Source organism: Methylobacterium sp. D48H (assembly GCF_053345715.1).
The window spans coordinates 1-111,794 of sequence record NZ_JBKFAP010000008.1 but is presented as its reverse complement, the minus strand read 5'-3'; the positions used below and the strand labels follow the sequence as shown (position 1 = coordinate 111,794).

The 111,794-nt window shown below is 72.2% G+C and carries 106 protein-coding genes (1 of these 106 running past the window's edge); 48 read left to right on the top strand and 58 right to left on the bottom strand.

The genetic code is table 11. The annotated features are described in order from the left end of the window. Positions 1-743, top strand: the 3' portion of a protein-coding gene (locus ACLBX8_RS15915; RefSeq protein WP_447715482.1) for an aldolase. 46 nt of this gene lie to the left of the window's left edge; the window shows 743 of its 789 coding nt (coding positions 47-789); the start codon falls outside the window, past its left edge; the stop codon is at positions 741-743. 7 nt (positions 744-750) lie between these two features. Here the strand turns inward: ACLBX8_RS15915 and ACLBX8_RS15910 are convergent, their stop codons facing one another. Beyond that, on the bottom strand, positions 751-2,043 hold the full coding sequence (locus ACLBX8_RS15910; RefSeq protein ID WP_447699009.1) for a lytic murein transglycosylase: 1,293 nt from the start codon (positions 2,041-2,043) through the stop codon (positions 751-753). 155 nt (positions 2,044-2,198) lie between these two features. Here ACLBX8_RS15910 and ACLBX8_RS15905 point away from each other — a divergent pair, with 155 nt between their 5' ends. The 3 genes from ACLBX8_RS15905 (at position 2,199) to ACLBX8_RS15895 (ending at position 4,482) form a co-directional block, all read left to right on the top strand. Next, positions 2,199-2,693, top strand: a complete 495-nt coding sequence (locus tag ACLBX8_RS15905; RefSeq protein WP_100251872.1) for an SRPBCC family protein — start codon at positions 2,199-2,201, stop codon at positions 2,691-2,693. A gap of 152 nt (positions 2,694-2,845) precedes the next feature. Further along, entirely contained in the window at positions 2,846-4,258 is a 1,413-nt protein-coding gene (gene pyk / locus ACLBX8_RS15900; RefSeq protein ID WP_447699010.1) for a pyruvate kinase, read from the top strand. Positions 4,259-4,353: 95 nt separating this feature from the next. Continuing rightward, positions 4,354-4,482, top strand: coding sequence for a hypothetical protein (locus ACLBX8_RS15895; RefSeq protein WP_012320301.1), 129 nt, complete (start codon positions 4,354-4,356; stop codon positions 4,480-4,482). A gap of 53 nt (positions 4,483-4,535) precedes the next feature. Here the strand turns inward: ACLBX8_RS15895 and ACLBX8_RS15890 are convergent, their stop codons facing one another. Then, positions 4,536-5,723, bottom strand: coding sequence for a patatin-like phospholipase family protein (locus ACLBX8_RS15890; RefSeq protein WP_082558089.1), 1,188 nt, complete (start codon positions 5,721-5,723; stop codon positions 4,536-4,538). A gap of 509 nt (positions 5,724-6,232) precedes the next feature. Between ACLBX8_RS15890 and ACLBX8_RS15885 the strand changes: the two genes are divergently transcribed. Further along, positions 6,233-6,769 carry a GcrA family cell cycle regulator gene (locus tag ACLBX8_RS15885; protein WP_026604914.1) on the top strand — a complete coding sequence of 179 codons (537 nt, stop codon included), beginning with the start codon at positions 6,233-6,235 and terminating at the stop codon, positions 6,767-6,769. A gap of 12 nt (positions 6,770-6,781) precedes the next feature. On the opposite strand, the gene ACLBX8_RS15880 is transcribed toward ACLBX8_RS15885, so the two are convergent. Next, positions 6,782-7,780, bottom strand: coding sequence for a TAXI family TRAP transporter solute-binding subunit (locus ACLBX8_RS15880; protein WP_447715519.1), 999 nt, complete (start codon positions 7,778-7,780; stop codon positions 6,782-6,784). A 230-nt stretch (positions 7,781-8,010) separates the two neighbouring features. On the opposite strand from ACLBX8_RS15880, the gene cysK reads away from it, so the two are divergent. The 5 genes from cysK to ACLBX8_RS15855 all read left to right on the top strand — a co-directional run bounded on the left by cysK (position 8,011) and on the right by ACLBX8_RS15855 (position 10,541). Continuing rightward, entirely contained in the window at positions 8,011-8,985 is a 975-nt protein-coding gene (gene cysK / locus ACLBX8_RS15875; protein ID WP_070999936.1) for a cysteine synthase A, read from the top strand. 322 nt (positions 8,986-9,307) lie between these two features. Next, positions 9,308-9,811 carry a hypothetical protein gene (locus ACLBX8_RS15870; protein WP_447715481.1) on the top strand — a complete coding sequence of 168 codons (504 nt, stop codon included), beginning with the start codon at positions 9,308-9,310 and terminating at the stop codon, positions 9,809-9,811. An 81-nt stretch (positions 9,812-9,892) separates the two neighbouring features. Continuing rightward, a complete protein-coding gene (locus ACLBX8_RS15865; protein WP_447715480.1) occupies positions 9,893-10,072 on the top strand; it encodes a hypothetical protein in 180 nt (59 codons plus the stop codon). After that, positions 10,072-10,386, top strand: a complete 315-nt coding sequence (locus tag ACLBX8_RS15860) for a hypothetical protein (RefSeq protein ID WP_091680525.1) — start codon at positions 10,072-10,074, stop codon at positions 10,384-10,386. The genes ACLBX8_RS15865 and ACLBX8_RS15860 overlap by 1 nt, the downstream gene beginning before the upstream one ends. After that, on the top strand, positions 10,383-10,541 hold the full coding sequence (locus ACLBX8_RS15855; protein ID WP_447715479.1) for a hypothetical protein: 159 nt from the start codon (positions 10,383-10,385) through the stop codon (positions 10,539-10,541). Before ACLBX8_RS15860 ends, ACLBX8_RS15855 begins: the two co-directional genes overlap by 4 nt. A 50-nt stretch (positions 10,542-10,591) precedes the next feature. On the opposite strand, the gene ACLBX8_RS15850 is transcribed toward ACLBX8_RS15855, so the two are convergent. Together ACLBX8_RS15850 and typA are read right to left on the bottom strand one after the other, a co-directional pair. Next, positions 10,592-10,843, bottom strand: coding sequence for an RAG2 PHD domain containing protein (locus ACLBX8_RS15850; RefSeq protein WP_419544807.1), 252 nt, complete (start codon positions 10,841-10,843; stop codon positions 10,592-10,594). A gap of 148 nt (positions 10,844-10,991) precedes the next feature. Next, positions 10,992-12,815: a translational GTPase TypA gene (gene typA, locus ACLBX8_RS15845; RefSeq protein ID WP_020093051.1), complete on the bottom strand. Its 1,824-nt coding sequence runs from the start codon at positions 12,813-12,815 to the stop codon at positions 10,992-10,994. A gap of 362 nt (positions 12,816-13,177) precedes the next feature. Between typA and ACLBX8_RS15840 the strand changes: the two genes are divergently transcribed. Continuing rightward, the gene (locus ACLBX8_RS15840) at positions 13,178-15,826 is read left to right on the top strand and encodes an ABC transporter transmembrane domain-containing protein (protein WP_447715478.1); all 2,649 of its coding nucleotides are present in this window, start codon (positions 13,178-13,180) and stop codon (positions 15,824-15,826) included. Positions 15,827-15,903: 77 nt separating this feature from the next. Beyond that, positions 15,904-17,340, top strand: a complete 1,437-nt coding sequence (locus tag ACLBX8_RS15835) for a cytochrome P450 (protein ID WP_447715477.1) — start codon at positions 15,904-15,906, stop codon at positions 17,338-17,340. Here the strand turns inward: ACLBX8_RS15835 and ACLBX8_RS15830 are convergent. From ACLBX8_RS15830 to minC (ACLBX8_RS15810), 5 genes are all read right to left on the bottom strand, one after another. Beyond that, entirely contained in the window at positions 17,330-18,214 is an 885-nt protein-coding gene (locus ACLBX8_RS15830; protein ID WP_447715476.1) for an alpha/beta fold hydrolase, read from the bottom strand. The genes ACLBX8_RS15835 and ACLBX8_RS15830 overlap by 11 nt on opposite strands. Before the next feature lie 162 nt (positions 18,215-18,376). Then, on the bottom strand, positions 18,377-18,718 hold the full coding sequence (minE, locus tag ACLBX8_RS15825; RefSeq protein WP_042672278.1) for a cell division topological specificity factor MinE: 342 nt from the start codon (positions 18,716-18,718) through the stop codon (positions 18,377-18,379). Further along, positions 18,715-19,530: a septum site-determining protein MinD gene (gene minD, locus ACLBX8_RS15820; protein ID WP_020093046.1), complete on the bottom strand. Its 816-nt coding sequence runs from the start codon at positions 19,528-19,530 to the stop codon at positions 18,715-18,717. The genes minE and minD overlap by 4 nt, the downstream gene beginning before the upstream one ends. A 13-nt stretch (positions 19,531-19,543) precedes the next feature. Further along, on the bottom strand, positions 19,544-20,272 hold the full coding sequence (gene minC / locus ACLBX8_RS15815; RefSeq protein ID WP_447715475.1) for a septum site-determining protein MinC: 729 nt from the start codon (positions 20,270-20,272) through the stop codon (positions 19,544-19,546). 233 nt (positions 20,273-20,505) lie between these two features. Continuing rightward, positions 20,506-21,174, bottom strand: a complete 669-nt coding sequence (gene minC / locus ACLBX8_RS15810; protein ID WP_447715518.1) for a septum site-determining protein MinC — start codon at positions 21,172-21,174, stop codon at positions 20,506-20,508. A 212-nt stretch (positions 21,175-21,386) separates the two neighbouring features. Here minC (ACLBX8_RS15810) and addA point away from each other — a divergent pair, with 212 nt between their 5' ends. After that, a complete protein-coding gene (gene addA, locus ACLBX8_RS15805; protein WP_447715474.1) occupies positions 21,387-24,884 on the top strand; it encodes a double-strand break repair helicase AddA in 3,498 nt (1,165 codons plus the stop codon). Positions 24,885-25,106: 222 nt separating this feature from the next. Then, positions 25,107-25,430, top strand: a complete 324-nt coding sequence (gene trxA, locus ACLBX8_RS15800) for a thioredoxin (RefSeq protein ID WP_010682902.1) — start codon at positions 25,107-25,109, stop codon at positions 25,428-25,430. 123 nt (positions 25,431-25,553) lie between these two features. Here trxA and ACLBX8_RS15795 read toward each other — a convergent pair whose 3' ends face one another. From ACLBX8_RS15795 to trpA, 4 genes are all read right to left on the bottom strand, one after another. After that, a complete protein-coding gene (locus ACLBX8_RS15795; protein WP_020093042.1) occupies positions 25,554-26,453 on the bottom strand; it encodes an outer membrane protein in 900 nt (299 codons plus the stop codon). Positions 26,454-26,685: 232 nt separating this feature from the next. Beyond that, on the bottom strand, positions 26,686-28,011 hold the full coding sequence (locus ACLBX8_RS15790; RefSeq protein WP_091978186.1) for a bifunctional folylpolyglutamate synthase/dihydrofolate synthase: 1,326 nt from the start codon (positions 28,009-28,011) through the stop codon (positions 26,686-26,688). 8 nt (positions 28,012-28,019) lie between these two features. Beyond that, positions 28,020-28,916: an acetyl-CoA carboxylase, carboxyltransferase subunit beta gene (gene accD, locus ACLBX8_RS15785; RefSeq protein WP_091680513.1), complete on the bottom strand. Its 897-nt coding sequence runs from the start codon at positions 28,914-28,916 to the stop codon at positions 28,020-28,022. Positions 28,917-28,996: 80 nt separating this feature from the next. Next, positions 28,997-29,836 (bottom strand): tryptophan synthase subunit alpha, encoded by an 840-nt coding sequence (gene trpA, locus ACLBX8_RS15780; protein ID WP_091680511.1) that lies wholly within the window; start codon positions 29,834-29,836, stop codon positions 28,997-28,999. A 198-nt stretch (positions 29,837-30,034) separates the two neighbouring features. Here trpA and ACLBX8_RS15775 point away from each other — a divergent pair, with 198 nt between their 5' ends. From ACLBX8_RS15775 to ACLBX8_RS15765, 3 genes are all read left to right on the top strand, one after another. Then, positions 30,035-30,700 carry an HAD-IA family hydrolase gene (locus ACLBX8_RS15775; protein ID WP_447715473.1) on the top strand — a complete coding sequence of 222 codons (666 nt, stop codon included), beginning with the start codon at positions 30,035-30,037 and terminating at the stop codon, positions 30,698-30,700. Between the two features lie 95 nt (positions 30,701-30,795). Further along, positions 30,796-31,578 (top strand): fumarylacetoacetate hydrolase family protein, encoded by a 783-nt coding sequence (locus ACLBX8_RS15770; protein WP_447715472.1) that lies wholly within the window; start codon positions 30,796-30,798, stop codon positions 31,576-31,578. Positions 31,579-31,691: 113 nt separating this feature from the next. Then, complete coding sequence (locus ACLBX8_RS15765; protein ID WP_447699020.1) at positions 31,692-34,364, top strand: MGH1-like glycoside hydrolase domain-containing protein; 2,673 nt, start codon at positions 31,692-31,694, stop codon at positions 34,362-34,364. A 41-nt stretch (positions 34,365-34,405) separates the two neighbouring features. Here ACLBX8_RS15765 and ACLBX8_RS15760 read toward each other — a convergent pair whose 3' ends face one another. Then, positions 34,406-34,813, bottom strand: coding sequence for a MucR family transcriptional regulator (locus ACLBX8_RS15760; RefSeq protein ID WP_026604910.1), 408 nt, complete (start codon positions 34,811-34,813; stop codon positions 34,406-34,408). Between the two features lie 303 nt (positions 34,814-35,116). Here ACLBX8_RS15760 and ACLBX8_RS15755 point away from each other — a divergent pair, with 303 nt between their 5' ends. Beyond that, positions 35,117-36,214: an NAD(P)/FAD-dependent oxidoreductase gene (locus tag ACLBX8_RS15755; RefSeq protein WP_447715471.1), complete on the top strand. Its 1,098-nt coding sequence runs from the start codon at positions 35,117-35,119 to the stop codon at positions 36,212-36,214. Between the two features lie 20 nt (positions 36,215-36,234). Here the strand turns inward: ACLBX8_RS15755 and ACLBX8_RS15750 are convergent, their stop codons facing one another. The 7 genes from ACLBX8_RS15750 to ACLBX8_RS15720 all read right to left on the bottom strand — a co-directional run bounded on the left by ACLBX8_RS15750 (position 36,235) and on the right by ACLBX8_RS15720 (position 41,594). After that, positions 36,235-36,951, bottom strand: a complete 717-nt coding sequence (locus ACLBX8_RS15750; RefSeq protein ID WP_447715470.1) for an LrgB family protein — start codon at positions 36,949-36,951, stop codon at positions 36,235-36,237. Positions 36,952-36,954: 3 nt separating this feature from the next. Further along, positions 36,955-37,359 carry a CidA/LrgA family protein gene (locus ACLBX8_RS15745; protein WP_020093032.1) on the bottom strand — a complete coding sequence of 135 codons (405 nt, stop codon included), beginning with the start codon at positions 37,357-37,359 and terminating at the stop codon, positions 36,955-36,957. A 15-nt stretch (positions 37,360-37,374) separates the two neighbouring features. Next, on the bottom strand, positions 37,375-37,836 hold the full coding sequence (locus tag ACLBX8_RS15740) for a tellurite resistance TerB family protein (protein WP_020093031.1): 462 nt from the start codon (positions 37,834-37,836) through the stop codon (positions 37,375-37,377). Between the two features lie 113 nt (positions 37,837-37,949). Further along, positions 37,950-38,738 carry a DJ-1/PfpI family protein gene (locus tag ACLBX8_RS15735; RefSeq protein ID WP_447715469.1) on the bottom strand — a complete coding sequence of 263 codons (789 nt, stop codon included), beginning with the start codon at positions 38,736-38,738 and terminating at the stop codon, positions 37,950-37,952. A 16-nt stretch (positions 38,739-38,754) separates the two neighbouring features. Beyond that, positions 38,755-39,438: a thiaminase II gene (gene tenA, locus ACLBX8_RS15730; RefSeq protein ID WP_447699025.1), complete on the bottom strand. Its 684-nt coding sequence runs from the start codon at positions 39,436-39,438 to the stop codon at positions 38,755-38,757. 3 nt (positions 39,439-39,441) lie between these two features. Continuing rightward, positions 39,442-40,116, bottom strand: a complete 675-nt coding sequence (locus ACLBX8_RS15725; protein WP_012320334.1) for a response regulator — start codon at positions 40,114-40,116, stop codon at positions 39,442-39,444. After that, the gene (locus ACLBX8_RS15720; protein ID WP_447699026.1) at positions 40,113-41,594 is read right to left on the bottom strand and encodes an ATP-binding protein; all 1,482 of its coding nucleotides are present in this window, start codon (positions 41,592-41,594) and stop codon (positions 40,113-40,115) included. The genes ACLBX8_RS15725 and ACLBX8_RS15720 overlap by 4 nt, the downstream gene beginning before the upstream one ends. A gap of 288 nt (positions 41,595-41,882) precedes the next feature. Here ACLBX8_RS15720 and ACLBX8_RS15715 point away from each other — a divergent pair, with 288 nt between their 5' ends. After that, complete coding sequence (locus ACLBX8_RS15715) at positions 41,883-42,800, top strand: hypothetical protein (RefSeq protein WP_447715468.1); 918 nt, start codon at positions 41,883-41,885, stop codon at positions 42,798-42,800. Positions 42,801-42,851: 51 nt separating this feature from the next. Here ACLBX8_RS15715 and ACLBX8_RS15710 read toward each other — a convergent pair whose 3' ends face one another. Further along, positions 42,852-44,603, bottom strand: a complete 1,752-nt coding sequence (locus ACLBX8_RS15710) for a DEAD/DEAH box helicase (protein WP_447699028.1) — start codon at positions 44,601-44,603, stop codon at positions 42,852-42,854. Positions 44,604-44,906: 303 nt separating this feature from the next. On the opposite strand from ACLBX8_RS15710, the gene ACLBX8_RS15705 reads away from it, so the two are divergent. Then, the gene (locus ACLBX8_RS15705) at positions 44,907-46,004 is read left to right on the top strand and encodes a calcium:proton antiporter (protein ID WP_042671759.1); all 1,098 of its coding nucleotides are present in this window, start codon (positions 44,907-44,909) and stop codon (positions 46,002-46,004) included. A gap of 172 nt (positions 46,005-46,176) precedes the next feature. Here ACLBX8_RS15705 and ACLBX8_RS15700 read toward each other — a convergent pair whose 3' ends face one another. Further along, positions 46,177-46,908, bottom strand: coding sequence for an FAD-binding oxidoreductase (locus tag ACLBX8_RS15700; protein WP_447699063.1), 732 nt, complete (start codon positions 46,906-46,908; stop codon positions 46,177-46,179). A 4-nt stretch (positions 46,909-46,912) separates the two neighbouring features. After that, complete coding sequence (locus ACLBX8_RS15695) at positions 46,913-47,518, bottom strand: sulfite oxidase-like oxidoreductase (RefSeq protein WP_056533142.1); 606 nt, start codon at positions 47,516-47,518, stop codon at positions 46,913-46,915. A 170-nt stretch (positions 47,519-47,688) separates the two neighbouring features. On the opposite strand from ACLBX8_RS15695, the gene ACLBX8_RS15690 reads away from it, so the two are divergent. Beyond that, positions 47,689-47,991: a hypothetical protein gene (locus ACLBX8_RS15690; protein ID WP_012320341.1), complete on the top strand. Its 303-nt coding sequence runs from the start codon at positions 47,689-47,691 to the stop codon at positions 47,989-47,991. Here ACLBX8_RS15690 and ACLBX8_RS15685 read toward each other — a convergent pair. The 3 genes from ACLBX8_RS15685 to ACLBX8_RS15675 form a co-directional block, all read right to left on the bottom strand. Further along, positions 47,961-48,929 carry a DMT family transporter gene (locus tag ACLBX8_RS15685; RefSeq protein ID WP_447715467.1) on the bottom strand — a complete coding sequence of 323 codons (969 nt, stop codon included), beginning with the start codon at positions 48,927-48,929 and terminating at the stop codon, positions 47,961-47,963. The two genes, ACLBX8_RS15690 and ACLBX8_RS15685, sit on opposite strands and share 31 nt — an antisense overlap. Continuing rightward, a complete protein-coding gene (gene infA / locus ACLBX8_RS15680; protein ID WP_012320343.1) occupies positions 48,926-49,201 on the bottom strand; it encodes a translation initiation factor IF-1 in 276 nt (91 codons plus the stop codon). The genes ACLBX8_RS15685 and infA overlap by 4 nt, the downstream gene beginning before the upstream one ends. A 211-nt stretch (positions 49,202-49,412) precedes the next feature. Further along, a complete protein-coding gene (locus tag ACLBX8_RS15675; RefSeq protein WP_447699030.1) occupies positions 49,413-50,546 on the bottom strand; it encodes a branched-chain amino acid ABC transporter substrate-binding protein in 1,134 nt (377 codons plus the stop codon). Between the two features lie 238 nt (positions 50,547-50,784). On the opposite strand from ACLBX8_RS15675, the gene ACLBX8_RS15670 reads away from it, so the two are divergent. From ACLBX8_RS15670 to ACLBX8_RS15660, 3 genes are all read left to right on the top strand, one after another. Further along, positions 50,785-51,990, top strand: a complete 1,206-nt coding sequence (locus ACLBX8_RS15670) for an amino acid aminotransferase (RefSeq protein WP_447715466.1) — start codon at positions 50,785-50,787, stop codon at positions 51,988-51,990. Positions 51,991-51,995: 5 nt separating this feature from the next. Then, the gene (locus ACLBX8_RS15665) at positions 51,996-53,033 is read left to right on the top strand and encodes a hydroxyacid dehydrogenase (protein ID WP_447699031.1); all 1,038 of its coding nucleotides are present in this window, start codon (positions 51,996-51,998) and stop codon (positions 53,031-53,033) included. 486 nt (positions 53,034-53,519) lie between these two features. Further along, a complete protein-coding gene (locus ACLBX8_RS15660; RefSeq protein WP_447715465.1) occupies positions 53,520-55,523 on the top strand; it encodes a TonB-dependent siderophore receptor in 2,004 nt (667 codons plus the stop codon). Between the two features lie 10 nt (positions 55,524-55,533). On the opposite strand, the gene ACLBX8_RS15655 is transcribed toward ACLBX8_RS15660, so the two are convergent. The 3 genes from ACLBX8_RS15655 to ACLBX8_RS15645 all read right to left on the bottom strand — a co-directional run bounded on the left by ACLBX8_RS15655 (position 55,534) and on the right by ACLBX8_RS15645 (position 58,141). Then, the gene (locus ACLBX8_RS15655) at positions 55,534-56,331 is read right to left on the bottom strand and encodes a hydroxypyruvate isomerase family protein (RefSeq protein ID WP_447699032.1); all 798 of its coding nucleotides are present in this window, start codon (positions 56,329-56,331) and stop codon (positions 55,534-55,536) included. A 3-nt stretch (positions 56,332-56,334) separates the two neighbouring features. Continuing rightward, entirely contained in the window at positions 56,335-57,006 is a 672-nt protein-coding gene (locus ACLBX8_RS15650) for an aspartate/glutamate racemase family protein (protein ID WP_447699033.1), read from the bottom strand. An 85-nt stretch (positions 57,007-57,091) separates the two neighbouring features. Further along, positions 57,092-58,141 carry a LacI family DNA-binding transcriptional regulator gene (locus tag ACLBX8_RS15645; RefSeq protein WP_091978202.1) on the bottom strand — a complete coding sequence of 350 codons (1,050 nt, stop codon included), beginning with the start codon at positions 58,139-58,141 and terminating at the stop codon, positions 57,092-57,094. Between the two features lie 185 nt (positions 58,142-58,326). Here ACLBX8_RS15645 and ACLBX8_RS15640 point away from each other — a divergent pair, with 185 nt between their 5' ends. The 9 genes from ACLBX8_RS15640 (at position 58,327) to ACLBX8_RS15600 (ending at position 67,888) form a co-directional block, all read left to right on the top strand. Next, entirely contained in the window at positions 58,327-59,634 is a 1,308-nt protein-coding gene (locus tag ACLBX8_RS15640) for an alpha-hydroxy acid oxidase (protein ID WP_447699034.1), read from the top strand. Positions 59,635-59,811: 177 nt separating this feature from the next. Further along, entirely contained in the window at positions 59,812-60,867 is a 1,056-nt protein-coding gene (locus ACLBX8_RS15635) for a lactonase family protein (RefSeq protein WP_447699035.1), read from the top strand. 161 nt (positions 60,868-61,028) lie between these two features. Continuing rightward, on the top strand, positions 61,029-62,324 hold the full coding sequence (locus ACLBX8_RS15630; protein WP_447699036.1) for an MFS transporter: 1,296 nt from the start codon (positions 61,029-61,031) through the stop codon (positions 62,322-62,324). Positions 62,325-62,369: 45 nt separating this feature from the next. Then, entirely contained in the window at positions 62,370-63,200 is an 831-nt protein-coding gene (locus tag ACLBX8_RS15625; RefSeq protein WP_427509623.1) for an NAD-dependent epimerase/dehydratase family protein, read from the top strand. A gap of 64 nt (positions 63,201-63,264) precedes the next feature. After that, entirely contained in the window at positions 63,265-63,966 is a 702-nt protein-coding gene (locus tag ACLBX8_RS15620) for a molybdate ABC transporter substrate-binding protein (protein ID WP_091927189.1), read from the top strand. A gap of 98 nt (positions 63,967-64,064) precedes the next feature. Further along, the gene (locus ACLBX8_RS15615) at positions 64,065-64,316 is read left to right on the top strand and encodes a type II toxin-antitoxin system ParD family antitoxin (protein ID WP_210186920.1); all 252 of its coding nucleotides are present in this window, start codon (positions 64,065-64,067) and stop codon (positions 64,314-64,316) included. Continuing rightward, positions 64,313-64,603: a type II toxin-antitoxin system RelE/ParE family toxin gene (locus tag ACLBX8_RS15610; protein ID WP_447699037.1), complete on the top strand. Its 291-nt coding sequence runs from the start codon at positions 64,313-64,315 to the stop codon at positions 64,601-64,603. The genes ACLBX8_RS15615 and ACLBX8_RS15610 overlap by 4 nt, the downstream gene beginning before the upstream one ends. Positions 64,604-64,754: 151 nt before the next feature. Beyond that, a complete protein-coding gene (locus ACLBX8_RS15605; RefSeq protein WP_020093008.1) occupies positions 64,755-66,386 on the top strand; it encodes an ABC1 kinase family protein in 1,632 nt (543 codons plus the stop codon). Positions 66,387-66,646: 260 nt separating this feature from the next. Next, positions 66,647-67,888 (top strand): sensor histidine kinase, encoded by a 1,242-nt coding sequence (locus ACLBX8_RS15600; RefSeq protein ID WP_091680470.1) that lies wholly within the window; start codon positions 66,647-66,649, stop codon positions 67,886-67,888. 21 nt (positions 67,889-67,909) lie between these two features. On the opposite strand, the gene ACLBX8_RS15595 is transcribed toward ACLBX8_RS15600, so the two are convergent. Further along, the gene (locus tag ACLBX8_RS15595; RefSeq protein ID WP_091927191.1) at positions 67,910-68,251 is read right to left on the bottom strand and encodes an Hpt domain-containing protein; all 342 of its coding nucleotides are present in this window, start codon (positions 68,249-68,251) and stop codon (positions 67,910-67,912) included. 467 nt (positions 68,252-68,718) lie between these two features. Here ACLBX8_RS15595 and ACLBX8_RS15590 point away from each other — a divergent pair, with 467 nt between their 5' ends. From ACLBX8_RS15590 to ACLBX8_RS15555, 8 genes are all read left to right on the top strand, one after another. Then, a complete protein-coding gene (locus ACLBX8_RS15590; protein WP_447715464.1) occupies positions 68,719-70,506 on the top strand; it encodes an ABC transporter ATP-binding protein in 1,788 nt (595 codons plus the stop codon). Then, positions 70,503-70,826 (top strand): low molecular weight protein tyrosine phosphatase family protein, encoded by a 324-nt coding sequence (locus tag ACLBX8_RS15585; protein ID WP_020093004.1) that lies wholly within the window; start codon positions 70,503-70,505, stop codon positions 70,824-70,826. The genes ACLBX8_RS15590 and ACLBX8_RS15585 overlap by 4 nt, the downstream gene beginning before the upstream one ends. A gap of 193 nt (positions 70,827-71,019) precedes the next feature. Then, complete coding sequence (locus tag ACLBX8_RS15580) at positions 71,020-71,799, top strand: YfdX family protein (protein ID WP_447715463.1); 780 nt, start codon at positions 71,020-71,022, stop codon at positions 71,797-71,799. 72 nt (positions 71,800-71,871) lie between these two features. Next, positions 71,872-72,225, top strand: coding sequence for a hypothetical protein (locus tag ACLBX8_RS15575; RefSeq protein WP_447715462.1), 354 nt, complete (start codon positions 71,872-71,874; stop codon positions 72,223-72,225). Positions 72,226-72,329: 104 nt separating this feature from the next. Next, complete coding sequence (locus ACLBX8_RS15570; protein ID WP_020093001.1) at positions 72,330-72,533, top strand: hypothetical protein; 204 nt, start codon at positions 72,330-72,332, stop codon at positions 72,531-72,533. Between the two features lie 228 nt (positions 72,534-72,761). Then, the gene (locus ACLBX8_RS15565; RefSeq protein WP_447715461.1) at positions 72,762-74,225 is read left to right on the top strand and encodes a sensor histidine kinase; all 1,464 of its coding nucleotides are present in this window, start codon (positions 72,762-72,764) and stop codon (positions 74,223-74,225) included. Further along, positions 74,210-75,610: a sigma-54-dependent transcriptional regulator gene (locus ACLBX8_RS15560; RefSeq protein WP_447715460.1), complete on the top strand. Its 1,401-nt coding sequence runs from the start codon at positions 74,210-74,212 to the stop codon at positions 75,608-75,610. The genes ACLBX8_RS15565 and ACLBX8_RS15560 overlap by 16 nt, the downstream gene beginning before the upstream one ends. Before the next feature lie 148 nt (positions 75,611-75,758). Further along, a complete protein-coding gene (locus tag ACLBX8_RS15555) occupies positions 75,759-77,078 on the top strand; it encodes an MFS transporter (protein ID WP_091680460.1) in 1,320 nt (439 codons plus the stop codon). Between the two features lie 28 nt (positions 77,079-77,106). On the opposite strand, the gene ACLBX8_RS15550 is transcribed toward ACLBX8_RS15555, so the two are convergent. Further along, positions 77,107-77,349, bottom strand: a complete 243-nt coding sequence (locus ACLBX8_RS15550) for a hypothetical protein (protein WP_042674329.1) — start codon at positions 77,347-77,349, stop codon at positions 77,107-77,109. Between the two features lie 170 nt (positions 77,350-77,519). On the opposite strand from ACLBX8_RS15550, the gene ACLBX8_RS15545 reads away from it, so the two are divergent. The 3 genes from ACLBX8_RS15545 to eda all read left to right on the top strand — a co-directional run bounded on the left by ACLBX8_RS15545 (position 77,520) and on the right by eda (position 81,514). After that, positions 77,520-78,641, top strand: coding sequence for an asparaginase (locus ACLBX8_RS15545; protein ID WP_132368419.1), 1,122 nt, complete (start codon positions 77,520-77,522; stop codon positions 78,639-78,641). Positions 78,642-79,038: 397 nt separating this feature from the next. Then, complete coding sequence (gene edd / locus ACLBX8_RS15540) at positions 79,039-80,865, top strand: phosphogluconate dehydratase (RefSeq protein WP_447715459.1); 1,827 nt, start codon at positions 79,039-79,041, stop codon at positions 80,863-80,865. Positions 80,866-80,887: 22 nt separating this feature from the next. Continuing rightward, positions 80,888-81,514, top strand: a complete 627-nt coding sequence (gene eda / locus ACLBX8_RS15535; RefSeq protein WP_020092994.1) for a bifunctional 4-hydroxy-2-oxoglutarate aldolase/2-dehydro-3-deoxy-phosphogluconate aldolase — start codon at positions 80,888-80,890, stop codon at positions 81,512-81,514. Between the two features lie 154 nt (positions 81,515-81,668). Here the strand turns inward: eda and ACLBX8_RS15530 are convergent, their stop codons facing one another. Then, the gene (locus ACLBX8_RS15530; RefSeq protein ID WP_091680454.1) at positions 81,669-83,780 is read right to left on the bottom strand and encodes an ABC transporter ATP-binding protein/permease; all 2,112 of its coding nucleotides are present in this window, start codon (positions 83,778-83,780) and stop codon (positions 81,669-81,671) included. Positions 83,781-83,928: 148 nt separating this feature from the next. Further along, complete coding sequence (locus ACLBX8_RS15525) at positions 83,929-84,246, bottom strand: hypothetical protein (protein WP_026604902.1); 318 nt, start codon at positions 84,244-84,246, stop codon at positions 83,929-83,931. A 291-nt stretch (positions 84,247-84,537) separates the two neighbouring features. Here ACLBX8_RS15525 and ACLBX8_RS15520 point away from each other — a divergent pair, with 291 nt between their 5' ends. Continuing rightward, positions 84,538-85,170 (top strand): 2OG-Fe(II) oxygenase, encoded by a 633-nt coding sequence (locus ACLBX8_RS15520; RefSeq protein WP_056533055.1) that lies wholly within the window; start codon positions 84,538-84,540, stop codon positions 85,168-85,170. A gap of 22 nt (positions 85,171-85,192) precedes the next feature. Next, positions 85,193-85,882, top strand: coding sequence for a peptidase inhibitor family I36 protein (locus ACLBX8_RS15515; protein ID WP_091978215.1), 690 nt, complete (start codon positions 85,193-85,195; stop codon positions 85,880-85,882). Positions 85,883-85,891: 9 nt separating this feature from the next. Here the strand turns inward: ACLBX8_RS15515 and lpxB are convergent, their stop codons facing one another. The 9 genes from lpxB to ACLBX8_RS15470 form a co-directional block, all read right to left on the bottom strand. Then, entirely contained in the window at positions 85,892-87,070 is a 1,179-nt protein-coding gene (gene lpxB / locus ACLBX8_RS15510; RefSeq protein WP_447715458.1) for a lipid-A-disaccharide synthase, read from the bottom strand. Next, positions 87,067-87,939 (bottom strand): LpxI family protein, encoded by an 873-nt coding sequence (locus ACLBX8_RS15505; protein ID WP_447715457.1) that lies wholly within the window; start codon positions 87,937-87,939, stop codon positions 87,067-87,069. Before ACLBX8_RS15505 ends, lpxB begins: the two co-directional genes overlap by 4 nt. Positions 87,940-87,950: 11 nt before the next feature. Then, positions 87,951-88,769, bottom strand: coding sequence for an acyl-ACP--UDP-N-acetylglucosamine O-acyltransferase (gene lpxA, locus ACLBX8_RS15500; protein ID WP_056533043.1), 819 nt, complete (start codon positions 88,767-88,769; stop codon positions 87,951-87,953). After that, a complete protein-coding gene (fabZ, locus tag ACLBX8_RS15495) occupies positions 88,766-89,242 on the bottom strand; it encodes a 3-hydroxyacyl-ACP dehydratase FabZ (protein WP_020092987.1) in 477 nt (158 codons plus the stop codon). Before fabZ ends, lpxA begins: the two co-directional genes overlap by 4 nt. A 109-nt stretch (positions 89,243-89,351) precedes the next feature. After that, positions 89,352-90,410: a UDP-3-O-(3-hydroxymyristoyl)glucosamine N-acyltransferase gene (gene lpxD, locus ACLBX8_RS15490; RefSeq protein ID WP_447715456.1), complete on the bottom strand. Its 1,059-nt coding sequence runs from the start codon at positions 90,408-90,410 to the stop codon at positions 89,352-89,354. A gap of 50 nt (positions 90,411-90,460) precedes the next feature. Continuing rightward, positions 90,461-93,031 (bottom strand): outer membrane protein assembly factor BamA, encoded by a 2,571-nt coding sequence (bamA, locus tag ACLBX8_RS15485; RefSeq protein WP_026604899.1) that lies wholly within the window; start codon positions 93,029-93,031, stop codon positions 90,461-90,463. A 422-nt stretch (positions 93,032-93,453) separates the two neighbouring features. Continuing rightward, a complete protein-coding gene (locus ACLBX8_RS15480) occupies positions 93,454-94,608 on the bottom strand; it encodes a M50 family metallopeptidase (RefSeq protein ID WP_020092984.1) in 1,155 nt (384 codons plus the stop codon). A gap of 180 nt (positions 94,609-94,788) precedes the next feature. Continuing rightward, the gene (locus ACLBX8_RS15475; RefSeq protein ID WP_447699050.1) at positions 94,789-96,375 is read right to left on the bottom strand and encodes a DHA2 family efflux MFS transporter permease subunit; all 1,587 of its coding nucleotides are present in this window, start codon (positions 96,373-96,375) and stop codon (positions 94,789-94,791) included. An 8-nt stretch (positions 96,376-96,383) separates the two neighbouring features. Further along, positions 96,384-97,646 carry an HlyD family secretion protein gene (locus ACLBX8_RS15470; protein ID WP_447699051.1) on the bottom strand — a complete coding sequence of 421 codons (1,263 nt, stop codon included), beginning with the start codon at positions 97,644-97,646 and terminating at the stop codon, positions 96,384-96,386. 137 nt (positions 97,647-97,783) lie between these two features. Between ACLBX8_RS15470 and ACLBX8_RS15465 the strand changes: the two genes are divergently transcribed. After that, positions 97,784-98,422, top strand: a complete 639-nt coding sequence (locus ACLBX8_RS15465; RefSeq protein WP_447699052.1) for a TetR/AcrR family transcriptional regulator — start codon at positions 97,784-97,786, stop codon at positions 98,420-98,422. A 115-nt stretch (positions 98,423-98,537) separates the two neighbouring features. On the opposite strand, the gene dxr is transcribed toward ACLBX8_RS15465, so the two are convergent. From dxr to ACLBX8_RS15435, 6 genes are all read right to left on the bottom strand, one after another. Then, entirely contained in the window at positions 98,538-99,716 is a 1,179-nt protein-coding gene (dxr, locus tag ACLBX8_RS15460) for a 1-deoxy-D-xylulose-5-phosphate reductoisomerase (RefSeq protein WP_091680444.1), read from the bottom strand. Between the two features lie 19 nt (positions 99,717-99,735). Beyond that, positions 99,736-100,593 carry a phosphatidate cytidylyltransferase gene (locus ACLBX8_RS15455; RefSeq protein WP_447681455.1) on the bottom strand — a complete coding sequence of 286 codons (858 nt, stop codon included), beginning with the start codon at positions 100,591-100,593 and terminating at the stop codon, positions 99,736-99,738. Between the two features lie 19 nt (positions 100,594-100,612). Continuing rightward, the gene (gene frr / locus ACLBX8_RS15450) at positions 100,613-101,176 is read right to left on the bottom strand and encodes a ribosome recycling factor (RefSeq protein WP_020092978.1); all 564 of its coding nucleotides are present in this window, start codon (positions 101,174-101,176) and stop codon (positions 100,613-100,615) included. Between the two features lie 113 nt (positions 101,177-101,289). Then, positions 101,290-102,012, bottom strand: a complete 723-nt coding sequence (gene pyrH / locus ACLBX8_RS15445) for a UMP kinase (RefSeq protein ID WP_026604897.1) — start codon at positions 102,010-102,012, stop codon at positions 101,290-101,292. A 466-nt stretch (positions 102,013-102,478) separates the two neighbouring features. Continuing rightward, on the bottom strand, positions 102,479-103,405 hold the full coding sequence (gene tsf / locus ACLBX8_RS15440) for a translation elongation factor Ts (RefSeq protein ID WP_042676079.1): 927 nt from the start codon (positions 103,403-103,405) through the stop codon (positions 102,479-102,481). 118 nt (positions 103,406-103,523) lie between these two features. Further along, entirely contained in the window at positions 103,524-104,591 is a 1,068-nt protein-coding gene (locus ACLBX8_RS15435; RefSeq protein ID WP_020092974.1) for a 30S ribosomal protein S2, read from the bottom strand. A gap of 239 nt (positions 104,592-104,830) precedes the next feature. On the opposite strand from ACLBX8_RS15435, the gene ACLBX8_RS15430 reads away from it, so the two are divergent. Beyond that, positions 104,831-105,088 carry a hypothetical protein gene (locus ACLBX8_RS15430; protein ID WP_447715455.1) on the top strand — a complete coding sequence of 86 codons (258 nt, stop codon included), beginning with the start codon at positions 104,831-104,833 and terminating at the stop codon, positions 105,086-105,088. 17 nt (positions 105,089-105,105) lie between these two features. On the opposite strand, the gene ACLBX8_RS15425 is transcribed toward ACLBX8_RS15430, so the two are convergent. From ACLBX8_RS15425 to ACLBX8_RS15390, 8 genes are all read right to left on the bottom strand, one after another. Then, positions 105,106-105,846: a pseudouridine synthase gene (locus ACLBX8_RS15425; protein WP_020092972.1), complete on the bottom strand. Its 741-nt coding sequence runs from the start codon at positions 105,844-105,846 to the stop codon at positions 105,106-105,108. Between the two features lie 13 nt (positions 105,847-105,859). Then, a complete protein-coding gene (locus tag ACLBX8_RS15420) occupies positions 105,860-106,765 on the bottom strand; it encodes a class I SAM-dependent methyltransferase (protein WP_447699055.1) in 906 nt (301 codons plus the stop codon). A 148-nt stretch (positions 106,766-106,913) separates the two neighbouring features. Next, positions 106,914-107,912: a GTPase Era gene (era, locus tag ACLBX8_RS15415; protein ID WP_447715454.1), complete on the bottom strand. Its 999-nt coding sequence runs from the start codon at positions 107,910-107,912 to the stop codon at positions 106,914-106,916. Beyond that, a complete protein-coding gene (gene rnc / locus ACLBX8_RS15410) occupies positions 107,909-108,688 on the bottom strand; it encodes a ribonuclease III (RefSeq protein WP_081636475.1) in 780 nt (259 codons plus the stop codon). The genes era and rnc overlap by 4 nt, the downstream gene beginning before the upstream one ends. Beyond that, positions 108,685-109,470, bottom strand: coding sequence for a signal peptidase I (lepB, locus tag ACLBX8_RS15405; protein ID WP_020092968.1), 786 nt, complete (start codon positions 109,468-109,470; stop codon positions 108,685-108,687). The genes rnc and lepB overlap by 4 nt, the downstream gene beginning before the upstream one ends. Before the next feature lie 188 nt (positions 109,471-109,658). Further along, positions 109,659-110,069: a holo-ACP synthase gene (gene acpS / locus ACLBX8_RS15400; RefSeq protein ID WP_020092967.1), complete on the bottom strand. Its 411-nt coding sequence runs from the start codon at positions 110,067-110,069 to the stop codon at positions 109,659-109,661. Beyond that, positions 110,066-110,815 carry a pyridoxine 5'-phosphate synthase gene (locus ACLBX8_RS15395; RefSeq protein WP_447681578.1) on the bottom strand — a complete coding sequence of 250 codons (750 nt, stop codon included), beginning with the start codon at positions 110,813-110,815 and terminating at the stop codon, positions 110,066-110,068. The genes acpS and ACLBX8_RS15395 overlap by 4 nt, the downstream gene beginning before the upstream one ends. A gap of 158 nt (positions 110,816-110,973) precedes the next feature. Then, the coding region (locus tag ACLBX8_RS15390; protein WP_447715453.1) for a transketolase C-terminal domain-containing protein at positions 110,974-111,794 on the bottom strand (821 nt) is incomplete at its 5' end.

The following is a 111,794-nucleotide window of genomic DNA, read 5'->3' as shown; positions in this document are numbered from 1 at the left end:
ACGAGCCCCTGAACGCCGACAGCGTGCGCCGCGCCCGGGTCGACCTCGCCGCCTGCCTGCGCTGGGCCGCGCGCAACGGTCTGGAAGAGGGCATCTGCAACCACTTCTCGGCGGTGCTGCCGGAGCGGCCCGACCTGTTCCTGGTCAATCCCTACGGCCTCGCCTTCGCGGAGGTCACCGCGTCGAGCCTTCTCCTCTGCGACTTCCACGGCAACGTCCTCGAGGGCGACGGCCAGCCCGAGGCCACCGCCTTCCACATCCACGCCGAGCTGCACCGGCTGAAGCCCCGCGCCCGGGCCGCGTTCCACACCCACATGCCCTATTCCACGGCCCTGGCCATGCTGGAGGGCGAGCCCCTGGTGTGGGCGGGCCAGACGGCGCTGCGCTTCTACGGCCGGATCGCGGTGGACGAGGATTACAACGGTCTCGCGCTCGATTCGTCCGAGGGCCGGCGGATCGCCGAGAGCGCCGGCGAGGCGGACGTCGTGTTCCTGAAGAACCACGGCGTGATGGTGCTGGGCGAGACGATCGCGGAGGCCTGGGACGACCTCTACTACCTGGAGCGCGCCGCACAGGCGCAGGTCCTGGCCATGAGCACGGGGCGCGCGCTCAAGGCCGTGCCCGAGGCGATCGTACAGCGCGTGGCGGCCCAGGAGGCGGCCGGGCGCGCCGAGAGCGCCCGCCTCCATCTGGAGAGCGTCAAGCGGGTTCTGGCCCGGGACGAGCCCGCCTTCCTGGCGTGAGCGCCCGTCAGGGCGCGGCCCGGACCCGGTCCAGCAGCGCGGCGTCGGCGTAACCGTCCGGCGGCAGGCCGACCGACCCCTGGAAGGCGCGCAGCGCCGCCCGCGTCTTCGGGCCGATCTTGCCGTCGACCCCGCCGGTGGCGAAGCCGCGCTCCGTCAGGCGGGTCTGCAGGTCGCGCCGCTCGTCGCCGGTGAGGGGCCGGTCGCCCCGCGGCCAGTCGTGCACCAGGCCCGGGTCGCCGCGCAGGCGGTCCGACAGGAGCGCGACGGTCAGCGCGTAGGACAGGGCCGTGTTGTAGCGGAGGATCACCGCGAAGTTCGGCTGCAGCAGGAAGGCGGGGCCGCGGATCCCGGCGGGCAGGATCAGGGTCGCCTCGGCCGTGTCCGGCAGGGCGCGGTCGCGGGCGGGCCTCACGCCGAGCGCCCGCCACGCCGCGACGGTGCGGACCGTCGTCTCGTCGGCGAGCGCCGCGTCGAAGGTCTCGGGCAGCACCGCCTCGCTGCCCCATCCCGCGCCGTGCTTCCAGCCGTGGCTGCGAAGATAGTTCGCCGTCGACGCGAGGGCGTCCGGCACCGAGGTCCAGATGTCGCGCCGGCCGTCGCCGTCGAAATCGACCGCCTCGCGCTGGTAGACGCTGGGCATGAACTGCGTGTGCCCCATGGCGCCGGCCCAGGACCCGGTCAGCCCCGCCGGCATCCGGTCCAGGGGCGCCTGGTTCCAGGCCAGGATCTGGAGCGCCGCCGCCAGCTCGTCGCGCCAGTAGGTCGCCCGGGCGGGATCGCTGCAGCCGAGCGTCGCGAGCGAGCGGACGACCGGCTTCACCACCGCCGGGTTGTCGAGCACGGCGCCGTAGCTCGATTCGACCCCCCAGAACGCCACCAGGACGTGGCGGTCGACCCCGTACTTGGCCTCGATGGCGGCGAGCGTGTCGGCGTGCTCGGTGAGCTTGCGCAGACCGGCCTCGACGCGGGCCGGCGTGACGCTGGCCTCGATGTAGTCCCAGATCGGACGGACGAACTCGCCCTGGCTCTGGGTCGCGGCGATCACGTCCGGGTCGGGGTTGAGCGCGGCGAGCTGCGCCTCGGCGAGGCCCTGCGGCACGGCGCGGGCCGTGACCCAGGCGATCAGGTCGGCCCGGCAGGCCTCGAAAGCCTGCGGCGCGGCCGGCGGCGACGGGTCCGACCCCGCGGCGAGCGCCGGCATGGCCGTGCCGATGACGAGCGCGGCGCCGGTCGTCAGGGCCGCGCGCGCGGCGCCGCTCCGGGTCGCGGGCCGCTTCGGCGCAGCGCGATCGTCCATGGGCATGTCCGGTGATCCTGACGGGCGCGGCGTAGCATACCGCGCCGGCAGCGACACCTTCGAGACGCGGTCCGTCGCGGCCCCGGGGCTCGCCGCGGCCGGGCGGCGCTCCAAGTCGCGTCACATCAGCCCGGCGGACCGGAGACCGACCCGTGATGCATCCCGCTTCCCTGACGGCGATCGGCGCGGCCGTCCTAGCCGCCGGACCGGCCAGCGCCCTGGAGGTCACCCGCAGCCGCGACATCCCGGCCCCGCCCGCCGCGGTCTGGGCGCTGGTCGGCGATTTCTGCGCGATCCAGCACTGGCACCCGCAGGTCCAGCGCTGCATCCTGTCGGGCGAGGACGAGGATGACGGCATCCGCGCGCAGATCCGCGGCCTCGTGGTGAAGGGCGGCAAGGGCACGATCGCCGAGGTCGAGACCGCGCGCGACGAGACCGGCATGAGCTACAGCTACAGCTTCATCCAGGGGCCCCTGCCGGTGCGCGCCTACAACGCGACGCTGGCGGTCCGTCGCGACGGCGCGGGCTCCACGGTGATCTGGAGCGCGACCTTCGACGCCGAGGGCATGAGCGACGCCGACGCCGTCGCCGACATCACGGGCGTGTTCGACGCCGGGCTTGCCGGAATCGCCCGCGAGGCGGCCAGATAGCCTCCCGCCGAATCGGCCCGCCGCGCGAAAAATCGCCCGCCGGGCGCCGCGAGGCCTCGCCGCGGGGCCGTCGCGGACCGATGTGAGCGCCGTCGGCGCGACCGAGCGCCCGGCTCGATTCCCAGAGGCAGCCTCAGGAGGCCGAGACCCGCATGCGCCGTCACCGCCACGCCAAGATCGTCGCCACCGTCGGTCCCGCCAGTTCCGCCCCGGACCAGCTCCGCGCCCTGTTCCTCGCCGGCGTCGACACGTTCCGGCTCAATTTCAGCCACGGCGTCCAGGCGGATCACGCCAAGGTCCACGCGGCCATCCGCGCCCTCGAGAAGGAGGTCGGCCGGCCGATCGGCATCCTGCAGGATCTCCAGGGGCCGAAGATCCGCATCGGCACGCTCCAGGGCGGCCGGCTCGATCTCCAGGCCGGCGAGACGGTGCGCTTCGTCCTCGACGGCGCGGACGGCGACAAGCAGGCGATCCCGCTGCACCACCCGGAGATCTTCGACGCCGTCGTGCCGGGCCAGGAGCTCCTCATCGACGACGGGCGGGTTCGGGTGCGGGTCACCGGGCCCGAGCGGACCTCCATCACCGCCGAGGTCGTCACCGGCGGGCCGATCTCGAACCGCAAGGGCGTGAACCTGCCGGGCACGCTGCTGGACCTGTCGCCGCTGACCGAGAAGGACCGGGCGGACCTCGCCTTCGGGCTCGACCTCGGCGTCGACTGGGTCGCCCTGTCGTTCGTCCAGAAGCCGTCCGACGTCATCGAGGCGCGGGGGATCATCGGCGACCGCGCCGGCATCATGTCGAAGATCGAGAAGCCGCAGGCGCTGGAGCGGATCGACGACATCATCCGGCTCTCCGACGCCGTGATGGTCGCCCGCGGCGATCTCGGCGTCGAGATCCCGCACGAGGACGTGCCGGGGCGGCAGAAGGAGCTGATCCGGGCCTGCCGGCTCGCCGTGAAGCCCGTCGTGGTGGCGACCCAGATGCTCGACTCGATGGTCAATGCCCCGGCGCCCACCCGGGCGGAGGCGTCGGACGTCGCCACCGCCATCTACGACGGCGCCGACGCCGTGATGCTCTCGGCGGAATCCGCGACCGGCCGCTACCCGGTCGAAGCGGTGGCGATGATGGACCGGATCATCCGGAGCGTGGAGGGCCACAAGCTCTACCATTCGATCGTCGCGGCCTCGGAGCCGGGCGAGGAGGAGACGCCGCCCCACGCCGTGGCGACCGCCACTGCCGACCTCGCCGAGGCGGTGCGCGCCGCGGCCATCGTCGCCTACACGGCGAGCGGGACGACGGCCGCCCGGGTCGCGCGCAAGCGGCCCGCGGCCTCGATCCTGGCCCTGACCCCCAACGTCGCGACCTCGCGGCGGCTGAGCCTGCTCTGGGGGGCGCACAGCGTCCTGACGGAGGACGTCGACAGCTACGAGGAGATGACCTCGAAGGCCTGCCACCACGCCCGGGACGAAGGCTTCGCGCGGCCGAACGACGTCATCGTGGTCACCGCCGGCATCCCGTTCCACACGGCGGGCAACACCAACAACATCCGCCTGATGCAGGTCTGAGGCGCCCGATCGGACGCCGGGCTGGAACGCGGCCCGCGCCTGACCCGTTGTTGGGGAAGCTGCGCCATTTGGGCGCGATACCGGAGGGCCGACCCATGAACCTGATCGGACGCATCGTCACCAAGATCCTCGGCAACGAGAACCGCCCCGTCGACCGGGACGACCGGAACGCCAGCACGGCGACGCCGCTCGGCCGCCTCGTGACGAAGATCCTGGGCAAGTAGCGGCCCTGTCCGCCGCGCGCCCGGACGGGGCGCGCGGCAGCACCGTTCGGCGATCAGTTCGCCACGGCGCTGGCGGTCTCCCTGAGCACCGGCGCGGCGGGGATCGAGTGCTGCCAGAAGGTGCCGGTCCGGCCCTTCTCGTAACCGGCCTCGTACAGGGCCCGCATGTAGGCGGTGTCGAAGCCCTTCGCGGCGGACGCCTTGGGGCCGTTCTCGTCGATGTAGGTGAGATTGAAGCCGATGCCGTTGGTGCGGGCCAGCGCGTAGGTCGCCGTCAGCGTCGCGCGGGAGCGGGCGCGGCTCGCGGTGGTGAAGGAGCGCTCGACGATCGAGAGCGTGTTGTCCTTGGTGACCTCGAATTCCGGCTCCAGGCGGCCGTTGATCACCACGTAGATCTCAGCCTTGCCGCCGGTGCGGATCCGCCCGTCGCGCAGCAGCAGGGTCTGCGGCAGGGTGAAGACGGGGGTCACCACCGAGCCGTCGACATGCATCTCCTGGAAGCGCGCGTCGCCGGCCGAGACGTCGATGAACTGGGGCGGGAACACCGCCGGGATGCTGGCCGAGGCCGCCAGGACGTCGCGGAACAGCTGGCGGGCGTTGGGCACCCCGCTCGCCGCGATGGCGCCCATGTTCCAGATCACCGCGCGCTGGGAATCGAGGTTCGTCGTGACGACCAGCAGGCGCCGGCCCTTCGCGTGCTCCTCGGCCACGGCCTTGAGGAGGTCGTCCGTGACGTAGCGGTCGATGAGGTTGCGCAGGCGCCCGTCGCCGAACAGGCCCGAGCCGAACAGCACGTTGGCCAGGTTCGGCGAGGCCACCAGCTCGCTGGCGACGCCGCTCGTGTAGAACTCGGTCAGGTAGGGGTCGTAGGCCGGGCCCAGGAAGGCGAAGGGCGCGATCAGCGCGCCCGTCGAGACGCCGGAGACCAGGGTGAATTCGGGCCGCTTGCCGGACGCCGTCCAGCCGTTGAGCACGCCCGCCCCGTAGGCGCCGTCGCCGCCGCCGCCCGACAGGGCCAGGTAGGTGAAGCCCTTGAGGCGCCGCTCCGGATTGGCGGCGAGCGCCGCGATCGTGTCCACCGACGCGTCCGCGAAGACGCGCGCGCCGGGGATGCCCGGCACGGTGGCGAAGGCCGCCTGCTCGGCACTGTAGGGGGTCCGCGGAACGCTGCCGCAGGCCGCGACCTGACCCGCCAGCCCGAACGCCACCGCCATGCGCAGGCTGACCTGACGAACACCCATCGTCACTTCCTCGAACCGCGAAACGCGCCCACTCTGCCACACGGAACGAGCTTGGCCGTATCGCCTGTTCCGTCTTAGCCGGCTTCGGAGGAACGATAAGGCCGCGCTGTTGCGGTGGGGTCACGATCCCACGCGATCGGGGCGCAAGCGTGGCCGCTGCGGCCGGCGGCCCGGACGGTGCGGCGCCGTACCGGACACCGGCGGGACCGCGCCGGGGCCGCGCAGGATCGCGCCGGACCCGGCCGACCCGGGCCGGCCTGGGTCATTGCCGGTGGACAGGCGTCGCGGCGGCCCGTGCCCGGCGACCGCCCGCCCTTGCAACGTTCGCGAGCGCCGCGCTAGGGTTCCCCCGTGGCCTGGCGAGACAGGGTGTCGCACGCGATGCGGCAGCCGGTGCGCGGGGGCGCGGTCTGCGCGGCGACACGGTCGGCCGGGATAACGGCTCCTGTCGGCCTGGAAGACGCGGACTGGCCTTCGGGAACGCGGCCGAGCCGCAGGGGGCGGAGGGGATGATGGAAGCGGGTCTCGGCTGGACGGACGATCGCGTGGCGCTGCTGCGCCGCCTGTGGGAAGACGGGCAGAGCGCCAGCAAGATCGCGGCGCAACTCGGCGGCGTCACCCGCAACGCGGTGATCGGCAAGGTCCACCGCCTGGGTCTGGCCGGTCGCGCCCGCGGCGGCGAGGAAGCCGCCACCGCCGTCCCGCCGTCGAAGACGGTCGAGATCGAGACCGCCATCGCGGTGGTCGAGACGCAGGCGCCCGAGCCGGTCGCGATCCTGGCCCACCGTCCGGCCCCGGACTTCCCGGCGCCCGCGCCGGCCGCGGCGCCCGCGCCCGTGGCCCTCGCGGTGTCGGAGCGCGTCACGATCATGGACCTCCGGGAATCCATGTGCCGCTGGCCCCTCGGCGACCCGACGACGCCGGAATTCCGCTTCTGCGGCGCCCGCTCGATCACCGGCCTGCCGTACTGCACCCACCACGCCGAGATCGCCTACCAGCCCGCCGCCGAGCGGAAGCGCGATCGCCGCGTCGCCTCGTTCCGCTGAGCCGCCGCGCCGTCAGCGCAGCGTGACGCCGGCTTCGCGCAGGACGCGGGCGGTGCCGGGATTGACCTGGTCCGCCGGGACGAGGCCGACGAGGTTCCTCGGCTGCGCTTCGGTGAGATCCGTCCGCGCCAGCGCCCGGACGATCCGGTAGGCCGTCTCCTCGTCGAGGCCGGGCCGCGCGATCACGAAGCTCCAGGATCCCACCGTCGCGATCGGCTCCGCCTGCCCGGCGAAGCTGCCGGCCGGAACCGTGGGGCGCCGCGTCGCCGCGCCGGGCTGCGCGAGGCGCGCGATGCCCGCCTCGGACGGTCCGAAGAAGCGGGCCCCGCCCGGATCCGCGGCCAGCGCGTGGAAGCCCGGCCAATCGAGGCCGCCGCCCCAGAGCGCGTCGGCGCGGCCCTCCCGCACCAGGGCCGGGCCGTCGCCGGCCCGGTCGAGCAGGATCGGACTGATGTCGCGCTCGGGATCGAGGCCCGAGGCGCCGAGGACGCTGCGGCCCATGACGGTCAGCCCGGACTTGTGCGTGCCGAGCACGACCCTGCGCCCGCGCAGGTCCGCCACCGAGCGGATCGCGCTGGCCGCCGGCACCACGAACAGGCCCGGCGTCGGGTACATCGGCGCCAGGACGGTCAGGCCGCCGCCCTCGGCGAGGGCCGGGTAGGCGTACTCGCCCTGCACGAGGCCGAGATCGACGCGGCCGGCGCGGAGGAGGCCGACATTCTCGGACGACCCGCCGGTGGCGCGCCGCTCGACGGTCAGGGCCGGGTCCGCGGCCGCGACCGCGCCGGCGAAGGCCTCCCCGAAGGCCGGGAAGCCGCCCCCCGGCGTCGCGGTGGCGAGCACGACGCGGAGCGCCTCGGCGGCGCGCGCCGGCCGCGCCAGGACCAGCCCGAGGCCCGCCAGAAAAGCGGCCCGACGAGTCGGCCGAAGAGGGAGGCCCCGCCTGCCGGTTGCGCCGAACGGTCCGGCAGCGCCGGCCGTGGCCGGGCAGGCTGGAGAATAGAATTCCATGAGGAAAGGGCCGCTCAATAAAGGTCTTCCACCCCGCTCTGAAAGTTCGCCCGATTCCGGAAAGAACTTTCGGCAACGGCACTTAGCCCGATTGCTCCGGCCGCGGCAACGCGATATCGCAGCCTCCCGTCCGGGCCGGTCAAGCCTCCCCACGCGAGGGCGATCCCTTGGCGGGGCCTCTCCCGGATACGACATCTGTCCGATCCGTCACCACGAGCAGGAGTTCCGCGATGGCCGATACCCTCAACGCACCGGCGAAGGTCGGCCACGGCCGTGTCTACGGCTCGATCACCGAGACGATCGGCAACACCCCTCTGGTGCGCCTGAACCGGCTGCCCAAGGAGCACGGCGTCGACGCCGAGATCCTGCTGAAGCTCGAGTTCTTCAACCCGATCGCCAGCGTGAAGGACCGCATCGGCGTCAACATGATCGACGCCCTGGAGGCCTCCGGGAAGCTCCAGCCCGGCGGCACGCTGGTCGAGCCGACCTCGGGCAACACCGGCATCGCCCTCGCCTTCACGGCGGCGGCCCGCGGCTACCGGCTCATCCTGGTGATGCCCGAGACGATGTCGCTGGAGCGGCGCAAGATGCTCGCCTTCCTGGGCGCGGAGCTGGCGCTCACGCCGGGCGCGCAGGGCATGAAGGGCGCGATCGCCAAGGCCGAGGAGCTCCTGAAGGAGATCCCGGGTTCGGTCATGCCGCAGCAATTCTCGAACCCGGCCAACCCGGAGATCCACCGGAAGACCACCGCCGAGGAGATCTGGAGCGACACGGGCGGCCAGCTCGACGCGTTCGTGGCCGGCGTCGGCACCGGCGGCACCGTGACGGGCGTCGGCGAGGTGCTGAAGCCGCGCCTGCCGAACCTGAAGGTCTTCGCGGTGGAGCCGGAGGACAGCCCGGTGATCTCCGGCGGCCAGCCCGGCCCGCACAAGATCCAGGGCATCGGCGCCGGGTTCATCCCCGACAACCTGCACACCAACATCCTCGACGGCGTCCTGAAGGTCACCAACCAGGCGGCGTTCGAGACCTCCCGGGCGCTCGCCCGGCTGGAGGGCATCCCCGGCGGCATCTCCACCGGCGGCAACGTCGCGGCGGCGCTGGAGCTGGCCAAGCGCCCCGAGTTCCAGGGCAAGCGGATCGTGACGGTCGCCTGCTCGTTCGCCGAGCGCTACATCTCCTCGGCACTGTTCGACGGGATCGGCTGAACCGGCCATCGGAGCGGCCTTCGGGCCGCTCCCCTACGGAGAGCCGATCGAATCGCACCGGCGCGGATCGCGGCGATGTGGATCCGCGCGCGCTTCCGGTCCGCCGGGGACGGACACGATCGTCGCGACCCACGAAATTTTTCATTTTATCACAGTCATACAATCATTTTTCTTTGATCAGTATCTGTCTCTCTCAGAACTTATTCGCAGCATAATACTGAGTTTTGGGCGCAATTTTCGGATCAACACTGCGACCTGCCGTGCCTGGACGCCAGAAAATCTCTCCGCTAACGCCGGCCGGCGAACGGACAGTGACGATCTCATGCGCGGCCTCCTGCTTCTCGTGTTCGGCCTCTGGGCTCAGGCGGCGATGGCCCGGGGCTTCGCGGTCCACGACCTGACCGGCCTGGCCGAAGCCGCCCGATCGGCGCTCGGACCGGCGGCCACGGCGCGGGCGGAGGCCGGGCAGCTCGGCCTGCACTGCGCCGCCTGCGCGGGCGCCCCGTCGATCGCGTTGCGGCTCGGCCGACTGACGGACGGGACCGAGGCCCGGGTCCGCTCGGGCTGGACGACCCTCGCGGCGCTCGAGGCGCTCTGCGTGCGGCGCAATCCGGATTGCCGGCTCTCGGCCCTGCCCGCCGGCCCGGCGATCGGCTGGTTGAGCGTGTACGCGCTGGACGGCGGCGCCGGGGCGACCGCGGTCATCCTCCGGGACGGCGATCTGCTGACGATCGAGGCGCGGGCATCGGATCGCGGGGCCGCGGAGGATGCGGCGCGGCGCCTCATGCAGGCCGTCCTGCCCCGGATCGTCGGGCCGGAGACCTGAACCGACCGCCTCCGGTCGCCCAGTTCGCGCAACCCTCCCCGGCCGCCTCCGTTGTCCCCCGAACAGGCAGAGAGGCGAGCCATGACAGAACAGACCGGACGACCCGCGCGGGAGAGTGCCGAGGCCGCGGTGGCCAACGAGACCGAGATGCCGCGCGAGAAGCTCGGCCAGATGGAGGACAAGGCGCGGTCCGGCACCGATCTCGGCGAGGCGATCGACCGCGCCACTGCCGCCGTCGGCCAGGACGACGGGAAGCGCTGATGGTCAGGCCGACGAGCGAATCCGGGACCGTCACCCGCAAGCCCGACGACAAGGTCGGTTCGCGCGGGAGCCCGCCCGCCGGGGGCGGCCATCAGACGGCCGATCAGGCGGCGATCACCGACATGGGCTCCGGCGAGGCGCCGCGGACCGAACCGAAGGCGGAATGGGGCACGGCCGGAGAGCCGGGGCGCGCGCCGCCCGCGATCGGCGGCTCCTCGGGCGGCCATTCGGACCAGAAGGCCTCGCGGGGCCCGGCCGCCGACACGAAGGTCGCGGACGGCCACTACCGGGCGGAGCGGGAGAATCGGGAATGACCGAGCGTCGCGAGACCGGCTCGAAGCCGGACAAGCCGAAGAACGTCGCCCCCGACGCGGTCAAGGACCCGAACGAGAAGACGGAGGGCAAGCCCGGCCAGGGGACGCCCGCCGGCGGAACGCAGAACGACGAGACCGATCCCGGGGGCAGCTGACGCGACAGGGATGCCGCCGCGGCGGCATCCCCCGCGCGGCGGCGCGCGGCTCAGGAGAGTCGGAAGGGGATCGGCCCGGAAGCCAGCGGGACGTCGCCGGGACGGCAGCCGGTCTCGACACAGGCGTAGCGGATCGCGTCCTGGCGGCTGCGGAAGATGCCTCCGGCACGCCCACCGGTCTCGACGGCGACCCAGTGACCCTCGCCGTCCTGGCCGACGAGGTATGAGGGCGGCGCGGCGGCGGCCTGCGCGAGCGACGGAAGCGGGTTCAGCGCGACGGGCATCGGTGTCACGGGGTTCACGCGGGCCTCTCGGGTCCGCCCCATCGAAGTATCGCCCCCGGCATAAGGGTTCGATGGGTCCGAGAGCGGCCAGGAATAAGGGCCACATCAGCAACCGGGCCTGAGCGCCCGGTTGCCGGTCGTTCACGATCGGTGACGGTCGCGCGCCTCAGGCGGCGTTCTCCTTCGACCGCTCGGCCCGCTTGCGGTCGTTCGGGTCGAGGATCGCCTTGCGCAGGCGGATCGACTTCGGCGTCACCTCGACGAGCTCGTCGTCCTGGATCCAGGCCAGCGAGCGCTCCAGGGTCATCCGGATCGGCGGGGTGAGGCGCACGGCCTCGTCCTTCGAGGTGGTGCGGATGTTGGTGAGCTTCTTGCCCTTGAGCACGTTCACCTCGAGGTCGTTCTCGCGGTTGTGCTCGCCGACGATCATGCCCTGGTACACCTTCCAGCCCGGCTCGATCATCATCGGGCCGCGGTCCTCCAGGTTCCACATGGCGTAGGCCACGGCCTCACCCTGGTCGTTGGAGATCAGCACGCCGTTGCGCCGGCCCGGCATCTCGCCCTTGTAGGGCTCGTACGCCTTGAACAGCCGGTTCATGATCGCGGTGCCGCGGGTGTCGGTGAGCAGCTCGCCCTGGTAGCCGATCAGGCCGCGGGTCGGGGCGTGGAACACGAGGCGCAGGCGGTTGCCGCCGGAGGGCCGCATCTCCAGCATCTCGGCCTTCCGCTCGGACATCTTCTGGACGACGACGCCGGAATGCTCCTCGTCGACGTCGATCACGACCTCCTCGATCGGCTCCAGCAGGCCGCCGGCCTCGTCGCGCTCGTACACGACCCGCGGCCGCGACACGGCGATCTCGAAGCCCTCGCGGCGCATGGTCTCGATCAGGATCGAGAGCTGCAGCTCGCCGCGGCCCGAGACGTAGAAGCTGTCCTTGTCGGCCGCCTCCTCGATCTTGAGCGTGACGTTGCCCTCGGCCTCCTTGAACAGGCGGTCGCGGATCATGCGGCTCGTGACCTTGTCGCCCTCGGTGCCGGCGAGCGGGCTGTCGTTGACGATGAACGACATCGTCACGGTCGGCGGGTCGATCGGCTGCGCCTGGATCGGGGTCTCGACCTGCGGGTCGCAGAAGGTGTCGGCGACGGTGCCCTTGATCAGACCGGCGATCGACACGATGTCGCCCGCCTCGCCGATGTCGATCGGCGCGCGCTCCAGGCCGCGGAAGGCGAGGATCTTCGACACGCGGCCGGTCTCGACGACCTTGCCGTGACGGTCGAGCACCTTGATCTGCTGGTTCGGCTTCACCGAGCCCGCGGCGATGCGGCCGGTGATGATGCGGCCGAGGAACGGGTTGGCCTCGAGCAGGGTGCCGAGCATCCGGAACGGCCCCTCCTCGGTCCGGGCCGGCGGCACGTGCTTGAGCACGAGGTCGAACAGCGGCTCGAGGCCGACCGACGGGTCCGCGTCCGGACTGTCGGCCATCCAGCCGTTGCGGCCCGACCCGTAGAGGATCGGGAAGTCGAGCTGCTCGTCGGTGGCGTCGAGGGCGGCGAACAGGTCGAACACCTCGTTCACGACCTCGTTGATCCGCGCATCCGGACGGTCGACCTTGTTGATCGCCACGATCGGGCGCAGGCCGATCTTGAGCGCCTTGCCGACCACGAACTTGGTCTGGGGCATCGGCCCCTCGGCGGCGTCCACCAGCACGATCACGCCGTCGACCATCGACAGGATGCGCTCGACCTCACCGCCGAAATCGGCGTGGCCGGGGGTGTCGACGATGTTGACGCGGGTGTCCTTCCAGACGACCGAGGTCGCCTTGGCGAGGATCGTGATGCCACGCTCCTTCTCGAGGTCGTTCGAGTCCATCGCCCGCTCCTCGACCCGCTGATTCTCGCGGAAGGTGCCGGACTGGGCCAGCAGCTTGTCGACGAGGGTCGTCTTGCCGTGGTCGACGTGAGCGATGATGGCGATGTTGCGCAGTTTCATGGCGGCCCGAAACGGGTTGTGCCGGCTCCCTGGCGGCCGCGCGGCGCGGCCGTCCGCGCCGGTTCAGGTACGGAGTCGTGGTGGTTGCGTCGCAATATAAGGACGCGCGCGCTTGGGCAAGGCCGCTGAGGTCATGGGGGCCTCGCGTGACCGGGATTGCTGGGGGAAGATCGGCGTCGGGATCCGGCGCCGAGTGCCCTATATGACGGCGCGATGACACCGCGGCCGGCGGGAGTCCGCGCCTATCGGGCTGTATTGGATGAAACCGGATCCCTCGGGTAGCGTATCGACCAGGATCAGGCGTCCGGCTGCGGCGATTCGGCCGTCGGGCCGCCAGGGCGGGCTTTCGTCGGAAGGACACGATGCGCGCGCTTGAGCCGCGGCTGTTCCCGTATATCTGGCGCTACTCCAAGGTCGCGCAGCTCCGGATCTGCGCCGTCGTGCTGGCGTCGCTTCCGTTCTATTTCGCCTCGCTCGACCTGCCGAAGCGCATCGTCAACGACGCGATCACGGGGAAGGCCTACGCGCACGGCGAGGCGACCGCGCCGTTCCTCGAGCTCACCGTCGAGTGGCCCGCCTTCCTGGGCGGCGGCAAGACGCACCTGTTCGAGGGGTTCCAGCTCGACCGGTTCGAGCTGCTGCTCAGCCTGTCGACGCTGTTCCTCAGCCTCGTCCTGATCAACGGCGCGTTCAAGTTCTGGATCAACCTCCAGAAGGGCATTCTCGGCGAGCGGATGCTGCGCCGCCTGCGGTTCCAGCTGTTCTCGCTGATGCTGCGCTTCTCCCCGGAGACGCAGCGGGAGGTGAAATCCTCCGAGACCGCGACGATCATCCGGGACGAGGTCGAGCCGATCGGCTCCTTCATCGGCGACGCGATCGTGGTGCCGGTGTTCCTGGGCACTCAGGCCGCGACGGCGCTGGCCTTCATCATGATGCAGAACATCTGGCTCGGCATCGCGGCCGGCGGCATGGTCGCCGTGCAGATGACCGTGATCCCGCGGCTGCGGCGGGAGATCATCCGCCTCAGCCGCCAGCGCCAGATCGCGTCCCGCGCCCTGGCCGGGCGCGTCGCCGAGGTGCTCGACGGCCTGCAGGCGGTGACGCTGAACGACACCGGCCGCTGGGAACGCGCGGAGATCGGCGGCCGCCTCTACCGGCTCTACGACCTGCGCCTGCGGATCTACCGCCGCAAGTTCGCGGTCAAATACCTCAACAACCTGCTCGCGCAGGTGACGCCGTTCCTGTTCTACGCGATCGGCGGCTACTTCGCCCTGAAGGGCCAGCTCGACATCGGCCAGCTCGTGGCGGTCCTGGCCGCCTACCGGGACCTGCCGCCGCCCCTCAAGGAGCTGATCGACTGGGACCAGCAGCGCCTCGACGTCGAGGTCAAGTACGAGACCGTGGCGGCGCATTTCGGCCCGCAGCGCCTCCTGCCGGCCGAGCACGAATCCGAGCGCTCGGCGCCCCGGCTCGGCGGGCCGCTGCGGCTCGAGGGCCTGCAGCTGCGCGATCCGCAGGGCGGCTCCCTGATCGAGGTCGGCGACGCGGAGGTGCGCCTCCCCGGGCAGGTCGCCGTGGTCCCGCCCGGGGCGATCGCGCAGGAATTCATCCGCGTGCTCGCCGGGCTCCAGGCGCCGCCCGGGGGCACGGTCCGGATCGGCGAGCACGACCTCTCGACGCTGCCGCGCCGCGACCACGCGCGGCGCATCGCCTACGCGGGCGTCCAGCCCGTGCTGTTCCCCGGGACGCTGCGCGACAACGTCCTCTACGGGCTGCGCGTGCACCCGCTGCGCACCAAGAGCCTCGACCTCAGCAAGGCGCGGATCAACGAGGCGGTGAAGACCGGCAACCCCTGCGACAGCGTCGAGGACCCCTGGATCGACTTCAAGCGCCTCGGCGTCCGGGATGCCGACGAGCTCGACGAGCGCCTGCTCGACCTGCTCGGCCGGCTCGACCTCGGCGACGAGCTCTACCGGTTCGGGCTCGGCGCCCTGAGTTCGGTCGCCCACGACACGCCGGTGGGCCAGCGTATGATCGCGGCGCGGGAGCACCTGCGCGAGCATTTCGCCCAGAAGGGTCTCGCCGACCTCGTGATCCCCTTCGCCCGGGGCCACTACAACGAGCAGGCCACCGTCGGGGAGAACCTGCTGTTCGGCGTCCCCCGCGACCCGACGCTGACGGATCCGCGCCGCCTCGCCGGCGTCCCCCTGTTCCGCGACGCGCTGGAGAAGGTGAAGCTCCTCGACGAGCTCGACCGGATGGGCGTCGCCATCGCCAGCAACCTCAAGGACATCTTCGCCGACGTGCCGCCGGGCCACCCGCTGTTCCGGCGGTTCTCGCTGATCACCCCGGACGCGCTGCCCGACTACCTGCGCCGGCTCGCGCGCCTGCCCGAGGACGGGCGGCTGAGCGAGACCGACAGCGTGGCCTTCCTCGCGCTGGCCCTCGCCTATGTCGAGCCGCGGATGCGCTTCGGGCTGCTCGACGAGACCCTCGCCAAGCGCATGGTCGGCGCGCGGGCGGTCGTGCAGGGCTTCATGCACGGCGACGACGGCTGCGACGTCGAATCCTACGACCCCAACCGGATCAACCCGCGCAGCACCGTCCTCGACAACCTGCTCTTCGGCCGCATCGACACGGCGCGGATGCACGGCGAGGCGCTGATCCAGAAGGAGGCCCGCGCGGTGTTCCGGGAGTTCGACCTGGAGCGGCCGATCCAGCGGCGCGGCCTCGAGAAGGAGGTCGGCAACCGCGGCCAGCTGCTCGCCGAGCGCGTGCGGGTGCGGGTCGGCCTCGCGCGGGCGATCCTGCGCGAGCCGGAGATCCTCGTGGTCGACCGGGTGGACGAGCACCTGGAGCGGGGCGTCGACACGCTGCTCGACGTGACCGAGACCGCCCTGCCCCGGGCGAGCCTCGTGGCGAGCCTGTCGCCGGAATCCGACCCGGCCCGGTTCCTCGCGCGCCTGCCGATCCAGAGTGCCGAAGCGCGCCTGCGCACGGCGGCGGAATGACGTAAGCGTGACCGGTCCGCGCGGGGCGCGGCCGGCGGTTTACAGGGCTGCCCGTCTCCGGCACAGGATGGCACCCCATGCCAACATTCTCGGACGCCACCGCGACCCCGGACCGGACGATCCCGAGCCTCGCCGGGACGCCGCGCGTGGTGCCGCCGCACCGCGCCCCGCCCGAGCGCGAGCTGCCGCTGCCCGCCTACCTGCGGTCGATCCGCGACAACGCGCTCGCGGGCTTCCCCCGGCGCGCCTTCGAGGAGCCGGTCACCCGCCGGGGCCTGCTCGGGCGGTCGAGCTTCGTGCTGAACGACCCCGAGGCGATCCGCCGGGTGCTCGTCGAGAATCAGGCGAACTACGCCCGCACCACCGGGACGACCCGCATCCTGCGCCCGATCCTCGGCGACGGTCTCCTGATCAGCGAGGGCTCGGCGTGGCGGCATCAGCGGCGCACCCTGGCGCCGGCCTTCACGCCGCGGGCGATCGACGGCCTCGTGCCCCACATCGCCGCGGCCGTGACCGACGGGATGGAGCGCATCGCCGCCGAGGCCGCGGCGGGGCCGGTCGACCTGTTCACGTCCTTCTACCGGCTCGCCCTCGAGATCGCCGGGCGCGCCATGTTCTCGGTGGGGATGGACCAGCACGGCGCCGAGCTGCGCCAGTTCATCGCCGAGTACGCCGAGCGGATGGGGCGGCCGCACCTCCTCGACATCGTCACCCCCCCGGGCTGGCCGGTGCCCCTCGACTGGTCGCGCCGCCGGTTCCGGCGCCGGTGGATCCCCTTCCTCGACCGGATCATCGCGGCGCGCCGGGCGGTCGAGGGGGACAGGTCCCGCTCGGGCGATTTGCTCGACCTGCTCGCGGCCGCGCGCAATCCCGATACCGGCGCCGCCTTCACGCCCGACGAGTTGCGCGACCAGGTCGCCACCATGATCCTGGCGGGCCACGAGACCACGGCCGGCACGCTGTTCTGGGCGGCCTACCTGCTGGCCCTCGCCCCGGAGGTGCAGGAGCGGGTCGCCGCCGAGGCGCGGGCCGCCGACCTCGCCGACCCCACCGGCTGCCAGAGTGACGGGCGGCTGCCGCTGACCCGCGCGGTGATCGACGAGACCCTGCGCCTGTACCCGGCGGCCTTCGTGGTCGTCCGGCGGGCGCTGGGCCCGGACACAGTGGCGGGCCACGCCGTGAAGGCGAGCGACATCGTGATGGTAAGCCCCTGGGTTCTGCACCGGCACCGGTCGCTCTGGTCGGATCCCGACGCGTTCGATCCGGGCCGCTTCCTGCCCGGCGCCCCCGGCCCGCGGCGCTTCGCCTACCTGCCCTTCGGGGCCGGCCCGCGGGTCTGCATCGGCGCGCAGTTCGCCCTGAGCGAGGCCGTCCTGTCCCTGGCGCGGGTGCTCCAGCGGTTCCGGCTGGTGCTCGACGAGCGCGAGCCGGTTCTGCCCCAGGCGGTCGTGACGACCCAGCCGGATCGCCCCGCGCGCTTCCGGCTGATCCCCCGCGCGCCGGTCAGCCCCTGATCCCGGTGATCGTCGCCGAGGTCGCCCGGGGATCGCGCATCGGCCAGCGGCCGCTCTCCACCTGCGCCAGGAAGTCGTCCAGCAGGCGGTTATAGGCGTCGGGCTCCTCGACCGAGAGGGCGTGGCCGGTATTGGGCAGCATGGCGAGGGCGGCGGAGGGGATGACCCGCTTGAGCATCAGGCTCGGGGTGAGGCAGGGCCAGTCCTCGTCGCCGGCGACGATCAGGGTCGGGACGGTCATGCGCCCCAGCTCGTCCGTGAGATCGTAGAGCGACGGCCGCCCCTTCTGCACGCCGGCCTGGGTGTTGGCCGAGCCGAGGGCCGAATGCTCGGCGAGCATCCGCCTGAACTCGGCGTGCCCGCGCGGGTCCTTGGTCTCGAACTGCACCCGCGTCGGCCCGACGGCGTAGCGCTCCGCGAAGGCCGCCATGCCGTCGCGGAGGAGCATCGCGGCGGTGGCGTCCGCCTCGGCGCGGAACAGCGCCTGCCGCTCCGGCTCCGCGCCGTAGCCGCAGCCGCCGAGGCACAGCGACAGCGCCCGGTCGGGGTGCCGCAGGCCGAAATGCAGGGTCGCGAAGGCGCCCATGGAGATGCCGGCGACGTGGGCCTTCGGCGCGCCGAGATGGTCGAGGACGGCCAGGATGTCGTCGGCGGCGCGCGCCTGCGCGTAGGCCGAGACGGCCTCCGGAACGTCGGAGGGCGGGTAGCCCCGGGCGTTGAACGCGACCGCGCGGTAGCGCCGGCCGAAATGGCGCAGCTGCGCCTCGTAGCTGCGGTGATCGCCGGCGAATTCGTGGACGAAGATCAGCGGCGTCCCCTGGCCGCTCTCCTCGTAGTGGAGCCGTATCCCGTCGTCCGTCGTGGCGCTCGGCATGGCGATCTTCTCATCGGCCTCCCCCGGGTTTCCGAGATGGCGCGACGGGGCGCCCGGTCGAGAGTCGGGACCGGAGTTCGTGGAAGGAACGACGAAGCCGCACCCGGCGGACCGGGCGCGGCGCGTGGATCTCCGTGCCGGCGGGGACGCTCCCCGCCCGGCTCAAGCGGCCTTCTTGGAGGAGGCCGGCTTGGCGGCCCCCTTCTTGGCGGCGACCTCGGCGAGCTTCGCGGCCAGCTTGGCGTCGAGCTTGCCCGAGGCACCGAGCGGCAGCTCGATGTCGAGGCCGAGGGTCGAGACACCCTCGCCGCGCTCCAAAGTGACCTTCACCTTGTCGGGCTCCACCGCGACGTGGTTGGCGATCACCGCCAGGATCTCCTCCCGGAGCTGGATCACGAGGTCGGGGCGACCCGACTCCGCGCGCTCGTGGGCGAGGATCAGCTGCAGGCGGTCGCGGGCGACCGCGCCGGAGCTGCGCTTCTGGAACAGTCCCAGGATGCTCACGCCGCCCTCCGCATGAACAGCTTGTCGAGGAAGGACTTGCGCTCGACCGGCAGGCTCATCGGCACGGACTCGCCCTTGAGCCGGCGGGCCGCGTCGGCATAGGCCCGCGCCGGGGCGCAGAGCGGGTTGTTCAGCGTCACCGGGCAGCCGAGGTTCGAGGCGCGCAGCACCTCCTGGCTCTCCGGGATGATCGCGAGCAGCGGGATCGACAGGATGTCGAGCACGTCCTCGGTCTTGAGCATGTCGCCGCGGTCGGCCCGCATCGGGTCGTAGCGGGTGAGGATCAGGTGCTTCTCGATGTCCTCGCCCTTCTCCGCCTTGGCGGTCTTGGAATCGAGGAGGCCGATGATCCGGTCGGAGTCGCGCACCGAGGAGACCTCGGGGTTGGTCACGACCACTGCCACGTCGGCGTGGTGCATGGCGAGCTGGGCGCCGCGCTCGATGCCGGCGGGGGAATCGCAGATCACCCAATCGAACTTCGCGCGCAGCTCGTCCATCACCCGGGCCACGCCCTCATCGGTGAGCGCGTCCTTGTCGCGGGTCTGCGAGGCCGGCAGCAGGTGCAGGGTCTCGAGCCGCTTGTCCTTGATCAGCGCCTGCGGGAGCTTGGCGTCGCCGTTGACCACGTTGATGAGGTCGTAGACGACCCGGCGCTCGGCGCCCATGACGAGGTCGAGGTTGCGCAGGCCGACGTCGAAGTCGACGACGCACACGCTCTGCCCGCCCTGGGCCAGGGCCGCTCCAAGGGCCGCGGTCGTCGTCGTCTTGCCGACGCCGCCCTTGCCCGATGTGACGACGAGAACCTTTGCCACGCGTCGATCTCCCTTAATCCAGGCTTGCCATTCGGATGTTGCCGCCATCGAGCCAGACCTGGGCGGCCTTGCCGCGCAGGGCCGTGCCCATGTCCTCCGCCGTCCGCACGAGGCGGTCGATCCCCAGCAACTCGGGTTCGAATTTGCGGCAGTAGATTCGTGCGCGCGGGTTGCGCGCGGCTCCGGCGATCGCGCGACCGCGCAGGGCGCCGTAGACGTGGATGGAGCCGCCGGCCAGGATCTCGGCCCCGGAGGAGACGGACCCCATCACGGTCACGTCGCCGGTCGGGTTGATGACGCTCTGTCCGGAGCGGACCGAGCCCTCGACGGTGATCGAGGTGACCACCTGCGGCTCCGGCTCGGCCGGGACGCTCGGGATCTCGATCGTCTCGGACGGGTGCCCCTTGACCAGCAGCGGCGGCAGGCCGTCCACCACCGCGTCGGTCCCCTCGATGCCCAGGACCGCGATGCCGCGGGCCTTGAGCTCGTTCATGAGCGTCTCGAGCGCGTCCGGCTCGGGCTTGAGCTGGGCGCAGTCCAGGATGACGGCCCGGCCTTTCAGCAGGGTCGGCGAGCGCTTGAGCGCCGCGTCGAGGCCCGCGAGCCACTCGGGGAGCGGCGGCTCGGGGGAGAGGGCCAGGGCCTTGAAGGCCCGCCCGCGCAGGCTGAGCGGCCGGGGCGCGGAAGGAGCCGCCGCTGTGGCGGTCTCCGGGTCGATCGGCTCGGGGAGGGTGTCGCTCATGTCCGCCCGTTAAGAGTCCTTACCGGACCATTGACGGCGGGTATGGTTACCGAAGGGTTAAGTTTCTGATCCGGTCGGCAAATTCTGCCGGGATCCTTGTATCGGGGCAGCGGAGGATGGTCTCACGCCCTCGGGCGCGCGCGTCGCGGGGGGCTCGGCCCCGGTCTCCGTGGGTTCTGCGCGGGCGGAAAGGCCGTTAACCGACGGCCCGAACGCCGGAGCTGCGAAGCCTCTCAACCTCGCTCGAACAGGTTCAGCTTGATCGCGTCCTCCAGCAGCCGCACCTCCACGGCCTGCCCCCGGAAGGCCGGGTCGAGGTCGTCGGCGGCGCGGTAGAGACCGTCGATCGCGACCAGCTCCGGCTCGAACCGCCGGCACCAGATCCGCGCCGTCGGGTTGCCGGCGGCGCCGGCGATCGCGCGGCCGCGCAGGGCGCCGTAGACGTGGATCGAGCCGCCCGCGATGACCTCGGCGCCCGACGCCACGGCGCCCAGCACCGTGACGTCGCCCTCGAGGTGCAGGACGGTCTGGCCGGAGCGCACGGGGGCGTCGAGGATCAGCGAGCGGGCCGTCTCCCTGGTCTGCGGTTCGGCCGGCGCGGGCGCGTCCGCGGCCGACTCGTCCGGGGCGGCGATCTCCCCCGCGGGGCGCCCGCCCGACAGGGCCGGCGGGGTCGCGGAATCCAGGAGCGACGGCGCCGCGCCCTCGATCCCCAGGATCGGGATGTTGCGGACGGCCAGCTCGGCGAGCAGACCGTCGAGATCCTCGCGGTTGAGCCGCAATCCGGACAGGTCGAGGATCACCGGCCGGCCGGCGAAGAAGTTCGGGGCGCGGCGGTTGAGGGCGTCGAGGTCGCCGAACCAGTCGGCGACCGGGGGGATCGGCGCCAGGACGGTGGCCATGAAGGAGCGGCCGCGGAAGCGGATCGGCGGGCGCGCCGGCTCGGATGTCGGCTGGGTCACGGGTGTGTTCGGTGTGCGCGGAAGGGATCGTCTGCATCCATGGGACGGCGCCGCGTCGGGGGCAATCCCGCGAGGGCCGGTGTGACGCCTTGGCGGGCCCGCGGGCGCGTTTCTGTTGTAGAGAGAGCCGGCAGCCGAGCCGGACCGGACCGTTGAGCAGCGTCACCCCGCACGCCCCCGCCCCTTTCGTCGTCGACGACCTGACCCGCGCCAACCAGCGTCGGGCGGCCGACCCGCGCGCCTCCGCCTGGGTCTCGGCCAATGCCGGCGCGGGCAAGACCAAGGTCCTCACCGACCGGGTGGTCCGGTTGCTCCTCGACGAGGCGCCGCCCGGCCGGATCCTCTGCCTGACCTTCACCAAGGCCGCCGCGGCCAACATGGCGATCCGCGTCTTCCGGCTGCTCGGCCGCTGGGTCACGCTGGACGACGAGACCCTCGCCGCCGAACTCGCAGAGCTCACCGGCGAGCGCGCCGGGCCCGAGCGCTTGCGGCTGGCGCGCCGCCTCTTCGCCCGGGCGGTCGAGACGCCGGGCGGCCTCAAGATCGAGACGCTGCACGCCCTGTGCGAGCGGCTGCTCCACATGTTCCCCTTCGAGGCGAACGTGCCGGCCCGCTTCGTGGTGCTCGACGAGGCCAAGGCCCGGGAACTGTTCGATATCGAGATGGCCAACGTCCTGGCCGACGCCGTCGCGAACGGCGACACGCCGCTCAGCGCGGCCCTCGCGCGGGTCACGCCGGAAGCCACGGGCGACACCCTGCGGGCGGCGATCCGGGCGGCCATGCGGGCGCGGAGCTTCATCGGCGACGCCGCCGGCCTGGAGCGGGCCTTCGGGCGGCTGCACGGGGCGCTGGGGCTGGCGGCCGAGGAATCCGCCGAGCGGATCGAGGCCGGGATCCTCGAGGGCGGTCCCGGGTGCCGCCCGGAGGAGCGCGCCGCGCTGGTCGCGGCGCTGCGCACCGGCAAGGCCAACGACGAGAAGCTCGCCGACGCGCTCGAAGCCGCCGAGGCCGAGCGGCTCCGCTCCGCGGACCTTCCCGACCGGGCCGAGGCGCTCGCCCTCTACCGCGCAGTCTTCTTCACCCAGAAGGACGAGCCCAAGGCCGACAGCAGCCTGGGGACCAAGGGCGTGCCGGCCGGCGCCAAGGCGGCGCTGCTCGCCGAGCGGGACCGGCTGGAGCCCCTGTTCGACCGCCTGCGCGCCGCCCGGGCCCACGCCCGCACGCAGGCGCTGTTCCAGATCGCCGCCGAGATCCACCGCCGCGTCGAGGCGCAGAAGGCGCGCCTCGGCGCCCTCGACTTCGACGACCTGATCCACAAGGCGCTGGACCTGCTCGGCCGCGTCGGCGCCGGCTGGGTCCTGTACAAGCTCGACCGCGGCATCGACCACGTCCTCGTCGACGAGGCGCAGGACACGAACCCGGAGCAGTGGGCGATCCTGCGGGCGATCACGCAGGAATTCGCCGCCGGCGAGGGCGCGCGGTCCGGCAGCCGCACGCGCTTCGCGGTGGGCGACCCCAAGCAGTCGATCTACGGCTTCCAGGGCGCGGAGCCGCGGGAATTCGCCCTGACCCGCGCGTCCTGGATCGCGGAATCGCGCTCGGCCGGACTGACCTTCGAGGACGTGCCGCTCACCCTGTCGTTCCGCTCGACCGGCCTCGTCCTGCGCGCCGTCGACGCGGTCTTCGCCCTCGACGCCCACAACGAGGGCCTGTCGTTCGAGGACACGGTGCGCACGACCGTGCACGCCAGCGCCCGGCCGGGCGCGCCCGGCGCCGTCGAGCTGTGGCCGATCGCCGAGCCTGAGCCGGCCGCGGAGCCCGATGCCTGGACCGCCCCCGTGGACGCGCCCGAGACCAGCGCTCCCGCGATCGTCACCGCCCGGCGGGTGGCGCAGGCGGTGCGCGCCTGGACCACCGCGGGGGACGCGACCGGCCGGATCTGGCGCCCCGGGGACGTCCTGATCCTGGTCCGGAAGCGCGGGCCGGCCTTCGAGGAGGTGATCCGCGCCCTGAAGGGGCTCGGCGTCCCGGTCGCCGGGCAGGACCGGCTCGAGGTCTCCGCCCACATCGCGGTGGCCGACCTGGTCGCCGCCGGCCGGGCGGGCCTCCTGCCGGCCGACGACCTGACCCTCGCCACCGCCCTCAAGACGCCGCTCGTCGGCCTCACCGACGAGGACCTCGTGCGGATCGCCGCCCGCCGCGACCTCGCCGAGACCCTGGAGGATGCCCTGCACCGCCACGCCGCGGCGGGCGACGCGGCCGCGCGGCGCGGGCTCGAGGCCCTGTCGGGCTGGATCGCCCTGGCGGGGCTCCACGGCCCGTTCGGCTTCTACGCCCGGCTCCTGGGGCCGCAGGGCGGCCGGGCCAAGCTGGTCGCCCGCCTCGGCGGCGAGGCCGGGGACGCGATCGACGTATTCCTCGCCGCCGCCGCCCAGGCCGAGACCGGCGAGGACGCCCCGTCGCTGGGCGGCTTCCTCGCCCGCTACGTTGGGGCCGAGGCCGGCCACACGGTCAAGCGCGACCTCGAATCGGGCCGCGATGAGGTCCGGGTCATGACGGTCCACGGCGCCAAGGGCCTGGAGGCGCCGGTCGTGGTGATCCTCGACGGGTGCGAGCCCCTCGGCCGCAACGATCCGCCCCTCCTGCCGCTCCCGGCGACGGAGATCGCGCTCCCGCCGGTCTGGTCGGGCGGGCGGACGCAGGACTGCGCCGCCACCGACGCGGCGAGGGCGGCCCTGCTCGCCAAGGCCCGGCAGGAGCACAACCGCCTGCTCTACGTCGCCATGACCCGCGCGGCCGACCGGCTGATCGTGGCGCCCTTCCGCGGCCACGAGCGCGAGACCGAGGCGGCGTGGTGCCGGATGATCCAGGCCGGCCTGGAGGCGGCACTCGGCGCCGGCCGGGCGCTGGAACTCCCCTACGGGCCCGCGACCCTCTGGCAGGACGGCGCCCCGCCGGATCCCGCCCCCGCCGCGGGTGCCGCGTCGGCCAGAGCGGAGGCCGGGCCGGAGCCCGACTGGCTGCGCGGCCCGGTGCCGCCGGAACCGACCTCCGAGGCCCTGAACCCGTCCGGCGCCCTGCAGGCGGCGGACGGAACGCGCGTGCCGCCGCCGCGCCTCGCCGACGCGCAGGCCCGGCGCCGCGGGATCCTGACCCACGCCCTGCTGCAGCACCTGCCCCGGGTCGAGCCGGACCGCCGGGAGACGGCCGGGCGCGCCTTCGTGCAGGCCCGGGCGCCCGGTCTGCCGCGCGCGGCCGCTCCCGCGATCGTCCGGTCAGTCCTGCGGATCATCGACGCCCCCGACCTCGCGCCGCTCTTCGCCCGGGACGCCCGCGCGGAGGTGGCGCTGTCGGGGCGTGTCCGTGCCGGCGGGACAGAGAGGGTGGTCCAGGGGCGCGTCGACCGCCTCGCCGTGACGGCGGACACGGTGCACCTCGCCGACTTCAAGACCGGGCGCCCGCCCGAGCCCGGCGCGCCGCTGCCCGCCGCGGAGGCCGGCCAGATCGCCCTCTACGCGCGCCTCCTCGCGCAGATCTACCCGGGCCGGACGATCCGGCCGATTCTCGTCTGGACCTCGGGGCCGGTGATCCGCGCCCTCGATTCCGACGACGTCGCGACGGCCCTGGACCGGATCGGGATCGAGGCGTGAGCCGTGCCCTAGGGCGCGTGCCCGGAAGCGGTCCGCATGCGCCAGCGCACGTCGCGGCGCGGCGATTGACCGAGAGAGCCGTGCGTCCCGGGCACCCCCGCCCTCCCCCGGCGACCGGACTTCTTGACCGGGCGCCGGGCCGTCGCCAATTCTGACCGGACCGCGCGGGCCTCTGCCCGTTCGACGCCGCCCGACGGGCGGCGGATTCCGAAAGGTGACGTTATGGCGACGGTGAAAGTAACCGACGCGAGCTTCGAGCAGGACGTTCTCAAGTCCGCCGAGCCCGTCGTGGTGGATTTCTGGGCGGAGTGGTGCGGCCCCTGCCGTCAGATCGGCCCGGCCCTCGAGGAGATCGCGACCGACCTGCAGGGCAAGGTGAAGATCGCCAAGGTCAACGTCGACGAGAACCCGCAGATCGCCGCCCAGTACGGCATCCGCTCGATCCCGACGCTGCTGCTCTTCAAGAACGGCGAGCGCGTGGACCAGAAGGTCGGCGCCGCACCGAAGGGCGACCTGTCGCGCTGGATCGGCGCCCAGACCGCCTGACCCGCCGTCGCGGCTCCGAACGACAAAAAGAAAGCCCGGCCGCGAGGCCGGGCTTTCTCGGTTTCGAGCCCAAGTTTTTTATTTCGGGATCCCGGTGCTTGGCCCGGGATCCCGTATTCCGTCTCAGTACGAGCCGAACTTGTAGTTCAGGCCGGCGCGGACGACGGCGAAGGCGTTCTCGTTCCGGCTGGCGCCGGCGAGCGAGTACACCGGCACGAGGCCGACCGGGGAGATCGCAGCACCAACCAGCGGCGCCTGGGCGCGGCCGTTGTTGTTGTCGAGGTTCACGTACAGACCTTCGACCTTCAGCGTGACGGCCGAGGAGCGGAAGAAGTTCAGGAACGAGTCGGTGGGCAGGGCGTACTCGACACCGCCGCCGACCGTCCAGCCGGTCTTGAAGTCGTTCCGGCGGCCGGCGAAGTTCTGCAGGCCGACGCGAGCGCCGTCATCCGTGCCGGTGGCGTAGGCGAAACCGCCGGTGGCGTACACGAGGGTCCGGTCGAAGGCCCAGCCGAGACGACCGCGGACGGTGCCGAAGAAGTCGATGGTGTTGAGCGTGCCGTTGACCGGGATGAAGCCCGGGTTGATCGCCACGGCGTTGGTGGCGAAGCGGGCGCGACGGCCGAAGTCGAGGTACTGCGCGTCAGCCTCGAAGCCGATCACGGCGCCGGAGCCCGGGGTCAGCTGCCAGTTGTAGCCGATCTGGCCACCGCCCGAGAAACCCTCGCGGCTGTCGTTGCTGTAGACCAGCGACGAGCCGTTCGGCAGCAGGGCCTGGTAGGGGACGAGACCGCCCGGAACCAGAGCGACCGGGTTGCCGGGCGTCTGGACGAAGCCGCGGGTGGAGTTGCTGCTGGCGTCGAACGCGTAGCCGGCGTTGATACCGAAGTAGGCGCCGGTCCAGGTGAACACCGGAACGGGGGTGAACACCGGCGGCGGCGCGGCGCGGCGCGGCAGGTCGGCGGCCGAAGCGGCGGCCGTGAGCGCGGTGAACGCCGCGAGAGAGGTGAGAAGCTTCTTCATTACTGTGATCCCCAGCATAAGCCCGATCGCCGGTGAAACTATGCGATCGGGCCCCGCGAGGATGTAGCTTAGCTGCCACAGCGGGAGGAAAGCGTGGCCGTGGACGGGTGTCCGTCCGGGCGATTGCGGCGATTCGACGGATTTTCGAATGCAGAATCCGGATTTCACAGGTCTCCGGACCTCGGCCACTTGATACAGCGGCCGCGCGCGGCGCTCCCAGACTGGAGACGACTCAGACCGGCGGCGTGTCGTTGGCGGCGAGAACCATGCCGGCCAAGTAGAGCGATCCGCAGATCAGGATTCGCGGCGGGCGCTCGAAGGCGATGTCCCGCACGAGGGCGAGGGCCGCCTCGATGCTCGGCGCCGCGTAGGTCTTGAGGCCGACATCCTCGCCGATCCGGGCCACCTCCTCGGCCGGGCGCGCGGCCATGGTCCCGGTGATCGGGACGGCCACCAGGGCCCGGGCCAGGCCCACGAAGTTGCGCAGGAACCCGTCGGCGTCCTTCGTGCCGAGCAGTCCGACCACGAGGACGAGCGGCACGTCGCTCTTCTCGCCGAGATCCGCCATGGCGGCCGCGAGGATCCGGCCGCCGTCGATATTGTGGCCGCCGTCGAGCCACAGCTCGGTGCCGGGATCGAGCTGGGCGGCCAGCCGGCCGCGGCCGAGGCGCTGCAGCCGTCCCGGCCACTCGACCTCGGTCAGGCCCCGCTCCAGGGCCGCGATCCCGATGTCGCCGAACCCGGCGGCGCGCAGCGCGGTGATCGCGGTTCCGGCGTTGACCAGCTGGTGACGCCCGGCGAGGCGCGGCCGCGGGAGGTCGAACAGGTCGGTCTCGTCCTGGTAGACGAGCCGGCCGCGCTCCTCGTGCACGGAGAAGTCCTGGTTGCCCACCAGCACGGGCCCGGCCCCGAGGGCTTCCGCGCGCCGGCAGAGGACGGCGTCGGCCTCGGCGTAGTCCTGGGCTGCGATCACCGCCGGGCAGCCGCGCTTGAAGATCCCGGCCTTCTCGGTCGCGACCGACTCGACCGTGTCGCCGAGATACTCGGCATGGTCGCGGCCGATCGGCGTCACCACCGCGCAGGCCGGCCGGTCGATGACGTTGGTGGCGTCGAGCCGGCCCCCGAGGCCGACCTCCAGGAGCAGCACGTCGGCCGGGCTCTCCGAGAAGAGCAGGAACGCCGCGGCCGTGGTGATCTCGAACATCGTGATCGGCTCGCCGGCATTGGCGCTCTCGCAGCGCGCGAAGGCGTCGGCCAGGCGGTCCTCGTCCACGAAGTGCCCGCCGCCGATCCCGCCGATGCGCATCCGCTCGTGGAAGCGGACGAGGTGCGGGGAGGTGTAGACGTGGGCGGCCAGGCCCCCGGCCTCCAGGATCGACCGCATGAACGCGATGGTCGAGCCCTTGCCGTTGGTGCCGGCCACGTGGATCACGGGCGGCAGGCGGCGCTCGGGATGGTTGAGCCGCGCGAGCAGCCGCTCGATGCGCCCGAGCGACAGGTCGATGGTGCGGGGGTGGAGCGCCAGGAAGCGCGCCATCAGGGCGTCGGACGAGGCCATCGCCGGGCTCAGGCCGCCTCGGAGGCCGCGGCCGGCGCGCCGGCCTGGGCCGCGTTGGTGAGGAGGCTGCAGAGACGCGTGATCGTCTCCTTGAGCTGGTGCCGGTGGACCACCTGATCGACCATGCCGTGCTCGCGCAGGTACTCCGCCCGCTGGAAGCCGTCCGGCAACTTCTCGCGGATCGTCTGCTCGATCACCCGCGGTCCCGCGAAGCAGATCAGCGCACCGGGCTCGGCGAGGTGGACGTCCCCCAGCATCGCGTAGGAGGCGGTGACGCCGCCCGTGGTCGGGTTCGTCAGCACCACGATGTAGGGGAGCCGGGCCGCGTTGAGCCGGCGCACCGCCACGGTGGTCCGCGGCATCTGCATCAGCGACAGGATCCCCTCCTGCATGCGCGCGCCGCCGGAGGCCGCGAACAGCACGTAGGGCGTGCGCTTCTCCAGGGCCGTCTCGGCGCCGCGCACGAAGGCCTCGCCCGCCGCCATGCCGAGCGATCCGGCCATGAAGCCGAATTCCTGCGCGGCCAGCGTCATCGGAAGGCCGCCGACCCGGCCGAAGCCGATCTTGAACGCGTCCTGCAGGCCGGTCTTGGCCCGGGCCTCCTTGAGCCGGTCGACGTAGCGCTTCTCGTCGCGGAACTTCAGCGGGTCGGGCGTGACCTCGGGCAGGGCCACGTCGATCCACGTGCCCTCGTCGAACATCATCTTCAGGCGCGCCTGGGCGCCCATCTTCAGGTGATGCTCGGAGCCGGGAATGACCCAGTGATTGGCCTCCACCTCCTTGTGGAATACCATCTGCCCCGTGTCCGGGCACTTGACCCAGAGGTTCTCGGGCGTCTCGCGCTTGAACAAGGTCTTGATCCGGGGGCGCACCACCTCCGAGATCCAGTTCATCGGTTCGACCATCGACTTGCGTCCGTCCGCTTCAAGCCCGCGCAGATATCAGGTGCGGCGCGCTCCGCCGCCAGGGGTGCCCGGTCCGCCCGTCAGGCGGCCCGCCCGACGCCCGCCGACCGCACGCCCGCGGCGAGTTCGCGCACCAGCTCCGTCACGGCCTCGACGCTTCCGCCTTGCGCCCGGCCCTCGCCGTCGAGGGAGCGCACCAGGGCGTCCACGAGCGCGGAGCCGACCACGACGCCGTCGGCCCCCTCGGCGATCGCCGCCGCGTGGGCGCCGGTCTTGACGCCGAACCCCACGACGACGGGCAGCTCGGTGTGGCGGCGGATGCGGGCGACCGCCTCGGAGACCTTGCCGAAATCCGGGGTCGCCGTCCCGGTGATGCCGGTGATCGACACGTAGTAGACGAAGCCCGCCGTGTTCGCGAGGACGGCCGGCAGGCGCCGCTCGTCGGTGGTGGGCGTGGCGAGGCGGATGAAGGCGAGGCCCTTGCCGAGGGCCGGCAGGCACAGCTCGGAATCCTCCTCGGGCGGGAGATCGACGACGATCAGCCCGTCGACCCCGGCCGCCAGCGCGTCGTCGAGGAAGCGGTCGACGCCGTAGGTGTGGATCGGGTTGTAGTACCCCATCAGCACGATTGGCGTGGTGTCGTTGCCGGCGCGGAAGCGGCGCACGAGGTCGAGGGTGCCCGACACCGTCTGGCCCGCCTTGAGCGCCCGCAGGCCGGCCGCCTGGATCGCCGGGCCGTCCGCCATCGGGTCGGTGAACGGCAGGCCGAATTCCAGGATGTCGGCGCCGGCGCCCGGCAGCGCCTTCAGGACCTCGAGCGAGGTCGCGGGATCGGGATCGCCGGACATCACGTAGGTGACGAGGACGGACCGGTTCTCCGCGCGGGCGCGGGCGAAGGTGGCGTCGATGCGGCTCGGCATGGTCGGTCGATATTCGCTTCTGCAGGGCCGCCGACGGCCCGGGATTGCCCCCGCGCTACACCAAAGGCACCGGCCCGTGAAGCGGGCGGACCTGCCGCGACCGCCGGCGAAGGCGTCCCGGAGGCCCGGCCACGCGCGAGACGCGGCCATGCGCGCGGGCCGGTTGCCGGGACGGCGGCGCCGGCCTAGCCCTCGCCCATGCCCGAGTCAGCCCTCCCGTCGCGCCCCCTGGCGGCGCTCCTGTTCGACATGGACGGGACGATCATCAGCTCGATCGCCTCCGCGGAGCGGATCTGGTCGCGCTGGGCCGAGGCGCACGGCCTCGACGCGGTCTCCTTCCTGCCGACGATCCACGGCGTGCAGTCGGTCGAGACCATCCGGCGGCTGAACCTGCCGGGCGTCGATCCCGTGGCCGAGGCCGCCGCGATCACCGAGGCCGAGATGGCGGATGTCGACGACATCGTGGCCATCCCGGGGGCGCAGGCCTTCCTGGAGGCGCTGCCGCGCCATCGCTGGGCGATCGTCACCTCGGCGCCCCGGCGGCTGGCGGAGCGCCGCCTCGCGGCGGCCGGCATGCCGGTCCCCGACCTTCTGGTGGCCGCCGAGGACGTGGCGCGGGGCAAGCCCGCGCCGGACTGCTTCCTCCTGGCGGCCGGGCGCCTCGGCGTCGCGGCGCCGGACTGCCTCGTGTTCGAGGACGCCCCGGCCGGCATCCGGGCGGCCGAGGCCGCGGATGCGGCCGTCGTGGTCGTCACCGCGACCCATCACGAGCCGGTGAGGACCAATCATCCCACCATCGCCGACTACACCGGGCTGCGCGTCTCGGCGGCCCCGGACGGGATCCGGGTGACACGGACCGCCTGAACCTCTCCATCCCGGCCGCGGATCCGCTGGCGGCCGGCCCCGCCCGGTCGTATCGCCCGCTTGCGCCGCGCGGATCGCGGTGAAGGGACACGGCCATGGTGACGATCAGTCGACGCCGCGCGCTCGGGGCGGTGGCCGCCGGGGCCGCCGCGGGCCTCGGCCCCGCCGCGGCCGCCGAGGCGCAGCCGGCCCCGCTGTTCCCGCTGCCGCAGGCCATCATCCCGATCCTGGGCGAGGCGCAGGTCTTCCCGGTCCGCCGGATCTACTGCATCGGCCGGAACTACGCGGCCCACGCCCGCGAGATGGGCTCCGACCCGTCGCGCGAGCCGCCCTTCTTCTTCCAGAAGCCGGCGGATGCCGTGCAGGTCGTCGCGGGCGGCGTCGCCGACCATCCCTACCCGTCGCTCACCCAGAACTACCACCACGAGATCGAACTCGTCGCCGTGCTGAAGTCGGGCGGTCGCGACATCGCGGCCGCGCAGGCGCTCGACCACGTCTACGGCTACGCCACCGGCCTCGACATGACCCGCCGGGACCTCCAGCGCGGCATGGGCAACCAGAAGAAGCCTTGGGAGATCGGCAAGAGCTTCGACCAGTCCGCGCCGATCACGCCGATCCTGCCGGTCGCCCGGGTCGGGCATCCGGCGCGCGGCCGCATCCGGCTCGCCGTGAACGGCACCGTGCGGCAGGACGCCGACCTGTCGGACATGATCTGGTCGGTCGCCGAGCAGATCGCCGAGCTGTCGCGGGCCTTCGAGCTGAAGGCGGGCGACATCGTCTTCTCGGGGACGCCCGAGAATGTCGGGCCGGTCGTCCGCGGGGACGTGCTCGCCGGCTCGATCGAAGGCCTGCCGGACCTGTCGATCCGCATCGTGTGATCGCGCGTCGCGCGATCCCCCGCGGAGATCCGGTCGCGGCGGGGCGTTGACTTTCCCTGCCGGCGTCGCGGCTTTATCCGGTACGGATCCGCGGGGGCAGGAGCAGCGCGCGTATGACCAAGCCCGACGGCGTGCCGCCGCACCTCTTCGAGACCGCCGAGGGCCGCCGTCTCGTCGAGGCCCGCTCCGATCCGGCGTGGCGCCGCTGGGGGCCCTACCTCAGCGACCGGCAATGGGGCACGGTGCGGGAGGATTACAGCCCGAAGGGCGACGCCTGGGACTACCTGCCCCACGACCACGCCCGGTCCCGCGCCTACCGCTGGGGCGAGGACGGGATCGGCGGCTTCGGCGACCGCCACCTGAACTGGTGCCTGTCCCTGGCGCTGTGGAACGGGCGCGACCCCATCCTGAAGGAGCGGCTGTTCGGCCTGACCAACCAGGAGGGCAACCACGGCGAGGACGTCAAGGAACTCTACTACTACCTCGACGGGATCCCGACCCACGCCTTCATGCGGATGCTCTACAAGTACCCGCAGGCCGCCTTCCCGTACGGGCGCCTGGTCGAGGAGAACGCGCGGCGCGGCCTCGACGACCCGGAATTCGAGCTCCTCGACACGGGCCTGTTCGACGAGGGCCGCTACTTCGACGTCGAGATCGCCTACGCCAAGGCCGCCCCCGACGACATCCTGATGCGGGTGACCGCGACCAACCGCGGCCCGGACCCGGCCGCCCTGACGCTGCTGCCGCAGCTCTGGGCCCGCAACACGTGGTCGTGGAAGCAGGGCACGCCGAAGCCGGAGCTGATGGCCGGGTCGGAGGGCTCGGTCTGGGCGCGCCACCCGGAGATGCCGACCTTCCGGTTCTTCGCCGAGGGCGCGGGCGACCTGCTGTTCACCGAGAACGAGACCAACACGCACCGGCTGTTCGGCAGCGGCCCCGCCGAGGGCTTCTACAAGGACGGGATCGACCGGTGCGTCGTGGGCGGCGACCGGGCCGCCGTCAACGCCCTGTCCGGCACCAAGTGCGCCGCCCGCTACGACCTGCATCTCGGCCCCGGCGAGACTCGGACCGTGCGCCTGCGCCTGCGCGCCGAGACCGCGCCGGGCGCGCCCTTCGCGGATTTCGACGCCGTCTTCGCCGCTCGCGAGGGCGAGGCCGACGACTTCTACGGGGCGCTCCAGGCGCCGATCGCCGATCCCGAGATGCGGCTCGTGCAGCGGCAGGCGCTCGCCGGCATGCTCTGGTCGAAGCAGCTCTACCATTACGACGTGCGCGAGTGGCTCGCCGGCGACCCGGCGCAGCCCGCGCCGGCGCCGGAGCGGCGGCACGGCCGCAACAGCGACTGGTCGCATCTGCGCGCCAACGACATCATCTCGATGCCGGATGCCTGGGAGTATCCCTGGTTCGCCTCCTGGGATCTCGCCCTGCAGGCGATCGTGTTCGGGCTCATCGACCCGGACTTCGCCAAGAACCAGCTCCTGCTGCTGGTCGACGAGGCCTACACCCACCCGAACGCCGCGCTGCCGGCCTACGAGTGGGGCTTCGGGGACGCCAACCCGCCGGTCCACGCGCTGGCCGCCTGGCGGGTGTTCGAGCTGGACCGGGCGCTCACCGGCCAGCCGGACCACGCCTTCCTCAAGCGGATCTTCAACAAGCTCACCCTGAACTTCACGTGGTGGGTGAACCGGAAGGATTCCGACGACCGCAACCTGTTCCAGGGCGGCTTCCTCGGCCTCGACAATATCGGGATCTTCGACCGGTCGAAGCCGGTCGGCGACGGCGCCACGCTGACCCAGTCCGACGCGACGGCCTGGATGGCGACCTACGCGCTGAACCTGATGCGGATCGCCATCGAGCTGGCGCTCGACGACCCGACCTTCGAGGACATGGCGGAGAAGTTCTTCGAGCACTTCCTCCTCATCGCCGGAGCCACGGGCGCGGGCGTGTGGGACGAGCCGGACGGCTTCTTCTACGACGTCATCGAGACGCGCGACGGGCAGCGCCTCCCGATCCGCGCCCGGACCATGGTCGGCCTGATCCCGATCTTCGCGGTGGCGGTGATCAACGAGTGCGACCTCGCGCGGCTGCCGTCCCTGCGCAGCCGGATGGTGTTCTTCCTCAAGAACCGCCCGGACCTCGCGACCCTGGTCTCGCGCTGGAACGAGCCCGGCGAGGGCCAGACGGCGCTGTTGTCGCTGCTGCGCGGGCACCGGCTGAAGGCCCTGCTCCACCGCGCCCTCGACCCGAACGAGTTCCTCTCGGATTACGGGCTGCGCGCCGTGTCCCGCGTCTACGCGGACGAGCCGTTCTGCTTCGCCTGGGACGGGCGGGACCTGGGGCTCGCCTACGAGCCCGCCGAGTCGCGCTCGCGGCTGTTCGGCGGCAATTCGAACTGGCGGGGACCGGTGTGGATGCCGGTCAACTACCTGCTCATCGCCGGGCTGAACCGCTTCCACGACTATTACGGCCCGGATTTCCGGGTCGAGGCGCCGACCGGGTCGGGCCGGACCTACGCGCTCCGGGAGATCGCCGCCCACCTGTCACGGCGGCTGATCAGCCTCTCGACCCGCCGCCCGGACGGGCGCAGGCCGGTCTACGGCGACAGCCGGATCGAGCAGGAGGATCCGCATTTCCGCGACCACGTCCTGTTCTACGAGTACTACCACGGCGACAGCGGCCGCGGGGTCGGCGCGTCGCACCAGACCGGATGGTCCGGGCTCGTGGCCCTTCTGATCCAGGAAGTGGCGACCGCCGCCGCCGAGGCGCAGAACCCGGGCTGGCCGTGAGGACCGGTCGCCGGGCTCGCGCGCCGGCGACCGACGCCCATTTACTCCGCGGCCTGCTGCATCCGCAGGCGCTGGCCCTCGCCGATCTGGCGGGAGATCGTCGAGCGGCGGGCGCTGTAGACCGCCGAGACCAGCGGGTAATCGACGGGCAGGCCCCACTTGGCCTTGTAGGCCTCGGGCGTGAGGCCGCGCATCGTCAGGTGACGCCGCAGGGCCTTGTAGGGCTTGCCGTCCTCGAAGCTGATGAGCGTGTCGGGCCGGATCGAGGCCCGGATCTGCGCCTCGGTCGGCCGCCGGACCTGCGGCTCCGCGGGCTGGTCCAGGGCGGTGATCGAGCGGTGTACCTCGGAGAGCAGGTCGGGCAGCGTTCCCGCCGGGACACTGTTGCGCGTGACGTAGGCGCTCAGGATCTTTGCGGCGAGTTCGACGCTCGGCGATGTCATCTGCATGGTCGTCACCTCGATTCTACGTGTTTCGGATGTGGCTCTCGTCGGTTTCCGTCGGGCTCTTCGCCGCCGACGGCCGGTGCATGTCCCTGAGACGTTCTCGGCCTCGGCCGGAGGCGGCGGATGGCCTCATTATGGGCCAGTCCGCCGCCGCTACAACCGAGCCGCGCATTTATCGCGCCGATATTTCTACTTAGGATTGAGATTTAGGGTCAACGACGAATCAACGGGCGCGTCGTTGTTCCGGCTCAAGTGCGGTATTGAGGACTCACCTGCCCAACCGGGCGCGTTGGAGAACGCGAAGACATGGAGGCCCTGGTCGTCGGAGCCGGCGTCGTCGGACTCGCCATCGGGCGGGCACTCGCGCTGCGCGGGCATGCCGTCATCGTGGCGGAAGCCGAGGACGCCTTCGGAACGGGGGTCTCGTCCCGCAGCTCGGAAGTGATCCACGCCGGCATGTACTACCCGGGCGGATCCGAGCGCGCGCACCACTGCGTCGAGGGCGCCCGGCGCCTATACAACTTTTGCGCGAGTCACGGCGTCCCGCATCGCGCGTGCGGCAAGCTGATCGTCGCCTCCGACGACGCGGAGGCCGAGAAGATCGCGGCGATCCGACGCCAGGGCGAGGCCAACGGCGTCCTGGGCCTCGAACTCCTCGACGGACGCGCCGCCCGGCAGCTGGAGCCGAATCTCGCCTGCACGGTGGCGCTGCACTCGCCACGCACCGGCGTCGTCGACAGCCACGCGCTGATGCTCGCCCTGCTCGGGGCGATCGAGGATCACGGCGGCGCGCTCGCCCTGCGCACCCCGGTCGAGGGCCTGACGCGGCGGGACGGGCAGTGGCAGGCCGCGTTCGGCGGCGCCGAGCCCGGCACGATGGCCTTCGACGCGGTGGTCAACGCCGCGAGCTTCGGTGCCCCGGCCCTGGCCGCCGGCACGGAGGGCTACCCGGCCGAGCGCGTCCCGACGCTGCGCCTGGCCCGCGGCAACTACTTCGGCTGCACCGGCAAGCCGGCCTTCTCGCGGCTGATCTACCCGGCGCCGCGGATCGACGGCGGCCTCGGCATCCATCTCACCCTCGACCTCGCCGGCCGCACCCGCTTCGGGCCCGACGTGGAGTGGGTCGACGGGTTCGACTACCGGGTCGATCCCGCGCGCGCCGAGGCCTTCTACGGCGCGATCCGGCGCTACTGGCCCGGCCTGCCCGACGGGGCGCTGTACCCGGACTACGCGGGCCTGCGGCCGAAGCTGACCGGGCCCGGCGAGGCGGCGGCCGACTTCCGGATCGACGGGCCGGCCGAGCACGGCCTGCCGGGGATCGTGCACCTGTTCGGGATCGAGAGCCCCGGCCTGACCTCCAGCCTGTCGCTCGCCGAGACGGTGGCCGACCGGCTGGACGCCTGAGGCCTCAGAACAGCAGGTGCTCAGAACAGCAGGTGCAGCGCCAGGGGCGCGAGGATCGCCGTCAGGAAGGCGTTGAGCCCCATGGCGATGCCCGCGAAGGTGCCGGCGACCTCGCTGACCTGGAAGGCGCGGGCCGTCCCGATGCCGTGGGCCGCGAGCCCGGCCGCGAAGCCGCGGGCGCGCATGTCGCGGATCCGCAGGAGGTTCATCATCGGCGTCACGAGGATCGCCCCGATGATGCCGGTGAGGATCACCAGGATGGCGGTGAGCGTCGGGTCGCCGCCGAGCGCCTCCGCGATGCCCATCGCGACGCCCGAGGTCACGGATTTCGGGGCCAGCGAGACGAGGATCGGCTGCGGGATGTCGAGGAGGCGCGCGAGGCCGATCACCACGGCGAGGGTGGTGGCCGACCCGGCGGCGAGGGCCGCCAGCATCGGCGCGAGGGCGCGCAGGACGGTCGCCCGCCGCTCGTAGAGCGGCATCGCCAGCACTACGGTGGCGGGCCCGAGCAGGAAGTGGACGAACATCGCGCCCTCGAAATACGCCCCGTAGGGCGTGCCGGTGACGGCCAGGACCGCCCCCACCAGGACGACGGTGATGAGGACGGGGTTGGCGATCGGGTGCCGGCCGGTCACGGCGGCGATCCGGTCCGCCAGGACGTAGGCAGTCAGGGTCACCGTCAGCCACAGGAGCGGCGTCTTGGCGAGGTAGACCCAGAGCGAGAAGTCGCCGGCCACCCGTCAGGGCTCCCCGTCGGTCCCGCGCCGCTCGACCAGCGCGGCCACGGCGCGGAACACCAGGACGGTGACCAGCAGCGACAGGGCGGTCGAGACGACCAGCACGAGGGCCAGTTTGGCGCCCTGTGCCCGCAGCAGGTCGAGGCGGCCGACGACGCCGACGCCCGCGGGGACGAACAGGAGCGACAGGTTCATCAGCAGGCCGCGCGCGGTGGTCTCGAGCGTCCCGTCGGTCAGCGGCTTCGGCAGCACGCGCGGTAGGCCGAGGCGGGCATTGTCGCGCAGCAGCAGGAACGCGAACATCAGGCCCATGCCGATCACCGGCCCCGGGATCGGGACGCCCGCGCCGCGCGCGAGGGCTTCGCCCAGCAGCTGCGCGAGCAGGATCAGGGCCAGGCTGGCGATCATCGCGAGTGGCCGGGACTACGCGGCCGCGACGCCCTGCTGTCCGCTGCGGCGGGCCGCCGCGATGGCGGCCTCGTCGAAGCCGAGCAGGCGGCCGAGGCGCTCGACCAGCGCCTCCTCGAACTCGTCGACGTTGCCGTCCGCCGCCGCCACCGACCACGCCATGGTCAGCAGCTCCTCGCGCTCGGACCGGTCGGCCTCGTGCGGGATCATCTCCACGAGGCTCGCCACGTCGCGCACCTCCGAATCCATGGCGGCGGCGCGCTCGATCAGCGCCCGCGCCGCGTCCGGACCGTCGGCGTAGTGGCCCTGCACGAGGCGCGAGAGGCGCTCGCTCTCGGCCGGCGCCAGGATGCCATCGACGCGGGCGACGTGGACGAGGAGCGCGGTGGCCGCGAGATGCGTCTCGTCCACGGTCTCCTGCGTGCCGACGCCGAGAGCCTCGGCCGCGTAGGCGCGCAGGCGTGCGATCAGGGACATGGCGGCTCCGGGGGATCGTGCACCGCAACAGTTCGGGCCCCGGCGGCGCGCCGTCAAGCACGCCGCCGCACGTCGCGCCGGACCGTGGCCCGGTTGCATCGCCGGCGCGGCGTTCACCGGCGCGCTGCGGCCTCCGCCCCCGTCACCAGCGGCGCGAGGATCGCCTCGGCCGCCCGGACGGTCGCGGGCCCGGCCTCGGCGGGCGTGCCGGCGCGGAAGGGCGGCGCCGGGGCGTACTCGGCGACGAGCTGCGCGGTGCGGGCGTAGGAATCCCCCCGCAGGTGCGCGGCGAGCGCCAGCCCGAGATCGAGCCCCGCCGAGACCCCGGCCGCGGTGACGCGGTCGCGGTCGAAGACGACGCGCTCGGCCACCGGACGGGCGCCCAGGAGCGGCAGCACCGCGTCGCGCACGCTCCAGTGGGACGTCGCGCGGTAGCCGCGCAGCAGGCCCGCCGCCCCGAGGATCAGCGACCCGGTGCAGACGCTGGCGATCCAGCCGGCCCGCGCGGCGCGGTCGCGCAGGAAGGCGAGGAGCGCGGCGTCGCCCATCTGGGTGGGCGTGCCGTCGCCTCCGGGGACGAACAGGACGTCGAGATCCGCCGGGCAGGTCGCGAAGCCGTGGGTCGCCACCAGGACGAGGCCGGTGTCGCTCGTCACCGGCCCGGGCTCCGCGCCGACGAGGTGGAGGTTGCCGGGCGCGAGGCCGGCGAGGAAGGTCTGCGGCCCCACGAGATCGAGCGCGGTCAGGCCCGGATAGACCAGCATGGCGATCCGGACGGGACGATCCGGCGGGATCGGCGCCGGATCGCCGGCGGCGGCCAGGGCCGGACGGAGCGGCGCGACCAGGGCTGCGGCGAGCGCGGCGGCGACGAGATCGCGGCGGCTGGCGTCCGGCGCGGTCACGGGCGCGCCGGGCGGGTCACAGGGCCCAGGCCGCGTCGCGGTAGGCGCTGTCCCAGAACTGCCACTCGAGCCGGGTGGCCTGCGTGAACGCCCGGTGCATCCGCGCGCGCTCGGCCTCCGACGCGCCCCGCGCCGCCCGGTCCGTGGCGGCGATCATGGCCGCGACCGCGGCGGCGAAATCGTCGCCCGCGTAGGTGTCGATCCAGGCGCGATACGGGTTGTCGGGCGCCGCGCGGGCGAAGATGTCGTCGCCGACCGCCTTGTAGATCCAGAAGCAGGGCAGCAGGGCCGCGCAGACCACCGCGTAGGGCTCGGCGTAGGCGGTGGCCGTGAGGTAGCTGACGTAGTGGTCGCAGGCCGGCGTCAGGGGCGTGGCCGCGAAGGTGTCCGGCCCGATGCCGTAGTCGCGGAAGAAGCCGCCGTGGAGGGCGCGCTCGACCACGATCGCCTCCTGCGCGGCGCGGGAGAACTGCACGATCGTGTCCGGATCCGGCGCCTTCGCGGCGGCGAGGCTCAGCGCCCGGCCGAAGCCGATCAGGTAGTGCGCGTCCTGCACGATGTAGTGCCGGAACCGGTCTTGCGGCAGCGTGCCGGCGGCGAGCTCGGCGTTGAACGGCATCGACCGGATGGTCTCGTAGGCGGCGGCGTTGCGCGCCCAGGCCTCCCGGGAGAAGGCGTCGCCAGGTCCGGGGGATGCCACGGCCTAGCCCTGCCGCTGCGCGTGGGTGACGGCGACGTGGATCAGCTCGGCGAGGGTGCGCACGCCGAGCTTCTGGCGCATCTGCGAGCAGGCGTTCGTCACGGTCTTGTAGCTCACCGACAGGTCGGCCGCGATGGCTCCGTAGGAGCGGCCCTGCGCGAGGCGCGCCAGGATCTGCTGCTCGCGGGGGGTCAGCTGCGATTCCGGCGCGCGGCGGGCGTCGGCGCGCAGCATCGCCACCTCGGTGGCGAGGCGCCGGTCGAGGTAGACCTCGCCGACGCGGACCTTGGCGAAGGCCTCGAACAGCTCGGCCGAGGCGTGGTCCTTGAGGACGTAGCCCAGGGCCCCCGCCTCGAGGGCGCGGGCGACGATCACCGGGTCGTTGTGCATGCTGAAGACCAGGATGCGCGTCTCGGGCGCGACCGCCCGGATCCGCCGGATCAGGCCGAGCCCGGCCATGCCGCTGCCCTGGAAGGTCAGGTCGCAGATCACGACCGGCGGGCGGAGCCGGTGGAAGATCCGGTAGCCGCCGACGACGGTCGTCGCCTCCGCGATGGTCTCGACGCCGGAATCCTCCAGCACGCGTCGACAGCCCTGCAGGACGATGGGGTGATCATCGATGACGAGAACCGGCAGGCGCGTGGCGGCGGCGTCGATCTGGGATGCGATGGCGTTCATGCGCTCGGCGCGGTGTTGTTCTCGTCGCCCCGGTCAGGCGGAACGGGGATCGTGATCCGGACGATCGCCCCGGGGCCGGCATTGTCAAGGGCGAAGGTGCCGTCGAGGGCCTCCACGCGCTCGCGCATCCCCGACAGACCGAGCCCGGTGCCGTGTTCCGGCGGGATTCCGGTGCCGTTGTCGCGGATGGTGAGGTCGATCCGGCCGCCGGTCTCGGCCGCCTCGGCCTCCACCCGGGTCGCGGCGCCGTGCCGCACGGCGTTGGTGGCGCTCTCCTGCACGCAGCGGAACACCGTGAGGTCAACGAGGTCGCCGTAGCCCCGGGCCAGCCCGTCGAACCGGCCCGCGAAGGCGATGCCGGGATGGCGCTGCCCGAAGCCGCGCAGGAGCAGGTCGAGGCAGGTCGCCAGGGGCGCCTGTCCGAGGCCGTGCGGCCGCAAGCGGTTCAGGAGCTCCCGGTTGACGGTCTGGACCTGCCCGACGATGGCGCTGATCTCGGCCGCCCGGGCGGCGAGCTTCTCGCGGCTCGGCTCGGCCGCGCCAGAGGCGATGCGGCCGATCGAGGCGGCGTTGGCCTCCAGCGCGAACAGGCACGGACCGAACTCGTCGTGCAGCTCCAGGGCCGTCCGGCGGCGCTCGTCGTCCTGCGCGGTCAGGAGCTGGCGGTTGAGGCGGCCGTTGGCGGCCCGGACCTCGCCCAGGGCCTCGGCGACCTTGTTGAACCGCTCGGCGATCACCGCCAGCTCCCGGGCGCCGGGCGGCGCCAGGCGGGCGGTGTAGTCGTGGTGCTCCAGCTGGGTCAGGCCGGCGCCGAGCCGCCGCAGCGGCGCGAGGATCCGGCCCAGCGCGATGTAGAGCGCGATCAGCATCGCGGCGTTGATCGCCAGGGTGGTCAGCGAGAGCGCCCGCGCGTAGCCCCAGATCTCGTCGATCTCGTCCATCGGCTGCGTGGTGATCTGCGCCGTGCCGAGCCGCCGCCCGTTGACGACGATCGGAAGGGCGTGGCGCTCGATCGGCGGCATGATCAGGTCGGCGAACCAGCGCGGCGCCTCCCGGTCGGCGCGCGGCGGCGGCAGCGGCCGGCCGACCTCGTCGCCGTCCGCGTCGAGCACCGCGACCCGGACGTGCCGGAGGACCTTGAAGCGCAGGTCGAGGGTCTGGAGCAGCGTGTCGGGCGCGGCCGTGTCGGACAGGCGGATCGTGTCGGCCACCAGCGACTCGACGGTCGCGAGCGACGCGCGGGTCTCGACGCGCACGGCCGACCGGGCGTTCAGGACGATGACGGCGCAGGAGATCACGGCCGCGAAGGCGTCGATCAGCAGGACCACCGCGACGAGCCGCGCGCGGGTGGACCACGCCGACCAGGGCCAGCGGCGGAGCCGGGGAGCGTCCGGCGCTTCGGCCGTCTCGGTACGCGGGGACAGGTTCGGGCGGGTATCCACGCGCTGACGCATAGCGACCGCGCCGGCGAAGTCCATGCCGCCCGCCGCGGACGGCCGGCAGAGTGGCGACCCGGACGTGCTCAGGCCGCCCCGCCCCCAGTGCCGCGGACGGGGCGAACACCGATTCTTAAGCGGCGCGGCGTAATCTTGTGGATAGCCGTGCCAGGACTGGCTGGGCAGGCAATTCGGACCGACATCATTGCGCCGTATTGCAGCTCCTCTATCGCCACCAGAGTCGAACCACCTTCGAATCCTCGGAGTGTGGCGGCCGGTGAAGGGGAGCCCGGTCGCGCGCGGCGTGTATCGTGTCAGAGATCCCGGCCTATGATCGATCTCAACCTCGACCCGTCCGAGACCCGGCCTGACCGGACGCCGTCGGCCAAGCCCGGGCCGTCGCTGAACCTCAAGGTCGCGCTGTTCAGCGTGGCCGGCGCGAGCGCGCTGGTCGGCTTCGGCGTCGCCGCCTCGACGGTGATGGCCGGCCTCGCGGCGCCAACCCCCGTGAAGATCGTCGCGTCCCGGCAGGCCGCGGACTGGCCGGAGCTGAAGGACGGGCTGCCCGCCATCAAGGGCTCCGTCCAGGCGGCCGCCCCGGCGCAGCCCGCCAAGCCGGAGACACCGGCGCTCAGGATGGTGTCGCTGCCGGAGGCGTTCGCGGCGATCACGCCGACGCCGCCCGCGCCGGACACCCCGCGGCCGGCGGCCCCGCAGCCCGCGAAGGTCGCCGCCGCCCCCGTCGCGCCGACGCAGCGCATCCCGGTTCCGACGCCCGTCACGCCGGTCGCGGCCGCGCGGGAAGTCGCGCCTCTGGCGCCGGTCCGCACGGCCGCGCTTCAGACGCCCCGCGCCTCCGAGACGGTCCGGGCCCGCGTGCTCGTCGAGCCGGCCGCGCCGAAGCCGGTGGCGGAGAGCACGGAGCGCGCGGAGAAGGCCGAGCGTCCCGAGAAGAAGGAGCGGGCCGAGAAGACGGAGCGCTCCGGGAAATCGGAGAGGACGGAGCGCGCCGAGAAGATCGAGCGCCCCGAGAAGCCCGCGCCCAAGGCGGCGACCCGCCAAACGCCCGCGCCGACGCGGACCGCCGACAAGGCGAAGGGCGCCGCCGCGACCGTTGCCCAGGCGGAGCCCGCCGAGGCGGAGGACACCGAGGTGCTCGGCATCAAGCTCCCGTCCCTGGCGCCGGCCGGGCGGAAGCTCAAGGAGAGCGTCGACGCCCTCGGCGACGCCGTCAAGAACGTCTTCTGATCCGCCGCGCCGGCCCCGATCATGGGGCCGGACGTCTGCCGAGGCCGGCGCTCAGGCCCGGCCCGTCTGGCGCCCGGCCTTGTCGCCCTTCGGCGCGGTGCGCTCGGCCTTGCGCTGGTGCTTGCCGGCCCGCGGGCTCGCGAATCCCTTCGGTCCGGCGGGCGGGCCCCGGCGCTCGGCCGGCGCCCCATCGCCCGCGAGCGCCTCGACCTGGATCTCCGGCGAGCCGTTGCGGGCGAAGGATTCGGCGAAGCGAGCCGCCGCATTGCCCCGCACCTCGAACTTGGTCTCGCGGTCGAAGATCCGGATGGCGCCGATCTCCTGGCGCCCGATCCCGCCCCGACGGGTCAGCATCGGCAGCAGCCGGCGCGGGTCGGCGTTGTCGCGGCGGCCGAGGTTCAGCCGGAACCACACCGCCGGGCCCATGGCGGCGATCCGCTCCGGGTCCATCGGGTCGTAGGGCGGACGCTCGCCGCGGGGGGCGCGGCCCTCGCCCGGATCGCTGACCTCCTCGGGGGCCGGCAGGCGGGTGCGGTACACGCGGGCCAGGAGCGCGGCGAGTTCCTCCGGGCTCTTGCCGGCGAGCAGCGTCTCGGCCAGCGCGACGTCCTCCTCGGCCGGCGGCTCGGCGAAGAGCGGGTCGGAGAGCATGCGCTCGCCGTCGAGCCGGCGGATCTCGTCGGCCGAGGGCGGCCCCGACCATTCGGGGCTCACCTTGGCGATGGCGAACATCTGCTCGGCCCGGCGCCGCCGGGAATTGGGGATCAGCAGCACCGAGGTGCCCTTGCGGCCGGCACGGCCGGTGCGGCCGCTGCGGTGCTGCATGACCTCGGCGTCGTGCGGGAGATCCGCGTGGATGACCAGGCTGAGCGACGGCAGGTCGATGCCGCGGGCGGCCACGTCGGTGGCGACGCAGACGCGGGCGCGGCCGTCGCGCAGGGCCTGGAGGGCGGCGTTGCGCTCGCCCTGCCCCAGCTCGCCCGAGAGCGCCACCACCGAGAAGCCCCGCTCGGTCAGGCTGGCCTGGAGGTGCCGGACGGCGTTGCGGGTGTTGCAGAAGACGATCGCGGTCTTGGCGTCCGCCTCGCGCAGGAGGTTGAGCACCACGTGCTCGGTCTCCCGCGGCATGATCCGCACCGCCCGGTAGGCGATGTCGGCGTGGCCCTTGGTCTCGCCCTTGATCGCGAGCCGGAGGGCCCCGCGCTGGTAGCGCTCGGCCAGCGTCTCGATCGCCTTCGGCAGGGTCGCGGAGAAAAGGTAGGTGGCCCGCTCCGCGGGCGTCGCCGAGAGGATGAACTCGATGTCCTCGCGGAAGCCGAGATCGAGCATCTCGTCCGCCTCGTCGAGGACCACGGCGCGCAGCGCCGTCGGGTCGAGGTTGCGGCGCTCGAGGTGGTCGCGCAGGCGGCCCGGCGTCCCGACCACGATGTGGGTGCCGTCCGCGAGCATCCGGCTCTCCCGGCGCGGATCCATGCCGCCGACGCAGGCCGCGACACGGCCTCCGGCCGGCCCATAGAGCCAGGACAGCTCCCGCTGGACCTGCAGGGCGAGTTCCCGGGTCGGGGCGATCACGAGGGCGAGGGGCGCCGCCGGGGGCGGCAGATGCTCGGCCTCCCCGATCAGCATGCTGGCCATGGCGAGGCCGTAGGCCACGGTCTTGCCGGACCCGGTCTGGGCCGACACGAGGAGGTCGCGGGAGCCGGCGGCGGCTTCCAGCACGGCGGCCTGGACCGGCGTCGGGTCGGCGTAGCCGCGGTCGCTCAGGGCCCGCGCGAGGGGGGCGGGCAGGGTCGGGAAAGGCAAGCTTCGGGAACTCTCAACGGCCGTGCCGCGCCCGGCAGCGCGCCATCGCGCGGCGGGGGAATCAGGCGCCGGACTTTATTCGGGTGCCCGGAAGGTAACGCCAACCGGGCCGACTGACCACTCCCGTCGCAGCATGGGGCGGTTGCGCGCGCTCGATCCGGGATCCGGCCCGCCTCATCGGCGCGCGAATGGACCCGCGGCCGATCGGCCGTCGACGCCGACACTGGTCCGACGACCTGCTAAGGCTCCCGTGAATCGCGCACGTCGAGGCCCGACGCGAACCGAGCGGAGTACACGTTCATCATGATGGCAGCCCTGCGGGTGGCGGTAGCCTGGGCGACGGTTCTCGCCTTCACGTGGTTCGGCAAGGACTGGCTCGGAGACCTGTCGCAGCCCCTGTTCGCGGGGGGCCTGTTCGCGTGGCTGCTCGCCGTGATCGTCTGGGCCGCCTTCGGCGTGGTGCACGAGGCCGAAGAACTGGCACACCGCCTCGGCGAGCCCCTCGGGACGCTGGTCCTGACGCTGGCGATCGTCATCATCGAGGTGGCGCTGATCTCCGCCGTGATGCTGTCGGCCAAGGACGCGCCGACCCTCGGCCGCGACACGATGTTCGCGGTGCTGATGATCGTGCTGAACGGCGTGGTCGGGCTGGGTCTCCTGGTCGGCGGCCTGCGCCACCACCAGCAGCGGTACAACCTCCAGGGTGCCTCAGCCTTCATGGCGGTGATCATCCCGCTCACCACGATCGCGCTGATCATCCCGAACTTCACCAGTTCCACCAGCGACGGGACCCTGACGACGCTTCAGGCGGTCACGTTCTCAGTGTTCACCCTCGCCCTCTACGGCGTGTTCCTGCTCATCCAGACCGGGCGCCACAGCGAGTTCTTCATCGACGCGGAGATCCCCGAGGCGACGGAGCCGCCGCACGGCGCGGATCCGGTCTCGGGCGGCAGCGTCGCCAAGCATGTCGGCCTGCTGCTCGCCAACGTCCTGCCGATCGTGATCCTGGCCAAGAGCCTCGCGGTGATCCTCGACCACGGCATCGCGGCGCTCGGCGCGCCGACGGCGCTGGGCGGCGTGCTGATCGCCGCCATCGTGTTCACGCCGGAGGGGATCTCGGCGCTCAAGGCGGTGGCCCGCAACGAGCTCCAGCGGGCGATCAACCTGTGCCTGGGGGCGGCCACCTCGACGGTCGGCCTCACCGTGCCGGCGATCCTGACCATCGGGCTGCTCACCGGCCAGACCGTGGTGCTCGGCCTCAAGCCGACCGAGATGACCCTGCTGGCCGTGACGCTGATCCTCAGCGCCCAGACCTTCTCGGGCTCACGCACCACCGTGCTGGAGGGCGCGGTGCACCTCGTGCTGTTCTTCGTCTACCTCGTGCTGATCTTCAGCCCCTGATTCGGCTTCCGGCGGAACGCTTCGGCCGATGCAACCCGCTCCGTCGTCGCGAGCGCAGCGAAGCGACCCGGGGCGGCGCGACGTTGGAGAACGTGGCGCACTCCGGATTGCGTCGCTCCGCTGGCAACGACGACAGAGCCGAGATCCTCGACCGGAAAGCGCCAGGCCTCGTTCAGGCGCCGAAGCGCTCGGTGCGGATCAGGCCCGGCGCGACGCCCTGCGCCAGGATCAGGTCCGAGGCCGCGGCCACGAACCGGTTCGAGCCGCAGAGGAACACCTTCCCGGGCGCCCCGATCCGCGCCAGCGCGTCGGCGACGAGGTGCGCGTCGATCCGCTTGCCGCCGGGCTCGCGCGTCGTGGCGAGATGCAGGGAGAAGTTGGGATCCGTCTCGGCGAGCCGCTCCAGCTCGGCGACCGCGATCGCCTCCGCGCGGGTGCGGGCCGAGTAGATCAGCGCCGCCGGGATCGCCCGCCAGTTCTGCGCCCGCCGCCGCAGCATCGCCAGGAGCGGCACCACGCCGGACCCGCCGCCGCCGAGGAGCAGGGGCCCGCCGTCGGTCCCGTCCCAGGAGAACGAGCCGCCGATTGGCCCGCGCAGCTCGACCCGGTCGCCGACCTCGGCGCACTGCGAGAACCAGCCGGACACCTCGCCGTCCGGCAGGGCCTCGATCATCAGCTCCAGGGTGCCGCTGCCGTCCTGCGCCGAGGCGACGGAGTAGCTGCGCTGCGCCTGGTAGCCGTCCTCGGCGGTGAGCCGGACATCGACGTGCTGCCCGGCCCGGTAGGACTCGGCGAGGCCGCAGCGCAGCCGGACGCTCTTCACGTGCGGCGTGACCGGCGCGATCGCGGTGATCTCCGCCTCGTGCCAGCGGAAGACGATGGGCTCGATCGCCGAGTCAGTCACCGTCTCAGTCACCGATGTAGCGCTGCTCACGCCAGGGATCCCCGTACATGTGGTAGCCGCGCAGCTCCCAGAAGCCGGCCGTGTCGGTCTGGGTGAACCGGAGACCCTTCACCCATTTGGCGCTCTTCCAGAAGTAGAGATGCGGCACGAACAGCCGCGCCGGGCCGCCGTGATCCGGATGGATCGGCTGGCCCTCGTAGCGCGTCGCCACCAGGGCGCGGCCGCCCACGAGGTCGGCCACCGGCACGTTCGTGGTGTAGTCGTCGTGGGATTCCGCCAGGAGGTAGCCGGTCGGCGCCGCGATCCCGGCATCGGCCAGGATGTCGTCGAAGCTGACGCCCTCCCAGGTCGTGTCGAACTTCGACCACTTGGTGACGCAGTGGATGTCGCCGCGCCAGGTCGTGCGGGGCAGCGCCTCGAACTCCGCCCAGCTCCACGCCTTGATCGGCCGGGCCCCCTCGCGCAGCGTGAAGCGCCACGTGGCCATGTCGACGGTCGGGTTGGGGCCGATCTGGAGGATCGGGAAATCGTCGGTGAGATATTGACCCGGCGGCAGGCGCGCGCCGGTCTCGGGCGGCTGCCTGCGTCCGACGAAGCCCCGTGTCACCATGACGGTCGCCGCTCCTCTCGCTCGCCCTCCGGCTCGCCCCCGGGTTTGGTGCGGCGGAGCACCTCACGTCAAGCCGGCACGTGCGGCCGAACAAACGCCCCAAAGCTCGGGTGTGCTAGCAGCTCTGTGCCGATCGATCGGCACGAATCGCCTGCTTTCAGGGGGATGTCATGAAGTACCTTCTCGCGACGAGCCTTGTCGTCGGGAGCCTCGCCACGCTCGCGCCGGCCGCCCAGGCCCGCGACGGCATCGGCGCCGGCGGCGCGGCCGCCCTCGGCGTGCTCGGCGGCCTGGCCGTCGGCGGCGCCATCGCGTCGGCCAACAACGGCTACTACCCGGGCCGCCCGGTCTACCGCGCCCCGCCGCCGGTCTACGTCGAGGAGGATTACGGCCCGGTCTGCCACTTCGAGCGCCGCCGGACCTACGATGCCTACGGCGACGTCTACATCCGCCGCGTCCGCGTCTGCGAGTAGGCGGCTTCCGGAGTGGCCTCTGCGGCGGGCGCCGGTTTCAGGCGCTCGGCGCACGCAATCCCGGCCAGCACCAGGGCCAGGGCGACCCCTTCCGTCGCGCCGAACGGCTCGCCGACCAGCAGGACGGCGAGGATCGCGCCGAAGATCGGCACGAGGTTGACGAACAGGCCGGCGCGGTTCGGTCCGATGATCTCGACGCCGCGCATGAAGAAGAGCTGCGCCAGCAGCGACGGCCCGAGGCCGACGAAGGCGACCATCAGCCAGCCCTCGCGGTTTGGCCAGACGGCGTGGCCCGTCGCCCACTCGACGGCGAGCGGCGGCAGCGAGGTGACGAAGGCCGCGACCGCCATCGCGGCGAAGAACACCAGGGCCGGCACCTTCGGGCGCGTCGGCAGGAAGATCGTGTAGCCCGCGTAGAGCAGGCAGGCGCCGAAGACGAGCACGTCGCCGCGGTTGAACGCGAGGGTCGTGAGCACGGACAGGTCGCCGTGCGTCGCCGTGAGGCCGGCGCCGACCAGGGTCAGCGCCACGCCCAGGACCTGCCCCGGCGTGACCGGCACCCGGTAGGCGAGCCGGTTCAGGACGATCACCAGCACGGGGATCGCCCCCTGGAACAGGGCGAGGTTGATCGCGCCGGTATGCACGCCGGCCGCGTAGAACAGGCAGTTGAAGGCCGTGTAGCCGAGGCCGCCCATCAGCAGGATGCGCAGCCAGTGCGGCCGCAGGAGCGGCCACGCGGCGGCGAGCCGGCGCGCGGCGAAGGGCATGAGCACCAGGCAGGCGACCGCCCATCGGAGCGTCGTGATGACCTGGGGCGACACGTGACCGGGCGCCCAGCGGCTGGTGACGGCGTTGCCAGCCCAGAGCAGCGCCGTGACGGTCAAGAGCAGGTAGGCGGGCGCCGCCGGGGAAGCCCGGCGCGCGCGCCCGGTCGTCAACGGCGGCGGAACTGACCGCCGCGCACCGGCGGGCGGGGTCCGGACGAGCGCTCGTCCTTGTGGCGGAACACGAGGCGGCCCTTCTCGAGGTCGTAGGGCGACATTTCGACCGTCACCCGGTCGCCCGCCAGCGTCTTGATGCGGTTCTTCTTCATCTTGCCGGCCGTGTAGGCCACGATCTCGTGGCCCTGGTCGAGCTGCACGCGGTAGCGCGCATCCGGCAGGATCTCGATCACGAGACCATCGAACTGCATCAATTCTTCTTTCGCCATGCACCTTCTCCAGTCGGACCGTCCGGCAGCAGGCGTTCCGGCAATGCGTGTTCGGCTGTCATCGAGCTCGGGAAACGCCGCAGGGCGCGGATCCGATCCGGGGGACCGCCCGCGCCAGCTCAGCAGCACCGCTCGCATGTAGTCCCCGCGGGAACCGGCCGCAAGTCACGGACACCGAACACGTTCCGTCATCGACACGATTTGCCGGCTCTCAGGGCTCGGCGTCGTTGCCGGCGTAGTCGAGGCGACCGTCCGGCGTCCGGCGCCAGATCCGCAGGGCGATCGGTGCTGCGGCGCGGTCGCCCCGCGCGTCGAAGGCCACCGATCCGAGCAGCGTCCGGGACGGCCCCGTCCGCACGGCCTCGGCCACCTTGTGGCCGTCCGCGATGCGGCCGGTCCTCGGGTCGGCGGCGCGGGTGCGCTCGGTCGCCTGCGCCAGGAGCTCCACGGCCACGTAGGCGTTGGCCGCGACGCTTTCCGCCTCGGGCGGGCGCGGCACCGGGCGAGCGCCGCGGATCTCGGGCAGGCGCGGCGGATCGGGAACCAGGGTCATGACCGTCCCCTCCCCGTCCCCGTCGACCGCGGCGAAGGCGGGGTCGAGGATGCCGTCGCTCGCCACCAGGGTCGCGCCGAGGCCGGCCTCGCGCATGGCGCGGAGCAGGGTCACGGCCTCGGGCGCGAGGCCGCCGAAATACACCGCGTCGAGGCGCGCCGCCTTCAGCCGCGCGACGAGGTCCGCGAGGTCGCGGGCGCCCCGGGGGAAGCCGTCGAACAGCACCTCCGGCATGCCGGCCTCCTTCAGCCGCGCCGCCACCGCGTCGGCGAGGCCGCGGCCGAAGGTCGAGCGGTCGCTGAGGATCCCGACCCGGCGTCCCGCGAAGGCCTTCGCCAGGTAGGCCCCGGCCGCCCGACCCTGCTGGGCGTCGCTCGGTCCGAGGCGAAACAGGTTCCACAGCCCCCGGCCGGTCAGCGGCCCGTAGGATGCCGCGGGCGCGACCATGACCGCGCCCGCCTCCTCGTAGACGGGCGCCGCGGCCGCGACCGCTCCGGATTCGAGCGGCCCGACGACGAGGCGCACGCCGTCGGCGGCGAACTTCTTCGCGACGGCGACGGCCTGCCGGGCCTCACCGCCGTCGTCGGCCGGGACCAGGACCCAGCGCGGGCGGCCGCCCGCGACGCGGTTGAGATCGGCCACCGCCTGCTCGGCGCCCTGCCGGAGCCCCTGGCCGAAGGCGGAATCCGGACCGGTCAGGGGCGCCGACAGCCCGATCCGCACCGGTGCCTGCGCGACGGCCGGGGCGGCCGCGAGGAGAAGGGCGAGGAACGGGAGGAGGCGACGGATCATGGCGGCACTCTAGGACCGTCTCCGCCCCGACCGGAAGGGCGCCGCTCCCGGATAGCCCGGACTATCGTCGGGCGCAGCGTCGCGCAGATCGTTGAGCGGATCGGGACGCTGATGCGCGCGGAAGCGCTGGCGGGCGAGCGCGATGTGCGGAATAAGGGCGTCGGCCCGGCCCGTCGCCGGGCGTGCCGGCGCCCTTCCACGCGTCGCCGGCCGAGACCCTCTGGGACGATTGACGATCATGACCTCGCTGTTCGCCGGCATCCAGGACGCGCCGCTCGACCCGATCATGCGCCTGTTCGAGGCCTTCAACGCCGACCCGAGCCCCAAGAAGCTCAACCTCGTGGTCGGCGTGTACACGGACGCGGACGGCAAGGTGCCGCGCCTGCGCGCCGTGCAGACCGCCGAGAAGCGCTGGATCGAGAAGGGCCTGCCGAAGACCTACCGGCCGATCGAGGGCACCAAGCCGTTCCGCGACGCGGTCCAGGAACTCCTGTTCGGCAAGGGCGCGCCGATCCTGTCCCAGAACAGGGCCGCGACGCTCCAGAGCATCGGCGGCACCGGCGCGCTGAAGACCGGCGCCGACCTGCTGGCCAAGCTCTACCCGAACGCCACCGTGGCGGTGAGCAACCCGAGCTGGGAGAATCACAAGGCGCTGTTCAGCCAGGCCGGCTTCACCGTGGTCGACTATCCCTACTTCTCGGCCGAGACCGGCGGCGCCGACTACCCGGCCATGAAGGCCTATCTCCAGGATCTGCCGAAGGGCTCGATCGTGGTGCTGCACGCCTGCTGCCACAACCCGACCGGCGCCGATCTCGGCCTCGACGAGTGGCGGGACCTCGTGCCCCTGATGGCCGAGCGCGGCCTGATCCCGTTCCTCGACATCGCCTACCAGGGCTTCGGCAACGGGCTCGACGCCGACGCCGAGCCGGTGCGCCTGTTCGCCGAGTCCGGCCAGGAATTCCTGGTCGCCTCCTCGTTCTCGAAGTCGTTCTCGCTCTACGGCGAGCGCGTCGGCGCGCTCACCATCGTGGCCGAGAACCCGGCCGCGAAGGCCAAGGTCGAGGCCTTCGCCAAGCGCCTCGTCCGGGCGAGCTACTCCAACCCGCACACCCACGGCGCGGCGATCGTCGAGATCGTGCTCACCGATCCGGAGCTGCGCGCCGACTGGGAGCGGGAACTCGGCGAGATGCGCGACCGGATCTGCGCCATGCGCGAGCGGATGGCCGACAGCCTGCAGCAGCGCCACCCCGAGCGCGGCTTCGACGCCATCAAGGCGCAGAAGGGCATGTTCTCCTACACGGGCCTGAGCCCCGCCGAGGCCACCCGCCTGCGCGAGGACCACGAGGTCTACGCCCTGGAGACGGGCCGGATCTGCGTCGCCGCCGTCAACACCCACAACATCGACCACGTCATCGACGCGATCGACGCGGTGGTGAAGGGCTGAACCGGGTGTCGGCCCCCAAGCGCGTCTGCCGATTCAACGTCTGGATCAATCCGGTCTTCGACGCGCGCCTGGGGGCCGAGCCCGACATCGACCTGCAGGTCGGCGACCTGCAGGGACCGGAGGACGCGCTATCGGCGCTGCTGGCGCGGGCCCACGTCCTCCACGTCTCGCCGGCGCGGGACGAGCTGCCGCGCCGCTGGCACGTGACCGACGCGCTGCTGGCCGAATGCCCGAACCTGCTCGCGGTCTCGTCGGCCGGCGCGGGCTTCGACACGGTGGACGCCGCCGCCTGCACCCGGGCCGGCGTCGCGGTGGTGAACCAAGTGGGCGGCAATGCCCGCTCGGTGGCGGAACTGGCGATCGGCCTGATGCTCGCCGTCTCGCGCAAGATCTGCGTCTCCGACCGCCTGCTCCGGACCGCGCGCGGCTTCACCCGCGAATCGCTGATGGGCCACGAGATCGGCGGCGCGACCCTGGGCCTCATCGGGATCGGTCATACCGGCCGGGAGGTCGCCAAGCTGGCCCGCGGCTTCGACATGCGGGTTCTCGCTCACGATCCCCTCCTCCCGGACGCGGAGATCCGGGCCCGCGGCGCGGAGCCGGTGGACAGGGCGCGGCTGCTCGCCGAGTCCGACATCGTGTCCCTGCACTGCCCCCTCGACGACACCACCCGGGGCAGCTTCGACGCCGCGTCCTTCGTGGCGATGAAGCCGGGGGCGCTGTTCATCACCACCGCCCGGGGCGGGGTCCACGACGAGGCGGCGCTCGCCGCCGCGCTCACCGCCGGCCATCTCGCCGGGGCTGGCCTCGATGTCTGGTCGCCGGAACCGCCGTCCCTCGACGCGGCCCTGCTGCAGCTCGACACCGTGGTGGCGACCTACCACACCGCCGGCGTCACCCACGAGGCGCGGCGCAACGTGGCCGCCTGGGGGGCCGAGCAGATCGTCGGCCTGCTCCGGGGCGAGACGCCGCCGCGGCTCGTCAATCCCGAGGTCTGGCCCACGGTCCTCGAGCGCCGGGCGCGGCTGCTCGGCGGCGCCTGAGCGGGAACAGGTCCCGCTTCGCCCTGTCTGGGCGGCGCGCGAACCGGTCACGATCGCTCGGACGGTGCGAGAGGCGTCGTCTGTGCAGATGCCCCGCGACCCGGCGTGTTGAGAGCGCGTGCGCCGGAGCGACCCTCCCCTTCCCTCAGCGGTCGAACGGGCAACGACGGGGTCTTCGCGCGCTTCGTGCGGGCGCACCGTCGATCCCGCCCAGATTATAGTTATTCAAAATCTAGCCTGGAGGCTCCGCCGGCGATCAAGCTTGACCGTGAATGTTCTCGCACCGTATCTGGCGCCTCTCGAAACAGAATGGTCGACATCGTGGTACGGCGTAACTGTGCAAGGTCTTGCACGCGGGCTTCGCGCGGCGTTTCCGGGCGCGCAGCCAGAATCTCCCTCTTCTTCGCTCCGGTATTGCTCCCGTCTCCAGGCTGGGCTCAACTTGCCGTTGACAGTTCCCAGGAAGTCCAGCTGGAGGAGCTGTCGGTGGCGGGGACCGGCGACGGGACGTCCCGCGTCGACGGTTACCGGGCCACGCGGGCGGTGAGCGCCACGCGGACCGACACGCCCGTCCGCGAGGTGCCGCAGACCATCGTGGCGGTGCCGCAGGAGGTGCTAGAGGACGCGGCGGCCACGCGGATCGACAGCGCCCTCGACCTCGCGGGCGTCGGCCGCGGCAACAATTTCGGCGGTCTCGGCCTGACCGAGTTCACGATCCGCGGCGTGGCGACCGGCGAGTATTACCGCAACGGGTTCCCGATCAACCGCGGCTACCCCAACAGCCCCGACATCGTCTCCATCGAGCGCATCGAGGTCCTCAAGGGCCCCTCGGCCTTCCTGTACGGCCGCGGCGATCCCGGCGGCACCTTCAACATCGTGACCAAGCAGCCGCTGGCGGCGCGCTCCCTCACGGTCGGCACGCAGTACGGCAGCTTCGGCGCCAAGCGGAGCACCTTCGACGCCACCGGCGCCCTCGACGAGAGCGGCCAGGTGCTGGCCCGCGTCACCGGCGCTGTCGAGGACAACGGCAGCTTCCGGGACTTCGTCACCAGCGACCGCTACGCCCTCGCCCCGGTCATCGCCTGGAAGCCGACGACGGACACGACCGTCACCCTGGAGGGCGACTTCGTCAGCACGGCGCAGACCTTCGACCGCGGCATCGTCCCGCTGGGGGGCAACGTGCGCGCCCTGCCGCGCAGCCGCTTCATCGGCGAGCCGGGCCTGCCGCCGGCCCATGTCGACAACGCCCTCGGCCAGCTGCGCGTCGAGCACCGGTTCGACCAGGACTGGGTGCTGAACGTCGGTGCCCAGGTTCTCGGCGGGAACCTGTCGGGCTACGGGGTCGGCGCCATCGGCCTGCTGCCGGATGGCCGGACCCAGCGGCGGACCCTGGAATGGCGGGACCTGACGTGGTCCGACCTCGACCTGCAGGCGAATCTCGCGGGGAAGTTCGAGACCGGCCCGTTCCGCCACACGCTCCTGCTCGGGCTGGAATACGACAGCTACCGCTACCGGGAGGTGTTCAACCGCTCGAACGTCGCGACGAACCCGTTCCTCCTCGACCTGCTGGCGCCGCGCTACGGCCAGCCACTGCCGCCGATCACCGCGCGGGTCACGAACTTCCTGCAGAAGACCGAGAGCTACGCCGGCTACGTGCAGGACCAGATCGACCTCACGCCCCGCCTCCACGCCCTCCTGGGCGTCCGGGTCGAGGACCTCGGGCTGGTCTCGACGAACAACCTCACGAAGAGCACCACCAGCCTGCAGGGTCTGGTGGCGACGCCGCGCTTCAGCCTGCTCTACGACCTGACCGACACGGTCGCGCTCTACGGCAACTACGCGCGCTCGTTCCGGCCCAATATCGGCACGGATCGCAGCGGCCGGCCCTTCGCGTTCGAGGAGGGTGAGGGCTACGAGGCCGGCGCGAAGGTCAGCCTGCTCGACGGGCGCCTCGACGCCACCGCCGCCCTGTTCGAGATCCGGCGCTCCAATGTCCTGAGCACCGATCCGGTCGACCCGAACTTCAGCGTGGCCACCGGCACGGTGCGCAGCCGCGGCTTCGACCTGACCGCCGCCGGCTACCTGGCCCCGGGCTGGCGCGTGATCGGGACCTACACGCGCGTCGACGCGGCCGTCGCCCGCGACAACACCCTGCCGGTCGGCACGCGCATCGCCAACGTGCCCGCCAACAGCCTCGCGTTCCAGACCGTCTACGAGTTTCAGAGCGGCGACCTGAAGGGGCTCTTCCTGGGCGGCGGCCTCGACTTCGTCGGCCGGCGCGCCGCCGGGACGGCGCTCGCGACCTTCAACCTGCCGCAATACACGCTGGTCAACCTGATCTCGTACTACCAGATCGCGCCGGGCGTGCGGATCTACCTCAACGTCGACAACGTGTTCGACGCGACGTTCTACGACCGCGCGTTCCAGAACCGCTACGCGACGCCGGGGCAGCCCCGCACGATCATCGGCGGCGTCGCCGCCCGGTTCTGAGGCCCCGGCGCTACGCCGCTGCCGACCGCATCCAGCCGAGCCCCGCCTCGGTACCGGCCGCGGGATGGTACTCGCAGCCGACGAAACCGGAATAGCCGACCTCCTCCAGGGCGGCGAAGATCGGGTCGAAGGCGATCGTGCCGGTCCCCGGCTCGTGCCGCCCGGGATCGTCGGCGATCTGGACATGGGCGATGAGCGGCGCGTGCGCGCGGATCAGCGCCGCCGGGTCATGGCCGAGACACACGCAGTGATAGGCGTCGAACAGCAGCTTGACGTTGTCGCGGCCGATCGTCCGGATCGCCTCGACCGCCAGCAGCGGGTCGTCGATCGCGTAGTCGGCGATCGAGCCGGGACCGATCGGCTCGACGATCACCGTCATGCCGCGCGCGCCGGCGGCGTCGGCCGCGAAGGCGAGGTTGTCGAGATAGGTGTCCCAGAGCCGCGCCCGCTCGACTCCCGCGGGCCGGACGCCCGCCATCGGGTGGACCATCCGGCAGCCGAGCTGCGCGACGTAGTCCAGGGTCGGCTCGATCGTGGAGCGGAAGTAATCGATCCGGTCGGGCAGCGCCGCGAAGCCTTTCTCGCCCTTGGCGGCGTCCCCCGCCGGGAAGCCGGTCTGGACCAGCGGTACGCCCGCCCGCTCCAGCCAGCCCGCGACCTCCCGGGCCGGCGTCGCGAACAGGTTGGGATGCTCGACCGCGCGGAACCCGGCACGGGCCGCCGCCGCGAAGCGCTCGGCCAGCGGCAGCTCCGTGAACAGGAAACCGCAATGGCCGCTGAGACGATCCTTGTAGGCACCGAGCTTCATGGGTCAGGCGCTCCTGCCGGTCTCGATCATCGCCCGCATCCGATCCACCGCCGCGTGGGGCGCGGTCAGCACCGGGACGTCGACGGCCTTCCGCACGGCCTCGGCCGCGCGCGAGGTGGAGAAATGCGCGAGCATGATCGCGTCGCAGTCGCGCAGGTCCGGCGCCCGCTCGGCGATCAGCCGGTTGTGGGTCTCGGCGTCGCCGGCGCGCAGCCGCGCTATCGCGTCGTCCACCAGGACCGTCCGGAGGCTCGCCGGGCGCCCGGACTCGGCGACGAACTCCTCGAACTCGTCCGTCATCGTGCCGACCGAGGGCCCGAAGGTCGCCAGCATGCCGATGCGCGCGCCCTGCGCGATCGCCGCGCGGAACATCGCCTCGTTGGGCTTGAGCACCGGCACCGGCACGGTCTCGATCAGCCGGTCGATCGCCGGCCCGAAGGCCGAGCAGGTGATCAGGATGCCGTCGGCGCCCATGTCGTGGCCGTAGCGGCCGAACCGCACGAAGCGCTCGATCATCGCCTCCGAGATCGCGCCCGGCTCCTTCGCCCGATCGAGGGACAGGCCGTCGTCGAGCAGGTTGACGGTCTCCGCCTCCGGCCAGCGCTCGGCGAAGGCGGTCTGGATCGGCGCCATGGCGACCGGCGTCGCGTGCAGGAGGACGATGCGGGGAGCCATGCTGTGTTCCGGAGAGTCTACGGAGCCGGACGGGGCCGGTCCACATGTTGTAAGCGATTTCAACTGGGTGGCAAGATAGCGCAGGTCAGGCGTCGGCACGCCGCGGCGGGGCCGTGCTGGCGCGCAGGATCAGCTCGGCGTCGATCTCGGTGAGGCGGACCATCGGCCGCCCCTGGATCCGGGCGATCAGGTGGTCGCCGGCGGCGTGGCCGATCTCGGCGGAGTGGATGCGGATCGTCGTCAGCGCCGGGTCGAGGAAGGGCGCGAAGTCGGAATCGTTGTGGCCGATCACCGACAGGTCGCCGGGAATGGAGAGCCCCCTTGCCCGCGCCTCGATCATCGCCCCGAAGGCGATCTGGTCGGTGCCGCAGATGATCGCGGTCGGCGGCGGGCCGCCGGCCAGCATCTGGCGGAACCCGTCGCGGCCGCCGCCGATCCCGTAGGAGATCTCCACGTCGTGCTCCGGGGCGAGCCGCAGGCCGCGGGCCGCGAGCGCCGCCGCGATGCCCGTCACCCGGGCGCCGCCGCGGTCGTTGTCCTTGCGCAGGCCCGAGATCACCCCGATCCGGCGATGGCCGAGATCCATCAGGTAGTTGGCCGCCCGGGCCGCCGAGGCAGCGTTGTCGAAGCCCACGCAGGGGCGCTCGCGGGACAGACTGAAGGTCTGCACCATCGGGATGCCGGCGCGGGCGATCCGAGCGTGGAGGTCCGGGTGGTGGATGTCGCCGACCAGCATCAGTCCGTCGACGCCGCGCTCCAGCAGGAAGGTCGCCTCGCGGAGCTCGTCCTCCAGGTCGTAGCCGGCATTGGCCGCCACCAGGGTGTAGCCCGCCTGCCGCAGCCGGTCCTGGAAGCTCGACAGGACGCGCACGAAGGCCTCGTTCTCGATGTTCGGCACGACGGCGCCGACGGCCATGAAGCGGCGCGTCGAGAGCGCCCGGGCCGCCCCGTTGGCGACGAAGCCGAGATCCTGCGCGGCCCGCATCACCGCCGCGCGCTTGTCGGCCCGGACGCCGGCGGAGCCGTTCAGCACCCGGGACACCGTCGCGGTCGAGACGCCGGCGCGGCGGGCGACGTCCCGGGCCACCGGGCTGCGCGTCGGCGGCTCGAGGATCTCCTCCGGCAGGTCCAGCACTGAGATCGATCCCCCATCCCGAACGGCCCCGCGGGGCAGCGCGTCGGCCCCGGATACGCGACGCGGCGATGCCCGGCCAGCAGAAGCGGGCCGAACCGGCAGTATATTGACACCCCACCCGACCGCTGGCTATCTGAAAGCGCTTTCAAGAGGCTGCTCGATTGGGCGGCCCACAGGAGGATCCGATGGCGACGCTCGACCGGCCGGCCTCCGGACTGGGAGCCCCAGAGCGCGCCGCGCCGACCGTCGGCGGCGCGGACGCCGCGGCGCCGGGCATCGCGGCCCCGCAGGCCATCGTCACCAGCCTGAAGCGCAGCGACGCGGTCACGCCCTACCGGTTGCGCGACTTGCTGGCCCTCGACGATTTCGAGCGGCACGCCCGCAAGCTCCTGCCGCCGATGATCTTCCAGTACGTGGCCGGCGGGGTCGAGACCGGCTCGGCCCTGGCGCAGAGCCGCGGCGCCTACGCCGACTACGCCCTCGTCCCCCGCCTGATGCGGGACACCTCGGCGCGGGACACCGCCACCACGCTGTTCGGCCAGACCTACGCGGCGCCGTTCGGGATCGGGCCGCTGGGCGGGGCCGCCTTCATCGCCTACCGGGGCGACCTCGTGCTCGCCGAGGCGGCCCGGCGGATGAACCTGCCGATGTGCCTGAGCGCCTCCTCGCTGATCAGGCTGGAGGACGTCCACGCCCAGAACCCGCAGGCCTGGTTCCAGGGCTACCTGCCGGGCGACCAGAACCGGATCGACCGCCTCCTCGACCGGGTCGAGGCCACCGGCTACCGGACCTTCGTGGTGACCGCCGACACGCCGACCCTCGGCAACCGCGAGCACAACATCCGCAGCGGCTTCTCCATGCCGATCAAGGTCACGCCGAAGGTGGCGTGGCAGAGCGCCACCCACCCGCGCTGGCTGCTCGGAACCGTCGCCCGGACCTTCCTCAAGCACGGGGCCCCGCACTTCGAGAACACCGAGGCCGAGCGCGGGCCGCCGATGATGTCCCAGGGCGCGGTGCGCAACACCATCGCCCGCGACCAGCTCTCGTGGAAGAACCTGGAGGCGATCCGCAAGCGCTGGTCCGGCAACCTGCTGGTGAAGGGCTTGCTGGCGCCGGAGGACGTCGACATCGCGCGGGATTGCGGCGCCGATGGCGTGATCCTCTCGACCCACGGCGGCCGCCAGCTCGACTACGCCGTCGCCCCCCTCGACGTGCTGCCGGAGATCGCCGCCCGGAAGGGCGGGCTGAAGATCATCGTCGACAGCGGCATCCGCCGGGGCACCGACGTGATGAAGGCGCTGGCGCTGGGCGCCGACTTCGTCCTGCTCGGACGGCCCTTCATGTTCGCCGCGGCGCTCGGCGGCGCCGCGGGGGTCGAGCACGCGATGCGGATCCTCAAGGAGGAACTCAACCGCGACATGGCGCTGATCGGGGTGAACCGCCTGTCCGAACTCAATCCCGACTTCCTGCGCCGCACCCCGCGGCGGGCCTGAGCCGATGGCGGGAGGATCGACCGTGATCGGCTTCCCGGACACACGCGGCGCGCCGGCGAGCGGCAGCGGGACAGCCGCCCGGGGCGCCGGGGCCGCCGCGCCCGGGCGACCGGCATCCCCGCACCGTCGATCCCGCCGGCTGCCCCCGCAGCCCCGTCCTCGATCCGGATGCTCCGCATGACCGACCCCGCCCCCCGCGGCCTCGCCTTCGTGGGCTGCTTCACCACCGAGCGGCGCCGGGCGCGCGGCCGGGGCATTGACATCTATCGGACCGGTCGCGACCTCGGCGACTGGACGCATCTCGGCCGGGTCGAGAACCTGACGAACCCGTCCTTCCTGGTGACCGACCCGGCGCGCGCGGTCCTCTACACGGTCCAGGGCGACGGCGAGGCGGCGAGCGCCTTCGCGCTGGAGCCCGACGGCACCCTGCGCGGCCTCGGTAGCGCCGCCACCGGCGGCACCAACAGCGTGCACCAGGCCCTCGACCCCGGGGGTCGGTTCCTGATCGTGGCCAACTACGCCAGCGGATCGGTCGCCCTCATGCCGGTGCGCGCCGATGGCGGCCTGGAGCCCGCGTGCCAAGTGCTGCCGCTCCCGGGCGAGCCGGGCCCGCACCGAACCGAGCAGGCCTGCGCCCACCCGCACCACGTGGTCCTGTCGCCCGACGGTCGCCACGTCATCGTCCCCGACAAGGGCCTCGACCGCGTCTTCGTCCTGAAGCTCGCGGGTGAGCGGCTCGCCATCGTCTCGGAAACCGCGATGCGTCCCGGCGCCGGCCCACGCCACATCGCATTCCACCCGCACGAGCCCCTCGCCTTCCTGGTCAACGAGCTCGACTCGAGCGTCGCCACCTGCCGGTGGGACGCGGACGCCGGAGCGCTGACGCCCCTGCACCTCGTCTCGACCCTGCCGCCGGACTTCTTCGGCGCGAGCACCGCCGCGGCCATCGCGGTCACGCCCGACGGACGATTCGTCTACGCGTCGAACCGCGGGCAGGACGGGATCGCGCGGTTCCGGGCGGACCCGGCCGGGCGCCTCGAGCCGGCGGGCTGGACGTCCTCCGGCGGCCGCGACCCGCGCTTCATGGTCCTGGCACCGGACGGAGGCCACCTGCTCGTCGCCAACGAGCAGGGCGACTGCCTCGTCGCCTTCGCCATCGATCCCGAGAGCGGAGACCTCACTCGGACCGGTTCGCGCCCGAGCCTCAGTCCCTGCACGATCGCGTTCCTGTAGGAGGCGCCGACGCGTTCAGGCCCGCGCCGCGCGCGGGCCCGACCATGCCCCTCGAAGGGGCAAGAGAGGCGGAACCGGCGGCGGTCGAGCCGTGACCTCTGACCGCCGGGCCGCACCAAGCAAACAAGAAAAGAAAATCATAAATATTCTGGAGGATGCCCATGTTCGCCAAGCGTTACAGGTTCCTGATCGCGTTCCTGCTGTTCATCGCCGGTATCATCAACTACATGGACCGAGCGGCGCTCGGCGTCGCCGCGCCCTTCGTCAAGCAGGACCTGAACCTTTCGCCCTCGGAGCTGGGGGTGATCTTCAGCACGTTCTTCTTCGGCTACGCGCTGTTCGCCTTCGTGGGCGGGCAGCTCGCCGACCGCTACGGGCCGCGCAGCGTCTACAGCTGGGCGGCGGCCTCGTGGTCGGTCCTGTGCATGCTCACAGGGGCGGTGACCGGCTTCGCCCAGATGTTCATCGTCCGCGCCCTGTTCGGCTTCGCCGAGGGGCCGATGAACTCCACCACGAACCGCACCATCACCACGTGGTTCCCCCGCGAGGAGACCGCCCGGACCATCGGCTTCACCTTCTCGGGCCAGACGGTGGGCAGCGCCATCGCGGCGCCGGTCGTCGGCCTGCTGGCGATCCAGTACGGCTGGCGCGTGGCGTTCGTGGCCATCGGCGCGGTCGGCCTGCTGTGGGTCGTGGCGTGGCGGATGCTCATGACCGACCGGCCGCAGGACAACCCGCGGGTCGATCCGGAGGAGATCGCCCTCGTGGAGCGCAGCCGGGCGGTCACGCACCTCGCGCCCTCCGACCATGCCCGCTCGCTGAAGGAGTACCTGTTCCTGCCGAGCACCCTGTCGCTCGGGCTCGGCATGTTCGCGGTGAACTACACCCTCTACATCTTCCTCTCGTGGCTCCCGAGCTACCTCACCGACGCGCTGCACATGCCGGTGAAGGAGATGGCGCTGGTCGCGTCGATCCCCTGGGCCTGCGGCTTCGTCGGCTATGTCGGCGGGGGCGTGGTGGCGGACTTCGTCTACACGCGCATGGGCGACAAGCTCGCCGCGCGGAAGATCACCACGATCGTGCCGCTCGCCATCGCGGGGGTGGCCCTGATCATGGTCAACGCCGCGACCAGTACCGCCATGGCGGTCGCGCTGATCGCGCTCGCCGTGCTGATGCTGACCAGCTCGGTGCAATCCTGCTGGGCGACGATCCACGAGCTGGTGCCCGAGGCCCGGGTCGGCGGCGTCAGCGGCTTCATCCACCTCCTGAGCAACATCTCGGGCATCATCGGGCCGACTGCCACGGGACTGGCCGTGCAGTATCTCGGGGGCTACGCCAGCGCCTTCGTGATCGCCGCCCTGATCGCGGCGGCCGGCGTCGTCGCGATGGCGATCTTCGTGCGGCGGCCGCGCAACCCTGCGGAAGCCGGCCCCCTCGCCGCGGCCAAGCCCGTCTGACCGAGGCTGTCCGATCAAGTCCGCCGGAATCTGGAGCAGCGTCCCATGAGCGCCGAGACCGTCCCGCCCAAACCCGTCCTCCTGACCGGAGCCTCCGGCGCCCTCGGGCGCGTCCTGACCCGCGCGCTCGGCGCGCAGGGCTGGACGCTCCGGCTCACGGACCGCGTCCCCTTCCCCGACCCGTTGCCGGAGGGGGCGCGGTTCCAGGTCGCCGACCTGGAGGACGGGCCGGCGATCCTCCGGCTGGCGGAGGGCTGCGGCACGATCCTCCATTTCGGGGGGATCTCCGTGGAGCACCCGTTCGAGACCGTGATCGGCCCGAACATTCGCGGCCTCTACCACGCCTACGAGGCGGCCCGGCGCGAGGGCGCCCGGATGATCTTCGCCTCGTCGAACCACGCGATCGGCTTCCACCCGCGGTCCGAGGTGCTGGACGACGATTGCGGCCTCGCGCCCGACGGCTATTACGGCCTGTCCAAGGCCTACGGCGAGCTGATGGGCGGCCTCTACCGCGACAAGCACGGGGTCGAGAGCGTCTTCCTGCGGATCGGCTCGTGCTTCCCGGAGCCGACCGACGCGCGGATGCTGGCCACGTGGCTGTCCTACGCCGACCTGACCCGGCTGATCACCCGCGCCACCCTGGCCCCGGACCTCGGCCCGACGGGCTCGGTGGTGATCTGGGGCGCCTCGAACAACAGCCGCATGACCTGGTGGCGGAAGGACGGTCGCGCCGTCATCGGCTGGACGCCGCAGGACAGCGCCGATGCCCACGCGGCGGCGCTGGAGGGGAAGACCAGCGGCAACCCCGTGGTGGAGCGCTACCAGGGCGGCGGGTTCACGGCGATCGACTATTCCCGCGCCGCGCCGCCGCGGTGACGGACCGCTTCTTCGGCGCGCGGCCGCCCGACCGCTCCTCCCGAGACGAGAGACTGGACACACCATGCCGAGCGAGCGACCCGAGACACGCCTCAAATGCGCCCTGGTGGTGCGCGGCGCCTTCGACGCCCACGTCGTCCCGGCCTTCGAGGCCGCGGGGGGCCGGACGGCGATCCACTGGGCGCCGACCACGGTCATCATGAAGACCCTCGCCGAGGGCGAGACCGCCGACGCGGTGCTCGTCCTGTCGGACGCCATGGATCGGCTCGTCGCCGAAGACCGCGTCGAGCCCGAGAGCCGGGTCGACGTGGTGCGCTCGCGCTACGGCATCGCCGTCAAGGCCGGGGCTCCGCATCCGGACATCGCGACCGTCGAGGCGCTGAAGCGCACCCTGGTGGAGGCGCGGTCGGTGGCCTACTCGCGGACCGGCGCCAGCGGGATCTACTTCGCCGGCCTGCTGCCGCGGCTCGGCCTCGCCGACGCGGTGAACGCCCGGGCGACGATCATCCCGCAGGGCTTCACGGCCGAGAAGCTGGTCTCCGGGGAGGCCGACATCGCCGTCCAGCAGATCAGCGAGCTGATGGTCGTGCCCGGCATCGAGGTGGTCGGCCCCCTCCCCGACCCGGTGCAGGAGATGACGACCTTCGCGGCGGCGATCCTGCGCGGCGCGGCGGACCGGGACGGCGCGGCCCGGTTCCTCGCCGGGCTGACGACGCCGCAGGCGGCCGAGGCCTACCGGACCAGCGGGCTGGAGCCGGCCTACTGACGGCCCAGTCGTCCGGCCGTACCGTCGCGCTTGCACGGAGCCCGCCGATCTTTGACAATCTCTGCCAAAGATCGTCATCCAGCGGGCGGAGGTGCCCCGTGGCCAGCATGAACGTCTCGCTGCCCGAAGCCATGAAGGCCTGGGTCGAGGCGCAGGCCGATACCGGCCGCTACGCCAATGCCAGCGACTACGTGCGCGACCTGATTCGGCGCGACCAGGAGCGCTTGGCCAAGCTCGGCGATCTGCAGCGGCTGATCGACGAGGGGCTGGCGAGCGGCGTCAGCGACCGGTCGGAGCAGGATATCCGCCAGCTCGGGCGGACGCGATTGGCGGCCCGTCCGGAACCATGACCTTCCGGACGACGCCTCAGGCCGATGAGGACATCGCCGAGGCCTATGTGACGGGGGCGCTACGCTTCGGTGTGACCCAGGCCGAGCGTTACCAGGACGGCCTGTTCGACGCCTTCCGCATGCTGGCCGCAACGCCGCAGATGGCGCGCGAGCGGCGCGAATTCACGCCGCCCGTGCGGCTACATCCCTATCGAGCCCACGTGATCGTCTACGTCGTGGACGGGTCCGCCGTCCTCATCCTGCGCGTGCTGCACGGGCGACAGGACTGGGAACGGGCACTGACGTAGGAGTCGAGCCCGCCTCGATACTGGTGGCCGAACGGGTCTGCGGCGGTCTTGTTGCCACCGCCTCCGCGAAACCGGGGTTCGCGACCGCAAAAAAGTCCTTATGCTCGTGCTGTCCGGACGCCCAATCCCGTCCGACCGGATCGCTCCATTCATGCTGAAGACAGCCTTCGTTGCCGCCCGCGACCGCCAGCGGCTGTCGGAGATCGCGACGATCCTCATCGGCTTCGGCGTCACCCGCGTCGTGGACCGGCTCGGCCTGCGCTACCTGCCGCTCCTGCCGCGCCGCCAGCCCCGGGTCGACGTCACGCGCCTGTCCGAGCCGGAGCGGTTGCGCCGGGCGATCGAGGCGCTCGGGCCGACCTTCATCAAGTTCGGGCAGGTGCTGGCGAGCCGGCCGGACCTCCTGTCGCCGGCCTGGACCGAGGAGCTGCAGAAGCTCCACAGCCAGGTCGTGCCGGTGACGTGGGAGCAGATCGGCCCGCAGCTCGAGCTCGATCTCGGCGCCTCGCCCATGGAGGTGTTCGCCGAGTTCGACACCAACCCGATCGCCTCGGCGTCGATCGCCCAGGTCTACCGGGCGCGACTGCACTCGGGCGAGGACGTCATCGTCAAGGTGCTGCGGCCGAATCTGCGCAAGATCATCGAGGCGGATCTGCGCCTCATGGCGCACGGTGCCCGCATCGTCGAGAACGAGTGGCCCGACATGGCCCGCTACCAGCCGCGGGAGCAGATGCGCCACCTCGCGGAGGGCCTCAACGGCGAGCTCGACCTGCTCAACGAGGCGCGCAACTGCGAGCTGCTGGCCCAGATCTTCGAGGACCGCGACGATATCGTCTTCCCGAAGATCCACTGGGAGTACTGCTCCGAGCGGGTGCTGGTGCAGGACTTCATCCACGGCATCCCGCCCAACGACGAGGCGGCCCTGCGCGCGGCGGGCATCGACAAGAAGCTGCTCGCCCAGAAGGGAACCGACGCGTTCCTGCAGATGGCGCTGATCGAGGGCGTGTTCCACGCCGACCCGCATCCCGGCAACATGCTGGCGCTGCCCGGCAACAAGATCGGCTTCATCGATTTCGGGATCATCGGGCGGCTGTCGCAGCGGCGGCGCTCGCAGCTGCTCGTGCTGATCGGCGCCATGCTCAAGCAGGACGCCGACGGCCTCATGGCCGTGCTCCTCGACTGGACCGGCACCAGCAACCCGGACCTCACCCGTCTCCAGGTCTCGGCCCAGTCTTTCGTGGAGAGCCACTCGTCGATCCCGCTGAATCTCGGACTGGTGCTGACCGACTTCATGAACATGGCCCGCGAGAACGACCTCGCGATGCCGACCGACCTGGCCATCCTGTTCAAGGGGCTGGTCACCGCCGACGGCGTGATGCGCCACCTCGACCCGAATTTCGACCTGTTCGCCGCCGCGGGCCCCACGGTCCGGGCGAGCATGCAGACGCAGTTCTCGCTCTCCGCCCTCAAGCAGAAGGCCGAGGCCCTGGGCGTCGGCCTCTACGGCGCCGCCTCGGAGCTGCCGACCCTGATCCACCTGATGCTGGTGCGGCTGAAGCAGGGCCGCGTCACTGTCGAGATCGAGGTGAAGGGCCTCGACAAGGTCACCCGCGGCATCGAGCGCGCGGCCGCGCGGGTCGCCGTGGCCCTGGTGGTGGCGGCCTTCGCCACGCAGCTCGCGCCCCGCCTCATCGATCTCGGCACGCCCGTCTTCGTCTCGATCGGATTGATAATTTTTATCCTCGGGATCGGCTGGCTCGTGCTGCTGATGCGAAACAAGTAACCGTCTTCGCACCCGCACAGGGCTCCAACATAAGTTTTCATCTGCAGGCGAATACCGAGCTGATTTGATAATCCTGCGCGCCATGCTAGCGTGAGACATCCAACGATTCGCTCGGCTGCGGGCGGGGAACCGGCACCAGAAGCGGTCTGAACCGCCGGTGCGGCCCTGCCATCGACATCCGTTGCCGCACCGCGCGGTCGGGGAGCTCCGACGGCGCGCCGCGCACGGGCGCCCCGTCGGGATGACGAGGGGGGCGGGCGATGGAAGTGGACATCGTACGGCCGCGGATCGACGGGGCGGAGCGCCGCGTCGAGACGCTCGAGGCGGAGAACATCCGCCTGCGCAGCCTGCTCAGCCAGGCGACCGCCCAGGCCGACTGGGAGCGGCAGCGGAGCCGGCGGCTCGGCCGAATCATCGAGACGGCGAGCCGCGTCGAGGCCGGTCGCATGGCGGCCGAGCGGGTCGAGGCGCCCCGCGGGCCGTCGCCCCGCGAACCGGCCGGACTCGGGCTCGAGGCGAGGCCGCGCCCCTCCGGCCGCGCGCGCGCGATCGGCCTGCCGCAGGCCCCGAACGATTACCTGGAACTGCTGGACCGCGACGGGCGCCTGATCACCGCCAGCGAGGACGGTCCGGCCCTGTCCGCCGCCGGGGACGAGGCTGACGCGATCGGCCGGCCCTGGATCGACGCCTGGACGCGCCCCGAGGACCGGGAGGCGGTGGCCGAGGCGCTCGATCGGGCCCGGATCGGCCGCCCGAGCCGGTTCCAGGCCCAGTCGGAATCCGGCGGCGCGCTCCGCTGGTGGGACGTGGCCGTCACGCCGATCGGCGCGGCGCCGGACCGGCCCGAGCGGATCCTGGCGGTGTCGCGCGACATCACCGACCAGAAGCTGTCCGAGGCGCGCCAGACGCTGCTGATGCAGGAACTCGCCCATCGGATGAAGAACACCATGGCCATGGTTCAGGCCGTCGCGACGCAGACCATGCGCAACGCGCCGTCGCTGGAGGCAGCCGGCGAGGCGCTGGCCGCGCGGCTCCTGGCGCTCGCGAAGGCGCACGACGTGCTGCTCCAGGGCTCGTTCACCCGGGCCTCCCTGAGCGGCCTGGTCGAGGGCGCCGTGTCGCTCCACGGGGACGGCGTCGCGGGCCGGTTCCGCATCGCCGGTCCCGAGCTGACGCTCGGACCGCGCCACGGCATGACCCTGGCGCTGATGCTGCACGAGCTCGGAACCAACGCGGCCAAGTACGGCGCGCTGTCGGTGGCCGCCGGCTGGGTCTGCATCACGTGGAACGTGGCCGAGGCAGAGGGCGGCCAGACCCTCCGGTTCCGCTGGGAGGAGAGCGGCGGACCACCGGTCACGCCGCCGACCCGCACGGGGTTCGGCACGCGGCTCATCGCCCGCAGCCTCGCCCACAGCTTCGGCGGGACCGCCCACATGAGCTACCCGCGCGAGGGGGCGGTGCTGACCTTCGAGGCGCCCCTCGACGCGGTGATGGTCGCCTGATCCCGACGCGGCCGCGCGGCCCTAGGCGCTCAGCCGGGTCTCCGCCTGCAGGTCCCGCAGGGCCGCGACGGTCCGGTCGCGCAGGGTCCTGAGGTCGACCAGCGAGCGGGTCAGATCGTCGCCCGCCATGGCCGATTCCTCGAGGCCGCGGCAGGCCCGGGACAGCTCGGCGCAGCCGAGCATGCCGGACATCGAGACCAGCGTGTGCGCCTCGCGGCCGTAATCGTCGCTCGCGCGATCCGGTCCCTCGAAGGCGGTGGTGAGGCTGACGACGAACCGGTCGAGGATGCGGACGAGCTTTTCCGTGCCGATCACGGCCGTCAGTTCCTCGAGCGCGTCCCGGTTCACCAGGGAGTGCGACACCGTCGGTCTCCAAGTACGGATCCGCGACAGCGATCCGAGAGAGGCGCGCAACCGAGGCGCCGCACAACGGCCCAGTTTGCAGCGAAGTGTTTACACCGCGTTGCGTCAGCTTTTCAACGAAGCGTGACCGTTCCCCCGGCTCCGCAGGGTTGACCCGGGTGCATGGATCGGCCGTCGCGACTGGCCGAGGCTTCGCGATGGTTGTTGCGAATCAGTTCGGGCTCTCCTAGCCTCGTGCTGCTGTCGCGCTCGCACCAGGGAGGGAGCTGCATGATCGCTGTGTTTGCCACCCTCCGAGCAGGATTCGTCGGCGCCCCCGCGCGGGTCGGCTAGCCGCTTCCCGCTCTCGCCCGGCCCTGCCGCCCGGCGCCTCTGAACCCGATCCTGCCTGATCTCGCCGGCGCGCATCGTTCGCGATGGGACGCGGCGTCACCCGGAGCCGACGCTCGCCCGCGTCGGGCACTCGCATGTCTCTGTCGTCTCCCCGGAAGGCGGACGCGGCCCGTCGCGTCCTGGCCTTCGTCGTCCGCAGTTGGCGCAGGCGCTGGCCCCTCGTCGCCGGTCTCACCGGCGCGATCACGCTCGCCACCCTGGCGGAGGTGCTGCTGCCGCTCTTCGCGGGCCGCTTGGTCGACGCGCTCTCCGGGAGCGACCGACGCGCGGCGCTGGACGCGGCCTGGCCGGCGTTCCTGGCGATGACCGGGCTCGGCCTCGCCACCGCGCTGCTGCGGCACGTCGCCTGGAGCCTCGTGGTGCCGCTCTCCCTGCGCACCATGAGCGACATCGTCGGCAACGGCTTCGCCCGGGTCCAGCGCTTCTCGACCGAGTGGCACGCCAACACCTTCTCGGGCTCGACCGTCCGGAAGATCTCCCGCGGCATGTGGGCGATCGACGGGCTCAACGACACGCTGCTGCTGTCGCTCCTGCCCGCGCTCGTCGTCCTCGTGGGCACGGCCCTGGTCCTCGGCCTGCACTGGCCGGCCCTCGGCGCGACGGTCGCGATCGGCGCCGGCGCCTATGTCGGCGCGACCGCCCTGCTCGCGACCCGCGTCATCGCGCCCGCGGCCGCGCTCTCGAACGCCCTCGACACCCGCCTCGGCGGCGCGCTCAGCGACGCGATCGGCAACAACGCCGTCGTCAAGGCCTTCGGCGCCGAGGCGCGGGAGGAGGCGCGGCTCGGCCGCCTGCTGGCGAAGTGGCAGCGGCGGACCCGGCGCACGTGGATGATCGTCACCTGGGGCGGCACCGGCCAGCTCGGGCTGCTGCTCGTCCTGCGCACCGCCATCGTCGCCATCGCCCTGTGGCTGTGGTGGCGGGAGCGGGCGAGCCCGGGCGACGTCGCCTACGTCCTGACCGCGACCTTCGTTGTGCACGGCTACCTCCGCGACATCGGCGGCCACATCAACCACCTGCAGCGGGCCATCAACGAGATGGAGGAGCTGGTCGCCCTGGAGGCCGAACCCGTCGGCGTCGCCGACCGGCCCGGCGCGGTCCCGCTCGCGGTCGCGGGCGGGGCGATCCGGTTCGAGACCGTGCGCTTCCACTACGGCGACCACGCGCGGCCCCTCTACGACGGGCTGACCGTGACGATTCCGGCCGGCCAGCGCGTCGGGCTGGTCGGGCGCTCGGGCTCCGGCAAGACGACCTTCGTCAAGCTGATCCAGCGGCTCTACGACGTGTCGGGCGGTCGCGTGACGATCGACGGGCAGGACGTGGCGTCGGCGAGCCAGGCGAGCCTGCGCGCGCAGGTCGCCATCGTGCCCCAGGAGCCGGTGCTGTTCCACCGCTCCCTGGCCGAGAACATCGCCTACGCTCGGCCCGGCGCCTCGGCGCAGGAGATCGAGCGGGCGGCGCGCCTCGCCAACGCGCACGACTTCATCGCGCGGCTGCCGAAGGGCTACGCGACGCTGGTGGGCGAGCGCGGGGTCAAGCTGTCGGGCGGCGAGCGCCAGCGGGTGGCGCTCGCCCGCGCCTTCCTGGCGGACGCGCCGATCCTGATCCTCGACGAGGCGACCTCGAGCCTGGATTCCGAGTCGGAAGCTCTGGTGCAGGAGGCCATGGCGCGGCTGATGCGCGGGCGAACCGCCATCGTCATCGCCCACCGCCTGTCCACGGTGCGGGCCCTCGACCGGATCCTCGTCTTCGACCGCGGTCGCATCGTCGAGGACGGGCCTCACGCCGCCCTGCTGCGCCGCCCGAACGGGGCGTACCGCGCCCTGTTCGAGCGGCAAGCCGACCTCGCGGAGAGCGCGTGAGGATCCTGTTCGTCTGCGGCCGGGCGCGCGCCCGCAGCCCGACCGCGGAACAGATCTTCGCGCGGCTGCCCGGCATCGAGACCGCCAGCGCGGGGGTGTCGCCCGACGCCGACGAGCCGGTGGACGCCGATCATCTCGCCTGGGCGGAGATCGTCGTCGTCATGGAGCGTGCGCACCGGCGCAAGCTGATGCGCCGCTTCGGGGCCGCCCTGCGCGGGACCCGCCTCGTCTGCCTCGACATCCCCGACGTGCACGACTTCATGGCGCCGGCGCTGGTGGCGCTGCTCGACGCGCGCGCCGGCCGCTTCCTGCCGCGCTGAACCCCGCCGCGCTGAGACCCGCCGCGCTGAGACCCGCCACGCCCGGCGGCGCATTGCCGTTCTTTAATCTTCCGGTCATGCGACCAAATGGTGGCTGATCTATTATCTGAACACGGAATGAATGAGGCCGATGCAGACGAAGGCCTTATCTCCGGCACTAGAGGGAGATATTACTATGTCCTATCGCAAATCTATGGCTGCGGCTCTCGTGCTCACCACAATCCTCGGTGGAACCGCCTACGCGGCGGAGCAGGCCGCCCAGACCAATGGCACGCAGATCAGCGCGAGCCAGGCGGCGGTCGACAAGGATGTCGGCAAGCTCTCGAAGGACGGCGCACAGGGCTTCAGGGATCTCCAGCTCACCCGCCTCGCGATCTTCGAGGCCAATCCCGGCCAGGCCAAGGACATGATCGCCAAGGCGCAGGCCGCCTTCGCCAAGGCCAAGACCGACGACGCGGTCTTCACCAAGGCCGAGGCCGACCTCAAGTCGCCGGCCGACATGGCCGCCCACAAGGCGACTGCGCCGAGCGACAAGGCCGACACCAAGGCCGATACCAAGACGGCCTCCAAGGAGCAGGTGGCCTGGGTCCCGGTCGACGCGCAGCTGACCCTCGGCGACGACTTCGTGGCCACGCCCGCCAAGGCCTCCGCGGTGACCGAGGCGAACAAGAACCTCGCTCAGGGCGACCAGAAGGGGGCCCTGGAGAAGCTCAAGCTCGCCCATGTCGACGTCAACTTCACCATGGCGGTCCTGCCTCTGAACAAGACCATCACCGACGTCGATCAGGCCGCGACGCTGATCAATCAGGGCAAGTATTACGAGGCCAACGCCGCCTTGAAGTCGGCCCAGGACAACATGCGCTTCGACGTGATCGACGCGATCGCGGTGCCCCAGAAGGCGGCCGCCGCGACGGCCGACAAGGGCGCGCCGCAGGCCACCGGCACGACGGCGGGTGCCAAGACCAGCAAGTGACCGAACGCCGACGACGGCCGCGCCTGACGGATCTCGGGCGCGGCCCGGTCGGCGCACAGGAGGGAGGGTCGCGTGCGGCGATTCTGGATCTCGACCATCCTGGGACTCGAACTGCTCCTCGGCGGGACCCTGGCGGCCTCCGCCCGGACGGCGGGGGTTCCGGACTTCAACATCCGGTCGATCTGCGCGCCGGAGCACCGGGCGGGATCGACCGCCGTCGACCGGGCGAGCTACCGCGGCTGCCTATCCGACGAGGCCGCCGCCCGGCGCACCCTGATCAAGCGCTGGGCGACGTTCGACGTGGCCGAGCGCCGGACCTGCGCGACGGAGAGCCAGATCGGCGGCACCCCGTCCTACGTGGCGATGCTGACCTGCGTGCAGCTCGGAAGCGACGCCCTGCCGATCAACCCGTCGGGCCAGCCCTGAGACGAGACCATCCGCGCGACGGATCGCACGCCCGTGATCCGCGCATGAGGAACCGGCGGCATCGCCAAGACGTCCTGCAATGTCGATTGAGTGGAGGAAGCATCATGTTCAAGACTACGGCGCGCGCTGCTCTTTGCTTGGCCTGTCTCTGGTCGGTCACGCCGGCCCTGGCGGCCCCGAAGGAGATGCCCCAGGGCAAGCGTGACGAGATGTCGATGAAGGACACCAAGCACGAAGTGGTGATGCAGCGGAAGGAGAATAAGGAAGCCAACAAGAACGTCGACAGCCTCATCACGAACCGCAAGTGAGCGCGCGCGCCGACGACTGATCGATCGTACGTCCGAGAGGGGTGCCGGACGCGGCGCCCCGCTCCCGGCGGTCCCGGGCCCGACCCGGGACCGTTCGCGCGCGTCGCCCCGTCACCGTGGGACCCGCGCAGTCTTCGCGTGGTCGGGGACCGGACAATGGCTTAGGAACGGGCTCCGGGCGCGCGACGCCGCCGCAGGAGCCACCGCCATGCCGGGTCGGACACCGCCGTGACGGCCTACAGCCTGCGCGCCCGGCTGCTCGCGCTCTGGGTCCTGCTGGTCGCCTCCGCGGCCGCCACCGCCTACCTGATGCTCGGCGTCTATGACCAGTCGACGGGCGTCCAGGTGGCGCAGGCCGATCTCGCGGTCGGGCGGGCTTGCCGCGACATCATCGACCGGTACGCCGCCCTCGTGCGTGCGCGCGGGAGGGGCGTCGGGGAGGCCGACCTCGTCGGCACCGTCTCGGCCGCTTTGGCGCGCTTCCCGGGCCTTGAGGGCGGAATCTGGAGCGCCGCGCGCGGGTCGGTGGCCTACGCCTATCCGACCTACGAGGGATCCGGGCCGAAGACCGACTTTCCGGCGGCCGAGCGCGACGCCATCGCGGCGCTGAACGCCCAGGCGCTGCGGGTCGACCACGCGGCCGCGGAGCGGCGGCCGAGCCGGACCCAGGTTCTCATGCTCCAGGCCTGCCCGCTGCACGGGCCGGAGGCCGGCCTGACCGCGTGGTCGATGACGCGCGCGCACGTGAACGACGGCCCCACCTACACGCGCTTCCTCGCGGGCTTGGGCTTCCTCGCCGCCACGGTGCTCGGATCGGCCGCGTTCCTGAGCTGGTTCCTGTACGGGTTCTCGGGGCGGATCGCCCGGCTCGAGGCCGCGCTCGCCGCGCCGCGTCCGGACGGCCAGGACCTGCCCCATCTCGACCGCACCGGCGAGCGCGAGCTCGACCGGCTGGTCGACGCCCTCAACGCCGCCGGCGGGCGGCTGCGGGAGGCCCAGGCCCGGATCGTGGCGACCGAGCGCCTCGCCGCCGTCGGCCGTCTGGCGGCGAGCATCGCCCACGAGATCCGCAATCCCATCGCGGCGATGCGGCTGAAGGCCGAGAACGCCCTGGTCAGCGGCGATCCGCAGCGCGCCGCCGTCGCCCTCGAGACCGTTCTCGGCCAGATCGCCCGGGTCGACACGCTGCTGCGCGACCTCCTCAACCTGACGCAGGCGCGGCCGCTCAACCGGATGCCCACACCCGTGGCACCGCTCCTGGCCGAGTGCGCGGGCCTGCACGAGGACCTGGCGCGCGCGCGCGCGGTCCGGATCGCGGTCGAGGCCGACGGGCTGCCCGCCGCGGACCACCCGCATCTCGACCGGGCGCAGGTCGCCCGCGCCGTCGACAACCTGCTGCTGAACGCCCTGCAGCACGCGCCGCCGGGCGGGCGGGTCCGCCTCGGCGCCGAGCGCGTGACGGTCGACGGCGCGCTGCGGCTGCGCCTCAGCGTCGCCGACACCGGCGGCGGGGTCGACCCGGCGATCCGCGCCAGCCTGTTCGAGCCCTTCGTCACCGGCCGGCCCGACGGGACCGGTCTGGGGCTCGCGATCGTGCGCGAGATCGCCCTGGCGCATCGCGGCGAGGCGAGGCTGGTCGAGGGCGCGCCGGCGACCACCTTTGTCCTGGATCTGCCATGGCAACCATCCTGATCGTCGACGACGACAGAGCCCTGCGCGACGGGCTCGCCGAGACGGTGACCGATCTCGGGCACACCGCGCTCCCGGTCGCCTCCGGCTCGGAGGCGCTGGCGCGGCTGGGCGAGGGTCCGGTGGCGGCGGTGCTCCTCGACCTGCGCATGCCCGGAGACCTCGACGGCATGGCCACGCTGGAGCGGATCCGGGCCCTGCCGGAACCGCCGCCCGTCACGGTCCTGACAGCCTTCGCGAGCCCGGCCAACACGATCGAGGCTATGCGCCTCGGGGCGCACGACCACCTGACCAAGCCGATCGGCCGGGCCGACCTCGCCGCCGTCCTCGACGCGATGCTGCGCGACGCCCGCTCCGATCCCGTCGGCGCCGCGCCGCCGCCGGACCATCCGGTCCTGATCGGGTCGAGCGCGGGCATGCGGAAGGTCCAGAAGACCATCGGTCTCGTCGCCGACAACGCGTCCACGATCCTGGTCCAGGGCGAGACCGGCACCGGCAAGGAGGAGGTCGCCCGGGCCCTGCACGCCTTCTCGCGGCGCCGCGCGCGGCCGTTCGTTCCGGTGAACTGCGCGGCGATCCCGGCCGAGGCTCTGGAGAGCGAGCTGTTCGGCCATGTCCGGGGCGCCTTCGCGGCCGCGACCGCCGACCGCGCGGGCGCCTTCCACGAGGCCCAGGGCGGCACCCTGTTCCTGGACGAGATCGGCGACATGCCGGCCGCGATGCAGGCGAAGATCCTGCGGGTGATCCAGGACGGCGTCGTGACCCCGCTGGGGGGCCGGCCTGCCCGGGTCGATGTCCGCCTCGTGGCGGCGACGCATCGCGACCTGCCGGCGCTCGTCGCCGCGGGCGGGTTCCGCGCCGACCTGTACTACCGGCTGAACGTCGTTCCGATCACCCTGCCGCCCCTGCGCGAGCGCCTCGCCGACATCGTGCCGCTCGCCGAGCACTTCCTGGTCCCTTCGGGCAAGCGCCTGAGCGGCGGGGCCGCCTCGCGTCTGCTCGCCTACGAGTGGCCCGGCAATGTCCGCGAGCTGCGCAACGTCGTGGAGCGCGCCGCCATGCTGGTGCGCGGCGGCGTGATCGCGGCCGAGGCCATCGATCTGCCGGCCGCGCGACCCGACCGTCGCGGCGAGGACGGCGCGGCCGACTGGCTCGCCGGCGACCTGCCCGGGGCCGTGGCCCGCCTGGAGCGCACCATGATCGCGGCCGCGCTCCGCGAGGCCGACGGCAACCGCGCCCGGGCCGCCCGCCGGCTCGGCATCCAGCGGCAGCTCCTCTACGCCAAGATCGAGCGCTACGGCCTCGGCGCGGTAGGCACCGATCTGTCGGAAGAGACGACAGACACTGTCGGGAATCCCGACGCTTCGGCCGACACCGACACGGCCTGAGGCCCGGGCGGGCCGGAGAACCGTTCACATCCCGCGTGAGGCCCGCGCCGCGCGGGAACCGATGGCGCGCGCGGGCGTCGAGCCCCGCGTGCGACGGCGCGGCCCGGATCGGGGCCGCGCCGTCCGTCGGTCGGGGGATCGCGGCAGGATGAACAGCATCGAGACGGGCGCCCGCGGCGCCGGCGGCCGGACACCCTCGGCCAAGGCCCTGCGCGGCCTCGACGCGCTCAACTTCTTCCTCGCCGACGTGCGCGACGGCCTCGGCCCCTACCTCGCCATCTACCTGATCGCCGTGCGCGGCCCCGACCAGGGCTGGAACGAGGCCACGACCGGCCTCGTGATGACCATCGCGGGCATCCTCGGCCTCGTGGCGCAGACGCCCGCCGGCGCGCTGATCGACGCCACCAACCACAAGCGCGCGGTGGTGATCGGCGGCGCCATCGCGGTGACGGCCAGCTGCCTCGTCCTGCCGTTCATCACGAACTTCTACCTCGTCACCGCCACCCAATCGATCGCCCACGTCGCCGGGACGATCTTCCCGCCGGCGCTGGCCGCGATCACGCTCGGCCTCGTCGGGCCGAAGATGTTCGCCAAGCGGATCGGCCGGAACGAGGGCTTCAACCACGCCGGCAACGCGGTCTCGGCCGCCCTGGCGGGCGGGCTCGCCTACTTCTTCGGGCCGGTGGTCGTGTTCTGGCTGATGGGCATCCTGGCGGCGCTGTCCATCGGCGCCATGCTGATGGTGCCGGCCGACGCCATCGACAACGACCTCGCCCGCGGCATGACCGAGGCGGAGGAGCAGGCTCAGGAGAAGCCCTCCGGCCTCGCCACCCTGCTGCAGAACCGGGCGCTGCTGATCTTCGCGGTGCTCTGCGCGATCTTCCACCTCGCCAACGCGGCGATGCTGACCTCGGTGGGCCAGCTCCTGACACACATCTCGGGCAAGGACCACGCGACCTCGCTGATCGCGGTCTGCATCGTGGCGGCGCAGTGCGTGATGGTGCCGGTGGCGATCTTCGTGGGCGCGAAGGCCGACGTGATCGGCCGCAAGCCGATCTTCCTCACCGCCTTCGGCATCCTGGCGCTGCGCGGCGTCCTCTACACGCTGTCGGACAACCCGTTCTGGCTGGTGGGCGTCCAGCTCCTCGACGGCATCGGGGCCGGCGTCTACGGCGCGCTGTTCCCGATCGTGGTCGCCGACCTGACCCGCGGCGGCGGCCGGTTCAACGCGGCCCAGGGCGCCGTGGCGACGGCCCAGGGCATCGGCGCCTCCCTGAGCGCGACGCTGGCCGGCGTGATCATCGTGTCGGCGGGTTACTCCACCGCCTTCCTGGCGCTGGCGGCCATCGCGGCGCTCGGCTTCGTCCTCTACTTCGCGCTGATGCCCGAGACCCGCGAGGCGGTGCGCGCGGGCAGCGAGCCCGAAAGCGGCGCCGGCATGCCGCCGGCCGTGCCGGCGAGCGCCTGAGCGCCGCGATCGGATCCGGAGGCCGGGCTCAGGACGCCGCGGCCAGCTCCGGCGCGGCCTGGCTCGCCACGGATTTGCCCGGTCCGAGTTGGCCCGGCACGGTCGCCTCCGGCGGGGCCTTCCGCGAGACGTAGTAGATGTCGACGGCGCGCCAGAACGCGCCCTGCTCCTCCGTCGAGCGGCGCGCGAGAGAGGTCTCGAGGATCGACATCGCGGCCCGCGCGGGCTCGCTCCGCTCGAGTTCCTCGAGCAGGCCGGCGAGATGCAGCATGGGATCTATCTCCGAGCGGACAGCAACCCCCATCAACGCCCGAGCTTGCGTAACGATCCGTCGCGCCCTGCACGTCGGCGCCCTGCATGATCCTTGCCTCGGGCCGGGGCGCGGCTACCATCCCCGCGTCGAGTCCGACTCGCTCTCCCGTCAACCATCGAGGATCTCCGATGTTCTCCTGCCGAAGCGGCGCGGCTCTTCCCCTGCGCGGAGCGGTCTTCGCCCTGGCCCTGGCCAGCGGATTCGGGGCGGCGCCCCTCGTCGCCCGCGAGATGCCCGAGGCCGGCACGGCCGCCGCGGCGAAGAAGCCGAACGTCGTGATCCTCGCCACCGGCGGGACGATCGCGGGCGCCGGCGCCGACGCCGCCAACAGCGCCACCTACACGGCCGCCAAGGTGCCGGTCGACAAGCTGATCGCCGCCGTGCCGCAGGTGAACACCATCGCCAACGTCCGCGGCGAGCAGGTCTTCCAGATCGCCTCCGAGAGCTTCACCGACGCCCAGCTGGTCCAGCTCGGCAAGCGCGTGTCCCAGCTCCTGAAGCAGGACGACGTCGACGGGATCGTCGTCACGCACGGGACCGACACGCTGGAGGAGACGGCGTTCTTCCTCGACCTCGTGGTGAAGAGCGACAAGCCGATCGTGGTGGTCGGCTCGATGCGGCCGGGCACGGCGATCTCGGCCGACGGCGCCCTCAACCTGCTCGACGCCGTCACGGTCGCCGCCAGCAAGGAGGCGATCGGCCAGGGCGTCACCGTGACGATGAACGACTACATCCAGTGCGGCCGCGACGTGAACAAGCGGACCAACATCGTGCCCAGCGCCTTCTACAGCCAGTGGGGACCGCTCGGCATGGTGGTCGAGGGCAAGACCTACTTCTTCCGCTCGCTGACGAAGCGGCACAACATGAGCTCCGAGTTCGACATCGACCAGATCGACAGCCTGCCGCTGGTCGGCATCGTCTACGGCTCGGGCAACATGATCCCGGGCGTCTACGACGCCGAGCTCCAGGCCGGCGCCAAGGCGATCGTCAACGCCGGCACCGGCAACGGCTCGGTCCCCGGCTACCTCGTCGACAAGCTCAAGGACATCCGCTCCAAGGGCGCCATCGTGATCCGCTCGTCGCGGGTGCCGGACGGCTTCGTCCTGCGCAACGCCGAGCAGCCCGATGACAAGTACGACTGGGTGGTCGCCCACGACCTCAATCCCGCCAAGGCCAAGATCCTCGCCGCCGTGGCGCTCACCAAGACCAGCGATACCAAGGAGCTGCAGCGCATCTTCTGGGAGTATTGAGGCCAGGGACGTGCTGGGTCTCTGAGGTTCGACCCCATCCTGAGGCATGCCTCGAACGAGCGCTTCGAGGTGTGGCGACGTCGGGCGTCCGGGCAAAGGCGGGCGGTCACCGTCTTTGCGGGCGCGGCGAAGCACTTCAGGGTCGGGCTGCCCTGGGTCACTTCGCTCCGCTCGTGATGACGATGCGGGCGGCATCGGTCGAACGCGACAGCGACCGCGGCCTCGGACTTGGGGTTTCCTGAGCCGGCGGGCAAACCTCATGTCAGCGCCGGCGCCCGCCCCGGGTTACATCCCGCGGCGCACCCCTTAGATACCGGCCACCGACGCGGCCGCGCGGCCGATCCCGAATCGCGGCATCGGCCCTGCGCCCGTCGGCACCGAGCCTGGAGGAACGAGCATGACCGAGCTTCATCCCGAGGTCGCGGCGGTCACCGAGCGCGTCGTGGCGCGCTCCCGCGAGACCCGGCGCGCCTATCTCGACCTGATCGCCCGCGAGCGCGAGGCGGGGGTCCGGCGCGGCAAGCTCGCCTGCGGCAACCTCGCCCACGGCTTCGCGGCGTCCGGCGAGGACAAGGCGGCGATCCGCGACGAGCGGACGGTGATGAACGTCGGCATCGTCACCGCCTACAACGACATGCTCTCGGCCCATCAGCCCTACGGGCGCTACCCGGAGCAGATCAAGCTGTTCGCCCGGGAGCGCGGCGCCACCGCGCAGGTCGCGGGCGGCACGCCGGCCATGTGCGACGGCGTCACGCAAGGGCAGAGCGGCATGGAGCTGTCGCTGTTCTCCCGGGACACGATCGCGCTCTCGACCGCGGTCGCGCTGAGCCACGGCATGTTCGACGGCGCGGCGCTGCTCGGCATCTGCGACAAGATCGTGCCGGGCCTGCTGATCGGAGCGCTCCGTTTCGGCCACCTGCCGACGATCCTGATCCCGGCCGGGCCCATGCCGTCGGGCCTCGCCAACAAGGAGAAGCAGCGGATCCGTCAGCTCTACGCCGAGGGCAAGGTCGGCCGGGCGGAGCTGCTCGAATCCGAGTCCGCCTCCTACCACGCGGCCGGGACCTGCACGTTCTACGGCACGGCCAACTCCAACCAGATGATGATGGACATGATGGGCCTGCACATGCCGGGCGCGTCCTTCATCAATCCCGGCACCAAGCTGCGCCAGGCCGTGACCCGAGCGGCGATCCACCGGCTCACCGAGATCGGCGGCGCCGGCAACGACTACCGGCCGCTGGGCCTCTGCGTCGACGAGAAGGCGATCGTCAACGCCGCGGTCGGCCTGCTCGCAACGGGCGGATCCACCAACCACGCGATCCACCTGCCGGCCATCGCGCGCGCGGCCGGCATCGTCATCGACTGGGAGGATATCGACCGCCTGTCCAGCGCCGTGCCGCTGATCGCCCGCGTCTACCCGAACGGCGCCGGCGACGTGAACCACTTCCACGCCGCGGGCGGCATGAGCTTCGTGATGGCGGCCCTGCTCGACGCGGGCCTCCTGCACGACGACATCCTGACCGTGTCGGGCCAGACGCTGCGCGACCACGCCCGCGACCCGAAGCTCGACGGCGAGGAGCTGGTCTTCGAGGACGCCGTGCCGGAGAGCCTGGACGACACGATGCTGCGCCGGCCCGGCAACCCGTTCCAGCCCGACGGCGGCATGCGGCTCGTGAAGGGCAATCTCGGCCGGGCGACGTTCAAGACCAGCGCCGTCGAGGAGCATCGCCGCACCATCGAGGCCCCGGCCCGGGTCTTCTCCGACCAGGACGAGGTGCTGAAGGCGTTCAAGGCCGGTGAGCTGGAGCGCGACGTCGTGGTCGTGGTCCGGTTCCAGGGCCCGAGGGCCAACGGCATGCCGGAGCTCCACAAGCTCACGCCGCCGCTCGGCGTGCTGCAGGACCGCGGCCACAAGGTCGCTCTGGTGACGGACGGGCGGATGTCGGGCGCGTCCGGCAAGGTGCCGGCCGCCATCCACTTGAGCCCCGAGGCGCTGGGCGGCGGCCCGATCGGGCGGATCCGCGACGGCGACGTCGTCCGCCTCAGCGCGGCCGACGGCCTGCTGGAGGTGCTGGTCGACGAGGCGGAATTCGCGGGCCGCCCTGAGGCCGAGGCGCCGGAGCCCGCGCAGGGCACCGGGCGGGAGCTGTTCGCGTTCATGCGCCAGGGGGCCGACACGGCGGAGCGGGGCGCCTCGGCGATGCTCGCCGCCGCCGGCCTCTGAAACCGAGAGGGAGTTGCCGACCATGAACGATCTGACCAGCATCGACGCGCTGATGCGCTCCGTGCCCGTCATTCCGGTCCTGGTGATCGACGACGCGGCGCAGGCGCGGCCCATCGCCGAGGCCCTGGTGAAGGGCGGCCTGACCGCCCTGGAGGTCACCCTGCGGACCCCGGCCGCCCTCGACGTCATCCGGGAGATGACCCGGGTCGAGGGCGCGGTGGTGGGCGCCGGGACGGTGCTCAACCCGCGCGATCTCGAGAAGGCCCTGGCGGCGGGGGCCGAGTTCATCGTCTCGCCGGGCCTCACCGAGCCACTGACCGACGCCGCCAAGGCCAACGGCGTGCCCTACCTGCCCGGCGTCGCGACGGCGGCCGACATCATGCGCGGCCTCGACCACGGGCTCGACCGGTTCAAGTTCTTCCCGGCGGAGGCCGCGGGCGGGATCAAGGCGCTGAAGGCGCACGCGGCGGTGTTCGGCGCGGTGCGGTTCTGCCCGACGGGCGGGATCACCGAGCTGAGCGCCCCGGACTGGCTGTCGATCCCGTCCGTGCTCTGCGTCGGCGGCAGCTGGGTGGTGAAGCCCGGCACGCCGGATCCGGCGGCGATCGAGCGGGCGGCCCGGGCCGCCGCGGGGTTGCGCAAGGCGTAAGCCTCACGACCGACGTCCTTGCGAGCGGAGCGAAGCAATCCAGGGTCGCGCCACATCTCCAGGATGTCGCGCGACCCTGGGTCACTTCGCTGCGCTCGTGATGACGGAGAGGGCGCGGCCCCGCCCGCAGAGCGGTGGGAGCTGTTGCAGCCCCTCACTCCGCCGGCAGCGGCTGCCTCTGCACCCGCGGGACGAAGACACCGCTTTCCGGCTCGAGCGCGATGCGCCGGTCGTGGAAGGCGTCCAGCGTCGAGCGGTGGCCGATCGACACGATCGTCGTGCCGGGGAGCTGCTCGCGCAGCATCCGGTAGAGGGCGGCCTCGGAGGGCTCGTCGAGGGAGGCCGTCGCCTCGTCGAGGAACAGCCATTCGGGCTTGGCCAGCAGCGCGCGGGCGATGGCGAGCCGCTGCTGCTCGCCACCCGACAGCCGCCGCTCCCAGGTGTCGCTCTCGTCGAGATGGTCGACGAGGTGGGGGAGCTGCGCGGCCGTCAGGGCGTCCCGGATCGCCGCGTCCGAGAACTGGTCGGTGGTGTTCGGGTAGACAACGGCGCCGCGCAGGGTCCCCTGCGGAATGTAGGGCCGCTGCGGCAGCAGCAGGGCCGACTGCCCGGCGGGCACGTCGACCCGGCCCTTGCCGAACGGCCAGATCCCCGCGATCGCCCGGAACAGGGTCGACTTGCCGGAGCCGGAGGGACCCGTGACCAGGGTCGCGCCGCCGCGCGGCAGGGTCAGCGCGTCGGCGGTGACGATCGGCTTCCCGTTCGGCAGGGCGAGGACGAGGCCGCGCGCGGTGACGTCGCCGGTGCTCTCGTTGCCCTGGACGAGGCCGTAGCCCGCCGCCTCCAGCGCCTCGGCCTTCGTCATGGCCCTTCGGAACGAGCCGAGACGGATGGTATTGGCCTTGTAGGCGGCCAGCGTCGTGTACGAGTCCACGAAGAACGACAGCGAGCTCTGCACCTGGCTGAAGGCCTGGGACGTCTGCTGGAGCGCGCCCAGCGTGATCTTCTTGGCGAAGAAGGACGGGGCCGCCAGCACCATCGGGAAGATGACGCTCGCCTGCCGGTAGCTGAACGTGAAGGCGATCAGCTTGATGCGGCGGAAGATGATCCCGACGTAGTTGTCGATCACGCTGTGGAACAGGCTCGAGAGCCGCGAGGCCTCCGCCCGCTCGCCGCGCAGCAGGGCGATCTGCTCGGAGTAGATGCGGTTCCGGGCCAGCGCGAAGCGGAAATTCGCCTCGACCTGCTCCTGCCGGAAGTCCAGCCCGATGAGCGGCCGGCCGATCAGGTGGGTGAGCCACGTGCCGACCACCGCGTAGGCGATCACCAGCCAGACCAGGAAGCCCGGGATCACCGTGTCGGTGAACGGCACGACGAAGTCGCGCGACAGGGTCCAGAGGATCACGATGAACGAGACGAGCTGCGCGGCCTGGCTGAGAAGCCGGATCGACAGCGTCGTGGTCTGCACGATGAAGCTGTTGACGTCGGCCTGGATGCGCTGGTCCGGGTTGTCCGCTTCCTCGTCGGTGAACGGGATCCGGTAATGCGTGCCGTTGCCGAGCCAGCGCTCGTACAGGCTGTGGGTCAGCCACGTGCGCCAGCGGATGAGCAGCGAGGAATCGACGAACAGGTCGAACATGCCGATGGCGATGTTCAGCGTGGCCAGCGGCACGAACACCCAGAGCAGCTGGTACCAGAACGCGTTCGCGTCGTATTCCTGGAGCGAGTTGTAGATGTCGCGGTAGAAAAAGTTGAACCGCAGCGTCAGCGCCACGTCGGCGAAGTTCACGAAGATCGACAGCGCCACGAGGTTGCGGCCGATCCGGCCCTCGGTGGTGCCGAACCAGCGGAACAGGCCGATCTCCTTGGTCGGCTTGTCGCGATTGGCGAAGTACGGGTCGGCGATGTTGGTGATCGCGCGGATCGGCTCGAGATGCGAGATGCCGAGCACGATGGCGGCGAAGACCACCGCGCCGGTCGCGGCGAAGGCCGGCGGGAGCAGCGCGGCGATCACCGGCGGCAGCAGCCCCATGGCGGCGATCGTCTTCGATCCGGCGAGCAGCAGGTAGCCGACGCCGTAGACCGAGACGAAGACCTTCAGGTAGGCCGAGATGCCGTTCGAGGCGATCAGGATGCCCGCCATGGCGAAGCCGGCGAGGGAGACGTAGAGCGGCGGGCTCGGGATTCCGGGAAACGCCAGCAGGATCAGCGCGGCCAGGGCCGTGAGCACGGCCTGGATGCCCAGTCCGGTCCTGAGTGCTGCCACCGTCGATCCCCCATCCGTGCGCGCCCGCCCGGGGCGCCGCCGGCGGCCTTGGCCCCGGCAGATGGCCAGATAGTGGCACTCGGCCCGCGCTGTCGCGTGAAACTTTGGTCACGTTCCGGCGGTGCGGCGATTTACGCGGGCGCCGCGGCTACCAGTTCCACTCCTCGAAGCCGGGCTCGCGGCAATGGTAGCCGATCGGGCATTGCGGGTTGTCGCGCGTCGGGGCGAAGCGCAGCTCGGCGATCTCCGCGCCGCTGCACTGGCCAGGATTGCTGACGAACCGCTCCGGCGCCGCCCCGGCGGCGATGATCACGTCGCCCTCGTTCTTCACCAGGGCCATCGCCTCGGAGCAGGTCATGCGGGCTGTCATCGAGCCGCGCGGCGGCCGCGACTGCGCACGGGCCTCGACCCCGGCCGCGACGGCGGCGAGGTGGGCGAACAGCAGAGCGAGGGCCAACGGCCTCATCGGGCACGGGTTCCGGTACGCACCCGGGAAGAAAGCCCGCGGGTCTGGCGCCATCCTGCACAAGCGGGCCGCCCGAGACTGTCACCGGAATGCGCCACCGGGCCGCTTTCGCCGTCGGACCGCCGCAATCGGCGGATTAGGAGATTCCGGGATCGCCGGAAGCAGCTGTAGATTTGTGGTCGTGGACGCCTGCGCGGGCGCCCCCGGCACGACGGCTGGACCGGTCCCCCGGCACGCGTCTCCGGCGCCCCGCGTGCCGGCCGACCGGCGCCGGAGCCAAGGGACCCAGCGATGTCCGCTCTCTCGATCCTCGACATCTCCGCCGTGCGCGCCGCGCCCGTCTCCCGCGAGCCCTACGCCTACACGCTCGGCAGCAACGTCCTGAATCCCGACGCGATCGACGACATCCGGCGCGACTTCCCGGACATCGCCAAGCCCGGCTACCTCACGGTCGACGAGGTCACCCTGAAGGGCCGGTTCAAGGCGCTGATCGACGAGCTGGAGAGCGACGCCTTCTCGAAGATCCTCGGCGAGAAGTTCGGCATCGACCTCGTCTCCTGCCCGCGCCTGACGACCATCATGCGCCGCAGCCAGCTGAAATACGGCTCGATCCACACTGACGGCCCGTCGAAGGTGCTCACCCTGCTCGTCTACATGAACGACGCCTGGGACGCCCCGGCGGCCGGCCGCCTGCGGGTGCTCTACGACGGCCGCAACTATGAGCCCTTCGCGGTGGAGGTCCCGCCGACCATGGGCACGATGTTCGCGTTCCTGCGGGCGGACAATTCCTGGCACGGCCACGAGCCCTTCGAGGGCGAGCGGCGCGTGGTCCAGGTGGCGTGGCTCAGGGACGCGTCGGAGCTGGAGCGCAAGCGCAAGCGCAACCGCACGGCGCAGTTCCTGAAGGGCATCTTCGGCCGCTGAGCGGACGAGAGGGGGGCGGACCATGGGGGCGGTCGTTCTGGCGGATCCGGGCGACGGGGCGCGTTCCGGCTCCTGGCGTCGCTTCGCCTTGCCGACCCTCCTCATCCTCGGCTGGGTGGGCCTGTTCGCCTACAGCGCCGCCTACCTGACCGAGGACCTGCCGTTCCGCCCGTCCCCGCCGGAAGCGAGCCCGTCCGCGGCGGGGTCCGCCGCGCCGCGCCCTGCGCGCCGCGTCGTGATGCTCGACGAGCCCGACCCGCTCACCGCCCCGGCCGAGCCGCCCGGCCAGACCGCCATGGCGGCCTCGCCGGCGCCCGCGGCCCCGCAGAGTGCCGCGGCGCCGCCCGCGACCACGGCGAATGCCCGCCCGGCCCCGGGCGCCGCTCCGGCCGCCGCCGTGCCCACCGCGGTGCCCGCCGCCGAGTATGTCGGTGTCTGGGGCCCGACGCCGGAGGCCTGCGGAGCGCGCTCGCGCCGCCGCGGCTACATCCCGGCCACGATCACGCAGGACCGCGCCCGCGCGGGCCGCACGCTGTGCCTGTTCCACGACGTGCGGCGGAGCGGTGGCGCCTGGGTCACGGCCGCCGAGTGCAGCGATCGCGGCCGCCACTGGTCGTCGCAGGTCCGCCTGCAGGTCGACGGCGAGCACCTGACTTGGTCGAGCAGCCGCGGGACCTCGACCTATATCCGCTGCGGCCGCCGCGCCGGCTAAGCGGCGCCGTCACGCCGCCGGATCCGCGCCCTGCCCCCCGGCCGCGCGCAGGACGATCCGCGCCGCGGCCCGGCTCGGCGTGTCCGCCGCGGCGAGCCGCATCCGCCCGTCGATGCGGCCGAGGGCGGCGAGCTGGACGTCGCGCTCGTGACCGCCGGCCAGGAGCGGCCGCAGGGCGCCGGCGAGACGCTCCGGGGTGCAGTCGGCCTGGACGAATTCCGGCATCGCGTTCTCGGCGAGGATCAGGTTCGGCAGCACGATGCTCGGGACCTGGATCAGCCGGCGGGCGATGAACTCCTCCGCCCGCGAGACCTTGTAGGCGACGACCATCGGGACGCCCGCGAGCGCCAGCTCCAGCGTGACCGTGCCGGAGGCGGCGAGCGCCGCCCGGGCCTCCCGGAAGGCCGCGTATTTCGGCGCCTCGCCGGTGACGATGCGGACCGGCACCGGCCACTCGGCCGACAGCCGCTCGATCAGGGCCCTGTGCCGAGTCACGGCGGGCAGCACCGCCTCGACCGCCAGGCCCTCGGCGACGCGGGCCAGCGCCGCACCGAAGACCGGCATCAGCCGCTCGATCTCGGACCGGCGGGAGCCCGGCAGGACCACGAGGCCGTAGGGAACGGCCTCGCGGCGCCCCCGCTCGACCGCGCCGGGCCGCAGTTCCGGGAGGCGCTCGATCAGCGGGTGCCCGACATAGGTGCAGGGGGGACCGCCGAGCCGCAGATGCGCGTCGGGCTCGAAGGGGAGCAGGGCCAGCACGTGGTCGATGAACGGCCGCATGTCCTTCGCCCGCCACGGCCGCCACGCCCAGACGCTCGGGGACACGTAATCGATGATCGGGATGCCGGGGGCCGCCCTGCGCACGCGCCGCGCCACCGCGTGGGTGAAGCCCGGGCTGTCGATGATCACCAGCACGTCGGGCCGCGCGCGGATCGTCGCCTCGACGGTCTCGCGGATGCGGCGGAGCAGGGTCCGGGCCCGGGCGAGGACCGGCAGGTAGCCCATCACCGCCACGTCATCGAGGGGGAACAGGGACGCGAACCCCGCCTCCGCCATGGCCTCGCCGCCGACGCCGCCGAAGACGGTGTCGGGCGCGGCCTCGCGCAGGGCGCGCATCAGCTTGGCGCCGAGCTGGTCGCCGGAATCCTCGCCGGCCACGAGCCAGATCGTCGGGGCCCGACCGGTCACGGTGCCCCTCCGTATCCGACCACGAACAGGCCGAGGCGGTCGGCCTCCGCGGCCGTCGCCGCCCGGTCGATGACCAGGGTCCCGCCGGCCTCCAGGGCGAGCCCGGCGCAGCCCGCCCGGGCCGCGTTGCGCACGGTGCGGGCGCCGACGGCCGGGAGATCGATGCGGCGGTCCTGGCCGACCTTCGGGGCCTTCACCAGCACGGTCGCGGGCATCGCCCGGCCGAACCCGAAGGGGCGCCGCGCCAGGGCCCGGGCCCGGGCCAGCATGCGGTCCGTGCCCTCCGGCCCCTCCACGGCGAGGATCCGGTCGCCGGCCAGGACGACCGCCTGCCCCAGGTCGTAGGGCGAGAGGGCGTCGAGGACGCCGCGCCCGGTGCGGATCGAGGCGGCCGCCTCCGCGTCCGGGGCCCGGCGCCCGAGGGGGCCGTCCGGGCAGAGCAGGTCCGGCGCGGCCTCGTGGACGCCGACGACCCGGTGGCCCGCCTCCTCGACCAGCGCGACCGCCGCCCGCAGCAGGCGGTCGTCCCCGCCGCCGGCGATCGCCCGCAGGGCCTCGCGGTTGCGCAGGGCGGCGCCCGCGTTGAGGATCGCGGCCGGGCTCGGGCGGGAGACGCCGCCCGCCGGCACCACGGTCGCCGGCCCCCAGAGCCGCAGCAGCTTCAGGGTGGCCGCGAGATCGAGGAGGTCGACCGTGGCGTCGGCGCCGGCGCGCAGGGCAGGGCCGGTGAAGCCGCGCAGCGCGATCACCCGGAAGGGCCGGCGCGCCCGGCGGAGCGACTCGGCGACGAGTTCCGGCAGGCGCCCCGCCCCCGCGATCAGGACCAGGGCCCCCTCTGGGGCGGGGGCGGCGGGATCGGCCTCGGTCACGGCCCGGCCGCTCAGGCGGCGCTGATCGGGGTTGGAACCTCGCGCGGCGTGCAGATCGAGCGCTTGCCGCCGAGGCGGATGAAGTCGAGGATCTCGGCGACCGCCGCGTGGGACTCGAAGGTCGCGGCCACGTCCTCCACCCGCTCCATCAGCGTGCCCTCGGGGGCGAAGAGCAGGCGGTAGGCGCGCCGCAGCGCGTGGATGTCCTCGCGGGCGAAGCCGCGGCGCTGCAGCCCGATGATGTTGAGCCCCGACAGGTAGGCCCGGTTGCCGAGCACCATGCCGTAGGGGATGCAGTCGTTCTCCAGGCCCGACAGGCCGCCCACGAAGGCGTGCGCGCCGACCCGCGCGAACTGGATCACGGCGGCGCCGCCGCCCAGGATCGCGTAGTCGCCGACGCTGCAATGGCCCGCCAGCATGACGTTGTTGGAGAAGATCACGTGGGCGCCGACCCGGCAATCGTGGCCGACATGCGAGTTGGCCAGGAAGGTGCAGTGGTCGCCGACCACGGTCTCCAGGCCGCCGCCGCTGGTGCCCGGGTTCATGGTGACGCCCTCGCGGATCAGGCAGTCGGCGCCGATCGTCAGGGTCGAGGCTTCGCCCCGGTACTTCAGGTCCTGCGGCTGGTGGCCGATCGACGCGAAGGGGAAGATCCGCGTGCGGGGGCCGATCGCGGTGCGGCCCGCCAGGACCACGTGGCTGATGAGTTCGCAGTCCGCGCCTAGCACGACCTCGGGCCCGACATGGCAGAAGGGGCCGATCCGCGCACCGTCGCCGATGCGGGCGCCGGACTCGATCACGGCGCTCGGGTGGATGACGGGGGCGGTCACTCCGTCACCAGCATGGCGCTGATCTCGGCCTCCGCGACCAGCGTGCCGTCGACCCGGGCCTCGCCGCGGAACCACCACATGGTCCGGCGCTGGTTCAGCTTCGTCATGTGGAAGCGCACCTGGTCGCCGGGGGTGACGGGCTTGCGGAACTTGCACTTGTCGATGGTCATGAAGAACACCTGCTTGGTGTTCCGCCCGTCCGCCCGGATGTGGCGGCAGCAGATCGCCCCCGCCGTCTGCGCCATGCCCTCGATCAGGAGCACGCCCGGGAAGACCGGCATGTCGGGGAAGTGGCCCATGAACTGCGGCTCGTTGGCCGTGACGTTCTTGATGCCGACGCAGGATTCGTCCCGGTCGATCTCGACGATGCGGTCGACCATCAGGAACGGGTAGCGGTGCGGCAGCAGCTCCAGCAGCGTCTGGATATCGGCTATGCCCAGCTCGCTGCCGGTCTCGCGCGCCGCCTCACTCATCGAAATCCGCACCTCGACTTGCCGCCATCGGCGGCCCGCAATCCGGCCGCCACCGGGGCGCCGACCGCCCTATTCGGAAGAAATCGCCGGAAGCGCAAGGCCTTCCCGGTCAGGCGTCGTCTCCGGCGGGCTCCTTGCCCGAGCGTTCCGCGAGCCGCGCGAGCGTCGTCAGCTCGCGGAACCAAGCCCGCACCGGCTTGGCGGGCGTCCCGCCCCAGCGGCTGCCCGGCGGCACGTCGCGGTTGACGTTGGACGAGCCGGCGATCTGCGCGCCGCGACCGATGCGCAGGTGGCCGACGACGCCGACCTGCCCGCCGAGGACGACGTAATCCTCCAGCGTGGTCGAGCCCGAGATGCCGACCCCCGACACGATGACGCAGTGGCGCCCGATCACGACGTTGTGGGCGATCTGCACGAGGTTGTCGATCTTGGTGCCCTCCCCGATCACCGTGTCGCGCGAGGCGCCCCGGTCGACCGTGGTGTTGGCGCCGATCTCGACGTCGTCCTGCACGATGACCCGCCCGACTTGCGGCACCTTGAGGTGGGTGGCGCCCATGGCGAAGCCGAACCCGTCCTGCCCGAGCCGGGCGCCCGGATGCAGGATCACCCGGTTGCCCAGAAGGGCGTGGCTGAGGGTCGTGCCCGCGCCGATCGCGCAGTCGCGCCCGATCCGGACGCCCGGCCCGATAACGGCGTTCGGCCCGACCACCGTGCCGGCGCCGATCTCGGCCCCCGGCCCGATCACCGCGCCGGGATCGACCGTGACCCCGTCCTCGAGCCGGGCCTCGGGATGGACGTGGGCGCCGGAGGCGACGCCGCGAACCGCGAACTGGGAACCGGGACGCAGCGCGTCCGGGTGCAGGCGGCCGAGCAGGGCCGCGTAGGCGCGGTAGGGATCGCGGCTGACGAGGGCGACGGTTCCGGCGGGGCAGCGCGCCGCGAAGCGGGGCGAGATGAGGCACACGCCCGCCCGCGTCGCCGCGAGGGCGTCGCCGTAGCGGGCATTGTCCATGTAGGCGAGGTGGTCCGGACCGGCACTCTCCAGGGAGGCCGCGCCGCTGAACCGGCGATCCGGATCCGCTCCCTCGGGGAGGCTGAGGCCGGCGGCGGCCGCGATCTCGGCCAGGGTGAGGCCGGTGGCGGCGGTGAAGAAGACGGGATCTGTCATGTCCGACAACGCGCCGGCCGGGAGAATCCGGCCGGCGCGCGTGTTTTTTATCAGAAGCGCGAGCCGCCGGAGAAGCGGAAGGCTTGGACCTGATCCGCGCCGATATGGCCGAACTTGCCGAGGATCGGGACGAACACCTTCTGACCCTCGTCCTTGGACAGAGCGTAGGCGTAGTCGAACCGGATCGGGCCGAGCGGCGAGTTCCACAGGATGGACGCGCCGATCGAGGAGCGGATCGCCGCCGTGTCGCGGACGTTCACGCATTCCGGCTCCACGCCGATCGTGAAGGCGTTGAAGTTGCACTTCCCGGTCGTCGGCGAGATGCCGTTGATGAAGGCGTCGCCGTTCACGTTGAAGTTCCGCTGGCCGTGATAGCCGAACAGCGTGCCGGCATCGGCGAAGAGCGCGCCCTTCAGGCCCAGATCCCGCGGAACGAGGGGCAGCGGGAACTGCACTTCGAGGGTGCCGCCGACGTAGGTCGAGCCGCCGATGGCGTTCGAGCGGGCGTCGGCGATGCCGACGTCGCGCGGACCGATGCCGTTCGGCGCGAAGCCGCGGACCAGCGACGGGCCGAGGAAGAACTGATCCGTCACCCGCAGCGGGTCGTTGTTGAGCGACGAGATGTGGCCGCCCTGGAAGCGGATGAAGCCGACCACATCCTCGAAGATCTCCTTGTAGTACCGCGCGTCGGCGGTCACGCGGAAGAACTTGGAGTCGCCGCCCAGGCCCGCGACGTCGGGCTTCAGCTCGGCGTAGAGACCGTTGCGGGGCGCGCCGATCACGTCGAGGGTCGAGTAGGCGAGCGTCAGGCCGGCCAGCGAGGTCAGCGTGTTGCCTTGCGAGCCCTTGATGGCGATCGAGGCCTCGCCGTCATACGCGCAGTTCGGGTAGATCGACTGGCCGCCGATGTTGCGGCCGGTGTTCGGGTCGATCGTGCCCGCCGCGTAGGTGGCGGTGTAGCCCGGGATCGGGATCGAGCAGTCGTTGTACGGCCGCTTGAGGGTGTTCGGCACCTTCAGCTCGGTGTTGTACAGCGAGTAGCGCAGCGTGATGCCGAACTCCTCGGTGATCGGCAGGCCGAGGCGCAGCTGACCGCCGTACACCGTGGTCTCGTAGCGCGAGTACCGGGTCAGGTCGGAGTACTTGTAGAAGGCATCGAAGCCCGCCGCGAGGCGGTAGCCGAGGAAGTACGGCTCGGTGAACGAGAAGTCGACGCCGCGCGAGTACTGGCCGCCCGTACCGGCGAGGCGGACGTACTGGCCGCGGCCGAGGAAGTTCGACTCGGAGACCGAGACCTCGCCGATGATGCCGTCCTGGGTGGAGTAGCCGCCCGCCACCGAGAACGAGCCCGTGGGCTGATCCTCGACGTCGATGTTGATGACCACCCGGTCCGGGGCCGAGCCCGGCTCGTTCGAGAAGCGGACCTTCTTGAAGAAGCCCAGGCCGTTCAGGCGCCGCTCGGCGCGGTCGGTCAGCACGCGGTTGTAGGCATCGCCCTCCGCGATATCGAGCTCGCGGCGGATGACGTAGTCGCGGGTGCGGGTGTTGCCGCGGATGTTGATGCGCTCGACGTAGACGTGCGGGCCGTCCTCGACCACGAAGCCGAGGGAGACCTGGTGGCTCGCCGGGTCGCGCTGGCCGGTCGGGCGGACCTGCGCGAACGGGTAGCCGGCGCGGTTGACCTGGCGGGTGACGTTGTTGAGCGTCTTCTCGACGTCGTCGGCGTTGTAGACGTCGCCCACGGAGGTGGCGATGTCGCTGTCGAGCTTCGCGGTGTCGAGGCCCGGCAGGCGGGAATCCACCTGGACGGCGCCGACCCGGTACTGCTCGCCCTCACTCACCGTGATGGTGATGACGTAGCCGGACTTGTCGCCCTCGACGTAACGCGCGTCGGCGCTGACCACCTGGAAGTCGGCGTAGCCGTTCTTCAGGTAGTAGCGGCGGACCTGGTCGAGGTCGTTGGTGATGCGGTCGGGATCGTAGACGTCGGAGGTCTTGATGAACGACAGGAAGTTCATCTCCGAGGAGCTCATCAGCCCCTTCAGCGTCCGCTCCGAGTAGGCGTTGTTGCCGACGAAGTTGATCGAGAGGATGCCGGTCTTGTCGCCCTCGTCGATCTGGTAGATCACGTCGACGCGGCCGTTGGGCAGGTCGACGGTCCGGTAGGTCACCTTGGCGGTGCCGCGGCCGAAGCGCTTGTAGACGTCGCGGATGCGCGCGAGGTCGGCGTTGATGATCGCCTCGCTGTAGGGCCCGCGGGACTTGGCCTCGACCACCCCTTCCAGGGTGGCCTTCTCGATCTTCTTGTTGCCCTCGAAGACCACGCGGTTGATCAGGTTGTTCTCGCGGACGGTCACCACCGTGCGGCCGCCCGACTGGGCGACCTTCACGTCGGAGAACATCCCGCTAGCGAGCAGGTTGCGGCGGGCCTCCTCGGCGGAGCCGGACGCCGTCCCGGTCACGTAGGACCGGATCGTGTCGGCATCGACGCGCTGGTTGCCCTGGACGACGATCTGCTGCGCCTGGGCAGCCCCGCTCAGGACGACACCCAGACCGGCAGTGACTAGGACGATGGTTTTCCGCACCGACTTACGTCGGGGCTTCCCCGTCAACGACATCATGCAATCGCCCGTTTCTGTTCTGGTCGCGGGGGTTAGCCCGTCACGGGCGACCGTTGATCGGCCGTCCCGTCACCTGGTCCAAGCGTGGCTTCGGTCCAAGCGTAGCTCTTAGCGGGATTCCCCTGCCAAGCAAACGCGCGGGAGGCCATCGTCAGGGGATTTTGGGGGGTCGTGGCCTTCGCGCCACTTAACGGTGCGGTCAGCTTACGGGCAAACCGCGGATCATGGTGAACGCGCCGTAAACGCCTGAGCGGTCGGCCCTTTTTCGCGACGCTCGCGGTCCCGTGAACGCCCCGTTAACCCCGTTTCGACGCGCCGGCGCGGCGTCATCCGGGCGGTGTCCGGGCGAGATCGCGGCGGGATTGGGGCAGCGTTTCCGGTGGAGATCCGGCGGGGATCCCGGGATCCCCGCCGGCCCCGGATCAGGTGTTCCGCCAGGAGGCGCCGAGGTTGAGGATGTCGTTCCAGGCGGCGAACAGCATCAGCATCAGCACCAGGGCGAGGCCGATGCGGAAGCCGATCTCCTGGGCCCGCTCGCTCAGCGGGCGGCCGCGCACCACCTCGAAGGCGTAGAACAGCAGGTGGCCGCCATCGAGCAGCGGCACCGGGAACAGGTTGAGCAGGCCGATCGAGACGGAGAGCAGGGCGATCAGCCCGACCAGGCCGCCGACGCCGCCGGTCTTGGCGACCTCGCCGGAGACGCGGGCGATGCCGATCGGGCCCGAGAGCTGGTCGGCGGATTCCCGCCCGGTCACGAGCTTGCCGAGATACGAGAAGGTGCGCTCGACGACGAAGTAGGTCTCCTTCACGCCGAGATTGAGCGAGTCGAGCGCCCCGTACTGCACGAGCCGCGCCTCCGAGCCCGCGGGCGAGCGGATGCCGAGCCGGCCGATCCGGTGGCGGCCGAACGGCGTCTTCTCCTCGAAGGTGGCGGGCGTCGCCTGGATGGTGATGGGCTGGTCGTTGCGCTCCACCGTGAAGGTCAGCGGCGTCCCGGCGCTGCCGGTCACCGTGCGGTACATGGCGTTGAAGTCGCCGATCTTCTCGCCGTCGATGGCGGTGATCACGTCGCCGGGCTGGAAGCCGGCCTGGGCGGCGACGCTGTTCGGCTCCACCGACGAGACCCGGGCGGGCAGCTCGTAGCGGCCGCCAAGCCAGATGGCACCCGCGAAGAGCAGGATCGCCAGGATGAAGTTGGCCACCGGGCCCGCGGCGACGATCGCGGCGCGCTTGGACACGGGCTGGGTCGGGAAGCTGATCGCCCGCTCGTGCGGGCTCATCCGGGCGACCGCCTCGGGATCGGGCATGCTGGCGCCGTTCACGTCGCCGTGGAACTTCACGTAGCCGCCGAGCGGGATCGCGCAGACCTTCCAGCGGGTGCCGCGCCGGTCGTTGAACCCGAACAGCTCGGGGCCGAAGCCGAGCGAGAAGGCGTGCACGCCGACCCCGCACCAGCGCCCGACCAGGAAGTGGCCCATCTCGTGCACGAACACCACGACGGTGAGCACGAACAGGAACGGGATCACGGCGCCGAAGAAACCGCCGGCGGTTCCGCCCATCGCGTTGAGGAAGTCCATAAGCCGTATCCTGGCCGTCTCGGCGCCGGCTTCTCGGGCCGGCCATCCGCCCTGTCTAGCAGATCGGCGGTGCCGACCGCCAACGCAATCCTGCGGCCCGGCCGCGGAAGGTCGCACGCGCCGTCCGATTCCGCACCGGCCGATCGCGCGGGGTCGGTCCCGCCCGTCGGGGACCGCCCGTCAGTGGCCGCCGCCCCCGCCCGCGCCGGCCTTCGGCCGCCGGATCATGGGGACCGCGCAGGCCATCGCGAGGAACAGGACGGTGAGGGACAGGAACACGTCCTCGAAGGCCATGACGAGGCCCTGGATCCGCACCGTGTTGGTCATCGCCTTCAGCGCCATGTCGGAGGCGGCGCTGCCGTAGGCGTCGAAGCCGCGCTGCATCGCGTCGAGCCGCTCCAGCGCGGCCGTGTTCGCCCAGGTGAAGCGCTCGTGCAGCCGGGCGAGGTGCAGGTCCCAGCGGTCGTTGAGGATCGTGTTGATCAGCGCGAGCCCGACCGCGCCGCCGAGGTTGCGGGTCAGGTTGAACAGCCCCGACGCGTTCTTCATCCGCGCCGGCGGCAGCGTGCCCAGCGCGATGTTGTTGATCGGGATCATGCACAGCATCAGCGAGCAGCCGCGCAGGATCTGCGGCACGAGCAGCTCGTAGAAGTCCCAGTCCTTGGTGAGGCCCGTGACGATCCACGTGCCGCAGGCGAAGCCGACGAAGCCGATCCCCATCATGATCCGGGGATCGACCTTGCCCGAGAGCCGGCCGGCGATCGGCGCGGTGGCGAACATGCACAGGCCGGAGACGAACATCGTCTCGCCGATCATCAGCGCCGAGTAGCCGCGCACCCGGGCGAGGTAGACCGGGTAGATGTAGGTCAGCCCGTAGAGGCCGATGCCCAGCACGAAGCTCGCCACGCAGCCGCTGGCGAAGTTCCGGTCCGAGAAGGCCCTGAGATCGACGATCGGCTGCTTCGCCGTGAAGACCCGCCAGAAGAACAGCAGCGCCGACGTCCCGCAGACGATTGCGCAGGCGAAGACCGCCTCGTCCTGCAGCCAGTCGTGGTTGGGCCCCTCCTCCAGCACGTATTCGAGGCAGCCGAGGAAGCCGGCCATGAAGGCGAGTCCGGCCCAGTCGAACGACCGGATCAGGCCGTAATTGGGCTCGTCGAAATCGACCAGGATCCAGGTCGAGACCGTCACGAAGATGCCCGGCACGACGTTGATCAGGAACAGCCAGTGCCACGACATCAGGTCGGTCAGGTAGCCGCCCACCGTCGGCCCGATCGTCGGTGCCAGCGTCGCCACGAGGCCGATCATCGGCGAGACGATGGTCCGCTTCGAGGGCGGGAAGATCGTGAAGGCCGCGGCAAAGACGGTCGGGATCATGCCGCCGCCGATGAAGCCCTGGAGCGCCCGCCAGACGATCATCTCGCCGATCGACGAGGAGGTGGCGCACATCAGGCTCATCAGGGTGAAGCCGCCCGCCGAGATGGCGAACATCCAGCGCGTCGAGAGCACCCGCGACAGGGTGCCGGAGAGCGGGATCGAGATGACCTCGGCGATCAGGTAGCTGGTCTGGACCCAGGGGATCTCGTCGCCGGAGGCCGAGAGCCCGGCCTGGATCTCGTTCAGGGAGGCCGAGACGATCTGGATGTCCAGGATCGCCATGAACATGCCGAAGACCATGCAGACGAACGCCACCATGCGGCGGCGGTCGAGGGGCGGATCGGCGGCGCGGATCGGCGCGCCGGGCGCGAGGGCGGCACTGGCGGCCATCGCCGGTCTCAGCGGCTCGCGGTGCTGACCGGCCGCGGCGCGGAGGCGCGGTCGAGGACGGAGCGGTCCGCGCCGGTGCGGGTATCGACCCGGACCACCGCCGACAGGCCCGGCCGCAGCAGGCCCTCGCGGGCGACCTCCTCGGGCACGCGCACCCGCACGGGCAGGCGCTGGACGATCTTGGTGAAGTTGCCGGTGGCATTGTCGGGCGGCAGCAGGCTGAACACCGAGCCGGAGGCCGGCGAGAACGATTCCACCACGGCGTGGATCTCGCGGTCCGGATAGGCGTCGACCGTCACGGTCACCGGCTGGCCGGGACGCATGCGCTCGACCTGGGTCTCCTTGAAGTTCGCGTCGATCCGGACGCTCTGGAGCGGGACCAGCGCGGCGATCCGCGTGCCGGGCCCGACATAGGCGCCGGCCTCGACGGCCTTGTTGCCGACCACCCCGTCGAAGGGCGCGCGGATCGCCGTGAAGTCGAGGTCGCGCCGGGCCCGGTCGACGGCGGTGCGGAGTTCCGCCGCGAGGCTCTCCGCCTCGCGCTTCTGCGCCTGGAGCACGTCCACGTTGGCGCGGGCCGCGAGGAGGCCGGCCTCCATGGCCTTCACGGAGGCCTCGGTGCGGTCGCGGTCGGCGCGGGTCTGGTCGATGCGCGACTTGGCGACGTAATCCGCCTGCATCTGCGTCGACCGGGCGAAGTCGGCCTGGGCGCGGACGGCGTCGGCGCGGGTCGCGTCGAGCTGCGCGGCGGCCTGGGCGACCTGGGCCTGCGCCGCCTCGGCCTGCCGGCCGATCCGCGCGATCGTGCTCTCCTGGGTGGCGAGCTTGTCCTGCGCCGCCTGCAGCGCGAGGCGGTAGTCGCCGTCGTCGAGCTTGGCGATGACGTCGCCCTTCTTCACCGCGAGGCCGTTCACGACCGGGACCGACTGGAGATAGCCCGGGATCTTGGCCGCCAGGACCGAGATGTCGGCCTGGACGTAGGCGTCGTCGGTCGAGACGAAGAACCGCCCGACGGTCCACCACTGCCATCCCTGATACGCGCCGCCGCCCAGGGCGGCCGTCAGCAGTCCGAGCAGGACGAGCCGCTTCACGGAGCGCTTGCGGGCGGGCGGCGCCTCGACCGGCACGGGCGTCGGCAGGGACGCCGCGGCGGGGGCCGGCGCGGCCGGAGCCGTGCGCTCGGCGCGCGCCTCGTCCCCGGCCTCGATTCGGGACTCAATAGCGGCATCGAGACCGGAACTCGGCCGATCGGCGTCCTCGCGAAGGGACATATCAGCGCCTCGACATCAATGACCGAACCGTTCGGTCAATAACGAGGCACGGCTTGACGCGCCCCCGAAGAAGCCGCAGGTTATTTTGACCGAACGGTTCGGTCAAGCGTGACGGTGTCACGGTGCGGAGCGGGATCATGGCTCAGGGTGCGGCGTTGGAGCGGGGTCAGGCCCAGCACGAGGGCGACAAGCGGCAGCAGATCCTCGAGGGCGCACGGACGGTGTTCCTGGCGGCGGGGTTCGACGGCGCCAGCATGGGCGAGATCGCGCGGGCGGCCGGGGTCTCGAAGGGCACGCTCTACGTCTACTTCGAGAACAAGGAGGACCTGTTCGAGGCGCTGACCATTCAGGAGAAGGCCAGCCTCGCGGAGGCCCTGTTCACCCTGGACGCGGACGATCCCGACGTGCCGGGCGTCCTGACCCGGCTCGGAAGCAGCTTCCTGACCGAGATGTGCCGGCCGGCGCACGTCTCGCTGGTCCGCATGGTCATCGGCGCGAGCGAGAAGTTTCCGCGCTTCGGGCAGGTCTACTACCAGGCCGGTCCGGCCTGCGGCGTCGAGCGCCTCTCGCGCTACCTCGACGCGCAGGTCCAGGCGGGACGCCTGACGATCGCCGACACCGAGCTCGCGGCCCGGCACTTTCTGCATCTCTGCCAGGCGGGTCTGCTGACCCGCCTGCTGTTCGCGGCGGGCGGCATCGCCGGCGAGGCCGAGATGCGCCATCAGGTCGACGAGGCGGTGCGCGTGTTCCTGGCCGGGTACGGCCCCGGGCGCTGAGGCGCGGCTCAGGCGGGAAACGTCGTTGCGAGCGCAGCGAAGCAATCCAGGGCGGCGCGACATTCTGCGAGCGTGGCGTCGCTGGATTGCTTCGCTGCGCTCGCAATGACCGGGTTCAGCCGGCGGCGCGCAGCTCCGGCAGGGCCTCGGCGCTCCAGATCCGCACGTGGGCGTCGATGGCGAGCGCCTCGTCGACGTCGGCGGGCGCGGCCCGGTACTGGCCGGCGAAGTGGGTGCAGGCGCGCTCGACCAGATCGCTGATCCCGTAGAAGCCGATCCGGCCGGCGATGAAGGCCGCCACCGCGATCTCGTTGGCGGCGTTCATCACGGTGGGCGCCGCGCCGCCGGCGGCCAGGGCCGCGCGGGCGATCCGCAGGCACGGGAAACGCGCCTCGTCCGCGGCCTCGAAGGTCAGCGAACCGAGCTTCACGAGGTCGAGGGGCCGGCCGCGCTCGATCGTCAGCCGGTCGCCGAGGCCGAGGCAGTGCGAGATCGGCACGCGCATGTCGGGCAGCGCCAGCTCGGCGGTCACCGCCCCGTCGAGCCAGTAGACCATGCCGTGGATCACCGATTGCGGGTGCACGACCACGTCGAGGCGCTCGGGCTCGATGCCGAACAGGTGGTGCGCCTCGATCAGCTCGAGGCCCTTGTTCATCAGGCTCGCCGAATCGATGTTGATCTTCATGCCCATCGACCAGGTCGGATGGGCGGCGGCCTCGGCCGCGGAGGCGGCGGCGATCCGCTCGCGGGTCCAGGTCCGGAACGGGCCGCCCGAGGCCGTGATCATCATGGTGCGGACGTCGGCGAGCGGCCGGCCGGCCAGCGCCTGGCTCAGCGCGTCGTGCTCGGAATCCATCGGCAGGATCGTGGCGCCGTAGCGGGCGGCGTCGCGCATGAAGGCGTCGCCGGCGCAGACGAGGCTCTCCTTGTTGGCGAGCGCGACCTTGCGGCCGAGCCGGAGGGCGGCGTGGGTCGATTTCAGCCCGGCCGCCCCGCTCACGGCGGCGACGACGATGTCGGCGTCGCGGGCGGCGGCCTCCATGACGGCCGCCTCCCCCGCCCCGCTCGGGATGCCGGAGCCCGACAGGGCCTCGGCCAGCGCCGGGCCGGCGGCCTCGTCGGCGAGCGCCGCGAAGGAGGCGTTGAGCTCGCGGGCGACCTTGGCCAGGGCGACGGGATCCTTGCCGCCGACCAGGGCGCCGACGCGGAACCGGTCGGCGTGCTGCGCCAGGAGGTCGGCGGTGGAGCGGCCGATCGAGCCGGTGGCGCCGAAGACGGTGACGACCTGGGTCACGGGTTCAACTCCCTCATCGTCACGGGATCAGACCGCCGCCGCGCAGGGCGAGATAGACGGCCGCCAGCACGGCCACCGCGAAGAATCCGTCGAGCCGGTCCATGACGCCGCCATGGCCGGGGATGATCTTGCCCGAATCCTTGACGCCGTAATGGCGCTTCAGGCCGGACTCGATCAGGTCGCCGGCCTGGCTCAGGACCGAGGCGAGCGCGCTCACGCCCGCCACGACCGGGAGAGAGGCGGCGCTGGGCAGGGTCATGCCGGCGAGGTCGGCGACCACCGGCACCAGCGTCCCGGCCGCGACCGCGCCGGCGAGGCCGCCGAGGGCGCCCGACCACGTCTTGTTGGGCGAGACCCGGGGCATCAGCTTGGGGCCGCCGATCTTCCGGCCGGCGAAGTAGGCGGCGATGTCGGTGGACCAGACCACCGCGAACATCCAGGCCGGCCCGACGAGGCCGATGGCGGGGTCGTCGCGCAGGGCCACCGGCACCGCCGCGATCGCCGCCGCGCCGAGCACGCCGAGGAAGGCGCGGAGCCGGCCCCGTCCGGTCCGCGCCACCGTGGCGCAGGCCGCGGCGCCGAGCAGCAGGACCGCGAGGCAGGCCGGCGTCGGGGCGCCGCCGCGCTGGCAGAGCAGCAGGGCGCCGAGCGTCGCCGCGCCCAGCGCGATCAGCACCTCGCGGGGCTCGGTGCGGCTCATCACCATCCACTCGGCGAAGCCGACGATGCCGGCGGCGAGCCAGATCCCCGCGAAGGGCCAGCCGCCATAGACCAGAGCGGCCAGCACGCCGGCGCCGAGCACGAGGCCCGAGGCGACGCGCAGCCACAGCTCGCGCCGTCCCGAGGGACGCGCGGCCGGTGCGGCGGCGGAGGTCACGCGCGTCCTGCCCTTCGCCTCAGACCTGCATGATCTCCTTCTCCTTGGACGCCAGCACGCCGTCGATCTCGGCGATGTACTGGTCGGTCGCCTTCTGCACGTCGGTGGCCTGACGCTTCTCGTCATCCTCCGAGATGGCGCTGTCCTTCAGGAGCTTCTTGAGATGGTCGAGGCCGTCCCGGCGCACGTGGCGCACGGCGACGCGGGCCTCCTCGGTGTACTTGTGGGCGACCTTGACCATCTCCTTGCGGCGCTGCTCGTTCATCTCGGGGATGCGGAGCCGGATGGTCTGTCCCTCGGTCTGCGGGTTGAGGCCGAGGTCGGATTCGCGGATCGCCTTCTCGACGGCCGTGACCATGCTGCGGTCCCAGACCGAGATCGACAGGAGCCGCGGCTCCGGCACGCTGACGGTGGCGACCTGGGCCATCGGCATCATCGAGCCGTAGGCGTCGACCTGGATCGGGTCGAGGAGCGACGGCGTGGCGCGCCCGGTGCGCAGCGAGCCGAGATCCTTCGAGAGCGAGGACACAGCGCCCTGCATGCGGCGCTTGATGTCGTTGAGATCGAATTCCGGTGTGGCCATGAGGGTCGTCCCGAGACGTCTGACGTGGTCTTGAGCCCGGCGCGGGCAGTCGCGGCCTCAATGGACGAATTTTTTCAGGGCCGCAAACGGTCGCGGCCCGGTCGTGCCGCGCGTCAGGGCGCCACGAGGGTCGAGGGCGCGTCGCCCGACAGGATTGCGGCGATCGAGCTCGGCGGGTGGAGCGAGCCGACCACGATCGACAGGCGGCTCTCCCGGGCCAGCGCGAAGGCGGCGGTGTCCATCACCTTGAGGTCGCGGGCGATCGCCTCGTCGTGGGTGATGCGGTCGTAGCGCGTGGCGCTCGGATCCTTCTTCGGATCCGCCGAGTAGACGCCGTCCACCTGCGTCGCCTTGAGGACCGCGTCGCAGCGCAGCTCGGCGGCGCGCAGCACCGCGGCGGTGTCGGTGGTGAAGAACGGGTTGCCGGTGCCGCCGGCGAGGACGACGACCTGGCCCTTGTCCAGGTGGTGCAGGGCCGGCTGGCGGGCATAGGTCTCGCAGATGGTCGGCATCGACACCGCCGACATGGTCCGCGCCTGCACGCCCGCGGCGTTGAGCGCCGTCTCGATCGCCAGCGAGTTCATCACCGTGGCCATCATGCCGAGCGAATCCCCGGTCGCCCGGTCGATCCAGCCGGCCGCGGAGATCCGCGCGCCGCGGATCATGTTGCCGCCGCCCACCACGATGGCGATCTCGGCGCCCGACTCGATCGTGCGGGCGATGTCCTCGGCGAGCGCCGCCAGCGTCGGCGGATGCAACCAGTAGCCGTCGGGAGCGGCGAGCGCCTCCCCCGACAGCTTCACGAGGATACGGCGAAACGGCGTCGTCTCCGGCATCTGGGCCCCCGGCTCCATCCCGCATCGCGTGAGCGGGGAGGCTTCTACGTCAACCGCCCGAGCGCCGTCGAGGGGCCCGCCACCGATACGGCGGGGATCGTGGACCGAAATGCTACCGGCGCGCGAGCGACGTGCGAGAGACGTGCGCCCTGGGAGGACGTCTGCGCCGCCGTCGCGGTCCGGGTCCGAGCGCCGGCGCCTGTTCTCAGCTGCCGGCGAGGACGCCGACGGCGCCGAAGACGGTCATGGCGAGGCCGGAGGCGAACACGCCGATCATGAGGTAGGAGAAGGGCTTCAGAGGCATGACCGGACCGTAGCGCGGCGCCGCACGGCGGAGTGTGCGGCGCAACACGACCCCGCGCGGATCGATCGGGCGGCTCCGGAAACGCGAAGCCCCGCCCGGCTCGTGCCGGACGGGGCTGATCTCACGATGGAGGCCCGGCAAACCGGGCGCTCGCGGTCTGTCTCAGGCGCGGCCGGCCTGCTGGGCGACCTCGGTGGCGAAGTCCGGGCCCTCTTCCTTCTCGATGCCGTCGCCCAGCGCGTAGCGGACGAAGCCCGTCAGGGTCACGGGGCCGCCGACCTTGGAGCCGGCCTCCTTGAGGACCTGGCTCACCGTCTTGGAGCCGTCGTGCACGAAGGGCTGCTCCAGGAGGGTGACCTCCTTGTAGTAGCTCTTCAGGCCGCTCTCGACGATCTTGGCCATCACGTGGTCCGGCTTGCCGGCGTTCTTCTCGCGCAGGATGTTCGACTCGCGCTCCACCGTGGCGGCGTCGACGCCCGAGGCGTCCAGCGCCACCGGGTTGGTCGCCGCGATGTGCATGGCGATCTGGCGGCCCAGCGCCGAGAGCGCGTCGACGTCGCCCTCGGACTCGAGCGCCACGAGCACGCCGATCTTGCCGAGGCCCTCGGAGATCTGGTTGTGCACGTAGGAGGCGATGACGCCCTTCTTGACCTCGAGCTTGGTCACCCGGCGCAGGTTCATGTTCTCGCCGATGGTGGCGATCAGGGCCTGCAGCTTCTCCGAGACGGTCTCGGTGGCGCCCGGGAAATGAGCGGCCTGGAGGCCCTCGAGCGTGCCATCGGTGTTGAGCGCGATCTTGGCGGCCTCGCGGGCGAAGGCCTGGAAGGCGTCGTTGCGGGCGACGAAGTCGGTCTCGGAGTTCACCTCGACCACGGCGGCGTGGCGGCCGGCGGACTCGACGGCGACGAGGCCCTCGGCGGCGACGCGGCCGGCCTTCTTGGCGGCCTTGGCGAGACCCTTCTTGCGCAGCCAGTCGACGGCGGCCTCGATGTCGCCCTGCGTCTCGTTGAGCGCGCCCTTGCAGTCCATCATGCCGGCGCCGGTCTTCTCCCGGAGCTCCTTCACCATCGCGGCGGTGATGTTGGCCATGGCGGTCCCTTTCGTGTGGTCTGGATGCGAGAGGCCCGGCGCGCGGGTGAGCGGCCGGGCCCGGTATGCCTGGATCCGCGACGGCCCGATGACGGTGCCGCCGCGAAGCCCCGTTGGATCAGGCCGCGGCGGCGGCCTCGACGAAGCCGCGGGCCTGCGAGACCCACGAGTCGCGGTCGATGCGGCCGTTGAGCTTCAGGTCGGCATCGACCTTGGCGACGTCCTCGGGGGTCATCGCGGCGAGCTGCCAGTAGTGGTAGATGCCGGCGTCGTTGAGCTTCTGCACGATCTGCGGGCCGGCGCCGTTGAGCTTGGTCAGGTCGTCCGGCGCGCCGCGCGGGGCGGCGAGCAGCTCGAAGTGCTCGGTCGACTCGGCGAGCATCGCCACGTCGGCCGGGTCGAGGGCGTCGGACTCGACCGTGACGGCCGCGTCGTCGTTCGCCGGCAGCTCTTCGGCCATCGGCTCCTCGGAGGCGCCGATATCCATGCCCGACGAGCCCTGGGCGCGCGAGATGCCGTCGATGGCGGCCTTGGCGATCAGGTCGCAGTACAGCGCGATCGCGCGGCCGGCGTCGTCGTTGGCCGGGACGATGTAGCTGATGCCGTCCGGGTTGCAGTTGGTGTCGACGATGGCGGCCACCGGGATGCCGAGGCGGTTCGCCTCCTTGATCGCCAGCTGCTCCTTGTTGGTGTCGATCACGAACAGCAGGTCCGGCACGCCGCCCATGTCCTTGATGCCGCCGAGCGCCTTCTCGAGCTTCTCCTTCTCACGGGAGAGCATCAGGCGCTCCTTCTTGGTCAGGCCCGGGCCGCCGGTCTCCAGCGTCTCGGTGACCTTGCGCAGGCGCGAGATCGAGCCCGAGATGGTCTTCCAGTTGGTGAGCATGCCGCCCAGCCAGCGGGAGTTGACGTAGTACTGGGCCGAGCGCTTGGCCGCCTCGGCGATCGTGTCGGCCGCCTGGCGCTTGGTGCCGACGAACAGCACGCGGCCGCCCTTGGCGACGGTGTCGCTAACCGCCTGCAGCGCCTGGTGCAGCGCCGGCACGGTCTGGGCGAGGTCGATGATGTGGATGTTGTTGCGGGTGCCGAAGATGTACGGCTGCATCTTCGGGTTCCAGCGGTGGGACTGGTGACCGAAATGGGCGCCCGCCTCGAGGAGCTGACGCATAGAGAAATCGACGGCCATGGCTCTTGTGCTCTCCGGTTATATCCGCCGCGGAGGGATGCGGTCGGCCGAGAGTTCGGACGACCACCGGAAACGCCTCATTCAGGCATGAGGCCGGCTCCGCGTGTGGGATGGGCGGGCGCTTAGCAGAGGGCGGGTCCGAAGGCAAGAAGCGGAGGGGCGGCGCGGGCCAGCCCTCAATCACAGCCTGCGTTCAGACCGCTTGCAACACGCGGGCTCGCCTCGCGAGAGTTCGAACCATGGCGGCGGTCGCATTCGACACCCTGAAATTCGCCCGGAGCCTCCGGGAGAAGGTCAAGCTCTCCCCGGAACAGGCGGAGGGCTTGGCCGATGCCATGACGGAAGCGTTGCAGGGCGATCTCGTCACGAAGGCGGATCTGCGCGCCGAGCTGGCGGATACGCGGTCCGAAATCGTGCGCTGGGTGGCGGGCCTGATCGGCTTCCAGACGCTCGCTGTGATCGGCGCGGTCGTCGCCCTCGCCCGGGCGCCGCACTGACAGGCGCGCAGCCCGGATCACCCGCCCGCGAACACCGCCGCCACGTCGTCGGCCGTCATCACCCGGTACGCCCCCGCCGGCAGGTCCGCCGGCAGAGCGAGACCGCCGACCCGGTCCCGGTGCAGCGCCGCGACGTGGTTGCCGACGGCGGCGAACATCCGGCGGACCTGGTGGTAGCGGCCCTCCGTCAGCGTCACCGCGCAGCGCGTGGCATCCTCGACGTCGAGCCGCACCGGCAGGAGCGGGCGCTCCTCGCCCTCCAGCACGAGCGTCCCTGCGGCGAACACCTCCGCCTCGCGGCCGGTCAGCGGCCGGTCGAGGGTCACGCGGTAGCGCTTCGCCACCTGGGCCTTCGGGCTGATGATCCGGTGCAGGAGCGCCCCGTCGTCGGTCAGCAGCAGCAGGCCCGAGGTCTCCTTGTCGAGGCGTCCCACCGTGGAGAGCGGCGGGTCGCGGCGGCGCCAGCGCTCGGGCAGCAGCCCGTAGACCAGCGGGCCCGCCTCCTTGTGCGAGCAGGTGACGCCCAGCGGCTTGTGCAGCATCAGGCACAGGCCGGGGAGCGGGTCCAGGGCCTCGCCGTCGATCGTGAGGCGCTCCGGCAGGTCCGGCGCGAGGGCGATCCGGTCGCCGGCCTCCGCGAGCTCCGCGCCGTCGAGGCGGATCGCGCCGGCGCGGGCGAGTGCCTGGATCTCGCGGCGCGACCCGTAACCGAGATTGGCGAGGAGCTTGTCCAGGCGGACGGATCTCGCCGCGCTCATGGAAGCGGCGCGCTCACCGGCGGGCCTCGTAGACCCGGTAGCCGTTCGCCTGGACGGCCACCGCGACGTGCCGGAACGCCTCGCGCAGGCTCGCCTCGTAGGGCAGGTGCGCGTTGGCCACGAGCCACAGCGCCCCCCCGGGGCGCAGGGCCTCGGCGGCCCGCGCGATGAACGCCCGGCCGAGCGCCTGATCCTCGCTCCCGCCCTCGTGGAACGGCGGGTTCGTGACGACGAAATCGAGGTGATCCGGCACGGCGCCGGACGCCCGGATATCCGCCCAGAGAATCGTCGCCCGCGGGTCGGCGACGTTGCGGCGCGCCATCTCGACGGCGCGCCGGTCGATCTCCAGCAGGGTCAGGGCGGTGACGGCCTCGGAGCCCAGGACGGCCCGCGAGAGGATCCCGAGCCCGCAGCCGAAATCGGCGCCGCGACCCTTGAGGGCCGGGAGGTTCGCGAGCAGCAGCGCCGTGCCCGGATCGAGCCGGTCCCACGAGAAGATGCCGGGCTGCGTGCAGAGGGCGAGGTTGTCGACGTGGCGCGGGCCGCCCTCGTCGATCGCCTCGGCGAGGCCGGCCGGCGCCGTCGGCCGCTCCGCCGTGCAGATCCTGTGGTGCCGGCGCGGCTGGTCGGCGGCCGCGCAGCCGAAGGTCGTCAGCTCCTTGGCGAGGCGTGCGCCGCCGCGATCCTTGGGCGCCAGGGCGACCATGCGGCCGCCCGGCCCGAGGGCGCGCAGCACCTGGGCCAGCACGTAGCGCCGCTCGACCGTCCCGGGCGGCGCCAGCACGGTGGCCGAGTCGAGGCTGTTCTCGGACAGATCCTCGAGCCGCGCGGCGCCGGGGATCAACGGGGAGAGCTGGACGGCGTCGCCCGGGACCTCGGCGAGGTCCACCGGCGGCAGGCCGTAGACGGCGTGGCGCATAGACGATTCGGGATTTGGAGTGCCGAAACCGGAACGCGAATCCGCGGCGGAGCGGGGTAAACCCGCGCCCGACTCGATTCATCCGGGGGAACACCGCGTTTATACCGGAACCGGCCGCGAAGCCCAGCCTCCCGCGCGGCCCGGCGCGTCAGCCCCGCGGAAATTCCAGGCCCATCTCGCGGTAGCGGGCCGGGTCGTCGGCCCAGTTCTCCCGCACCTTCACGTGCAGGAACAGGTGGACCTTGGCGTCGGCCGCCTCGGCGATCTCGATCCGGGCCGCCTGCCCGATCGACCGGATGGTCTGGCCGCCCTTGCCGAGCACGATCGAGCGCTGGCTCTCCCGCTCGACGAAGATCGTCTGCTCGATCCGCACCGAGCCGTCGGGCCGGATCTGCCACTGGTCGGTCTCCACCGTGGAGCGGTAGGGCAGCTCCTCGTGCAGCCGGTCGTAGATCTTCTCCCGGGTGATCTCGGCGGCGAGCATGCGCAGGGGCGCGTCCGAGACCTGATCCTCCGGATACAGCCACGGGCCCGCCGGCATGCGGGCGGCCAGCGCCCGGCGCAGGTCGGCGACGCCGTCGCCGTTGAGCGCCGAGATCATGAAGGTCTCGGCGAAGGGCGCGGCGGCGTTGAGCTTGGCGGCGAGATCGAGCAGCCGCTCGCGCGGGATCAGGTCGATCTTGTTGAGGATCAGCAGTTTCTCGCGCTTCACCTCGCCGAGCCGGCCGAGCACCGCCTCGACTTCCGCGTCGACACCCTTGCGCGCGTCGACCAGCAGGCAGACGGCGTCGGCGTCGGCGGCGCCGCTCCAGGCCGAGTGGACCATCGCGCGGTCGAGGCGGCGCTTGGGCGCGAAGATGCCGGGGGTGTCGACCAGCACGACCTGGGCCGAGCCCTCGATGAGGATGCCCCGCACCAGGGCCCGGGTCGTCTGCACCTTGCGGGAGACGATCGAGACCTTGGTGCCGACCAGGTTGTTGAGCAGGGTCGACTTGCCGGCATTCGGCACGCCGATCAGCGCGACGAAGCCGGCCCGGGCGTCGGCGGGCGTGCCGGGAAGGGTGGACGGGTCGCGCGCGGGGTCCCGGGGCGGCGCGATGCCGGGCCCGTCCTGCGCGTCGTGATCGTCCTGCTCGTGCGCGCTCATGCTGTCTCCGTCGGTTCCGCGTCCGCGGAGGCCCCGATTCCCTCCCGCTCCATCAGCGCCCGCGCGGCGGCCTGCTCGGCGATCCGCTTCGACGTGCCGTCGCCGAGACCGGGCTCCAGGCCCTCGACCTGCACGGCGATGCGGAACCGGGGCGCGTGGTCGGGACCGGTGCGCTCCACCACCTCATAGGTGGGGATCGGCAGGCTGCGGCCCATGGCCCATTCCTGCAGGGCGGATTTGGCGTCGCGGCCCCGCGCCGCCGCGGTCGGCTCGCCGGGATGGAAATGCGCCTCGACCACCGCCCGGGCGGCGTCGAACCCGGCATCGAGGTAGATCGCACCCAGGATCGCCTCGCAGACGTCGGCCAGGATCGTCTGGTTGCGCCGGCCGCCGCCCATGACCTCGCCCTGGCCGAGGATCAGGTGCGGGCCGACCTCCCAGGAGGCGGCCACGGCGGCGCAGGTCTCGCGCCGGACCAGGGCGGCCAGGCGCCGGGAGAGGTCGCCCTCGTCGGCCTCCGGGAAGGCGCCGTAGAGGCGGTCGGCGACCGCGAGCCCGAGCACGCGGTCGCCGAGGAATTCCAGGCGCTGGTAGCTGCCGCCCCGGCCGCTCGCCTTGCTGGTGTGGGTCAGCGCGCGGGTGAGCAGGTCCTGATCGCCGAAGCTGTGGCCGATCCGCTCCTCGAGCGCGGTCAGCGGCGGGCGCGGCTTGTGGGCCCGCCGGGATCGGGCGTTGGCCCGGGGCTGCGCGGCGTCGTCCAAGTCCGGGCCGGTCAATGGATCGTCGTGAACAGGCGCGACCAGCGCACGTGGGCCGGCCAGTTCCAGACCTGCCAGGCCGGCGTACCCTCGTCGATCGAGAAGAAGATCATCTCGGCGCGCCCGACCAGGTTGGCGAACGGCACGTAGCCGACATTGGCGAGATCGCGCGAATCGGTGGAGTTGTCGCGGTTGTCGCCCATCATGAAAAAGTGACCGGGCGGGACCGTGTACAGCTCGGTCTTGTCCCAGAAGCCGTTGTCGCCGTCGCGCTCGATCACCCGGTGGACCACGCCGTTGGGCAGGGTCTCCAGGTACTGGGGCACCTTGGTCGGCTGGCCGTAGGGATCGGTGGTCTCGTAGTCGGCGATCCGCTCGCGCTTGACCGCCTTGCCGTTGATGTTGAGCACGCCGTCGATCATCTGGATCTTGTCGCCCGGCAGGCCGATCACGCGCTTGATGTAGTCGGTCGAATTGTCCTTGGGCAGCTTGAACACCGCGATGTCGCCGCGCTTCGGGTCCGCGCCCCAGATCCGGCCGTCGGCCTGGATCGGGATGTACTCCGAGAGCGGCAGCGAGTACTTGGAATAGCCGTAAGAATATTTTGACACGAACAGGTAGTCGCCGATCAGCAGGGTCGGCACCAGCGAGCCGGACGGGATGTTGAACGGCTGGAACAGCAGGGTCCGCACCACGAGGGCGATCAGCAGCGCCTGGATGCCGACCTTCAGCGTCTCGCGGATGCTGGCCCAGGTGCCGGTGTCGGCAGGTTTCCTGAGCGGCTTGCCGTCGTAATCCACGCGCGCGTTCCGTCTTCGATTGAGGTGCGACGCCCGCGATCCGCGGGGCGCGGCCCCGCCGCGCGCGGCCTGATGTGCGGTTGTCCCGAGGAATGCGCCGCAATCGTGTCCGCCGTGTCCGGCGGTCTAGACCATGCGCGAGCCCCCCGCAACGCGCGACCGCCGCAGGCTAATCCGCGACGGCGGCCTCAACCGGCGACAGGGACCGGCAAGGCCTCGATGATCACGAAGGCTTGCGCCATCGGCGGATCGTCCGTGAGGCTCACGTGGAGCCGCGCCGCGTGCCCCGCCGGCAGGAGTTCCGCGAGCCGCTCGGCCGCGCCGCCCGCGAGCCGCAGGGTCGGCTGCCCGGAGGGCAGGTTCACCACCTCCATGTCGCGCCAGAACACGCCGGCGCTGAGGCCGGTGCCGAGCGCCTTGGCGCAGGCCTCCTTGGCGGCGAAGCGGCGCGCGTAGCCCTCGGCGCGGGCGGCCCGCCGGTCGCAGCGGGCCCGCTCGCCGTCGGTGAACACCCGGTGGGTGAAGCGCTCGCCGTGCCGCTCCAGGGTCCGGGCGATCCGGCGGATGTCGCAGAGATCCGAGCCGATCCCGACGATCATGGGCGCCGCGCCCGGTCCATGGCGGCCCGCATGTCGCGCACCGCCCGGTCGAGCCCCACGAAGATCGCGTCGGCGATCAGGGAATGGCCGATATTCAGCTCCCGGATCTGCGGCAGCGCCGCCACCGGGCCGACGCTGCCGAGGGTGAGTCCGTGGCCCGCGTGGATCTCGAGGCCGAGGCCGGCCCCGTGCTCCGCCGCGCGCCGGATGCGGGCGAGCTCGCGCGCGGTCCGGGCGTCGTCGTCCTCCAGCGCCGCCTCGCAGTAGCTTCCGGTGTGCAGCTCGACGACGGGCGCCCCGAGGGCGCGGGCGGCGTCCATGACGGCGGGCTCGGGCTCGACGAACAGCGAGACGCGGATGCCGGCCTCCGCGAGGGCGCGGATGCGCGGCGCGAGGTGGGCGCGGCCGCCGACGATGTCGAGGCCGCCCTCGGTGGTGCGCTCCTCGCGCTTCTCCGGGACGAGGCAGGCGGCGTGCGGGCGGGTGTCGAGCGCGATCGCCACCATCTCGTCGGTGGCGGCCATCTCGAAATTGAGCGGCACGGACAGGCCGCGCTTGAGCGCCGCGATGTCGGTGTCGCGGATGTGGCGCCGGTCCTCGCGGAGATGCGCGGTGATCCCGTCGGCGCCCGCCTCGACGGCGAGCAGGGCCGCCCGCACCGGGTCCGGATAGTCGCCGCCGCGGGCGTTGCGGACGGTCGCGACGTGATCGATGTTGACGCCCAGGCGCAGTTTCTCGGAGGTCATCCGCTCGTTCGTCCCCGTGTCGGCGCGGCGCGACAGGCTCACCGGGGGGTCGGAAGGCGCCGCGCGCCCTCACCCCGTGCCGGCGATATGCGGAGGATCGCGCGCGCCGGCAAGACGGCCGGGGTTCGGGGGCGGGCTCCGGCGGCCGGCCCGCCCGCTCAGGCGAGCCGCAGGCGCGACCGGCTGTCCTTCCGCTCGGGCAGGGTGTCGAGGGCGGTCCTGACGATGGTCGTGGCGTCGAGGCCCGCCTCGGCGTACATCTTCTCCGGGCTGTCGTGGTCCTGGTAGGCGTCCGGCAGCGTCATCGTCCGCACCCGCACCCCGCCCGCGTCCAGAGCGCCCCGCTCCGCCAGCAGGTGCAGCACCATCGCGCCGAACCCGCCCCGCGAGCCCTCCTCGATCGTGATCAGAACCTCGTGGTCGCGCGCGAGCTCCAGGATCAGCGCCTCGTCCAGCGGCTTGGCGAACCGCGCGTCCGCAACCGTCACCGCCACGCCCTGCTCGGCCAGCGTGTCGGCCGCCTTCAAGGCCTCCGACAGGCGCGTGCCGAGCGACAGCAGCGCCACACGCGCCTCCGCGTCGCGCCGCACCACCCGGCCCTTGCCGATCGCCAGCGCCTCGCCCCGCTCCGGAAGCTCGACGCCCACACCCTCGCCGCGCGGGTAGCGCAGCGCGATCGGGCCCGTGTCGTGCGCGTGGGCGGTCGCCACCATGTGCACCAGCTCGGCCTCGTCGGAGGCCGCCATCACGGTCATGTTCGGCAGGCAGCACAGGTAGGCCAGGTCGAACGCGCCCGCGTGCGTCGCCCCGTCGGCGCCGACCAGCCCCGCCCGGTCCAGGCAGAACCGCACCGGCAGGTTCTGCAGCGCCACGTCGTGCACCACCTGGTCGTAGGCCCGCTGCAGGAAGGTCGAGTAGATCGCCACGAACGGCCGGTAGCCCTCGGTGGCCAGACCGCCCGCGAACGTCACCGCGTGCT

Excerpts from the sequence above, each read along its gene's own strand:
- ACLBX8_RS15465 (WP_447699052.1), top strand. The coding sequence starts at position 97,784 with ATGGCTCAGGGTGCGGCGTTGGAGCGGGGTCAGGCCCAGCACGAGGGC.
- pyk (WP_447699010.1), top strand. The coding sequence starts at position 2,846 with ATGCGCCGTCACCGCCACGCCAAGATCGTCGCCACCGTCGGTCCCGCC.
- ACLBX8_RS15620 (WP_091927189.1), top strand. The coding sequence starts at position 63,265 with ATGCCGAGCGAGCGACCCGAGACACGCCTCAAATGCGCCCTGGTGGTG.
- eda (WP_020092994.1), top strand. The coding sequence starts at position 80,888 with ATGAACGATCTGACCAGCATCGACGCGCTGATGCGCTCCGTGCCCGTC.
- era (WP_447715454.1), bottom strand. The coding sequence starts at position 107,912 with ATGAGCGCGCACGAGCAGGACGATCACGACGCGCAGGACGGGCCCGGC.
- ACLBX8_RS15690 (WP_012320341.1), top strand. The coding sequence starts at position 47,689 with ATGAAGTACCTTCTCGCGACGAGCCTTGTCGTCGGGAGCCTCGCCACG.
- ACLBX8_RS15765 (WP_447699020.1), top strand. The coding sequence starts at position 31,692 with ATGACCAAGCCCGACGGCGTGCCGCCGCACCTCTTCGAGACCGCCGAG.
- ACLBX8_RS15435 (WP_020092974.1), bottom strand. The coding sequence starts at position 104,591 with ATGGCCGTCGATTTCTCTATGCGTCAGCTCCTCGAGGCGGGCGCCCAT.
- ACLBX8_RS15525 (WP_026604902.1), bottom strand. The coding sequence starts at position 84,246 with ATGAGGCCGTTGGCCCTCGCTCTGCTGTTCGCCCACCTCGCCGCCGTC.
- ACLBX8_RS15395 (WP_447681578.1), bottom strand. The coding sequence starts at position 110,815 with ATGACCTCCGAGAAACTGCGCCTGGGCGTCAACATCGATCACGTCGCG.
- typA (WP_020093051.1), bottom strand. The coding sequence starts at position 12,815 with ATGAAACTGCGCAACATCGCCATCATCGCTCACGTCGACCACGGCAAG.
- ACLBX8_RS15580 (WP_447715463.1), top strand. The coding sequence starts at position 71,020 with ATGGCTGCGGCTCTCGTGCTCACCACAATCCTCGGTGGAACCGCCTAC.
- ACLBX8_RS15480 (WP_020092984.1), bottom strand. The coding sequence starts at position 94,608 with ATGGACTTCCTCAACGCGATGGGCGGAACCGCCGGCGGTTTCTTCGGC.
- ACLBX8_RS15840 (WP_447715478.1), top strand. The coding sequence starts at position 13,178 with ATGCGCGCGCTTGAGCCGCGGCTGTTCCCGTATATCTGGCGCTACTCC.
- acpS (WP_020092967.1), bottom strand. The coding sequence starts at position 110,069 with ATGATCGTCGGGATCGGCTCGGATCTCTGCGACATCCGCCGGATCGCC.
- ACLBX8_RS15835 (WP_447715477.1), top strand. The coding sequence starts at position 15,904 with ATGCCAACATTCTCGGACGCCACCGCGACCCCGGACCGGACGATCCCG.
- ACLBX8_RS15670 (WP_447715466.1), top strand. The coding sequence starts at position 50,785 with ATGACCTCGCTGTTCGCCGGCATCCAGGACGCGCCGCTCGACCCGATC.
- ACLBX8_RS15770 (WP_447715472.1), top strand. The coding sequence starts at position 30,796 with ATGGTGACGATCAGTCGACGCCGCGCGCTCGGGGCGGTGGCCGCCGGG.
- ACLBX8_RS15720 (WP_447699026.1), bottom strand. The coding sequence starts at position 41,594 with ATGGACTTCGCCGGCGCGGTCGCTATGCGTCAGCGCGTGGATACCCGC.
- ACLBX8_RS15520 (WP_056533055.1), top strand. The coding sequence starts at position 84,538 with ATGTCCGCTCTCTCGATCCTCGACATCTCCGCCGTGCGCGCCGCGCCC.
- ACLBX8_RS15870 (WP_447715481.1), top strand. The coding sequence starts at position 9,308 with ATGCGCGGCCTCCTGCTTCTCGTGTTCGGCCTCTGGGCTCAGGCGGCG.
- ACLBX8_RS15755 (WP_447715471.1), top strand. The coding sequence starts at position 35,117 with ATGGAGGCCCTGGTCGTCGGAGCCGGCGTCGTCGGACTCGCCATCGGG.
- ACLBX8_RS15560 (WP_447715460.1), top strand. The coding sequence starts at position 74,210 with ATGGCAACCATCCTGATCGTCGACGACGACAGAGCCCTGCGCGACGGG.
- ACLBX8_RS15420 (WP_447699055.1), bottom strand. The coding sequence starts at position 106,765 with ATGCGCCACGCCGTCTACGGCCTGCCGCCGGTGGACCTCGCCGAGGTC.
- ACLBX8_RS15880 (WP_447715519.1), bottom strand. The coding sequence starts at position 7,780 with ATGGAATTCTATTCTCCAGCCTGCCCGGCCACGGCCGGCGCTGCCGGA.
- edd (WP_447715459.1), top strand. The coding sequence starts at position 79,039 with ATGACCGAGCTTCATCCCGAGGTCGCGGCGGTCACCGAGCGCGTCGTG.
- ACLBX8_RS15610 (WP_447699037.1), top strand. The coding sequence starts at position 64,313 with ATGACCTTCCGGACGACGCCTCAGGCCGATGAGGACATCGCCGAGGCC.
- ACLBX8_RS15625 (WP_427509623.1), top strand. The coding sequence starts at position 62,370 with ATGAGCGCCGAGACCGTCCCGCCCAAACCCGTCCTCCTGACCGGAGCC.
- minC (WP_447715475.1), bottom strand. The coding sequence starts at position 20,272 with ATGAGCGACACCCTCCCCGAGCCGATCGACCCGGAGACCGCCACAGCG.
- ACLBX8_RS15605 (WP_020093008.1), top strand. The coding sequence starts at position 64,755 with ATGCTGAAGACAGCCTTCGTTGCCGCCCGCGACCGCCAGCGGCTGTCG.
- ACLBX8_RS15425 (WP_020092972.1), bottom strand. The coding sequence starts at position 105,846 with ATGAGCGCGGCGAGATCCGTCCGCCTGGACAAGCTCCTCGCCAATCTC.
- ACLBX8_RS15895 (WP_012320301.1), top strand. The coding sequence starts at position 4,354 with ATGAACCTGATCGGACGCATCGTCACCAAGATCCTCGGCAACGAGAAC.
- ACLBX8_RS15600 (WP_091680470.1), top strand. The coding sequence starts at position 66,647 with ATGGAAGTGGACATCGTACGGCCGCGGATCGACGGGGCGGAGCGCCGC.
- ACLBX8_RS15470 (WP_447699051.1), bottom strand. The coding sequence starts at position 97,646 with ATGTCCCTTCGCGAGGACGCCGATCGGCCGAGTTCCGGTCTCGATGCC.
- infA (WP_012320343.1), bottom strand. The coding sequence starts at position 49,201 with ATGGCGAAAGAAGAATTGATGCAGTTCGATGGTCTCGTGATCGAGATC.
- ACLBX8_RS15640 (WP_447699034.1), top strand. The coding sequence starts at position 58,327 with ATGGCGACGCTCGACCGGCCGGCCTCCGGACTGGGAGCCCCAGAGCGC.
- minC (WP_447715518.1), bottom strand. The coding sequence starts at position 21,174 with ATGGCCACCGTCCTGGCGCCGATCCCCCCGGTCGCCGACTGGTTCGGC.
- cysK (WP_070999936.1), top strand. The coding sequence starts at position 8,011 with ATGGCCGATACCCTCAACGCACCGGCGAAGGTCGGCCACGGCCGTGTC.
- ACLBX8_RS15430 (WP_447715455.1), top strand. The coding sequence starts at position 104,831 with ATGGCGGCGGTCGCATTCGACACCCTGAAATTCGCCCGGAGCCTCCGG.
- fabZ (WP_020092987.1), bottom strand. The coding sequence starts at position 89,242 with ATGAGTGAGGCGGCGCGCGAGACCGGCAGCGAGCTGGGCATAGCCGAT.
- trxA (WP_010682902.1), top strand. The coding sequence starts at position 25,107 with ATGGCGACGGTGAAAGTAACCGACGCGAGCTTCGAGCAGGACGTTCTC.
- ACLBX8_RS15830 (WP_447715476.1), bottom strand. The coding sequence starts at position 18,214 with ATGCCGAGCGCCACGACGGACGACGGGATACGGCTCCACTACGAGGAG.
- bamA (WP_026604899.1), bottom strand. The coding sequence starts at position 93,031 with ATGATGTCGTTGACGGGGAAGCCCCGACGTAAGTCGGTGCGGAAAACC.
- ACLBX8_RS15740 (WP_020093031.1), bottom strand. The coding sequence starts at position 37,836 with ATGTCCCTGATCGCACGCCTGCGCGCCTACGCGGCCGAGGCTCTCGGC.
- ACLBX8_RS15570 (WP_020093001.1), top strand. The coding sequence starts at position 72,330 with ATGTTCAAGACTACGGCGCGCGCTGCTCTTTGCTTGGCCTGTCTCTGG.
- ACLBX8_RS15795 (WP_020093042.1), bottom strand. The coding sequence starts at position 26,453 with ATGAAGAAGCTTCTCACCTCTCTCGCGGCGTTCACCGCGCTCACGGCC.
- tsf (WP_042676079.1), bottom strand. The coding sequence starts at position 103,405 with ATGGCCAACATCACCGCCGCGATGGTGAAGGAGCTCCGGGAGAAGACC.
- ACLBX8_RS15855 (WP_447715479.1), top strand. The coding sequence starts at position 10,383 with ATGACCGAGCGTCGCGAGACCGGCTCGAAGCCGGACAAGCCGAAGAAC.
- ACLBX8_RS15775 (WP_447715473.1), top strand. The coding sequence starts at position 30,035 with ATGCCCGAGTCAGCCCTCCCGTCGCGCCCCCTGGCGGCGCTCCTGTTC.
- ACLBX8_RS15890 (WP_082558089.1), bottom strand. The coding sequence starts at position 5,723 with ATGGGTGTTCGTCAGGTCAGCCTGCGCATGGCGGTGGCGTTCGGGCTG.
- ACLBX8_RS15910 (WP_447699009.1), bottom strand. The coding sequence starts at position 2,043 with ATGGACGATCGCGCTGCGCCGAAGCGGCCCGCGACCCGGAGCGGCGCC.
- ACLBX8_RS15475 (WP_447699050.1), bottom strand. The coding sequence starts at position 96,375 with ATGGCCGCCAGTGCCGCCCTCGCGCCCGGCGCGCCGATCCGCGCCGCC.
- ACLBX8_RS15860 (WP_091680525.1), top strand. The coding sequence starts at position 10,072 with ATGGTCAGGCCGACGAGCGAATCCGGGACCGTCACCCGCAAGCCCGAC.
- ACLBX8_RS15745 (WP_020093032.1), bottom strand. The coding sequence starts at position 37,359 with ATGATCGCCAGCCTGGCCCTGATCCTGCTCGCGCAGCTGCTGGGCGAA.
- ACLBX8_RS15555 (WP_091680460.1), top strand. The coding sequence starts at position 75,759 with ATGAACAGCATCGAGACGGGCGCCCGCGGCGCCGGCGGCCGGACACCC.
- ACLBX8_RS15715 (WP_447715468.1), top strand. The coding sequence starts at position 41,883 with ATGATCGATCTCAACCTCGACCCGTCCGAGACCCGGCCTGACCGGACG.
- ACLBX8_RS15705 (WP_042671759.1), top strand. The coding sequence starts at position 44,907 with ATGATGGCAGCCCTGCGGGTGGCGGTAGCCTGGGCGACGGTTCTCGCC.
- ACLBX8_RS15790 (WP_091978186.1), bottom strand. The coding sequence starts at position 28,011 with ATGGCCTCGTCCGACGCCCTGATGGCGCGCTTCCTGGCGCTCCACCCC.
- ACLBX8_RS15650 (WP_447699033.1), bottom strand. The coding sequence starts at position 57,006 with ATGGCTCCCCGCATCGTCCTCCTGCACGCGACGCCGGTCGCCATGGCG.
- ACLBX8_RS15885 (WP_026604914.1), top strand. The coding sequence starts at position 6,233 with ATGATGGAAGCGGGTCTCGGCTGGACGGACGATCGCGTGGCGCTGCTG.
- ACLBX8_RS15630 (WP_447699036.1), top strand. The coding sequence starts at position 61,029 with ATGTTCGCCAAGCGTTACAGGTTCCTGATCGCGTTCCTGCTGTTCATC.
- ACLBX8_RS15545 (WP_132368419.1), top strand. The coding sequence starts at position 77,520 with ATGTTCTCCTGCCGAAGCGGCGCGGCTCTTCCCCTGCGCGGAGCGGTC.
- ACLBX8_RS15635 (WP_447699035.1), top strand. The coding sequence starts at position 59,812 with ATGACCGACCCCGCCCCCCGCGGCCTCGCCTTCGTGGGCTGCTTCACC.
- lpxD (WP_447715456.1), bottom strand. The coding sequence starts at position 90,410 with ATGACAGATCCCGTCTTCTTCACCGCCGCCACCGGCCTCACCCTGGCC.
- ACLBX8_RS15590 (WP_447715464.1), top strand. The coding sequence starts at position 68,719 with ATGTCTCTGTCGTCTCCCCGGAAGGCGGACGCGGCCCGTCGCGTCCTG.
- ACLBX8_RS15760 (WP_026604910.1), bottom strand. The coding sequence starts at position 34,813 with ATGCAGATGACATCGCCGAGCGTCGAACTCGCCGCAAAGATCCTGAGC.
- frr (WP_020092978.1), bottom strand. The coding sequence starts at position 101,176 with ATGGCCACACCGGAATTCGATCTCAACGACATCAAGCGCCGCATGCAG.
- ACLBX8_RS15515 (WP_091978215.1), top strand. The coding sequence starts at position 85,193 with ATGGGGGCGGTCGTTCTGGCGGATCCGGGCGACGGGGCGCGTTCCGGC.
- trpA (WP_091680511.1), bottom strand. The coding sequence starts at position 29,836 with ATGCCGAGCCGCATCGACGCCACCTTCGCCCGCGCCCGCGCGGAGAAC.
- ACLBX8_RS15695 (WP_056533142.1), bottom strand. The coding sequence starts at position 47,518 with ATGGTGACACGGGGCTTCGTCGGACGCAGGCAGCCGCCCGAGACCGGC.
- ACLBX8_RS15675 (WP_447699030.1), bottom strand. The coding sequence starts at position 50,546 with ATGATCCGTCGCCTCCTCCCGTTCCTCGCCCTTCTCCTCGCGGCCGCC.
- ACLBX8_RS15905 (WP_100251872.1), top strand. The coding sequence starts at position 2,199 with ATGCATCCCGCTTCCCTGACGGCGATCGGCGCGGCCGTCCTAGCCGCC.
- ACLBX8_RS15865 (WP_447715480.1), top strand. The coding sequence starts at position 9,893 with ATGACAGAACAGACCGGACGACCCGCGCGGGAGAGTGCCGAGGCCGCG.
- accD (WP_091680513.1), bottom strand. The coding sequence starts at position 28,916 with ATGGTCGAACCGATGAACTGGATCTCGGAGGTGGTGCGCCCCCGGATC.
- ACLBX8_RS15550 (WP_042674329.1), bottom strand. The coding sequence starts at position 77,349 with ATGCTGCATCTCGCCGGCCTGCTCGAGGAACTCGAGCGGAGCGAGCCC.
- pyrH (WP_026604897.1), bottom strand. The coding sequence starts at position 102,012 with ATGCCGGAGACGACGCCGTTTCGCCGTATCCTCGTGAAGCTGTCGGGG.
- ACLBX8_RS15725 (WP_012320334.1), bottom strand. The coding sequence starts at position 40,116 with ATGAACGCCATCGCATCCCAGATCGACGCCGCCGCCACGCGCCTGCCG.
- ACLBX8_RS15655 (WP_447699032.1), bottom strand. The coding sequence starts at position 56,331 with ATGAAGCTCGGTGCCTACAAGGATCGTCTCAGCGGCCATTGCGGTTTC.